Below are 115,343 nucleotides of genomic sequence, written 5' to 3'. Positions count from 1 at the left end.
TGATGAAGCGACATCAAGTCTCGATTCTGAATCTGAAAGTTATATTCAAGAAGCACTTGATGTTCTTATGAAAGGAAAGACAACTATTGTGATTGCTCACCGACTTTCAACAATTCGAAAGATGGATCGCATTATTGTGGTTGATGGTGGCCAGATTCTTGAACAGGGATCTCATGATGAACTTCTCACTCAAGAAAATAGTCTTTATAAAAAGTTGTGGAATCTCCAAGCTGGTGGGTTTCTTAAAGATCAGGAATAATATAGTAAATGTAGGAGATTTGTGGTAAAAATATCCAGGACTGAAACCACAACTCGTACCGAAAGGACGGATAGAAGAATGGTCATTACCCGGAAATCGATCACCATGCGGTGCCCAGACAACTGGCACGCACATTTCCGTCAGGAACTCCTGATGGAATTCATGGTGACCATGTTCATCATCTCGGGCTTTATTCGGCGAGTGCTCGCCATGCCCAACACCAAGCCTCCGATTCTCACGGGCAAGGACGCCCTAAAGTATCGGAAACAGATCACCAGATGGGCACGGAAAAATAAGCGGGGGAATAAATTTAATGCCGTCGCTGTCCTTCAGATCACGGAGAAGACAACTCCGGCGATGATCTTCGCAGCATACCGTCGCGGTGTGCGACGTGGCAAGGTGTACCCACGCTACGTCACGACCAACTCGGAAGACGGCGTGGTGAACTACGATCTGCTCTGGCCAGTGTTTACCGCCATGGAACAATGCGGGATGATCCTGCTACTCCATGGTGAAGCACCGAGCTACAAGATCGAAGGCTTGAGGAAGGAGAAGGCATTCCTCACGATTTTGCGAAAGATCGCGAAGGCATTCCCGCGCCTGAAGATCGTGCTTGAGCACATTACCACTGCAGCGGCGGTACGATGTGTCCTCGAGCTTCCGCCCACCGTAGCGGCCACGATCACCGTTCACCATCTGTTGTACACGGTCGACGACGTCATCGGGTACAGCAAGGCGAGCGGAGGCAAAGGGCAGGGAGACCTCGTCTGCAAGCCAAGCCTGAAGTTCCGGCGTGATCGAGCTGCTCTGCGAAAGGCAGCCATGTCGGGCAATCCGAAGTTCTTCTACGGTGGTGACGACGCTCCTCACTACCAAACGGCCAAACACTGCCGCAACATTTGCTGCGGGGTTTTCAACACCCTGGCAGCAATCCCATCGATGATCGAACTCTTCCTGAAGTACAAAAAGCTCGAAATGCTCGAGGGCTTCCTTTCGGAATTTGGTGCAAAGCATCATGGTGTGCCACTCAACAAAGGCACAGTGACCTTTGTCCGAGAATCCTGGGAAGTTCCCGAGGAAATCGAGGTGCCTGGAACCGGCGAGTACCTCACGAACATGCGCGGCGGCGAAGTCGTGGCTTGGAAGTACAAGCCAGCAAAACGCGCGGCATGAATTGATGCTCCCTTTGTCTTACGAGACAGAGCGGAGCTTTTTTATTACAAAATCTGCTACAATACAACCATGGCTGAGGATTTCAAAATTAAAACCCATATATTTGAAGGACCTCTTGATCTCTTGCTCAATTTAATTGAAAAGCGCAAGCTTTTTATTAGTGATATTTCTTTATCACAAGTTGCTGATGATTTTATTGCATACGTTCAAAGATTAGAACAATTTCCCATTGCCGAAAGTGCGCAGTTTATTTTAATAGCATCTACGCTCCTTTTAATTAAATCAAAATCTCTTTTACCAACGCTCAATCTTACTCAAGAAGAAGAATCAAGCATTGAAGATCTTGAAGAGCGATTGAAACTCTATCAAAAGATTAGAGATCTCACCGTGCATGTAAAAGATGCTTTTGGAAAACATATTATCTTTGAGAAAAATCAGTCTAAAATCATAACGCCAATCTTTTCTCCAGATGAATCTATGACTGTCCCTGCACTTCATGCTGCTATTTATGATGTTTTAAAAAACATACCGAAGAAAGAAGCAGTACCTAAAGCTGTTATTAAGAAGGTAATTTCACTCGAGGAGATGATTACAAGCCTCACTACACGTATAAAATCGAACTTGAAGATGAGTTTCAAGGATTTTGCTGGTGTAGGCAAGGTTGAGAAAGTAAATGTGATAGTGAGCTTTCTAGCTATGCTAGAGCTTGTAAAGCAAGGCACAATTATGGTTAATCAAGAGAGAGATTTTGATGATATCACTATCGAAACACAAGAGCTCGGAGTACCACGCTATGATTAGCATTTTTTGCCCCCAAGCTGAGCTTTAATTAAAACCATTTTTACCGTACAATAGACACATGAATCTTGACGCACAGATAGAATCACTTTTGTTTTGGAAAGGTGAACCCATGAAGCTTAAAAAGCTTGCTGAAATACTTTCTAAGACTGAAGAGGAGATTGTAGCTGCGCTTGGTGAACTCGAACACAAGATTGAAGGCCGGGGAGTCCAACTTGTACGAAAAGATGATGAAATTATGCTTGGTACCCGCAATGAAATGGGACCAATTATCGAAGGGCTTATTAAAGAAGAGCTTGTAAAAGATTTGGGTAAGGCTGGACTTGAAACCCTTTCAATCATTTTGTATCGTGGACCTGTAGCTCGACGTGATATTGATTATATTCGAGGTGTTAATTCAAATTTCATTTTGCGAAACCTCTTAGTGAGAGGTTTAGTTGAAAAAGTAGTGCATCCAGAAGACCAACGATCGTTTATATACAAGCCAACCTTTCAGCTTTTGTCGCATCTTGGAATAAGCACTATTGAAGAGTTACCTGAGTATGTAAATGTAAGACAAGAAATTTCTCATGTGGAACAATCTCAAACCGAACAATCTCTTACAACGACTGAATAGCATGGAGACGACAAAGGTTAAAAAAATTGTATATGGCGCTACTTTGATGATTGGACTTATCATCTTTTTCTCTTTTCCCGACAATACTACTAAAATAAATGTAAAAGAAGTTGTAGCAGAAGAATCAAAACCTACCTATATAGATCCATTTAAAGACGTGCAACTCGAAGCAAAAGCTGCCTATGTCTATGACTTTACTACAGGTAAAGCTCTGTTTCAAAAGAATCCTGATCAAGTTTTACCACTGGCATCTATTACAAAAGTAATGACAGCAATCACAGCTCTTGAATCTTCTACGGATGTTAAAAATGTTGTAGTTACAGATCAGAGTCTTTCTCAAGAAGGTGATTCAGGGCTATTTGGCAACGAGACATGGTCACTTACAAATTTATTGAAATATACATTATTAGTTTCATCAAATGATGGTGCTGCAGCTGTAGCCACAGCATTCAATGGATCTAGCTTTATAGATTCAATGAATGCAAAAGCAGTGAGTATGGGGCTTCCTTCACTCCATTTTAATAATGAATCCGGACTTGATGTCTCTACTACAGAAGCTGGTGGGTATGGATCTGCGAAAGATGTTGCCAAACTCATGCACTATGCAATGACAAAACATCAAGATATTTTTGAAGCTACCCGATATGAAACAATGAGCTTTGCATCTGAAGATGAGTTTACTCATAAAGGAGTAAATACAAGCCCTATTGCTGAAAAGATACCTGGTCTTGTGGGTGGAAAAACTGGCTATAGTGTTTTAGCAGGTGGCAACTTAGCTGTAGTTGTGGATATGGGTATTCAACATCCAGTAGCAATTGTCGTTTTAGGTTCTTCATATGAAGGTAGATTTCAAGATGTTGAAAACTTGGTAAGCGCAACTATTGGAGCAATCTCAGTAAACGAGTATAATGCAAACTAAATGACACTTGATCTTGTAAAACTTTTTATCCCTTCGACTGCAGCATTTGTTGTAGGAATTGCCATTACGCCATTTATTACACACTACTTGTATAAGTTTGAAATGTGGAAAAAGAAGGCAGGGAAGATTGCCCCTGACGGACGTGACACTCCCATTTTTAATGAACTTCATAAACATAAAGAAGTAGGAACTCCTAAAATGGGAGGAATTGTTATTTGGGGCTCTGTATTTATTACCGTGATGCTCTTTTGGTTGGTTTCAAAAGTATTTCCTTCAGAAATATTTATCAAATTTGATTTCTTAAGTAAGAGCCAAACGCTTATTCCGTTATTTACACTCCTCTTTGGAGCATGTATTGGACTTATTGATGATTATTTAGATATTCAAGGATCAAAAGATCATATTGCAGGTGGGTTGTCACTTCGAAAGCGTTTGATGGTTGTGGGAATCATTGGATTACTCTGTGGCTATTGGTTTTATGCAAAGCTTGATGTCACGGGCATTGGACTACCTTTTGGCAACAGTTTGTATATGGGAGTGCTGTTTATTCCATTTCTTACCTTTATCATGATGGGTTTGTATTCTGGAGGAGTAATAGATGGAATTGATGGTCTTGCCGGTGGAGTTCTTGCTGCAATGTTTGCTGCATATGGAGGAATTGCTTTCTTTCATACCCAAATTGACCTTGCTGCATTTTGCGCAGTAGTTGTAGGAGGAATCTTAGCTTTTTTATGGTTCAATATTCCGCCTGCCAGATTTTATATGTCGGAAACGGGAAGTATGAGTCTTACAATTACATTGGCCATAGTTGCATTCATGACAGATCAGGTATCAGGTGGCTATGGGATTCTTGTTCTTCCTGTGATTGCATTTCCACTTATTATTACCTCAGCATCTGTTGTCATTCAGCTTCTTTCAAAAAAGATTCGAAACGGAAAGAAAGTATTTCTTGTTGCGCCATTGCATCATCACTTTGAAGCAAGTGGCTGGTCACCGTATAAAGTAACAATGCGATACTGGATTATTGGCATTGTATTATCAACCCTTGGAATGGTATTAGCCTTGATCGCATAGCAGCATGAGCACAAAAGCAAAAAGGGTCGATAAAATGTTTTTTATATTAACGCTGCTACTTTTGGCAGCTGGCTTTTTTATCTTTAGTTCTGCGTCTATGGGACTTTTGGCGCGAGAGGGAATTAGCTATTCTAATGTTGCACTCAAGCAACTCTTTATTGGATTTGGATTAGGTGGAATTACTCTTATTACAGCAGCACGTATTCCCTATAAATTCTGGCAAAAATATGCTTTTTACTTTTTCTTAGTTTCTATTGTTTTGTGTATTTGCGTATTCCTTCCGAAGATTGGTTTTAGTCACGGAGGTGCATCACGTTGGATTCATATTGGACCATATACGTTTCAACCGTCCGAAATGCTTAAACTAGGTGCGGTAATCTACTTTGCAGCATGGATTACAGCAGTTAAAGATAAAATTACAACATTTAAATGGGGAGCATTGCCATTGTTTATTATTCTCTTTATTTGTGGTGCTCTGATTCTCAAGCAACCAGACACCGGAACATTCATGGTAATTTTCGCATCACTACTTGCGATGTTTGTTTCTGCAGGAGGTAAATGGAGGTATGTATTTCTATTGTTTGTAGGAGCTATAGCTGGTATTGCACTCCTTGCACTTATGCGACCATATCTTATGGGCCGAATCCTTACTTTTATTGATCCATCACGAGATGCCCTTGGTTCTGGTTATCAAATTCAGCAGTCCATGATTGCTATTGGATCGGGAGGAGTATTTGGGAGAGGTTTTGGTCAGAGTATTCAAAAGTTCAACTTTCTCCCAGAACCAATTGGAGATTCAATATTTGCAGTAGCATCTGAAGAATTCGGCTTCATTGGAGGAGTACTTCTGATTGTATTATTTTTAGTTTATGCAATGCGTGGGTTTAAAATTGCAGCACGTATTCCTGATACATTTGGAATGACGCTGTGTGTGGGATTGGTAACAATCATTATCGCTCAAGCGTTTATAAATATGGGCGCCATGATTGGGGTGATTCCGCTTACAGGAATTCCTCTCACATTCGTAAGTCATGGAGGATCGGCAATGCTTTTTGCTATGGCAGAAGCAGGTATCATTTTAAGCATTTCTAAATTTCAAAAAACTTAGCTATACTATATTCATATGAAAATTCTGCTAACAGGAGGTGGTTCGGGTGGACACTTTTATCCAGTAATTGCTGTTGCTCAAGCAATCAATCAAATAGCTAAAGAAGAAAAGCTCGCAGAAGTGCATTTGTTTTACATGGCACCACAGCCATACGATCGCGAATTGTTATTTGAAAACAAGATGACATTTGTACCATGTGCTGCAGGAAAGTCTCGACGATATTTTTCTTTATTGAATTATCTCGATATGTTTAAGACAGCATGGGGAGCATTTAAGGCAGTATGGAAACTCTTTTGGATTTACCCAGATGTTGTATTTGGAAAAGGTGGATACGTAAGCTTTCCAGCACTCTTTGCTGCGAGATTTTTAAGAATTCCTGTTGTTATTCATGAATCAGATAGTGTACCTGGACGAGTAAATGCATGGGCAGGAAAATTTGCACAACGTGTTGCCGTATCATATCCAGATGCTGCACAATATTTCAAACCAGAAAAAGTTGCATTTACGGGAAATCCTGTTCGTCAGGAAGTTATCCATACAGCTCGAGAAGGTGCTCATGAATTTCTAAAACTCGACAACAGTCTGCCATTAATTCTCATCCTAGGAGGCTCACAAGGCTCACAGATCATCAATGAAACTATTATTGATGCATTACCCCAACTTTTACAGAAATATCAGGTATATCATCAAACAGGAGAAAACAATTTGATTCCAGTTCAAGAAACTGCAAAAGTTATTCTACAAAACAATCCCAACAAAACCCGCTATCACGCAGTTGGTCATGTTGATAGTCTAACACTCCGAATGCTTGCAGGAATTGCTGACGTAATTATCTCTCGAGCAGGATCTACAATCTTTGAAATTGCTGTTTGGGGAGTACCAGCAATTCTCATTCCAATTTCTAGTTCAAATGGCAATCATCAACACAACAATGCATATAGCTATGCCCGTGAAGGAGGAGGCGTTGTAATTGAAGAAAATAATCTTACTGGACATATACTTTCAGCAGAAGTTGAACGAATTATGACTAAAGAAGGTCTCCATCAAAAAATGGTAGACTCAGCAAAAAAGTTTGCACGCACTGATGCAGCTCATACTATTGCTAAAGAAATTGTATCTATTGCACTTAGTCACGAAAAATAATCATGTCTGTAGAATTTGAATCTGAAGAACAACTTAATCAGTATTCATCAAGAAAGATCTTTGGAGCACCTGAGACTCCGGCAATGATTCGCGGTCTTAAAAAAATGGGAGTAAAAGAAGCGTATGCGCACCATACACTTATTGGAATTATTATTGCATGTGTAGTTCTTTCTATTTTTATTTTTGTGTATTTTGTAATTGGAATTAGAAGTACACCAGATGCTAATCCTGAAGTTATTCGTCAAATGGAATTAGATAGAGTTAGAATGAATACATCTAATGAGTAAGCGTAATAATCAAAAAGGTTTTACCCTCATAGAACTATTAGTAGTAATAGCGATTATTGGATTGCTTTCATCTGTGGTGCTCGCTAGTTTAAATACAGCACGACTTAAGGCTCGAGATACAGCGATAAAGTCTGCAGTTATCCAATACCGTACTTTATTGGAACAAGAATTTAATGACACAGGAAGTTATGCAAACCTTCAGAAAGGATGGGCAGATGTTGGTTCTTGTTCGGGTATAGGTATTGCTGGTACCTATGCTGCAAAAGCGATAGAACTTTGCAATGCTATTGTTACAAATTCTGCCGCAACAAGTCCATTAGGTGGTCAATATAAATTGCATATAGGAACCGCAATAAACTTTAATTCTTATTACTCAGTAATGGCATGGCTGCCAAGTAAGGGCGCATACTTTTGTGTGGGTAGTGGTGGTGCAACTTCTGAGCGAATGGGAAGTGCAGGATATACAAGTTATTGGGATCAACCTGGTTGTTATAGCAATCCCTAATTTAAATAGTTGTGGTATAGTACAGGTCTATGAATTCAGAATCTAAACCAGTAGTTACACGTTTTGCCCCAAGTCCTACCGGATTTATGCATGTGGGAAGCGTACGAACAGCATTATTTGCATGGCTTTTTGCTAAGAAAAATAATGGTACTTTCATCCTCCGAATCGAAGATACAGATAAAGAACGAGAAGTAGAAGGATCTATTGAACACATTATAAAGTCCTTAAAGTGGCTTGGAATTACATGGCAAGAAGGTCCTGATATTGGAGGTCCGCACGGTCCATATATTCAGTCTCAACGATTAGAATCATACAAAAAGTATGCACAGATTCTTGTAGACAAGGGTCTTGCATATGCAGATCCATATACAAAAGAACAGCTTGATGAATTCAGAAAAAAATCTGAGGAATCTAAAAAGCCATTTTTATATAGAGAATATCGTCCAGAGAATCCTCCAGCATGGGATGGCACACAGCCATTGCGAATTAAAGCTGAAGTAAAGTCTCATGCTTGGACTGATTTAGTTCGTGGTGAACTTACAGCTGGTGAAGAAGCCATTGATGACTTTATTCTTATTAAGAGTGATGGATATCCCACCTACAATTTTGCTCACATTATTGATGATCTTGAAATGGGTGTAACTCACATTCTTCGAGCTGATGAATTTATTTCTTCAACTCCAAAATTCTTATCTGTTTATGATGCTCTTGGAATAGATCGTCCAGCATTTGCGACACTACCTCCAATTATGGGCCCAGATGGAAAGAAAAAGCTTGGAAAGCGCGATGGTGCCAAAGATGTTCTTGATTATAAAAATGAAGGAGTGCTTCCAGAAGCAATGATGAACTTTTTGGCACTTATTGGCTGGAATCCAGGAACAGAACAGGAAGTCTTTTCACAAGAAGATCTCATAAAGACATTTGATATTTCTAAAATTCAGGTGAGTGGAGGGAAATTTAATGAAGAAAAACTAAAGTGGTTCAATAAAGAGTATATAACTATGCTCCCAAAGGAGACTGTTATTGCTGAAGTTAAGAAGAGACTTGATGCAAAGAAAGAACTTTCACAAGATATGCTTGAAAAAATAACTCCAATTATTCTTGAACGAATTCATACTTTTGGAGAAATAAGTGCCATGATTGAAACAGGTGAAATAGACTATGTTTTTGCTGCACCTGAGTATAAAACAGAAATGTTGTATTGGAAAGGAACAGTAGATACTGATGCAACAAGCCGTCGTTTGCAAAAAGTGATTGAACTTATTGAAACTGTGGATGAAAATAACTTCAAAAAAGATATAATTAAAGACGCTCTCTGGAATTATGCGACTGAAGAAGGAAAAGGTGAAGTATTGTGGCCCACACGAGTGTCACTTTCTGGAAAAGACAAATCACCAGATCCATTTGTCCTTGCTGAATTACTAGGAAAAGAAGAGACCATCATTCGTCTCAAGAGAGCACTAGAAAAAGTTGCTCATGTATCGTAAAGCTCTACTATCTTTTATATTCATATTAATAAGTACGTTTGCTATTGGTAGTTTTGTTGTAGCTAAGTATTCTCAGGCACAAACAAGTGATGTAGAAGACTTAAAAAACAAGATTGATACTCATGGCGATCTTATAAAACGTCTTGAAGCAGAAATTGCTCAATACAACCAGGAACTTGATAAAACAAGTGCCCAGGCTTTGAGCTTGCAAAGAAGTATTAGAGAGCTTGATCTCAACAGCAAAAAACTAGCCACAGACATAGAACTCACACAGACTAAGATTGGTACGACTAATAACCAAATTCAGGTTTTAACATCTGACATTTCAAAACAAGAAAGTAGTATCTTGCGTAGTAGAGAGGTACTAGCACAGTCACTTAAGCGAATGAGCGAAAATGACAGTGTATCTCTTATTGAATCACTGTTTAAGTATAGAAATCTTTCTGATTTTTCAAATGAAATAGAAACACAGGGACAATTTAGAGTAAAAATACAAGAACATCTACTTGAGCTTCAAAAATTAAAAGTAGGACTTGAAACAAATAAGCAGCTCACTGAAGCCCAGAAAAAAGAATTACTCACACTCCAGTCTGATCTTTCAAGTCAAAAAACATCAGTTACATTAACAAAAAATGAGAAAGATAAGGTTTTAGCTCAGACAAAAAATCAGGAATCAAATTATAAAACTATAATTGCAAATAAAAAGGCAGCACGTGCAGCTTTCGAAAAAGAACTTCTTAATTTTGAATCTCAGCTCAAAATTGCCATTGATCCAGCAAGTATTCCTGGGGCAAAGCCTGGAGTACTCGCATGGCCCACAGCAAAACGAACGGTAACTCAAACATTCGGTGACACTGCATTTTCTCGAACAACCAATGCCTATAGTGGTAAAGGTCACAACGGAATTGATATTGGAATTCCTGTCGGAACTAAAATTATGTCAGCTGGTGTAGGAACAGTTGCAGGATCAGGTGATACAGATACGGTATGTCCTGGTGCATCATTTGGTAAATGGATAATGGTTACTCATACCAATGGTCTTTCAACGCTGTATGCTCACTTATCCTCAATTCAGGTGAGCAAAGGGGATAACGTGAATCCAGGAGATGTGATAGGCTATAGTGGTAACACAGGATACTCAACAGGACCGCATCTCCATTTCACTGTATACGCATCACAAGGTGTACAAATAGTATCTCGTAAAAGTGCAGCATGTGGAGGAACCTATGTTATGCCAATTGCCGACTTGAAAGCGTATTTAAACCCACTATCATACCTCTAATGAACAGAAAATCTTCTGGCTTTATCGATACCATAGTTCTGGTAGTCATTGCACTCATCATTTTGGGATATTTTAATATTGATATTAAAAATCTTCTTTCAGGACCAGTTGTACGAAGTAATTTAGAATACTTTTGGACAATGACACTCGAAGGGGCTCAACATGGCTGGGCATACGCGCAGGATTTCCTCGCAGCAAATTGGCATAAAATAATTCCTAATTAATTTTTTCATGAATTCTATTTTTGAATCGCTTAAACCTGATTTTAAAGGTGACATTGATGGATTAGATACAACCCTTGATACGTATTCTCATGACGCCAGTCTTTTTGAAATTCGACCACGTGTAGTTTTGTATCCAAAGGATGCTGAGGATATTAAAACAATGGTGAAATGGGTGAATATTCATAAAAAAGAAGATCCAACTCTTTCTATTACAGCTCGATCAGCAGGGACAGACATGTCTGGAGGAGCTATTGGTAGTTCTATCATTGTCGATTTTACTCGCTACATGAATGTTATTAAGGAAGTTACTCCTGAATATGCAGTAGTAATGCCAGGATGTTTTTATCGAGATTTTGATGCTGAGACAAAAAAGATAAACCGATTCATGCCAGCTTTTACTGCATCACGAGAAATCAATGCAGTAGGAGGAATGGTGGGTAATAATAGTGGGGGTGAAAAAGCTATTAAATACGGTAAAACAGAAAATTACATAAATGCACTTAAAGTAGTTTTAGCTGACGGAAATGAGTATTCTATAAAGCCACTCACCAAATCAGAACTTGAAGCAAAAATTGCTGGTCAAAACACACAATCAGAATTTGAAACAAATCTTTACAAAGACCTCAATACACTTATTCAAAATAACTATGAAAAAATAGTTGCGGCAAAACCTGATGTTTCAAAAAATTCTGCTGGATATTATTTGTGGAATGTCTACAACAAAGAGACTGGAACTTTTGATCTCTGTCAGCTTATTGTTGGATCTCAGGGCACACTTGGAATAGTATCTGAAATTACCTTTAAAATAGTTCCAACACAGCCTTTTTCTAATATATTAGTAGTATTCCTTCCATCACTTGATGATGTAAGTAAACTCGTTACAGAAATTGTGCCTTTTAAGCCTGATAGTCTCGAAACCTTCGATGATAAGAGTATGATCCTTGCGGTACGATTCTTCTTCGATTTCTTCAAGCAATTGGGATTCTGGGGAGCAATGAAACTTGGACTTCAGTTTCTTCCTGAAACATGGATGATTGCCGCTGGAGGTGTACCTAAACTTATTCTCATGATTGAGTTTACCGGTGAGACAGAAGAAGAAGTACGACGCGAACTTCAAGAAGTATATGATCATATCAAACACTTTGGGTTCCATATGCATATCGCTCACTCAAGCGGAGAGGCAGAGAAGTATTGGAGAATCCGACATGAGAGTTTCAACTTGCTTAGAAAACATGTTAAGAATAAAAGAACAGCACCATTTATTGATGACATTATTGTGAAGCCACAGTACCTTCCAGAATTTCTACCAAAAGTAAAAGCTCTTCTTGATCAATACAAACTAGACTATACAGTTCAGGGTCACTTGGGCAACGGAAACTTCCACATTATTCCATTGATGGATCTCAACTCTCCGTTTTCAGCAGATATTATTCTCGAGCTTTCTGGAAAAATCTACGATCTTGTAAAAGAATATAAAGGTTCTATTACAGCAGAGCACAATGACGGAATTATCCGAACGCCGTATCTCTTGCAACAATTTGGACCAGACATTGTTGAGCTATTCAAGCAAACAAAAACTATGTTTGATCCTACAAATATATTTAATCCCGGCAAAAAAGTGGGAGGAACATTTGAAGATATAAAAAAAGCTATTAAGAAGAAGAATTAAGTTGTAAGAAAAAGCAGATTCATGCGTTATTAATGTTGTATAGGTAAGATGAATGTAGTTCACATTACATACTTAATTAAACAACATATGTTTGATATCAAAAAATTCTTTTCAACTCTCTTCAGTATCGGTAAAAAGCAGAACGTATCATTTCCAGAAAACCTTTGGAAACTTACTCTCTCACAATAAAACAACTCAATAATCCCAACCAAATCACAGCAGCTTTCCCCCAGGTAAGCTGCTGTGATTTTTGTTGACGAGCATAATACTTGGTGATAGGGTTTCTCGAGACACCGTCGTGTCAGTCCCATAGCTCGTACGAGGATGGATATGCCAGACGAACAAGAAGATGAAACGCCACGGTCAAAACGGGGCTTCGCTGCCATGCACATCGACAAGCACAGAGAGATCGCCCGTCTGGGTGGTCGCGCCGCCCACGCCCAGGGCACAGCCCACGAGTTCACGCCCGACGAGGCACGAGCAGCCGGTCAGAAAGGTGGCCAGCGGGTGAAGGAGAAGTATGGCTCGCCACACTTCTCCAAGATCGGTCGCGCCGGCGGCAAGAAGTCCAGCGGGAAGCGGCTGGTACAACGTGATGGCGGTGAGCAAGTCATCCTCGACAGAAGTGACGAAGGAAACAAGCTCAACGCGCTCGACAGCGGCGCGAGCCGAGTCTAACATCGCACAGAAGCATTCTGCCTCTGCGCGATTTTTTATTTGTAAGAATTTGTGTTGCAATGCGTTATTAACATTGACGGTGAACGATCGTTCACCTATACTTACAACATAACAAAAGAGCCACATATCATCACAAAAAACATGATCGAGACATATAAACAAAAAATAAAAAAGTTTTACGAAGAAAATAAAATCATGCCTTCGTATCGCGAAATGATGGATATGTTTGGGCTCAAATCTAAGAACGCAGTATTCAAATTAGTAGCGAAGTTGGTAGAAGGCGGATTCGTTTCTAAAGACTCATACGGACGCCTGATGCCAGAGCAAAAGCTCTTAGGAGGATTAAAAATTCTCGGAGCAGTTGAAGCCGGATTCCCAACACCAGCCGAAGAAGATCTTTCAGAAACGATGAGCCTCGACAATTATCTGATAGGAAATAGGGAAGCAACATTCATGTTACGAGTCAGCGGTGAGTCAATGATAGAAGCAGGAATTCAACCCGGAGACATGGTGATAGTAGAACGGAGAAATGATGCAAAAGATGGTGACATAGTGGTGGCATTCATAGATGGAGGATATACGGTAAAGTTCTTACGGAAAAGAAATGGCAAGATATGGCTCGATCCCGCAAACGTAAACTTTGAACCAATAGTCCCCGCGGAAAATGAAGAACTTCAAATTATGGCAGTTGTAAAAGCAGTCATTCGAAAATACTAAAAACTAATTCAAAAAATATATGAGTAAATCAGAATTAAAGCACCAGCTAAAAGTAGAGATCAAAAGACTTAATAAGCTTATTGATCAAAAGATTCTTGAAGGTAAGAACTACACAGCAGAAGCTCGACATCACAAAATTCTTCTTTCACGACTTTCAATAATGAAGAAGAGTAGCTTCCTTGCTCGATCAATGCGAGTGATGGCAACAATGATGTTCTAGAGTTCTCTTACTAATCCAAATATTTACAACCAATAATCACACAACATCATGCCTCATATTCACGAGAAGATAGATATGACGGTAGAAGTATTTATTGTTCACAAGAATACCGTCTTATTGCGGATGCATGATAAGTATAAAATTTGGTTGAGTATTGGAGGGCATATAGAACTCGATGAAGATCCTGTAGAAGCAGCCTTTCGAGAAGTAGAAGAAGAAGTGGGATTACAGATTACACTTATCCCTCACTTAGAACTACCACAGTACTCCAATCCTGAACGGAAAGAGCTTCTACCACCTCGCTATATGAACCGGCATGCAATCAATGCTTCGCATGAACATATTTCACTTGTCTACTTTGCAACAAGTGATTCTGATCAGGTAGTTCCAGAAAAGAAAGAAGACTTATGGAAGTGGGTGAGTGCAGATGAGCTCAGTAGCATGGATCTCAATCCTGATGTAGAGTTCTACGCACGTAAGGCATTAGAAGAACTTGGTACTAACTAATTTTTACAATGAGGAATGATAAATTTCGTCCATATGCTGCTGTATACCTACTTCCTATAAAAGACAATAAGGTTTTATTATCTCGAAGATTTAATACTGGATATATGGATGGTTGGTATAGTTTGGTTGCAGGACATATTGATGGAAATGAGCCAGCTACAGACGCAACAATACGAGAAGCTCGGGAGGAAGCTGGGATTGTAGTGCGTGCAAAAGATCTCACTTGTGTTCATATTATGGATCGATATTCACCAATCCAAGCAGACAATATTCCCAGAGAATATATCGACTTCTTCTTTACGGTAAGCACATGGCAGGGTGAACCTACAATAATGGAACCAGATAAATGTGATGAACTTCTATGGGTAGATCTGAATGAAATTCCTGAACAAACTATTGATTATGTAAAACACATGATTGAGTGCTACAAGAATAAAGTATTTTATTCTGAAGTCGGTTGGACTACATAATAATTATCATACAGAAAATGTACATTGAAGCGTCATACATAGAGAAGCCCATCTGGAAAATTAAATTATTATCACGGAACCAAAAAATACACCATTATGCGAACAACTTATTTGATGCGTCTAAAAAACTTATTGAAAGTCTCTCTACAAATAGTGATGATGAAAAACGTGAACCCATCATCCAAGAGAGTGAGTCGATTCGAGAGGCGCTCATAGCAAAAATGAATAGGGACATACATAAATTTTAGCTATGGAACCCTTAGCATCAAAAATTCGACCAAAAGAACTTCACGAGTATGTTGGCCAACAACATCTCATTGGTCCCAACAAACCATTACGGAAAGCTATAGAAGGTAAGCACTTATTTTCTTTTGTCTTATGGGGACCGCCAGGGGTAGGGAAAACAACTATTGCCCGCATCTATGCAAATGCACTGAACGCTGATTTCTATGAGCTCTCAGCCGTATCTGCAGGCAAAGATGATATTAGAAAGATAGCAGAACAAAGAAGTTTACTTACTATAAAACCTAAAGTTTTATTCTTAGATGAGATTCATAGATTTAATAAAGCTCAGCAGGATTTCTTGCTGCCTTTTGTTGAATCAGGAGAACTCACACTCATTGGAGCAACAACAGAAAACCCAAGCTTTGAAGTAATCCCAGCGCTTCTATCACGATGTAGAGTTTTCATTTTAAATGAACTCAGTGATGAAGACATGCAAAAGATCATAGATAGAACAGGGAAGAAGCTCGATCCTGAAGCTCGAGAATGGCTCATAGGCATGGCCAATGGTGATGCCCGCCAAGCTATTACAATGATTGAAAATACTGGGCGACTCTATGCAGATACTATTACTCTCGAAAACTTAAAAAACACTCTCCAAAGTAAGTTTCTTAGATTTGATAAAAAAGGCGAAGAACACTACAACACTATTAGTGCATTTATAAAAAGTATGCGAGCATCACAACCAGATGCAGCATTGCATTATTTAGCCCGCATGACTGATGCTGGAGAAGATCCAAAATTTATTGCTCGCAGATTAGTTATATTTGCTTCAGAAGATATTGGAATGGCAAATCCTCATGCGCTTACACTTGCTAATGCAGTGTTTCAGGCTGTTGATACTATTGGCATGCCTGAAGCCCAAATCAATCTTGCTCACGGTACGGTTTACATGGCAAAGTCTCCCAAAAGTAAGCATGCTTATGAAGCATACTTTGAAGCACTCGATGATGTGAAAGCTCACGGCAATTTGCCGATACCAATGAAAATAAGAAACGCTCCCACAAAACTTATGAAAGAGGTAGGATATGGAAAGGGATACGAGCGGTATACAAAAGAAGATTTGTTGCCAGATGAATTGAAAGGGAAGACGTATTATAAAAAACCCGATGCACCTAAAAAAGAAACCAAATAAAAAATCCGAAAGCTGGGAAGCCTGCGGATTACTCCGGGGTGACCAACAAACAGTCCAAGGGGGCATATCGGTGCCGAAGTTTTTGGAAGGCTTGGGCGATGATAGATCTCACATGATCGATCGTGCACTCAAACTCTTCCGCAACATCAGAGTCTTCATGACCCCAGGCATACGCATTGATGCCATACTTGGACTGAAGAATGTCCCACTGGCGCGGAGTCAGATGGCTCCTCAATCGAGCAAAACCATCCGACATCTGGTTGCGAGTCTTGGGCAGCAGATCTCGATCCTTGTAGTCCTTGTAGAGAGATCCCAGCAGATCCTTTAGGAACTGCTCTTCCCAGTCATGAATTTCACCGCGATCTATGTGAACGGTATCAACCATCCGTGGTCTCCTGAAACGAACCGATCAATATCCTACAATTTATATAACAATTAGTCAATAGCGAGCTCATCCATGGAATATACCCTCAAAAAAACCAAAAGATCTCGAAGAATTAGCATCAGCGTAAAGGCTAGCGGTGAGGTTGTTGTCACCATGCCTTTAAAGGCTCCAGAGGCTCTTGCTTTGCGTTTTTTGAAGGAGAAGGAACCTTGGATACTTCAAGCACAAGCACGTCTTAAAAAGCAATTTGAAGGCAAAACCACGCTTAAACAAACAAGAGCTGATTATCTTGCTCACAAAGAAGCGGCCCGAAAAATGATTACCGAACGAGTGCTGTATTTTAATCAAATATATAAGTTTCCCTTTAAAGATATTCGGATTAAAAATCAAAGTTCTCGATGGGGAAGTTGCTCTGCTAAGGGTAATCTCAATTTTAATTATGGATTAGTAAAAATCCCTCAAGATTTAGCAGACTATATTGTTGTCCATGAATTGTGTCACTTAAAAGAAATGAATCATGGTAAAAACTTTTGGGCATTGGTAGCTCAAGTTCTCCCACACTACAAAGAACTTCGAATGCGTTTGAAACGAGATTATATTCAAATTTCATGAAAGCGATTGTCCATATTGATGGAGATGCATTTTTTGCTTCATGTGAAGTTGCCCAAAACGAACGACTTCGTGGTAAACCTGTAGTAACGGGACAAGAAAAGGGCATGGCCATTGCTCTTACCTATGAGGCAAAAGCGTTGGGAGTAAGTCGCGGCATGCTCATGAGTGAAATTAAAAAACTCATTCCAAATGTCATTATCATGCCTGGCAATTATGATTTATATAAAGTCTACTCTCGAAGAATGTACTCTATAGTGAAACGTCATGCGCTGTTGGTAGAAGAATATAGTGTTGATGAATGCTTTGGAATTCTTTCAGGTGAGACCTGGGAAGAGCTTACTGTAATTGCTCATAAAATAAAACAAGATCTCGAACAAGACTTGGGCATGACATTTTCTCTTGGATTGGCACATACAAAAACCCTTGCAAAAGTTGCTTCAAAATGGAAAAAGCCTGCAGGCTTTACTGCAATGCAACAACAAGATATTGCAGCATTTCTGGAAAAAGTACCTATTGGTGCGGTATGGGGGATTGGCTCAAGCCTATCAGCCTGGTTTCAAAAAATGAAGGTTGCTACAGCTTTAGAATTTGCGATGAAACCGCAAAATTGGGTTGAAGAACACTTAGCCAAGCCTTCACAAGAACTTTGGTATGAGCTCAATGGGATTACTATGCATAGAGTGCGTGATGGTCATCATGAAAAGCATCAATCCATTAGAGCAACGCGAACATTTCGACCTCATACTAATGATAAAAATGCGCTGCTTTCAGAGCTCGCAAAAAATGCTGAAAAAGCATGTCTTAAATTACGGAGAAATAATTTGAAAGCAAAGGCTGTGTCTTTTTATATAAAGACTCAAGAAACGTTTAGATATTTTGGAAAAGAAATTACTTTTACTGCACCGATAGCAACTCCTTCACACATTATGAACGCAATTGGAAAAGAATTTGATGCTATTTTAAGGAAAGAATATACATATAGGGCTACAGGAATTGTGCTTCATAGTATTCGTGATGCTTCTGTGTACCAGTTTGATTTATTTGGAATGCAAGAAGAAAGCGATGTAAAACTAGAACTCTATAAAACAGTTGATAGCGTGTTTGAAAAATGGGGGAAAGGATCTATCTTTTTGGCAGCAAGCCTTGCATCTCGCAACAAATTCTCAAAACAAAATCCTGAATCAAAAAAAATGAAACAAGATGCACTATGGCTTCGCATGGGAATTCCGTATTGGGGAGAGGCAGTATAGTTTTCCAAATAAAAAACCGACTAAGGTTACTCCTTAAGTCGGTGCTGGATCATAAATCACAATGAGAAGCATGTTCCCGTTGTGATTCATGCCGTAGGCCGTCACGAATGTGCCTCCGTTTTTATTGAGCCAATCAACGACGGCACAGCCTACCTCATCAAGTACGAGTGTGGCAATGGGGAATACAAAGACTTCACTTTTCATGGGCAAGCCTCCTCTCTTAAGCATACTACACAGCGTTATCTCAAAATCAAGTGTATATAAAACGAAACCCCGCACAATTAAGCGCGGGGGTAGGAGTGAAACGGCACTCCGAAACCGTGTACAAAAAAGGTTGTACATACCTTGGTCAGATTCTACTACTTGTAGAGCATGTGGCGGATCGTGCGGCTGAGACGCAGCTCGTCGTTGGTCAGCGGGTACTTGCCCGTCAGGACCAGCGTGATGGCGATCGCGAAGTCTCCCTCGCGGTTTCCCATCTCATCGTTTTCGAGCCGAACGCACCGGTTGTGCGCGTAGTAGCAGACCTTCCGGTCGAATCCGGTCATGGTCCACAGCTTGCCGTCCTGCTCGATCTTCACACCGAGCTCCCGAGCCAGGTCTCGGACCTGCTCGAAATCGGGATGCGGTTGACCGAGCACGATACCATATCGGTCGGTCTTCGGGCGAGAAGCAGTCTGCTTCTTGTTCGTATCCGTTGCGGGCACGCGATGCCTACCTTTCCTGAAACACTTGAAATAAAAGAACGGGTCTAAACTCTGCTTTCGTCCTGTTGGACTCATCAGTCGAGACTACATCTCGAGAGCAGCCAAGTAACGTCGTTGGCACCGTATGCATTCAATGGTATGCATAAACCTTGTTGCTTGTTTAACGAGGAACAACTCTCGAGTACTGCAGCACCATGACGAGCTCGCCGTTGAAGGCGATGGACTCGATGTGGTGAAATTCACCCTTTTCGCGCTGGACCGCCTCGACCTTCGTGTCGATTTGGTACGCGTTGACCGTGGCCATCGAGAACGACATCACCTCGACGAAGTTCCTGGCCGGCGTCAGGCGCGGCTTGTAGATCAGGATCACGATGAGATCACCGTTGAACTCGGTGAGCTGAACGCTGGTGATCTTGAGCTGCTGTTCAGCGAGCCACTGGTTGATCATGGTCTGGCCCGTACCGGAGTTCACCTGATGAGGCGCCAACACGAACGATTTGGTTTTCATGACCAATCCTCAGTTTGAGTTTCTAAAGAGCGAATGCCTTACTTGGACATCCAGGGAAGCAGTACTCGGCATATAGTAATGCTTGCCATGATCACTGGAAAGATAACTCCGCAGAATGCAAACCATCTTCTTTTTCCAGACCTGTTTCTAAAAGCTTTGGTCCAAACTAAGAAGACACATGCATTCACACAGAGTTGAATCATTCCAGCAATTACAGCTGATCCATGGAAGATGGAGGTAAAGTTTGCGATGAGGAAAAATGAAACCCCCATTGCACCCGTTACAGCCATCCATTTTGAGGTGCTATCCTTCACGTTCCCTCCAAAATGTAACGGTCTGTATTATAGCATATATATTACTTATAGTCAAATATAAATAATCCTTAAAAACCTATATAATAAGCCCATGAATTCCGGACTGAGTTTCAATTTTGACGAATCAAACGAGCCACAAAATATGACTGTGGCTGAGTATTTAACAATGCTCAACAACAACCTTAAAAATATTAAGGGCAAAGTCATTGGTGAAGTAGTAAATCTCAAATTATATTCTGGCCGTAGTTATTTATATTTTTCTATTAAAGATAAAGAAGCCAATGCTGTCATGAATTGCTTCATGTGGAAGCGAAGTCTTGATATTTCTGGAATTGAATTAGCTGATGGACTTGAAGTAGCGATTTCTGGATTTACAAAAATCTATGAACCTAACGGATCTATTTCTTTCCAGACAGAGACTATTGCATTAGTGGGAGAAGGCGCACTCAAGAAAGCATATGATAAGTTGAAACAAAAGCTTGAGAAAGAAGGGCTCATGAATGCTGAAAAGAAGCGACCTGTTCCTGAGTATCCTCACAAAATTGGAGTGATCACATCTAAAGATGGAGCGGTGATTAGTGATTTCACAACTAATATTGGAAAATTTGGCTATGAAATTAGTTTTGTTAATTCACGAGTAGAAGGACAGATTGCTATTACTGACTTAATAGCTGCTGTGAGAACATTAAAAAATAAAGACATAGATGTGTTAGTAATCATGCGAGGAGGAGGGTCACTCGAATCATTTGCTGCATTCAATAATGAAATGCTTGTACGAGAAATAGCAGATTTCCCAGCACCGGTAATTGCAGGTATTGGCCATGATAAAGATATATGTTTAGTGAGTCTTGTGGCTGACCATATGGTATCAACTCCTACTGCAGTAACCCAGCTGTTAAATAAATCATGGGAACAGGCATTGTCTAGAGTACTCCTTCAAGAAAAGCAGATCTTAAATTCGTTCACACAAATTCTGGCAAAACGAAAAATATATTTAGAACGAGCAGCTGGACTTATGCAAGATAAGTTTACGACTATTTTTGAGAGGTTTAAGATGATGCAAAATTCTTTCACAGGTGGAATAAGTAAAATAGGCTATAGAATAAAAGAATTACAGACGCGTGTAGAGACTCAGGCAAAAAATCTTTCAAACAGCTTTATAAAAGCAACAACAAACATAAATACATTTTTAAATAGCCGAGAGAAAGAATTAGAACTCCTCAATCCAGAACGGCAGCTAAAACTAGGGTATAGCATTGTGAGATTAAAGGGTAAAGCTCTGAGAGATACTGGAAATGTGAAAATAGGGGATGAGCTAGATATTAAAACATACCAGGGTGAGCTAAAAACAGAAGTTAAAGAAATATTAAAATAACAATAAAGAACATGACAACAAAAACTGAAAATAAGATAAATCTCACAGAATCACTCTCCAAACTCTCAGAAATCGTAAAATGGTTTGAAAATGAACGAGAGATTGATGTAGAACTAGGACTTACTAAGGTTCGAGAAGGTGCCGACCTTATTAAAGCCTGCAAAGCTCGTTTGGCTAAGATTGAAAATGAGTTTAAAGAAATTCAGAAAGAGATTCTAGATGAAAACCAAGTATAGGTCTCTTTCGAAATAGTTTGAATAACGTTACTTAATGAAGGGAAGTCATTACCTCGAGTCATAACACATATAAAATATGGATCCTGCGGATAGTATACAATTCCACAGTCATGTAACTCTTTAACTTCATGATTATCGTTATTGATGTATGACCTTTCGCCAAATTTATGAGCAACAGGAATTATGTCTGGAACTCCACCTTTCAGTCCATCATTAAAACTAACATGGGCCAAAAGATCCAGAGCCAATTCCGATATATTTCTATTTAAGTATGTTGAACTATACAGCGTCCTAAATAGTGTAGAATAGGATTTTACTGAAAGAAATTCAGGCATGTCTTTTATTGGAATCTGGATACGTAGATCTGTATATACCTTTATTAATTCTTCTTGATCGATTGCATTAAGAAGTGCTAGATTTGAATTATTACCCGATTCGACTATCATATCCTGAATCAATTGCCGGACTGTATAATATTTCCCATCTTCAAAAGTTGTATGTGGTGAATAAAACTGTTTTTCATTACTTATGACTTTATATAGAATTTTTTTATCTAGAATTTCTGAATTTGATTCAACTTCTTTTAGATAAGCGATCATAAGAGCAACCTTAAGCATGCTTGCAGGAGCGTAGAGCACATCTTCATTTATACCTGTCCAGTGGCCGCTATTTAGACTACGAATATATACTGAGACTGAATCAGCCTTTTTATCTTTTGTGAATTGATCGATTGAGGTTCTCAGTTTTTTCTCAAGAGAAGTGAATTCGTTAAAGGTATTCTTACTACTGATTTCTGTAAAAAGAAGTGGATTTATATACGTATATTCGTTGGAATTTTCTCTAATGAGTTTAGATGTATTTGCTGGGGTTCTTGAAGTAAATATACTGTATATTACACTTCCTCCAAGAATAATCCCACAAAGAAAGATACTTATATTTAAAAAGACACTCCTCCGAAGGAATTTCATACTATATCTATATCATATTTTGCACCTGAAAAAAACCATCAATTAGAGCGAGTTCATACATATCCACAGTTTGAAGATACTTTGATGAACCTTTCATGAAGATACCATGTATAATAAGCCTATCTATGAAATCTTCTACGACCGATAAACCATGGGGATCATTTACACAATTTACACACAACGAACTATCTACAGTTAAAACTATTTTTGTGAAGGCTGGAGAGCAGCTGAGTTTGCAAACCCATGCAAAACGGGAAGAATTTTGGAAGGTTATTTCTGGCACACCTACACTCACGATTGGCGAAGAACATATTGAAGCACAACCTGGAGACGAATTTACAATTCCTGCTGGCTTGCAGCATCGTATTGCAACGACACAAGAAAACGCATTGATACTCGAGATATCAACTGGCGATTTTGATGAAAACGACATTATCCGACTCGAGGATAAGTATGGACGCTCTTAATTAATCCTATGGCGAAACAAACGCCTTATATACCACTTGGAATACTAGGGAACCAAGATTCTGTTGGTATTTTTGCGCGTACTGATGCTGCTTCATCAAAGTTTATAATTCTTTGGAAACAAAAAGATGGATCTTTTGCAGAGTCTCTAGAATTTGAAGATATAAGTATCTCTTTACCTCATGGAACAAAAGAAAATCCTGCCCATTGCAGTACTTTTTCCATTTCTGAACATGAAAAAATGTGGACAGCTACTTATATTCGCATCAAACGTGGCACGAGAGAGCGCGTTATCGCTACATCTATCGATCTTATAAAATGGCTCATTGTGTCTGAAGTAGCAGCAACGTCAGATGATGTAGTACTCGCAGAATCTTCCGATCATACTCACAAATATCATATGTTTTCAGGTGGCACTTTTACTCGTTTGGCATATTCAAAAAATCTGCATACTTGGGTAAAAGCTCCTGGACTCATCATGACCTATCGTCAAGATTTCTTTGACCAAGATGTGATAAAACTCATGGGTTCATATGAGACATTGCGAGGGACTCTACTATTTTACGATTCTTCATATCTCAAGGATGAGCAATGGGTAATCCAAGTAGGAGCAGTGCTTTTGGATAAACATACTCCAACAAAAATATTGTGGCGTGCATTTGACCCACTATGGAAAGCAACACTTACCACCGAGCACTTTACCGACATGCGGCCGTTAGGTTTAGTAGAACATACTGATGCAACAGTATCTCTATTTTGGACCTCTGCAGAAGGTTATATTTTGAGTACTCGACTTGATGTACCAACGCATGCACTCACTCACTCACTTCACACTCATCCAAAGGTAGATAAATCAGAGCTTAAAAAGCATCATAAAAACCCTGTTTTATCTCCCGCACTCCACTTAGAGTGGACTGCAGGTGGGACGTTTAATCCTGCGGCATTTCGCGACTCACAAGGCAAAGTACACCTTATCTATCGAGCGGTAGGAGCTGATGGAGTATCTCGTTTGGGATATTCAGGAAGTACAGATGGACTCATGTTTGATGACCATCATGAACAAGCTGTATTCGCGATGGAAAACCCACGACTCAATGTAGATCCAGAATTTAGAAAATATGATCCTGTAATGTATCCATCTGGCGGAAGCTGGGGAGGATGTGAAGATCCACGCATGGTTGCTATAGATAACAAAGTCTATGTAACTTTTAGTGCCTTTGAGGGATGGGACAGTATTCGCATTGGAGTTTCTTCTATTTCATTAAAGAATTTCTTAAGTAAAAAGTGGCGATGGAGTAAACCACTTTTGATTTCTCCTCTTCAAAAAATAAATAAAAACTGGGTGTTATTTCCAGAAAAGATTAACGGCAAATTTGCTATCTTACACAATATTTCACCAACTATTGAAGTTGATTATGTGAACAAGCTTGAGGATCTAGCTACAGGTAAAGTAGAAATCAAAAGTAATTTCGGTAAACGAAAGCCTCAAGCATCATGGGATACTTATGTACGAGGAGTTGGTCCACCACCATTAAAAACAGATAAGGGCTGGCTAGTCTTATATCATGCCATAGATAAGCGCGAGCCTGATCAGTATAAATTGGGTGCAATGTTGCTTGATCTTAAAGATCCAAAGAAAATACTTGCTCGAGCACCCGCACCATTGCTTGAACCAAATGCCTGGTATGAAAATGATTGGAAGCCAGGTGTGGTGTATGCCTGTGGTGCAGTTATAGAAAACGATACACTCTATGTGTACTACGGTGGCGGAGATAAGCATATCTGTGTAGCAACAGCACCACTTCAAGAATTACTCGATAAAGTAATAAAGAACAAAGAGTTTACGCTCAAGCCTGAAAAATCAATCGCAATCTAAAATTCTATGTATACGGTCCATCGATCAAAACAAAATCCCATACTTTCTCCCGACACAACAAATGCTCATGAAGCATATGCTGCATTTAATGCGAGTCCAATCAAAATTGGAACTCGTACTCATATTTTGTATCGAGCACAGACTACTCCAGAGCGATTTGAGAATACGAACTTTTCTTTATCCACTATTTATAAGGCAGTAAGTACCAATGGCGCGGATTATAAAAACAGACAGGTATTTATAGAACCTACAGAAGCTTGGGAACGTTATGGATGCGAAGATCCTCGCGTAACAAAATTAGGAAAGACTTACTACACGTTTTATACTGCACTTTCTACATTTCCATTTGGCGCTCGGGGAATTAAAGTTGCCGTAGCATTGAGTGATGATCTAGAAACAGTACGAGAAAAACATTTAGTTACGCCATTTAATGCAAAAGCAATGGCCCTCTTCCCGGAAAAGATTAACGGCAAATATACGGTTATTCTTTCTGCTCATACTGATGAACCGCCTTCAAAGATTGCAATTGCACAATTTTCAAAAGAAGAAGATATGTGGTCAGAGAAATTTTGGAATACATGGCATGACAAAATAGATGATCACCTTATTACGGATCTCAAACGAAAACCAACCGATCAGATTGAAGTAGGATCAACACCAATCAAGACTAAACACGGCTGGCTTATTATTTATTCTCACATTCAAAATTATTATTCTGAAGAAAAGATATTCGGTATTGAAGCTGTCTTACTTGATCTCAAAGATCCACAAAAAGTTATTGCTCGCACAAAAGGTCCACTTCTTGTTCCAGAAGAGCATTATGAAATATACGGAACTGTACCGAAAACAATTTTTCCATCCGGTGCATTAATAGAAGATGAGACACTTTATATCTTTTATGGAGCTACAGATACGACAACAGCAGTTGCATATGTGAATGTTGATGATTTACTGCAAACAATGTTGGATCATCCTTCAAAAAAGATATTACGATTGCCTTCCAACCCAATTCTTTCTCCAACAAAAGAAAAGTGGGAAGATAGAGCAGTATTCAATCCTGCAGCAATTGATCTTGATGGAAAAATCCACATTCTCTATAGAGCATGGTCTATGGATAATACTTCAACAGTAGGATATGCATCATCAAAAAACGGAACAAAGATTGATGAGCGATTGCCGTATCCTATTTACACCCCACGAGAAAGCTTTGAAAGTAAAAATATACCCAATGGCAATTCAGGATGTGAAGATGCACGAATAGTTGAAATAGGTGACAGACTCTATATCACATACACAGCATACAACGGAACAGATGCACCAGCAGTTGCTCTTAGTAGCATTTCAACAGAAGATTTTCTCAATCACGATTGGGAATGGACTAAACCCGTTCTTATTTCTCCAGAGGGAATTGATGATAAAGATTCATGCATTATGCCGTTTACTAAAAATGGCAAGAATCTCATGATTCATCGTATTGATCACAATATTGTTGCTAGTTATATTGATTTAAAGAATCCAAAAAGAGTAAAAGAATACACACCGATTCTAACCCCACGACCAGGAATGTGGGACAGCAAAAAAGTTGGTCTTTCATGTCCTCCTATCAAGACAAAGCAAGGCTGGCTTATGCTTTACCATGGCATTTCAGATGATGGCATTTATCGCACAAGTGCATTAATGCTTGATCTAAAAGACCCTATGATCGTTACTGCACGAATGACTGATCATTTATTTGAACCTATTGAACAATATGAACTTATTGGAGAAATTAATAACGTAGTATTTCCTTGTGGGGCAGTAGTACGTGGCGATAATATCTTTATCTATTACGGTGGCGCAGACAAAGTATCATGCTTTGCTAAAATAAAATTAAGCGAAGTCTTGAAAGCACTTAGTACTTAATCAGTTCTAGCTTCTACAGCATCCATTCGTTCAACTCTTGCATTATCACTATCTATGATTGTGGGTTCTGCTGTACCAGTGTATTCAACTCTGCTTACATCCTCTGCATCAATATGGAGAGTTGCATCTACATGTACGTACGCACGAGAAACTCCAGAAGCCTTAACAGATGCATCTCTCACATTCATAGTATCACCTTCAAAACGAGAAGCATCTTCTAGAGTTAGTCCCATCGATGTTGAAGTTCCTGTAATATGAGCACGTGCAACTCCCTGCGTTATAACTACTAATTCTCGAACATCTACTTTCATATCAGCTCGTGCTACATCTTCTACTACGACAGTCACTTTTTCCCCACGAATATCATCACTTTGAAAACGAATATTATCTGTAATATCTATTCGATCTACAAATGGTGCAGAAATAATAATGTCGACACTATCCCGATCACAGAACAAGCAAAACTCATTTTGAATATCTCGTTGTAAAGTAAGTGTTCCATCTTTCACTTCAAACTTTGTCTCATCTACATCAGCACGACGTCCTTCTTCTACAATTGAGGTTGTAGATGCTTGAACAAATTTTACTTTTTCAAATCCATTAAGATCGAGCTTGGTAAAAGGCTGAGTAATAGCCTGAGTTTCAGTTACTCTTTGATTCTCTGGCATTGACTCAAGATGATCATGAATTTGTGGAATATATTTAACTGAAAGTGTACCAGCCATAATTAATGACAATGCCCACACACCAGCTAAGATAGCGCTTGATCGCATACCAACTACTTTCTTTCGGCGAATCATCATTACTCCCAAAAGCGCAATAACAATAAGTGGAATTGCTACAGCAATAAAATAGAATGTAGACAATCCAAAGAGGGCCAGTCCTCCAATAACTTCTGTTATAGGGAACCCTACATACGTAGAATTACTATTGAAGATAAGATTGGCATAGGTAAATGTTGCAGTAATTAATCCAAATAATGCACCAGCAATAAGACTAATAGCAATTAAACCTATAATAATTTTAACAAACACTACAACAATCTTTCCAAATACTCTGATAAGTCTTTCTAGTATTGTGCGAAGCTTTGATGACCGCTGCATATACTCCTCGCTATTTTTCTTTATCGTTTCTTTAAATGAAGATAGGGTAACAGGTCCTCCTCGCTGCTGCATTTTTTCTGCTGCTGTTTCTGCTTTAGGAACAATGAGTGCAAGAATTATATAGAGTACAATCCAAAATCCAGAAGTGATAAGTGTGAGGACAATAAATCCAAGACGAACAAAGAGCGGATCAACTTTTATATAGTGTGCGATACCTGAAGCAACACCAGCAATCACCACATCATCAGTATCTCTGTACAGCTTTCGTGACGCTGTAGGGTCTTCATTAGAACTCTCCGATGCTGTACCTGTAGATTCTGGCTTGTCACCAAAGTCTTCAACACTTCCCATCGTTGTCATGAGCTTTTCGATAGCTTCAATAGTAACAACACCAGCAACCGTTTTATTTTCTAAAAGCTGTTCGGCAATTCGTGCCTCAATGTCTTCTATAATTTCTTTACCCTCAGCACTTGTACCAAAATAATTTTGAATAGATTTTAAATACACATCAAGTTTTTGATATGCATCTTCCTCAATAGTAAAGAGGGTACCGGCTATAGTTATTGTTAAAGCTTTTTTCATATTATTTATTGTTAATGAGTGAGTGTATAGAAGCTGAGAGAATTTTCCATGTAGCTTTCAGTTCTTTCAATGTATCGTGGCCTTTATTTGTAAGGGTAAAATATTTTCGTGGGGGACCAGACTTTGATTCTTCCCATGAATGTTCGAGCAAGCCTTGAGTCTTTAGGCGACTGAGCAGGGGATAGAGAGTCCCCTCCACTACCAGCAAATCTGCATCCTTGAGCTGGAGCAAAATTTCAGAAGAATAAATACGACCACGGGCGATAATTAATAATATACAAAACTCCAAAATACCTTTGCGCATTTGCGATCGGGAATTCTCCAAAGGGGAGTCCTTGCTCATTGATTCTTTGTTCATAGGTATACCATACACCATAGTACTTTGTATTGCAAGGTACTAGTGTTAATAAAGTTGTGAAACATACCTGTGCTATACTTTTATGAGGAGGTCTCTATGCTCACAAAAGATGCTATTGCTAAGGTCCGTCGGCTTCAAGGCCAATTGAGTGATCGCAGGTCTCCACAAGGACCAGCGCTAAATTACTCAAAGCTAAAAAAGCTGCACAAACCAAAGCGTGCAAAAAACAAACGCACATCCAAACGCTCATCGAAATCTTCGTAGTTCGTGAGCTTTTTTATTTCAACTATTCCTCTTACTGTCATATATAGTCATGTATCACACACAAGTGTAGGGACTTCAAATTTTTCAATGATACAGTAGTCATTGAAACTTTATTTCTATCTAACGGTCCCAAGAATTTCTCCATAATTTTTACAAAAAATAGTTATCCCTTGCATAGGTGTAGGGAGTTCAATAAAATAGAGGACATGGTATACCTTCCTAAGGAGCATCGAAACGAACAAATCGTACAGCACCGCATTAAGGACCCAAAGAAATGGACTTGGGGCCAGCTCGGTGAAAAGTTTGAGGTACATAGATCTGTGGCTAAAGAGATCTTCGAACGTGACATAGAAAAATACGCCAATGAAGATCAAATTGAACGATACGAAAAGATAATCAAAACAACATAATCTAAGAAGCCTAAAAAATCAAAATAAAGATCAGGGGAGACTCAAGAGCAAAATTCTTGAGTCTTGTTGTATATGTAATTATAGATACTAGTATATACATTGATATGTACATAAGAAGCCACAGGCAGGTCCTTTATATAGAGGCAAAATATATCTATATATAGAGCTTATTTGTATATATGAGTCGTAAAAGATATATTGTGCGACCCTTATATGAACATTAAGAGGGGTCCCCTCAAAAGTTATCCACAGGCGTCTTAATGTTCTTAATCTTCATCTTAATGTTGAACTTAATGTAACTTCTCTACCAATTATTTATAGAAAATATTTTATTTCTATTTTTGGTTTTATGATCTCATATTTCCATGTAGGTGAAAAAATAAAAAAGAAAAGAGAAGGGGTGTTACTCCCTTCTCTCCCCCCCTACCCTCTAGTGGGGTATTAAGTCTCTGGTCAGTATTTTGATCACTAAGATGAGTTTTCTTACAAATATTCTTGACCTAAAACTTTTACCTCAATATTTTTTCCATTTATAATATCAATATACTTAGATATACTTTCAAAATCATTAACCCCTAGTATTTTCATTACTTGATCTGGTGGACTTCCCTTCTTTAGGAGCATTACAGCTTTAGTATGTCTAAATGAATTTGGTGTAACTACACTTTCAATTTTACATTCCTGAGTTATATCCTTTAGAAACCTTTGAATTGATCTTGCACTGAATTTTTTATCAAAACTCTTTTTTACAAAATTTTGAATAAATGGAGCATTTTGATTTTCTAGACCTAAAAGCTTTTTATATGATTTTGCTGTTTCTATGGTCTTCATTGATAATGCTAATCTTCTGGGATTTAGTTCACCAATAATTATGTATCTTTTTTCAAAATCAATATTCTTTAATCTCAAATTAATTACTTCTGTTACTGTAATTCCAGTATCCCACAAAATACGTATTATCAATTCATTTCTAATTTTAATACGCTTGCTGTTATCAGTCACTTCCTCTTTATCCATTATATAATCAAGAATCTTTTCATACTCCTCTGGAGAAATAATCTGTTCTGTTATATTTGGTGCATAATTATTTGTAAACTTATTAAGCTTATATAAATCGATTTTAACGATATCTCGATTTCTTAAATATGCTAATATGTTTTGTAATTGCCACATTAAGGACGATACATATGCTAAAGAATTTGATTTTAGTAGATAATTTCCGATATCCTCATAATCTTTTTCGGTGAACAAATCTATTTCTTTCTCGATTAATGATGATAATTTATTTAACCATATTAAATAATTTCGTCGAGTATTCACTCCTCTCTCCTTAGAGTTGATATAATCGAGAATATATTCATTAGGTATAGGCATTGTTTTTAGTTTTATGCATTATACCTTATGTGGAGAAGCCCAATTCTCTGTTATAAACCCCGACACACATATCCAAGAAGCACAAGATATTAATATTAAAATTCGGATTTATAATTACAGCAGAACTTGCTTCCTTGAAATCTGCTGATGTATTAGTGAAAATATATGGAAAAAAATAAAGTTACTAGTATTCCTCTTAGTCCAATTACTAAGGGGCTTAGTGGTGCAGCTGTTTTGTTTGATGAAATGAATTTTTATTTACAAACAATTACCGGAAACTCTGCCGAGCAATTTTTGCTCTCTCCTATTCATGCTAAAAGACTTAGAAATTTAATCATAAAACAAGTTAAGTCGTATGAAACTAGTTATGGGGAAATTATTATGAAGGGTTCCAACCCTCCTGACGATCATACTTCATTAAAAAGTTTTGGATTCAGTAGTTAGTAAATAAAATTGACTTAAAAAGCTCACTAGTGGCTTATCGAGAGACAAAGATCGTGGATTGAACTCTTAGTCATGAGTAGATCAACTGTCGCGAGAAAACTATTAAGCGGTCATAGATATTATTAAATAATATACATCAGCAGATTTTAGGGATGCAATAGATGCTTCCGAATGTAAAAAGAGAAGGGGTGTCACCCTCTCCTCTCTCCCCCCTACCCTCTAGTGGGGTATCAAGTCCCTACAGTTATGAGGTGTGGATATCCTATAGATTTATTTTCTTCTAAATTATTTTTATTTTCTTTTTTATTTTCGAGATCCAAATCTATAAGTTGAATATTTCTTTCTGTTATATATTTCTCATCTACTTCATACATTATTGGAGCAAAGTTTGTGTAGATTTTTTTTGATTCTATAAGGGTACCTTTTACAAGAACGTCTCTCCATAACTCATTATATCGATAGTACTTCTCCCCTTTCTTTATGAAGCTATGATCTTTTTCATGAATATGAAATTTTTGCTTTTCAGGCATTGGTGCGAGAATCTGTCCTTTGAGCTGTGTATCTGTAAGCCAAATCTTTAACTGAATTGGTTGATCAGAAGTATTTTTAATTTTTAGATCTATGAGATTGTAAAAAACGGTTGCTCCACTTCCAAAAGGTAGTGTTCTTCCACTATCAGGAAATGAATCTCGAGAATGATGGAAGCGTTCTACTATTTCCACAGGTGCATGTAAAAACATCCAGAAAAGCAAATTAGACATTTGGCAAAGACCACCTCCTACTCCACGCACTACTTTACCTTCCGACAAAAGCATTCCCTCTACATATCCATTTTTGAGTGATGGATTGCCTAGAGTATTCCAAAATGAAAAAGTAGCTCCGGGCTCAATAATCAAGCCATTAAGCTTTTCTGCGGCCAACTTTAAATTGGTAATTTTTTGTTTCTGTAGTTCAAGATCAGAGTCTCCAAGCTTTCGCATTAACACCGAAGAACCTCGAGCTATAATTGCGGGGAAAAATCGATCAGAATGCTTGTTTGCACTCGCTGTACCTAAAGAATAGCCTAGGGAGTAGTATGCCCGTTTTAGAGCTAAAATTGGGCCTTTAAGCTGTGGATAGCGTGAAGAAAGGGCCTTTCGTTTAGGAAATTCAATGGTATCTATCTTTGTTGCTATGTATTCGAGAGTGTCCATATCTGTTGGTTTGACCACCAGACATTAACACTATTTAGGGATTTGTCAACGGGCTCAGCTATATACTACTTCATGAACTGAATAATGATGTTTTTGAACTTGTTGTAGAGGAATCCTGTAACGAGAAGCAGTACACCTAAACTAAAGTAAGAAACGAATCGGTAAAAGTTGTCGAGCTCTGCTGTGTCATAGAGGAAGATTTTAAACACTGTCATGACAATGAGCACAATCGCCAAAACACGTCCAAACTTCATACGCTTTGCAATACTAATTCCCATGAGGATAAACGCATAGAACAACCAACTAATAGAAAGGGCCACACGCTTTGTGCTTTCCAATGTAGAGATTTCTTTTCTGTCTGTAAGACCAATGATTTGTTGATTGAAATAATCAAGCACTTCTTTGCTTAATACCCATACGAGTAATACATTTCCTGCGATTGCAAATGCAGGGATGATTTGAGTTTTTTCTTCGGGAGTAATGTCTGATTCTGATTGTCTATTGAGCACGTATGCAATGACAAACATAACGACAGCAACGACAACAAATGCGAGCACTCGCCCATTCATAACAGGAATATAATTTGATGTACTGATATTTGAATCAAAGAAGATTACTCGAATAGTTGCGATGCTTAATGTTATGTATACACACAAACGAAGAGCAAAGTTTTTAAGTTTGAGACCAATAAAGAACGCCGCACATGCTAAGAGTGACCATACAATTGGAAGCCAAAATGCCTTGAAGAAATCTGAAATTTCGAAAGTGAAGAGAAGCTGAAGTACTATAAACATTTCAACAGTAATGAGGGTAAGTGCATTTACACGTTCCCCTGCTCTGTCTTCTTGAGGCAGCCCTGTTGTATAGAGATAATAAATTCCCGCAGAAATAACTACAGCTAAAAGTAATAATCCTGACCGAATATTTATGAATGCTACTGATGTCTCTTCTAGACGAGCATGTGCTGTCAAAATCCGGACTAGAGAAATTCCGAGCAATGCAAACATTGTCATTCTTCCCACGATATTACGTGTCGTAAATGCAGCTAAAGCTAGAATACCCACAGATAGCAACCAGAATACAGTCATAGCTGATGGTTCAAAGAATTTAAACAAATCGAGACTAATTCCTGCTACAAATATCACAGCTACTTCAAACATCATAATATTTGTTATTGATACATCGTCATTTGTTTTATCTTTAGCAAGATAGTGTACGAGAAATGCAGCAGCAAAACATACCAAACAAATAGCGAATGTTATAAACCGTGTATTTATAAATGGTGTAGCAACACTAAGCATTGAGTCACTAAACACAAGTTTTATAAATACTATTGTAAATAATGTTTGAGATAAGTATCTTAGATGTTTAGATGTTAGCTTTACTGCCAAATATGCAAGTACCAATGCTTGTGCAGCCCAAGCAATAGTAATCATGAATTTTTCAAACTGAATAGGTACCGCGATTATAAACAGTATAAAGCTTATACCTGCCAAGAAGCTTCTGAAACGAATATCACGATCACTCTGTCCTCGAACAAAAAGCCATAAAACAAAATAGACCAGTCCAAGAACTACCGTAAAGAGCCCCATCCAATCGGGAGCATTTTGATCAATAAGACCAAAACTCAAAAGGAAGTACACTCCTGCATTTAGCGATAAAAGGCTTAGATCACCTTCATCCTCTCTAGATTTTTGTCGAGCATAGTGAAGAAGTGAAACCGCTAGGAATCCTGCAAAGAATAATGTGAGATATATTTCTGCAACTCCCCAGAGTGATGGTTGATATGATTGTGATAGCCAGGTAATGAATACAAGATATGTTGCGATAACAGTACCAATAGCAAGATTGCGCCAAAGCTTGTAGAAAGAAAGTGCAATGAGCCCTGCATCTAATACTAAGATATACGTAAACAATAGATGTGGATTTCCACCAGAGTATGAAAGAAGGTACGGCGTAAGAAATCCTCCAATTCCAGCAAAGGTTGCAAGAGGTTTTGAATCTAATGCAACAGCAGAAGCAACACCTACGGCAGTAACAATAATCATTCCAATCAATGCAACTGGAAGATCAATGAGGTTATAAAGATTGTATGAACTATAAATAGAAAGATATTCTACGCCGAGACCAGTACCTATAAGTACTTGGCCGTATGATGGATATTTAACACGAGTGAAGTACCCTACTCCCACAAGCACAATACCTACAATTACACCGAGTACCACTCGCATGGTTTCAGTAATAATTCCCGCTTGAAATGCATAACTTAAAAAGAATGCGAGACCTATAATTATTGCTAGTGCTCCTACACCAGTAAAAACTTTACTTCCAAATTTAAACTCAAGGCCATCATCATGCTTTACTTCTTGTGGAGCAGGCTCAAGTACAGGATTTTCAACTATAGGAGTAGTAGCTGCAATTGGAGCACTTACCTGAGGCTCAATTATGCGCTCAGGCATTGTTGTATTTTCTGGAGGTGTACTTACTGGAGTAGCCGCTACTTTCTGTTGTTCTTGGGGGCTTTCATTTCGTATAAACCCACCCAACCTAAGCTCATTTTCCAAACGGGTTACCTTATTTCGTAGGTTAAAATAAAGAATAAATACAACAACAAATAATATAAAATACATAAAATATATGAGACTTGTAATGCTCAACTATAATTATGCACTATTTTATTTTATAAGTACAAACGGACTGAAGTATGTTTGAGCAAACGCAAAGAGAATAATAACAGTTGCTAGTACGAGAAAACCATAAATAATATGGGTGGCTTCTTTGTTTTTACGTTCATAATAAAGAGCACAACATAGAGCACTTAGAATAAGTGCTGCAACGAGTACATAAACAGTCTGAAGTACATACGAAGGCTGAAGAATGTATTTTGCAATAAATCCCGACACAGATATTGATTCATCTTGCGGTGGTGTTTGAAGTGCTGTTGTTGCTGGTTTGATTGCTTGAGGTTGATCCGCGTATGCTGATTGCACAGCAATGTAGGTTGGTGTTTCAGCAATAATCTTTATAGCATCATCACTTGAAGCTCCTTGAACATTTGAACCTGATTGCAATAGTACTGCGGGAGTATTTGGAGAAGCTGAAACTGCATATGCCTGAGGTTGATTATTTATAGCAGTTGCTAATGCTGGAACAGTAAGATCAGGAGTACCAAACATCTGTACTACATAAATAGTATTCCTCCCTTCCCAGCTTCCCTTCACAAATGCAATTCCCATTTGAGTAAATTTCTCATTTAAAATATTTGCTCGATGCTTTGGTGAATTCATCCATGCTTCCACCACTTTATCTGAGTCATTAAAATCAATAGCCAAATTTTCTCCCGCATATTTAAATGCGTAATCAGCTTTTCCAAACCAATACCATGGAGTTACTCCTTGTGGACTATTATGAGCAAAATACCCTTTGGCAACCATATCTTGAGCCTTAAGTTCTGCAGCTTTGGTAAGTCGAGTACTAATTTCTAAAGGTTCTTCCCCAATTTCTATTCGCTCTTTATTTGTTAGATCAACAAGAAATGATGTATATACCGCAGAACTCGATTTGTTTATGAAAATTAATTGTGGAGAAAATATATAGATAGCAAACATTCCTAACAATAAAAATAATGCTACAAGAATAGAAGTCCCACGGAGAATATGTGGAGTATAGTCGTTACCCTCATGAGCGCCTATATATTTCTTAACAGTTTTTCGCATGATTCTTAAATAGTATCACAGCTATTTAAAATACTCTTGTGCTTTCTGTGTATTTCTAGCTTTCAAATCTTTTACAATAGTAGAATTAACCTTGGTATTAAATATAGAATCATGATCTACTTTATTCTCTGGAAATAATCTTTTTATATCATTTGTATATGCAGATCCATCACGTGGCACAACAATCTTGGTTGTTCCACTTCCACTTATATGCAAAACGATAGGCAAACTTGTACCACTTCCCTCTTTTAAAATCCCATTTTCTTTATAATATTCTTCTGCAAGCACCCACATATAAATAATATGATCTAGATTCTGGAGTTCTTCTCCAATTCGTTTAAAAGAAACAAAAGCTTTTCCTCCGAAATTTGCTTGTGCAAAACTTTCTTTACTAATTATGTCTTCAAGCTGCGCATCAGTATATTCCTGAAATATAGGTTCTTGAATTTCTCTGACAACACTTGGCTTTCGAGTTTGCATATATACATACACAAAAGTTCCTAGTATAAGCAGGAGAAGCAATGCTACAAGTCCATAGATTACTTTTTTATTCATACTAGTATAGTAATTAGAATATCAGACTAAAGCAATCGGAAGAGCTCAAAATGAATATCATTCTTAGGTGTACCAGCAGCAACAAACTGCGTAGTGAGCGCATTGAGCAATGGCTTTGGTCCACAGATATATACTCCCTTATTTTTTATATCAATTTTTTTTGAAATAGCATCAGCAGAAATAAAACCATCTCGTTCTGCAACCCATGGATGAAATCTAAAGTTTGGATATCTTGCAGCAATCTCTTCAAACTCTTTTGCGTATACAAGCTCAGCGTCTGTCTTAACAGAATAAAACAAATCTATAGAATATTCTTTAAGTTCAGGTTTTGATTCTATAGTGTCTCGCAATGATCGAGCCATGCTCGTAAATGGAGTAATTCCAATTCCTCCTGCAATCCAGATCTGTTCTTTTTTTGAAGATCTATTGAGCGTAAAGCCTCCATAGGGACCTTGAATATGAGCCGTTGCTCCAATAGATAGGGTTGGGAGAATAGATGTGAAATCGCCTAAAGCTTTTGCAGAAATTCGAATTGTCTCTTCTGTACTTGATGCAGTAATTGAGAATGGATGATCTTCATAAGGAAATCCAGCTTGCTTAAACTTCAAAAACATAAACTGCCCAGGTATGAATGCAATTTTACCAGCACGTGGTTTCATTACAACTTCAGTAATAGAATTACCAAGATTATTTACAGCTACAACATCAGCAATAGTTCTTCGAACCAACCATCTTTTAAACACAGTTCTGCATAGGTAGCTTACAAGTGCTAAAGCAACAAAACCAAGTACATATACTCTCAGATAATTGTTTCGCGCAATATCTGAAGGGATAAAGAACGCATGGAGTGCACCAAAAAATATAAACACTCCCATAAATGAATGCAGAAATTTTAAGCGTTCATACTTGAGTCGAATATAGAGCGTAATAACTATAAGAATGAGTAAGCCATAATATGAGATACGGCCGTAATTTATAGTTGAATTTGAGAAGTTGAGCGTAAAGCCTATGATATCTGAAAAGAAAGAAGTCCTCCAGTTTCGTAAAGTTATCGCAACCAAGTGAATTGTAAGAAGCACAAACGTAACAATTCCTGTTTGTCGATGAAAGAGAAAGACACGATCAAGTCCCCCAAATAATCGATCCAAGAATTTGTATCTTCCAGATAAAACAAGATTACCGGCAAAAAAACTAATGCCGGCAATACCTGCTATCTTTGCAATTGTAGTTAGCGTCAAATAATAATTGGTAAATACAAGTTGTGTACCTTCCCCGATCATCCATAAGAGTAATGGAATAATTGCGAGAAGTATATAAAAAAGTATTCTACCTTTATGAGCGCTAAATCCTCCCATGCTTAGATTTTAAGATCTCCAATAAGGAAGTTTGGAAGGAATGACTGAGCCTTTGCTGAGTGAGGTGTCCCTGATCCCATAGGTCGGGTCATAAACAATGTTGTTGCATCTTTACCACAACCCTCGAGGATTGCATCTCCTCCTCCGTGATTAGCAATCATTTTTGTTACGTCGTATACCTTTGCATTAATGACCAACCAGCAATCTGCTTTTGTGTTGTGGGCTGAAACTTCTGCTAGGGTGAATGACTTTGCTGCAGTGCTTGTAGCCTCAGTAGAATTTGTAGTGGTTGCTTGAGTTCCTTGTGTCTGTTCTGTATTTGAAACTTCAACTGGTGCATCTACCTTTTGTGATGATGCAAATAAGAAAATACCAATCCCGGCAATGATAACTAACGCTATTGTTGTATATAGTGCTTTTGAACTCATGTGATAATCTCTTAATCGTTAATTGCTCAATTATAGCAAACATATTTTATAAGTACATAAGCATGTAGTGATGCTTATATTGCATTACATTTTTATTTTATGTAAATAAAAGTCTCGCTCGTCGCGTGAAAAATGCTCGATCGAATACCGAAGCATTGTTCTCGGCATAGTTTTGTAATGCTGTGCTAAAAAAGCAACTTCAGTTTCTTTAAACCTTTTACCTATTTCTCGAAGCATCCATCCACATGCTTTATGGATAAGATCATGTGTATCCTGCATAAGCATTTCTATAATTTTCAAACTTTCTTTAAACTCTCCTTTTTTGATATAAGCAAAAGTAGCAATGACAGCTATTCTCCTGTCCCATATTCTTTTAGATTTTGCTAACGTATACAAAATATCTTTATCAAGATGTTCAAGATATACGCCCACTATATATTCTACTGAAGTATCCACAAGATCCCAGTTGTTTATATATTTCTTATTCTTTATATAAAAATTAAAAATTTTCTTTTGCTGAGCACTGTTTTTTAGCTTTGTAGCTTGTTCGTATTTAAAAACAAGAATCTCTAAGGCTACAAATCTATGTTCATGAATCTCACTTGAAAGTAGTTTTAAAACCTCAGGAAGCTCTATATCTTTATGGACTCGTGCAACAGAACGCATCACTGGCACAGTCACACCTATAAAAATATCCCCTTCTCCATACTCACCAACACCCGTTTTAAAGTATTTCTGCAAAAAACCAGCTTTAGTTTTATTTGAGACTTTCTTTAATTCTTTTATAACAAGCTCAGCATTGTTCATAATATGCTCAGTATACAAAAACAGCATCTAGATATCTAATCTAGTGCTGTCTTGTTTGTGTAATTTTCTTAGATTTAGAATGCCTGACTGAAGCCCTGTGATGCAGTAATTCCTGTCTGAGATCCTTTTACCATAATAGTCTTTTGTCCTGCTCCAGTATTTGGTACGGTAATTGTATGACTAAATTGACCTTGAGCATTTGCTTGCGCTGTACCCATATTCATTCCATCAAACCATACTGTTACAGTTTCATTACTTCCAAATGCATTACCTTGGACATGTATTAATGATCCCACTCCTGTGTAATAATTACTCAAGACAATCCATGCATGACCTCCCGATACGGCAACATCTACATTGTAAGCAATATTACTCATATCACCCTTAAACATAAATGTCTTTGTTCCTGCTGAGTATGGAAGCATGTATGAACCTGTAGCTATATGTCCACTGCTATTTGCTTGTACAGTTCCTAGAGATGTACCATTCATAGTTACATGAACTGTTTCACCAGGATAAAAATTGTGTCCATTAAATGAAACATGTTCTCCTTGATTCTTATAATATGAGTCAGGTGCTACAAACACATAATAGATGCCAACATTGTTGTAGTTATTTGTAGAGTACACAGAATCATCAGCTTGAACCTGTGACACCTGAACATTTGAATATATAAGTAACGCAATTGCTGGCAGTGAGAGGATTCCTGAAAGTATTAAAAATCGTTTAAACATGCTGGTTAAATTTTAAGGTAACAATATGCACACTAATTACATGCACTTGTACCGACGCACACATAGCTGGATACTTACAAAAATATAGAGTAAAATAATTCCATTATGAAAAAACTACATAGATCATCAAATGATCGTTTTATTGCAGGTGTATGCGGTGGACTTGGAGAGTATTTTTCTATAGATCCAACACTTGTTAGAATTGGTTGGGTCGTCTTTACTCTTGTAGGTGGAGCTGGAATTATTGCTTATATTATTTTGGCACTCATCGTTCCTTCAGATAAGAAATTATAATTTCTGTTTTTTAACAAGCTCAGCAAATATCACCAATCTCCGATCGTAAGTGTTTTCTTTTGGTAACCATGTACCATAACAGGTAATTAAATTTAATCTACGAGCATCATTTCGAGAAAATACTTTCTCTGTATCTTTAGATCTATAAGGATAGATAGTTTTTTCAGTTACCCTATAATGCAAGGCGTTATTAAACTGATCGAGTACATAAATATCATCTCCTATTTTAAGCTTTTTAAGGTTCTTAAATACACCATGAAGAGTACTCCCATTATCAACATGTGCACCCATAACAGCACTACCAATAGCCCCTGGCCGAGTTCCAAGATTGTACCAACCAACTTCAGTATAATTATCAGGCACCGCCATTCTACCCTCTGGAGTTTGTCCCATTCCTACGATTGGTGACAATACTTTTAAAGCTGGGATAAGTAGACGTTTAGGTTCGATGATATCTGCAGAAACAATAGGTACCGCCTTTTCTGCTACTTTTGAAACATCAAGAGTTATATCCTCACTATGTAATGGAAAACAATATACGAGAAGAAAAACTACTATATACCCTACACCGAACCTTTTCATGTATATAAATCATAGCATATACGCTATACCTGAGTGTGGGGATATCTTATTCAGTCGTTGTTGTTGCTGATGTTTCAGAAGATGTAGTCGCTGTAGAAGTTGCGATAGGCACAACAATTGGATCAGTTACTATGGGTTCACCTGTAGGGCGTGGCATTGGTACTGCATCTGGCTTAGAATTTTTCACTTGATTTGTGACATCTTTAATAAGCGGCACAATAATATTTTGTGGAATATTTGAAAGGTTTGAATTTTGCTTAACTCCGAATAATAATGCAGGAACATAAATCTCCGTTGTAACTCCCGAAGCATCAGTAGTCCAATTTCGCATGAGCACCTGCTTTGGTGATCCAAGCTCTATAGTCTTTGTAGTAGAAACACGTGTCTGTGCCGAAGGATTTGCAGTTGATGTTGCAGCATCGATAATCTTTTGAGCATCTGTTTCTAATGCATACTTTGAACTTTCATATAACTGAGATGTAAGATTGTTGATTCCTGAAACTTTCTTTTCTCGAATATCAACATTTACCTGGAGACCATAGCGCATTCCTCCCTCGTCATAGACTTCCTTTCCATCAAGTATAAGTGGATACGTTACAATCACAGTATCGTATGCATACTTTTTCATTTTTCCTGATGCGTCGGGATTACTGTAAATTTTATTTTCTACAACAGCTTTGCCATAAATAGATGTATCAATGCCTCGGTCTTTTATAAATGTCTGAGCAATAGAAAGAATAGTATCATCATCAAGTGAACTTGAAGCTGGGAGTTCTACCCGATCAGTCTTAACATTCCATTTCTGCCAGTTTTGCATAATGACCATGTTTCCCTCGTCAAAATTTACATTAACGGTATAGCCAAAATCCTTATTCTCTGACAACTGAATATTTTGCAAATTTAGCTGAGAAAAAGATTCAAGATTTGTAAGTCCAAAATTTGCACCTTTAATAAAGTCGGCTAATTGATTGCCTGCGTTGATTCCTTTTGTTCGTTTAAGTACTGTGCCTTCAGTTTGTGAAAGTTTTAATGGTTCGCCTTTGTATATATATGTAAAATTCTCTACTCCATTTGTTGGATCAGTAGATGCTGCACCAAAAGCCGACATAGACTGATTTGAAACTTCAGGTGATGCAGATTTTGTCATTGCATCAGCTGTAGCAGTATTATTGGCATTTGAGGACACCGGCAAATATGCCAAAGTTCCAAAGGCATTGGTTCCCTTATTATTTATTTGTTGTTTCAGACTTAACCCTGATGAAATATTTTTTACTGCAACTTCAGGACTAACTTGAATAGTTTTCTTTGTTGCAAGGTATGTTAATGGAGCAACAATAATAATTGCCATCATTGCACCTGCTAATCCCGTAAACAATCGTGTTGCAAAAAGTGATGAAAATGGAGAAACAATTTTTTCAAATCGAGATGCTGTATGAACGCCAGTATGAGCTTCGATCATCAAGCTACTCTTTAATTGCTGGGCAAAAGACTCATCAAAGTGAGTATCCGGTTGGAGCGTAATCAAATCAGCAACAATAGTACGCAATTCTGGTGCGTGCTTTGTGAAGCTTGGATCTAATTTATATAAATCCTTTATGATTGCCTCTGTTCGTTCTTCGGTTGTCTTTAGATGTTTCATTGTAATTAAATGTAGGAAACGAGAAGTAGTAGGAGTGCGACCGGAAGGAATTCACGGAGCTTTTTAATACTTCGCGAATATGACATTTTACAACTAGCCTCAGACTTACCGAGGATTTGTGCTATCTCTTTATAAGATAATTCTTGCCATACTCTCATAATAATAATATCGCGTTCGAGTGGAGCTAACTTCTCAAGATATTTTTTGATGTGCTTACTATCTTCTGCAATATCCAAACTTCCTACGATATCTGTGTCATCAGCTATATCGTAGACATCATCTATATCCTGATTATTGCGCTTGGTCCGGTAATGATCCAAAACCGTGTTCTGCGCAATTTTATACAACCACGAAGAAAAAGGTTTATTAGAATCTACCGAAGCCATATTTTTTAATGCCTTAAAAAATGTTTGACTTGTGAGATCTTCAGCCGTTTCTTTATGACGAGTCTTGTAATAGACAAAGTCATAGATAGTACGGATGTATTTATCATACAATCGGCCAAAGGCTTCAGATTCGCCCTTTTGGCTCCTTATAATCAGGTCTTTTTCGTTATACTCCATGTGTAAATGTACACAGGCTCACCTATACTACGAGCAAGCCTATGGTACGTAACAATTATACCTTGGTTTTAAAAACTTAGTTGTTGAGCTTTCCCCAGCCTTATTTCACAATAATCTTAGTAGTAAATTCTGCGTAAATGAGGATACAAGCCATCCCTTCGGCGCACTTCTTGCCGCCTCCTGCATTTAGAGTAGTTTCCCCTGCTTTTATAGCTTTAAATATCCCTTGTGTTCCTTGGAGTGCTTCTGATGTCTTAAGCTGTTCTACGATTCCAGAATTTGTAAGTGTAACTTTCCAATCAATATCATCTGCTAAGTCTAGCAAAAATTCATCACCTACTTTGAGAGTTATACTTTTGTTGTGATACGACTGATCCACAATATAATTTGTAGGTTCAGGTTCTTGTACTATGGGAGTGGTTGTAGCAGGTGTTGTACTTGCGAGTGGGTTTTCTGGAACAACGGTTATGGGTGGTACTGAATTATTCTGAGAAAATGTGAGTGTACCTACAATAAAAAGAATTATTAGTAATAGTCCAATAAAAACAAATCTTTTATTCATAGGTTCTATTATCCGCAATTTGGTCTCGCTTCACAAGAGGCATCCAACAATGTGCAGATGCGTCCCAGTGATGCAGTCCTGATTGAGTAGCAATCTTCACACCACAGGCATAATTGTCTTCTCGATTGAGAACACTACCGGTACAACCAAAACTTTTCCATGTTCCATCAATTATCTGAAGGAGTCCCTTTGCTGAGCTTGTTTTATTTCGAGCCAATGGGTCATGTCCGGATTCACAAAAGGCAATATGATAGAGCACTGAGTCAAGCTCTTCAGTAGTTGTGAGAGCATTAAGAGTTTGTCGTGAATACTGAGACTTGTGAACTACAGGAGTCTTCTTCGCTACAGTCTTAGAAACTGCTGGAGTTGTAGTTGATTGAGGTGTAGTAGTAGCAAAGAGTGTTGTTGAGCTCGCTGTGAATGGTGGCGTAAAGCCAATAACCTCAGACGTGCCCAGTACTTGTGTCTGGTTGCCTTGGGCAAATTGATCTTTATGCGGGTCTACTTTTGATAGACCTATAGGAATGAGGATAGCCAATACCATCGCACTCATCACTATCACCGTTTTAATCATGCTGTTCATAACTGCTGTGCTCCCTGTGCGGATTACAAGGGTATGACGAGGCAGACTATACCATCCTTACAACTCTGTCTAGATCTTTACAAGACTTTGTAAAAGTGGTTTAATTTTATCAGCAATTTTTTGATACCCAGCATCATTTGGATGCACCGTGTCGTACATAAACTCTTTGTTGCCAAATACCCCAGCTAAGATGTGCGGAATGAATGCTGAATCGTGTTTTTTTGCCAATTCTTTAAACTGATCACTATATGGATCACTCAAAATTCCACCTTGGACTCCAAGAAGAACTACTATGGCTCCCCTCTCTTCTATCTTAGTAATTATCTCGTCCAATTTTTTAAATGTCTCACTTACTGGCACTTTTTGCAGAGCATCATTTCCTCCTAACAAGACTATTACGATCTTTGGATCTTGTTCCAATACACTATTAATTCGCTTCAAAGCCTGTTCAGTAGTGTTGCCAGGAACTCCTTCATTTATAATAGGCTGCCCTATCTGATCTGAAAGCTTTTGGACAAATCCACCATTTTCAGATCCCACACCAAAAACCAAACTATCACCAAAAGCAATAATATTTTCCCCTGATGAGGGATAATTGCGAATACTTGCAGCTAGTTGAGTCTCGGTTCTAAAAAACACAAACCACCCACCAACAAGAAGTACAGCTATAATCAGAATTACAGTAATTACTTTTTTCATATGAATACCAACAATACTACTAATCGCGATCGTAGAGAAGATCGTCCATCATTTTCTTTTCTTCTTCAAGTATAGATTGCCATGCACTTGCATCACCAGACGCATATGCTTCTTGCTTTTTCTTTCGATTATCGTTAAACATAGCCACCCATTTTGGCTTTGATTCAAAGAGTTCAGCAATCTCAGCTAAGTTTTGATCAGCAACCTCGGCAAAAAGATCAGTTATATATTTTTTGTCAGTATCGGAAATAGTTGAGGACGCAACACATACTTTAATTCGTTCGTAATTTGTAGACATAAGAATTAGAGTTTATTATTGCGTTTAGTATTTTTTGGAGCAGCAGGTTTTGAAGGCTTTTCAGCTTTTGGTTTTGCCTTTGGCTTGTCGTGATCATGATCGTGGTCGTGCTTACCCTCCTTTTTTATAACATTGAAACCTTCCAATTTTGCTCCTGCTCTAATTTGAAATCCATCATTATATTGTCTGTTCACTGTAGTTCGTGGTCGTGACGATCTTTGAGCATCTTCTGTAGCATCATTAATTGCCTCTTCTGCATTACGTCCAATATCTCGCAACACTTTATCAGCAGAAAGCCCATGAGGATTCTTTGCACTTGATGGATGATTGCTTGAGCATCCTGTTGCGACAGCCAAAAGAGCAGCTGCTCCGAAGGTAAGAATTCGAGCTCTCTGTTGCATTGCTTCTGAAACATTGGCATATACTTCTCCTGCACGTTTTACTGCATTTCCAAACATGGTAGTTTGCTCCACTTCAAATTCAGCAAGGTTTGTAACAACGTGTGGTGCCTGTTCTGTAGTGTTTTTTGCCTGTTCGTCATTGCCTTCAGGCTCCTGTGGCATACCCGGTATTTGATCTGGATGTTCTTGTAACATTTTGGTAATTTTTATGTCTTATACTAATTGTAGAGTCTATATTATACTATAATTATATGAATCGAAGCATATTCAAAGCGTACGATATTCGTGGTATATACCCCACCGATATTAATGAAGGATCAATTAGTCAGGTAGGACGAGCGTGTGCACACATGTTTAACGAAGGCGAAATAGTAGTAGCCCATGATGCACGTCACGGATCACCAGAAATGATGAAGGTTTTAGAAGACAGTATTTTGGCTGAAGCAAAAGTACTAAATAAGAATATTACAGTCAGAGCTGTGGGCCTTTCTACAACTCCAATGTTTTATTTCTTAGTGTGCCATTACAAAGCATCAGGAGGAGCAATGGTTACAGCATCTCACAATCCAAAGGAATACAACGGAGCAAAAGTTGTAGGTCCTGAAGCTGTGATGATTAGTGGTACTCAGGTATTAGAAGCTATTGATAAACTTTCATAATTCTATGGACTACTTTCCCCTGTATGCAGAATTTATCAAGAAAGGTTTCTCTCTTGAAAAGAAATTAAAGATTGTTGCCGATTGTTCAAACGGAACAACTGGTCTTGTATTGAAAGAATTAAAAGACATTCCAAATCTTGAGCTTATCGTAATCAACGATACTCCAGATGCAGACTTCAAAGCTCACGGACCAAATCCACTTATCGCAGGAGCAACAAATCAGCTCGCAGCAGAAGTGATTAAGCAGCAAGCAGATTTTGGAGTTGCATTTGATGCCGATGGAGACCGAGCATTCTTCGTGGATGAAAAAGGCGAACTCATGCCTTCATACATGATTTGTGTTCTTCTTTTCAAACATCGAAAGCCTCCGTATGTAGCAGATGAATGGGTGTACAAATCACTCCAGTCTCTAAAACTATTTTCTGACACAGAACTCTTGCGATCAAAAGTAGGAACATTCTATGTGAAGAGTATCTTGCGAGAACAAAACGCAAGTACTGCTGGAGAATTTTCTGGTCACTACTACTTCGATGACTTCTTCAAGAACGATTCAGGAATCTTCACAATGGTTACAGTAGCAAATACTGTTTCAAAGATTTCAGACAAGCTTTCAGAATTTGTGAAGAGTCTTCCAGAACACTACACAAAGAACGATGACATCAAGCTTGGAGACAAGAAATGGGCTGATATCGAGCCAAAGGTCCACGAGCTCGCAAAGGCTGAAGGGGCTACCATAGAGACCCTAGAGGGTATTACGCTCGATAAAGGCGATGTTTGGGTCAATATGCGCACATCCAACACCGAACCTATCGTACGAGTGATTGGTGGAGGTAAGAACTTAGACTCTATTGTGGAGTTTATTGCCAAGTTGAAAGCATTGGTGTAATTTTCTTCTTTACTAATATAAGAAAAACAAAAGCAGCCCGGAGGGGCTGTTTTTTGTTTTTGACTTTTTACAAATATTGTGTTATTTTCCACCTTGGTTCGGCACTTGCCGATATGTCACTCCCAAAAAGAAAGTGCAAGCATCCTATGTCTGAACAAGTGTTCCCCCCAGCGTTGTTGGATTTCTACAACCAGAGGATCGGGCCCATCCTCAACCTGCTGATCTCGTGCACCTACCCGCTCGAGCTGATTCAGCGGCGATTCGATTCCCACCGCCTGACGATCAGCAGGTGCTACGGAAGGCCCATCGACCTCAAGGTGATAGCCGTTGACCATCCGGCCTATGCTGGTGATCAGAAGATGATCAGCATGTCCAACACAGCACGAAACGGAATCCCCATCATCGATTTGTACATGCCTGCCCTTGAACGACAGTATGCAATCAGGCAGAAGTTGGATGGGATCAACTGTGATGCAATGTGGCAATCAGTGATCGTCATGGGTGTGCTTCATGAGCTCGATCATCTCGCAAACGGCTGGACCGATTGCGCACCCGGCGACATCCCAGCTCTCATCGAGTACGAGCGGCTGACCTGGGGAAAGACTTCCGAGTACGGAATGGTTCCGTGGGTCCAAAACTACGGACAAATTCTAAGTCCCTTGTGTCAGCGGTGGTACGATGCATGGATCGCTGCCGATCGAGATGTCGATCATCCATCCTGGGTGACCTTCGTTACGAGCAAGTACGGCGGAGTAAAGCATGCGCCACGATAGTTCACCACAGCACAGTCCTACGATGTAGGAGTGTGCTTTTTTATTTGACTAATAATTGTCTCTGCAATACTCTACCAATCAGAAGAGTGTTGTGGGCAACGTGTTCACTCATCTTCCCCGAGAGGGTCCTTAGAGATAAGGAGTACGATGCACAGCAAGATGAACGGCAAACAGCTGATGAGTGTCATGATCGATGGTTCTAACGCCCTCGACATCATGAAGTACCGGATCGGCTCAACGTCAAAGATACTCATGGGGCTACTCCTAGAGCTTCCAGGAACCGAGCGTTGCAGCTACAAATACACGACAGGCACTCTGTACTGGTCTGTGTATTTCGAACCTGGAGCTAGGTACGCAGCAATCAGCTGCCACCACGGAGCAAACGAGTTGTTCTTAACGTCGACAAAGAACAACAATCCAACTATCGCGCGTGAGTATGTGGAGTTGGTGTTCACACACTTGCCTCAGATGCTCGAAGCAGTGGCACGCGATATCCCAGAGCTCTTAAAGAAGCTGGAGCCATTCGAAGCAGCTGCCGCATGGAATCTGACGTAGTTTAGAATGACATTGTTCGTTGCCTTCTCGGTAACGAACATTTTTTATTGCAAACAAAAAACCACCGACATCACTCAGTGGTTTTTTGTATAGTGTAGATAAATGTAATTATGCTTGTGCGCCTGCTGCTCCAGTGTCTTTCGGTGCGCGCTTTGCAAACTTTGTAAACACAGCTCCAACTTTTTTGAACATTCCGAATGGTAGAGGGAGTCTTGTTGGTTGTGTTGCTGAACTTTCGATTCCAGTGTGTCCGAAATAAATCTTTTCACTTGCAACAATCTGTTCTACTTCAAGCTTTCGTGCTTTAAGCTGATCTCGTGATGCTGCAAACAAAGGATCGATTTCTACAACTGATTCTGGGTGTACTTCTACTCCCAATTCCTTAAGCCATCGCTGTGCTCGGGCTACCTGATGCTGTCGTGAGGTAAGTGGTGAATCATTTCCTTCTGCATTCTTCACTGGACTAAATTCTTCTGCTCGATCTGTTTCGTAGACCAAAGCATTTTGTGCCAATGGAAGTGCGTCGAAAATAAATTGTTCAAGCTTTACTGCATTTGGCTTTTCTGGCTTCACGAGTGCTCCTGAAGCATCGAGGAAAGCAACTTTCTTTTCTGCTCGGTGCCATGGAAGCTTGAGGTTTCCATCTGATGTAAGTCGTTCGATAAATTTTACTGAGAGAGCATGAATAGCAATTGATCCTGCATTGAATTTAAGTGATCCATCTGAGTTAGTTGTCTTTGCAAGTTCTTCTGGCATATCAGAATATTCAATAACCTGTACTTTGCCATCAGCAACTACGAAGTTACCTACCTTTTCTGTTGCACTTACCTTAGGCACAACTTTACTACTCATTTCACTGTCGGTAAGAGCGTGCATTCCCAAGAATCGGTAATCAATAGCATGCACCATTGGGTTGTCTACCTGGAAGTATGATAGGTGTTCGATACCTCGTTTCTGCATATCAGCTAGTGCTCCACTTACGCGAAGTGCTTTAAGAGACCCTCCGTGTCCGTCTGGACTTAGAGCAAGACTATCTTTCTCTGCGAGCAAAAGCTTACCAGTTGTCATATCAAATGCAGGCATCATTCCTTGTTCGAAGAAGAATATATCAGATTTGTTGTAACCGAAATATTTGTTTTCAACGAAGAATTTTTCTGTTGCTGTTCGGTTGATATCACTTGTCATGATATACCAAGGGATAGTCTTTCCTGCTTCCTTTGAATATGAAAGAAGCTGTTCCGCAAATACCTGGAAAAGAGATTTGTTCTTCACTGGTGTAACACTATATTCTCCCTTTGGTCCATCGTATCCAAGTCGTGTTCCCTGTCCTCCTGCTACAAGGAATGCACCAACCTTTCCTTCTCGTACGAGTTCTCGTCCTGCCATTTCAGCTTTCTTGTAGAATGATCGCTGCTTAAGTGTTGGGTTTCGTGAGTATGTCTTAACAGCCTGAATATCCTTTGGCATTTCTACCATAGGTTTATTCACTACATAATCTTGTGCCAATGATGCAAGGTACGAAAGATCGAAATTTTTAAGTTGTTTTTCAAGCTTAGCCTGTGGCTGTATTGCTCCTATTAAATCGTTGGTAGTAATTACTTTCATGTATATGCTGTTAGTGTATAACAGAATAAATGACGCATAAGTCGGCCATAAATTACAGGCCCAGCCATATTTAAATAGATAAGGTATAAAGATCTCTTAAAGAATAGATTAAGCTTACATTAAGCCACTATAATGCTAGCGCTCGTTTCTTCATAATTCACTTAGTTCCGAGCTTTTCAATGACCTTAAAATGAGCTTCAGAAAGTGGCATTACCGACAATCTACTACCCCGTTGAGCTAGAGCTATGCCCTCTAGTTCTGGTCGGATCTTTATCTCAGAAAGGCTTATTGGATTCTTAAACTTTGAGACAAACTGCACGTCTACACATTGCCACTGATGCTTTTCTAGTGTGGATTTTGGATCATAATGATCGTCTTTAGGATCAAATTGGGTTTCATCAGGATGAGGCTTGCTTACCACTTTTACTACACCGAATACCCCAGTAGGCTCAGAGCTTGAATGATAGAAGAGACATAAATCCCCTATCTTCATACTATCGCGCATAAAATTCCGAGCCTGATAATTGCGAATACCTACCCATGCAGTTTTCTTGTCTTTCTGCATGTCATCGATTGAGTAGCAATCGGCTTCTGATTTTAGGATCCAGTAGTTCATGAAATAAGAGTACTACAAAATCTGACAACACAAAACCCCGCACTCTTTCGAGTACGGGGTTTTGTTTGAGTAATCAAGAATGATTACTTATCCCAACATGGAGCAGATGCTGACCATGGCTGGAGTCCTTGCTTCTCATAAAGATACTTAGCATATGCTAGGTTACCTTCAAGAGTGTGGAGATCGAGACCAAGTTTGTCTGCAGTCTTTCCGTGGAAGTAATCGTTGATTTGCATAACACCTAGGTCATCATCAACCATCATTCCTCGTAATACTTCTCCGTCCTTACCATGCTGTCGAAATCGAGATTCACATCGTGCAACTTCGGCGAGAATAGGTGTCTCTTCAAAGTATGCTCGAACGTATGTTTCAACAGAAGTAGTTGCTGCAGCTGACTTACTCTGTGAATTCTTTTGTGAAAGAATCTGAGCAGATGCTGCTTCAACGATAGGAGTGTTTTCAACGGCATTGGTAGCAATTGCTGTACCGTTCACTCCAGTGACTGAAGAAAGAAGAATTGCCAAACTAGCAGTTAAATTTAAAATAAGCCTGTTTTTTAGTTACTAGACACCATATAACCTTGGGAACCGAATGGTGTTACTGATAGTTGATCTTAGATAGTACATGAGACTCCGACAGAATCTCACTTAAGTACCGATCTAGAACCAAAAACCAATAAATTAAAAAACCAGAACTAATGTCTGATTTGATACTAGTATAGCATATATACCCAAAAAGTCAAGGATTTTGAGCATGTTTTAGTTGTATACATGTATCAAAAAATGGCCTTTTAGAGCCATATTATTTGAGCAAACTGAGCAAAAAGCTCATCAGGTATTTTTAAGCGTTTTCAGCTGTTTTTTGAGCTCCGAAACAGAACACTATTTTAGGTCGGGATATACCTCTAAAATTGCACTTTTTAGCTTAGTTTTGGCTTCTTCTATGGTTCCTTCTACTCGTCCACCAGCAGCAGCCTTGTGTCCCCCTCCTCCCATCGCAGTCATAATCTTAGAAACATCCCACACATCCCCATCTCTGCTTCTACTGCTTATCTTTACAACACCAGGTTCGGTTTCTATCATTGAAATCCCAACATTCCACCCCACAACAGACTTCAAATTGTTGGCAACATCAAGTCCTGCTATATCATCTGGCTTTGCATCTATCTTTTGGATATCTTCATAGCTTAGTGATGATACAGCAATTGAATTTGAGAACCAGGTTTCAATAGATGAATACAGTAGACCCTGAGCTTGGAGTCGTCCTGGAGTATTATTATTCATCATGGTAAAAATCATACTATTAAACTCAGGAGCTTTATCAGCTAAAGCAGCTGCAATGTGCATAGTGCGAGGCGATGTTGTGGGATACACAAATCCGCCAGTATCTGAGTACATTCCGGCATACAAGCATAGTGCTATATCATGAGTAATCTCTATTCCCCATTCTTTAAATAGTTCAAACACTATTTCACAGGTAGAAGGATAGGTAGCATCTACGAGATTAATCTTTGCAAAGCCTTTATTTGAGATATGGTGATCAATAACTATAGTTTGAAGACTTTCTGGGAATTCTACATTTTTAATCTTAGAAATCTGATTGATCCCTCCAGTATCGAGTATTAAATAAAGATCAAATTGTGTAAGATCTAGTTCAAATATATTTTTAAGAACTACTGAATCGTAGCCAGGTAAGCTCGATAAATATTTTGGAAGATCAGAATCACCTTTAATTAGGGTGACTGATTTTCCCATTGCCTGCAAAGCAAATTTCATTGCTAAAGTGCTTCCCATGCTATCGGCATCGGGACCTGGATGACAATGCATTATTATATTCTGAGTTTTCTGTATTTCCTTTAAAATATCCTGAGCGAGTCCCTGTGAAAATGGTTGGATCATATATTAGTCTTTTTTATCTCTATCCTTTTCTCTTTCCCTATCTCTACTTAATATAGTTTCATAGATTTCTGGATGATAGCCTGAAATAGCTCGTCCGTCGATTTCCACAACAGGAGTATCGTTCTGATTACTAATTTCCAGCATTTTAATCTCGGCGTTTTTATCGTGAGTTATGTCTATTTCTATGAATTCTATACCTGCGTCTCTAAAAAAGTTTTTAGTGAGCTCACACATTTTGCAGTCGTGAGATGTGTAAATGTATACCTGATGGTGTCGTTTCATTGTGGAACTCTATCTGAGTATTAGTGGGCCTTCTTAATAAACCGGCTTATAGCTTTATCTACTTTATCAAAATGAATACCAACTTTTGGATACCTGAGTTTGATATGATCAATTTTAGTATACAACCACAAAGAAGCAAAGGAGATAATATAAACACCTAAGGCAATAAAAACAAAGCCCGGGATAAGTGGGAGGATCAAGCCAAGAAGACCAATTCCTATGAATAGCCATCCGCCTATATGTAATGCTGTTTTGTGTGCAATTCTTTTCATCTAACTATTTTGCTACTTGCAATTCTTTGCAAGCTTATATCCAAAACGTTCTGCTTCTTCCTTGGATTGAAACCAAATTTTGTTCTTTTCAGACAACTTTTTAGCACCGGCGCATGTAGGTTTATAATAACTTTTCCCACCACGCGAGGCAACGAACAACCCTTTATCTATACTACTCATTGTTGACGTAGAAGTAACATATTTCATACCGAGTTCAGCATTATTCTGAGGTTCTTGAGTTTTTTTTGGGTATTCTATAGTTATTTGTTCCCTATTTTTGTATATCTGATACACTTTCCAAGCACCAATTGTGCCTGATATAAGCAACACAGCTATGATTGGTAAAAAAGCCTGAGAGACAAGAGTTTTAAGGCTAATCTTGTGTTTTTCTAGACTATCAGGTATAATCATGACCACATTTAATTATCAACAAACGGTAGTAATTACGAACTATGGCAACCAAAAAAGCCGGCGGATCAGCCAAAAACCTTAACGATTCAAATCCAAAGTACCTTGGAGTAAAGGCAAACCATCTAGAAACTGTAGGTGTAGGACATATCATTGTCCGACAGCGTGGTACAGAAGTTATCCCAGGAAAGAACGTTGGATTGGGTAAGGATCACACAATCTTCGCTCTTAAAGACGGAGTTGTAGAATTCAAAAATAAGCGAAAGCAAAACTTTGACGGTTCTACTTCTACTAGAAAGATTGTAAACGTTAAGTAATAAAGAAATCATAAAAAAACCTTCAGAATATTCTGAAGGTTTTTTTATTGCTTATTTCTAGCTTTAGATTATTGAGCTGAGATCACGAGCTTAAACTTTGCTGACTTCTCTCCGATCTTCACAGCCACAGTGTGTTCTCCCACTTCCTTGAATGGCTTTTCAATATCAATGTATTCTGCAGGAATATCGAGATGTCCTTGCTTCTTAAGTTCTGCAACAATCTCTTCTTTATTTACTCCCTTAAAAAGATGTCCCTTTTCATTAGCATTCTCCTTGATTTCAAGAGTAATACCATCAAGAGCCTTAAGATTCTTCATAAGAAGATCTTCCTGGATCTTTCGTTCTGCAGCATCCAAAGTCTTCCAATTATCAAGTTTCTTGGTATTTGAAGGATTTGAAACTTCAGCCATCTTATTAGGGATAAGAAAGTTTAATGCATAGCCGTCTGCAACGTCCTTTACTTCAAACTTTTTACCTACTTTCTTTACATCTTTTAAAAGAATAACTTTCATGTGTGTCGTTGGTTATAATGTGATTGTTTCCGAATACTACAATATTATTTGGCTAAAAGCAATTCTACCGCCTTATTGAGCTGTGCATCTATTTTCTTCTCAATATCGGCATCTGTTACTTTCACTTCTACATCAGGTTTAAGGCCTTGTTCTGAAATAGTGTTGCCTTTTGGAGTAAGCCATCGAGCAATAGTGATCTTTAATGATGTATCAGGATTAAGGTTAACAAGCTCTTGCACTGAACCTTTTCCGAAGGTCTTTGTTCCTACAAGTTTTCCTACCCCGTTCTCTTGCAATGCACCTGCGAGAATTTCCGAAGCTGATGCAGAACCACCATCTACAAGAACAACAACCTTAAGATTATTATTAAATATATTGTATCCCTTACTCTTATATACTATCTTTTCTGAATTAGATCCCTTATCTTCTTGTACTACAATTTTATCTGCAGGTAAGAACCAACTTGCCATATCAATAGCAGCATCGAGATATCCTCCTGGATTTCCTCTAAGGTCGATAATCAGCTTATTATTTTTAGATTTTACAAACTGCTCAAGAGCTCCTCTAAAGAGATTTGCTGAGTTACTTGTAAAGCTATAGAGCTTAATTACATAAATACCATCTGATCGAAGCTCTGTATCAAGCGTTGGGATTTCAATTCGATCTCGAACGATTTTTACTTCTCGTGGCTGTGAATCATTTGTTCCAAGCAATGTAAGAGTTACCGTAGTTCCCTTCTTTCCTTTAATAAGACTTACGGCTTCATCAGCACTCATATTAGTTGAAACAGTATTGTCGATTTTAAGAATTTTATCTCCTGCTTTTACCCCTGCTTTAAAGGCTGGAGTGTTTTTAAGAGGTGCAATAACAGTAAGAATATCATCTCGAGTTCCTACTTCCATTCCTACACCTTCAAAGTTACCACTGATTTCAGCTTGAAAATCTTTGTTTTCTTGTGGAGGAAAAAACGTGGTGTATGGATCGCCCAAAGATTCTGCTAGCCCTTTAATGGCTCCATACACTTTATCTTCATCTGTTATAGCTTTGCTGCTTGTGCCATGAGTCTCCACAAATTTTTCATTGAGGTGATCCCATGCTCTCCAAAACAATGAGAAGTCAACATTCTCAGGCTGACCACTATCCTTATTTACAATATTTGGCGCAACGTTTGTGCCAGCAAAGGTACTATTTACTGCACCATATCGAGCACCAATTACAAAAGCACTTCCAATAAGTCCAACACCTAGCACTGCAACTAATATATTTTTACTAAGATTTTTTCCAAAAGATGACATATGGGAAAAGTATCTCAAATAACCCCATGTTTGTAAACCAAAGATAATCGCGATATTATTCTGGTATGAAGCTCACCAATACCCTTACTGGAAAAAAAGAAGAATTTATTCCCATTACTGCCGGAAAAGTAGGAATGTACAACTGTGGACCTACTGTCTACGATTTTGTACACATTGGAAACCTACGAGCTTTTCTCCTTGCTGATATGTTGCGACGAACATTTGAATTTAATGGACTAGCTGTAACACAAGTTATTAATATTACTGATATAGGACACTTAAGTGGCGATGGAGACGATGGCGATGACAAAATGACTAAGGGTTTAAAGCGTGAAGGCAAACCACTCACATTAGAAGCAATGAAAGAGCTTGCCGACTTTTATACAGAACGATTCAAAGAAAACTTAGTTTCTCTCAATGTACAACTTCCCCATCATATGCCTAAAGCAAGTGAACATATTGCTGAAGACATAGAGTTTATAAAAAATCTTGAAGTAAAAGGCATTGCTTATACAATTTCAGACGGAGTTTATTTTGATACCTCAAAAGATCCTCATTATGGAAAGCTCGGAGGTATCAGCACTGATGATAGTCATGCCAGAGTTGAATCAAATTCTGAAAAGAAAAACTTTAAAGATTTTGCTCTTTGGAAATTTAATGCTGAATTAGGATATGAAAGTGTTTGGGGTAAAGGATTTCCTGGATGGCATATTGAATGTTCTGCAATGTCTAAAAAATATTTAGGCGATCATTTTGATGTTCACACTGGAGGAATAGATCTATCTACTATTCATCATAATAATGAAATCGCACAGTCTGAATGTGAATCAGGTCATGACTTCGTAAATGTGTGGCTTCATAATGCATTCGTAAATATAGAAGGTGGCAAGATGGCAAAATCTCAAGGAAACTTTTTGCGACTCCAAAGTATTGTTGATAAAGGTATATCCCCCCTAGCCTATCGTTATTGGCTCCTTACTGCTCACTACCGAACTCCCGTCAACTTTACATGGGAAGCACTCGAAGCTGCACAAAATGCGTACAGCAAGCTTGTAGAGCATATGAGAGAGCTTCCAGACGATGGTGGGATCATTCATCTTGAATATATAAAGAACTTTACTGAGCTCATAAATGATGATTTAGATACACCAAAAGCTATTGCACTTATGTGGTTCTTTATTAAAGACCCTCATGTATCACCTGCTGATAAAAAAATAACTATACTTAAATTTGATGAAGTATTTGGATTAGGCTTTGCTAATATTAAGAAAATAGAAATAGAAATTCCAGAAGAAGTACAAAAACTTGTAGATGAACGTGCGCAAGCTCGACAGAATAAAGACTTTGCAAAATCAGATGAGCTTCGAAATGCGATTGCCGAGCTAGGATTTATTGTAAAAGATACTGACAAAGGCCAGCAAGTATTTCCTAATTCTTAATATACAGAGCAATCCCCAGCTTGAGCACATCTTATCTACTTTTCAAGTGCACATGAATTTTGGGGTATGTTAAAATGCCTTTATGGCCGAATTCAAAAAATTTAGTAAATATCCTCCTAAGGAAGAAAAGAAGACTCCGTATCTACGAGTCCCTCCACAAAGTATCGACGCCGAAATGGCACTCCTTGGTTCTATCATGCTCCGTCCTGATGTGATGCATGAAATTTTGGACTTCATTAAAGAAGATTCATTCTATTCTCAAAAGCATCGCATTGTGTACAAACACATGAATGAGTTGTTTACGAAATCAACTCCCATTGACTTGCTTTCTCTTTCTGCAGTTCTTCGTGATCAAGGTGTGTTGGATAACGTAGGTGGAGCTACATTTCTCACCGAGCTTGTAAACATGGTGCCATCAGCATCAAACGTAAAGCACTATGCTGAAATTGTGCAGAAAAAGCATTTGATGAGAAAGCTCATTGAAAGTGCTGAAGATATTTCTAGTCTTGGATACGATGAAACAATAGATATCGAGCAGATGCTTGATACTGCTGAAAAGAAAATTTTTGAAGTTACCAACTTCTCAAGTTCTCAGCGGTTTATCCAGCTTAATGAAACACTTAGTGAAGCCTGGGACCGACTCGATAAGCTCAGTAAAAACACTGAGGAAATGCGCGGTGTACCAACAGGCTTTAAAGATTTGGATAACAAACTCGCAGGATTCCAAAAATCAGATCTCATCATTCTCGCCGCTCGACCATCTATGGGTAAAACTTCGTTCGCCCTCGATATCGCTCGACAAGCTGCTGTGATGCACAATGTGCCCGTAGGTATTTTTTCTCTTGAAATGAGTTCACAACAATTGGTAGACCGTCTTCTTGCCGCAGAATCACGTGTGGACTCTTGGAAACTCCGAACCGGTAAAAATATTGTTGAACAAGACTTTGAAGCAATGCGAGGTGCTATCGATCGATTGGCAAAAGCTCCAATCTTTATTGATGACCAGCCTGCAAACAACATTTTGAAAATGCGATCTGTTGCTCGACGACTCAAAGCCGATAAAGGTTTGGGTATGATTATTGTGGACTACTTGCAGCTCATGGCTCCCACAAATGCAGGCAAAAACGACAACGTGGTGCAACAGGTTACAGAAATTTCTCGATCGCTCAAGCAACTGGCGCGAGAAATGGAAGTACCAGTGATTGCCCTTTCACAGCTTTCTCGAGCCGTGGAACAACGAGGAGGACGTCCACGACTATCCGACCTTCGAGACTCAGGTTCTATCGAACAGGACGCCGACGTGGTTATGTTTATTCACCGAGAAGATAAGCAAAACAAAGCTGAAGGTGCTCGACAAAACATTGCCGAAATTCTTATTGAAAAGCATCGAAACGGTCCAACAGGTCTTATCGAATTGTACTTCGATGATAAGAAGACGACCTTCCTTTCTATTGATGCATCAAATCGAGGTGATGTGGGTGGTAGCGGTGGTGGTGATGATGATTTCTAATTCCTATTATGAACAGCATCCAGAAACTCACGGAGTATTTTTCTGATTTCCCAGGGATTGGTCCTCGCCAAGCTCGACGTTTTGTCTACCATCTCCTCACCCGCAATCCTGAATATCTGCAGCAGTTGAGTAGAATGATTGTAGATTTAAAAAGAGATATAAGAATCTGTAGTTCGTGCTTTAGATTTTTTCAAGATCAACATACTCCGGCAACACTCTGTGATATTTGCTGCAGTCCTTCACGCGACCGAAGTATTCTTATGATCGTGAGCCGAGATGTGGATTTAGAGAATATAGAAAAAACTCGATCTTTCTCAGGTCTTTATTTTGTATTAGGAGGTGCAGTACCAATTCTTGAAAAAAATCCTGAAACTCGTATACGTCAACGAGAACTTTTAAGTATGTATGAAACTCGTGCCCAGTCTGGTGAGCTCAAAGAAGTTATTATGGCATTGAATGCCACTGCAGAAGGCGAAAATACTATTGATTACTTAGAAAATTTGTTAAAACCTCAAGCACTTGAGCATTCTATTAAAATCTCACACTTAGGCCGAGGAATTTCAACAGGTACAGAATTAGAATACTCAGATTCAGATACTATCAAAAACGCTTTAAATAATCGGAAATAAAAATTGCCACAGAGGTTCGATTGCTCGAACGCTCCGTGGCGCTTCGTTTGGCGTTATGAATCGTCAATGACGATTTGTAGATCCTGCCGCCGCGCGACATGGTTCTGGTAGTTCTGCTGCTGCTGCTCAATGCTGTGTAGCACCTCTCGAGCAGCCGCAACTTCCGCCGCAGACGAATTCTCGTCATTGATGATGGACTGGAGACTCAGCTCATTGAGCCGCTCGTGCTGGTACTCTCGTACCAACCTTTGTTTGTCTGATCCAGTCATTGGTTGAGGGGAAGACACCATTCCGAACACTCCGAGAAAGAACAAAAGAACACTTCGTGCATTTCGCAACGACAGCGTACTATTTTACACGTTTATATGAAAAAGTCAATATATAGCTCAACAAAAAACCGCTCTACAGCGGCCTTTTGTTAATTAGATTGATGAGATTTTTACTTTAAAGAATGGCTGTCGATGGCCGTTTTTCTTGAAGTATCGACTCTTCTGCTTGTATTTAATAACTGTTACTTTCTGTGCTCGTCCAATTTGTACAAGCTCCCCTACAACCTTTGCTCCGCCAATAAATGGTGAACCAAACTTTGTGTCAGAACCAGAATCAGTGAGGAGTACGTCGTTAAAAGTAATCGTATCACCCGCCTTAAAATCACCAATGAGCTTCTCAATGGTAATAGTGTCTCCGGCTGAGACTTTATATTGCTTACCGCCGGTTTGAATTACTGCAAATTCCATAGTGATACTATTGTACTTATTTTCAATAAAAACGCAAGTATTGATCTTGAATCAATTAAAGAGCAAGATTTATCACGCTTGACTCATTATGTAAAATATGATATAATCAACAATAGTCAGTTCACAATGATTTTCTCGTTCTCACACATTTATGGGAGTTTGCAATGAGTCAGGAGCATCAGAATTTGATGGCGATGACCGTCGGCTTGGCCTTTATGGCGTTTCTGCTAGTTCTAGCAGCAATTGCTACAAGAGCCATGCTCAAACCGGCTGAGGAAACCGAGTCAAAAGCAAGCCAGCCGAGCACTCTGATGATGAGAATGCGCCCCGCTATCTCGAAGATGATGAAAGCCCTATATGGCACATTCTTTGTCTTCACAGCTCTGCATGTCTTCATTCCATGGATAGTCGGTCAGTACGACTATCAGTGGGAGATGTTCATCCGCACATCAGGCCACTACGGCCTCATGCTCGGATTCCTCACGTTAGGAACCTTCCTCGGAGGATTCCCGCGTGGAGACGATATGAAGATCGTGAGCTTAGTTGGAAAGATGATGTTGGTGGCAGGACTCGTCGTCCCGCTTACCCTACTCACCAGCGTCATCGGCACTCAGGTCATTTTGACATCCGTACAAGTTAGGGTACTCGTGATCGGAGCTGTGGCTATCCTATTCTTCACAGTCCTCGCCTTGTGCGCCAGGCGCTCGATGGAAAAAGCCTAAGAAGAGAAGAAACCTAGTAAGTTCAACGCACTACATCGTTCTTTCGTTTCAATAAACAACCTTTTACAAAAGAAAGGAATAGAGGCCACACATTAGATTGTGTGGGCCTTTTCGTATATGGGAATGGCACTATTGACTCATCTATAGATTTATGTTAGTTTCACAAACGGATTTGTAATGTCCCTATGGTTTCGGAAGCCCCATTTGTGGGGAGAAGGTATCGTTTATGCGTACGCGAATGTACGTTGCGGCGTTGGTGCTCGGCCTGTCGTTCCTGTTGGGTTGCAACGGCAACCAGAACGACGGGCTCGAGCGGTTCGAGCAGATCAAGACCGAGAAGTCGACTGGCGGCGGAGTGCATGAGCACACCGACCCCACCGTCGCGCCGAAGAAGGCCGACGAACCGCGGAAGCCGGATGAGGTGTTCAAAGGGGCCCCTCACCCGTCCGTCGTGCTGACGACCCGTCTGTGGTCTCAGTACTACGGGGCAAACGGATCGGTCTACCACACCGATCCGGTGCTGCAGTCCGACGTGTTCGTGACGTTCCCTAACGGCGTCTACATCGATCTCTGGCACTCCGCCGGGCTCGACGACGCCAACCTCAACTCCAATTTCGGGGACGAGGTCGACTACACCCTCGGGTGGGTCGGCAAAGTACGTGACGTCAACGTGAACGTTGGCGTGTCGTACTTCGATCTCGCCGCCCCCCGGCTTCTAAGCGGGACCAAGGGCGACTTGATCTACATGTACGGCGAGCTGAGCCTAGATCTCGATCTGGGCAACGGCCACACGATCAAGCCCTTCCTGAAGCCCGAGGCCTACCTGTCCGCGAACGCGACCAACGAAGGGTTCGAGGGCCAGGTCCAGGTGGGGGTCAACCACATCTGGCAGGTCAACGAGAGCGTCAGCTTTCAGCACCGGCTCGCGGTGCTAGCTGACCCTGGCTTCTACGGATTCGATTCGGGCCTCATGCTGTTCTACAGCGGCGGGGTCGCGTGGAAGCTCTCCGACAGCATCACGCTGGATCTCCCCGTGTGGAAGATGGGCACGCCCATCACCAGCATGTCGGACTCGAGGGAGTTCGACGGTGCAATCGGCGTCGGCCTCACCATCAAGCTCTGGTAACCCATCAAGAGCAAGATATTGTACAAACAAAATGGGATAGCGCTACACTTTGGTGTACGCTTTTTTTATTCCTCCATTTCTGGCTTATCGAGTGTAAGAGCTTCTATCTGAAGCGACTCACCTGAAATTCTTAAGATATCTTTATCTATCTTTTTAAATTCTTTATGAGAATTATTAAAGTGACTTACGACAGTTCCCAATGCATTTCCCATCTTTCCATGATATTCCTCGTATGTCTTTAAATGCTTTTGAAGCTCACCCACATTTTTAATAATACCCTTTACTGATTCTTCAATCTGAAGTGCTTTCAATCCTTGCAATACTGTCTGTAAATATGCCAAAAAGCTTGTTGGGGAAACTATAATTACGTGATACTTACTTGCTGCTCTCTGGATTAAATTTTCAGATTCTTCTTTTAATACACCAATTCTATTTGTGAGCAAATCATAGTAGATAGCTTCATGAGGAATAAACATGAATGCAAAATCCATAGTTCCTTCTTTGGGCTGAATATATTTTGAGGTTTCTTCTATTCTTTTCTTCAAATCACTCACAAATACTTTTTCAAGCCTATCTCGTTCTAATTCATCTTTTGTTTCAACCAATCTATTATAGTTTTCAAGTGAAAACTTAGAATCTACTGGGATTACTTTGTCTTTCACAAACACCGCAGCATCGACAATAGTGCCATCCGTAAAGCCATATTGCATTTGAAAGCTTCCTGGTGGCAACACGTTCTTTAAAAGAGTCTCTAAATAATATTCACCTAAAATCCCTCGTTGTTTTGGATTTTTCAATATATCTGACAAACTTTGAAGTTGATCCGCAAAGGAAACTACTTGTCTATTGGTTTCATCGAGCTTTGTGAGTCCTGAAGTCACATTCTGAATTAGTTTTGAAGATTCAGTAAATTGCATACGCACGGATTCATTCATCATTTTGCCAGATTCAGTAATTTTAAAGTCCATAGTGCGAGACAAATCGCTCATTTTGCCGTCTACAGTCCTGTTTAATTCATTAATTTGCTCGAGCAATAGTTTTACTCCAATATCTTCTTTTGGTTCATCCTGCCGTTTCATTAAATTCAAAATAACAGCAACCATTGCCCCCAAAATTGCAGTTAATACAATAATTAAAACTATAAGAATCGTAGTCATAAAAATAGTATAACATACGTTGACTAGCCTCAGATTTATGAGTATATTCCTGGAGGACACAGTGTCAGAACGATAAACCCGTGCAGGAGAACTGAACCAATGTCAAAGTATCTCATCGTCATGAGATGTGGTCAGGCTGAATTCCAGCCTGATGTTCGGAAGTATGGGGTGTGGCAGCGCGATGCTCCGCTTACCAACCCTGGTCGACTTAAGATGATGCGTGCTGCACAAGGACTCAAGCTTTGGGGCTGTATCACAGAAGTTCATTGTTCCACCTACCCTCGGGCAGTTGATTCGATGGAGATTCTGGTGCACACACTTGGGCTTAAGGTCGGTGCAGTACGTACCCCAAACGAGAGCTTAGATCCTTGTGACCCCGACGAATGGGATCACGAGTACGCCACGTGGCTGGGTGACAGACCGATGCTCACCGCTCCAATGCTTACTCCAACTGATCTTCGGAGAATGTGGCCGAGGCTCATCGACAACTGCATCTTGCGAGTACACGAGGGATCAAAGAAGGTTGTGGAAGGCTTGGGCTTAGAAGAAACAGCCCTGTTGGTCAGTCACAACCCCCTCGTGAGCTTCGCTGAACACGCATGGAGCGAGATGCCGTTTCGGGCACTCATTGGTTGCGGCGAATCAGTGATACTCGAGTTCACCGACGACCACCAATTCGCCAGTTCCACATTCATTCCGATCGTCTAGCACGACGGTTTTTTTATACACACATTGATTTGACTTATACACAGAGCATGTCATAATGCATGTCGCCCTAGTTCACCATATCTTTTGGAGCACTACCTTTGGACTGTCCAATTCCCCGCTGGAAGCTTAACCTACTCCGGTTACTGATGATTGCATGTATAACCGGTTTCGTTGCCCTTCTAGCGAACTCACGAGCCGATCGTATGGAACGAGAAGCTCACACCCCTCAGAAAAGTGAGAGGTAACACCACAAAGCCCGCCGCTCGTGTTAACGATCGGTTTTTTTATACTAGTTTTTTATCTCAAACTAAACCCATGATATAATTGCTCTGTGAAAAAATATTTATTTATTGCACTTTTAGTGCTCGCATTAGGAGGGGCTACATTATTTGGAAGTTATAAATATTCAACAAATCGCGACACAAACAATTCTGATAAAAAAATTATTGAGAATTTACAGGCATCAACCACAGATCTTCAGGCCCGTCTCGATCGATCTGAAAAAGAAAAGCTTGATTTGGTAAATGCATTAAATGAAGCAGCAAGTAAAAACACAGCATTTGCTACCCAGCTTAATGCGGTAACTCAAAAAGCGGATAAGCTTGAATGGCTTCGACAGCTTGATACGCAACTCCTCGCTAAATATTCAAAAGTATTTTTCTTGAACGAAAATTATGAACCAGCAGATATTGCTCCTATTGATACAAAATATCTCACCGATCAAAAACGAACCTATCAAGTAGGGATTCTCTATCAAGTGCTTCCCTTTCTCCAAAAGATGCTCACAGATGCTGAGCAAGCAGATGTAACAATTAAAGTTGCGTCTGCCTACCGATCTTTTGATGAGCAAAAATCTTTGAAATCTAGTTACACTGTCCGATACGGATCTGGAGCAAATGCATTTTCTGCAGATCAAGGATACTCAGAACATCAACTAGGAACCACACTGGATTTTACGAGTCCAAAAGTAAACGGCGGTTTAGTAACTAGTTTTGATAAGACAGATGCTTTTACCTGGATGAAAGAAAATGCTCACAAATATGGATTCACACTTTCATATCCTCCCAACAATAAGTTCTACGTGTACGAACCATGGCACTGGCGCTTTGTAGGAATAGAATTGGCTACTAAATTAAAGACAGAAAATAAATCTTTCTACGATCTCGATCAACGAGAAATCGATACATATTTGGGAAATATGTTTAATAAGTAATTGTGTTTGAATTAAAACTACTTCTTTAAATCAAGCTTTAGAGCAGTATCCCGAATTTCACTATTTAGTGATTCAATTCCTGTCATATAACCACCAATAATAGTACCTTCTTCTTCAGAAATATTCTGTAAATCAATTCCTTCACAGTAGTCCATAAATTCAATAAGTACATTACCCTGTTTTCTATTGAGATCAATAAGAGAAAGTATAATAGTGATATTTTTTAGCGCTAATTGCTGTTGTTCACTCTTAGATTGCTTATTGTATTCTTCACGGAGTTCAATTGTTGCTACAGCAAGATTTTCAAGTCTTTCATTTCGGCGATTCATAGCATCACGTATACGTTCAATTTCAACAAGATTAGGATTTTGACTTTGAATAAATGCTGTATATGCTGTCCCAGCATCTGTATTCGCGTTTGCAAATTCTTTATCTAACTTATTTTGATTCTTCCACATTCCCATAATTCTGCCTGCTTCATATGTGCCCAATGCAACCATAATAATTATAATAGCTGGCAGAATAATTTTGTGAGCGATTCTGTGATTTTTTCGATTGAGAGGAGCCGATAATGCAAAAATAAAATACCCACCAAATAAAATCTGAGAAACAATTAAAATCCAATCACTTCGCAGAGAGCCAAGTATTACAGCACCCACAGTGTAAATAATCACAGTATACTTGAGCAATTTTGAAACATCTTTATGTCTAAAAATCTCAACTACAACGAATACAAATATAATATTAATAATTAAATCAAACGTAACAAGAATATTAATAAGCGTTAATCCCGCTAAGTAATCGTTTAGTATAAATGAACTTACAGATGAAATGATTTCAACTATCATTACATAGCCCAATATTCTATTTCTCTTTATTTTTAGTTGTTCCTTATCTTCTATAGAAGATAGTTCAGGAACAGGTATAATCACACCTTTTTCTTCTAATTCTCTCTCTTTAAAATAATTCACTATTAAGAAAATCCCAAAACAAATCCACAATGAATAGGTAACAATAGTAGCTACATTTATATGAACTGATTCACTTGTCGGATTGCTTAGTTTTAAAGCTGTAGCAAGCAGAAACACAATGACAATAAGTAGCCCAATAACTCCCGTCCAGTGATATCGTTTCATATATTTATTTTTAAGTATTTCACATATTACAACTTAATCTGAATATGTCAAGCTGAGCTTTAAAAAGCCTCTTGAATTGATACCTACACCTGTCTCAATTCAAAAAACGTGCTATAGTAATCCCACATTAATTATTGATATATATGTCACTTCAAACAGATATTAAGGCAGGCATTAAGACCGCCATGCTCGCAAAGGACCCAGTTAAGACAAATGTTCTTAAGGGAATCTCTGCAGCAATGACAAACGAGCTCGTTACTATCGGCCGAACACCTCAGGCAGAATTGAGTGATGAAGAAGTACTTACTGTTATTAAGCGCCAGGTAAAGCAGCGAAAAGATTCAATCGCTCAGTTCGTAGAAGGAGGACGAGAAGATCTTGCTGCAGATGAAAAAGCAGAGCTCGCAATTCTAGAAACATACCTCCCTGCTGCAATGCCAAAGGAAGAAATCAAGAAAGTAGCAGAAGCAAAGAAGGCAGAACTTGGAATTACAGACAAAGCAAAAATGGGAATGCTTATTGGTGCTGTTGCAAAAGAATTGAAAGGCACAGCTGCTGAAGGATCTGACATCAAAGAAGTTGTAGAAAGTCTCTTCGCATAAAACTTTAGATTTATTTGTAGAAATCTTTAAGAAAACTTTATCTCAGTTGAGGTAAAGTTTTTTTATGCATGAACAGTCAGCATCTGAAGTACTCCATACTATCTTTAAGCGTGCATATGAGGAAAATGCCTCGGATATTCATATAGATCCAACAGAACATCATATTAAAATTCAGATGCGTGTTGACGGGATTCTTATAACCCAAGATCCCCTTCCCAAATTTTTGCACGAGCAACTAATTCTACTTATAAAGATCCGAGCTCGTTTGAGAACTGACGAACATCTCACTTCTCAAGATGGCAGACTTAGAATAAGTATAAGTACAAGTCTATATATAGAAGCACGCGTTTCTCTATTGCCCACCTTTTATGGAGAAAATGCTGTTATAAGATTACTAAAAGAAACGTTTGCTGCACAGAGTTTATCTTCACTAGGATTATCTAAGATTGATGAAGGAAAAATTAGCCGAGCACTAAAGAAGCGTCACGGAATGATTTTGGTGACAGGACCTACTGGTTCTGGCAAAACCACAACACTGTATACGATTTTAAAACAGCTTAATAACTCTACTCAGGCAATAATTACACTCGAAGACCCAGTGGAATATACCTTGCCTGGAATACGACAAATCCCCGTAAGCCCTCACCTGCATTTTAATAATGGTTTACGTGCACTAGTTCGCCAAGACCCGGATATCATTATGGTTGGTGAAATTAGAGACTCAGACACAGCTCATGTTGCGGTGCATACTGCACTTACTGGGCATCTATTACTTTCTACGATTCATACGAGTAATTCTGTAACGGCATTACCACGGTTACTTGATATGGGCGTGGATCCATATCTTGTTGCTTCTACATTAGAGATCGTTATTGCTCAAAGATTAGTTCGTAAATTATGTACTTACTGTAAAAACAATACCGGTTGCGAACAATGTAATTTCACCTGCTACAAAGAACGGATTGGTATTTATGAAGTACTAGTTATTACTGATGCTTTACGTGCAGCAATTATGAACAGAACATCAAGTGCTGAACTTCAAAAAATTGCCGAGCGTGAAGCAATGACTCCAATGCATGATAATGGAAGCACATTAGTTGCGGAAGGAATCACTACACATGAAGAATTAGCGCGAGTGCTCTATGAATAGAATCATGAATAAAAACCAACAAATAGCTTTTCTTAAAAAGATGTATATTCTATTACGCGCAGGTATTTCACTTGAAGACTGCTTTACCTCTCAAGCACAATACGGTTCTGAGCGTATACGTACATCAATGACAACTGCAGTTCAATTGTTGCAGCAAGGCACTGCTTTATCTGAAATATTTAAAAATCATTTCAAGTATGATCCACTTACCTATTCACTCATTACAGCAGGGGAACATAGCGGGACTCTTAAAGAAAACATTTTCTATGCATCTGAAACACTCGCAAAGCAACAAAAACTTCAACAAACTATTATTTCCAGTCTTTTCTATCCGCTTATTATAGGGTGTATGACTTTGGTGCTGTCTGGATTTTTACTTTTTGTTATTTTCCCCAAAATCCAACCATTATTTCGGACATTTAAAACCGCATTGCCTTGGTCGACTCAATTTCTAATATATCTAAGTACATTTTTAGTACATTACGGAATATATATTCTCTCAGGTAGTATTTTTTGCACGGTACTCTATAGATTTCTTCATAAGAAATATGCTCACATTAAAAAAATTCAAGATTCTATATTTCTCAAAACCCCTAGTATTAAAAGTTTTATTATTTTATATCAATCAGCTCGTATCACAAGATCAATAGGAGTAATGCTTAAAGGTGGATTGCCTCTTGATGCTGCAGTTCGGCTAACAAATACTACATTATTCAACTCACAATATAAACACATGCTTCTTTCAGTATATATAGATCTTCATCAAGGTAAATCTTTTTCTCAATCATGCAAACGATTTACACATTTGATTCCTCAAGAAACATATACATTACTCGCAACAGCAGAAATGGCAGGAACACTTCCAGAGACATGTATATATTGTGCTGAGTTATTGGATGAGCAGGTTGAATCTCTTTCAAAAGCATATTCAAGAATGCTTGAGCCGCTACTTATGATCGTAATGGGACTAATTGTAGGTTTTGTTGCACTTTCAATGCTCACTCCACTCTACAGCATCACTCAGAATATTAAGCATTGAAATAGTTACTTTACATGTATATATATGTCAGTACTAGAATTAGCTATCACCTTGGGAATTATTATGATCTTGTGTGCATCAGGAATTTGGGTCGATACTACGCTTTATTTCAGTGCACTTCAAAATCTCGCCTCAACAGAGGTTTCAATTACTCATGAAGAATTACAATTTCTCAAAAAAAGCTTTGACGAGAGGTAGTATGCTTATTGAATTAACAATTGCATTAGCCCTTTCTGCGTTTACAGTTTCAATAGTGACACTATCATTAAGCACTACATATACATCAGTGGAAAGAACTACTACGTTAAGAGCTCAACTACAAACTCTCGTAAAGAGCACTCAAACTATTAAAAATCTTATTCTGAATGAAACAGCTACAACATCCTGGAAAAATTTATCGTACTCCACACCGTGTCTTGTCGCAATTAATGCACAAGTACTTCATGCAGACACACAAACCCTCATGGATTATGGAGATGACTGCGGAGGGATTCCTATTCAGCAGTCCCATTCAATTACATTCAAAGAAATAACTGTCCCAAATGCTACATCGCTCGATGTACTGAATGATCATGTATATGTAGGAGCATTGGTATCAAGCACAACAGAACCAAGTCTTTATATATTTCCAAAAGACATTTCAGATACTTCTCAAGCTATTAAGATACATTTAAACCAAGGCATCCGAGCTGTTGACGTGACTCAATCACATATGTTTATAGCAGCTACAGGAACAACTACCCAGTTTCACATAGTAGATATTGCCGAACCATTGTCAGCAACAAGTATTTCGAAGGCAACACTCCCTGGTGTAAGTGGCTCATATCCTGATGCCATAAGTATTCAGTATTATCGATCTCGAGTATATATTGGTACTCACCGTACCGCAGGAAGAGAATTTCATATTTTCGATGTAGAAAACCCATCGCAACCAGTGTGGCTTGGCTCACGTGAAATAAACCACAATATAAATGACATAACAGTAGATTGGCCCTATGCCTATCTCGCAACTTCTGGTAATACAAAAGACGTAATAATTCTAAATGTTTCTAATCCTTCAAGTATTTTAGAAGTTTCATCTATATCATTTAGCGGCAATGAAGATTCACAGAAAATTATTCGAGCTGGAGATATTTTATATATTGGTAGAAAGCGATCTACACTTCCACAAAATCCCGAGTTTGTTATGGTTGATAGTTCAAATCCTCTTTCACCCACACTTATCACCTCAGCATACTTCAAAAGTACTATTACTGGATTTTGTATTCTAAACTCAAGTATCTATGCAAGCCTTACAACTGCCCGTAATCATATTTCAAAAATAGATGTGGCAACAACAAGCCAGGTCATGTCTGTACCTGTAAAAGAATATATGCAAGCACCCAAAGATATTGACTGCGAAGGGACCACGATCACAACATTATTATGATACCTACTATAAAAAACCGATCTGGCTTTACACTTATCGAAACTATCATATATAGTGCATTGCTTTCAGGTCTAATTACCGTATCATGCTTCTCCCTGGTGTCTTTTAGCACTTTTTCTCAGTATATGGATGTAAGGATCACACAAGAATTAGAAACCAATTTTTTAATGCTTAGTGAGACATGAAATATACTTCAGGATTTGTCGCACTCTTATCTGTTATTCTTATCAGTGGATTTTTTTCAGTTGCTAGTCTGAGTCTTGTACTTAGAACCCGTTTTCTTCAACAGACCTATTTAATTAACCTCGACAAGCAAGAAACTTTATTTGCTGCACTATCATGTTCGGAAATAGCACAAATGCAATTACAGTCTAATGCTATATATTCTGGAGACGAATATTATCCTGTGTTTTCAAAGACATGTTACATCAGTAGTATTTCGACCGAACTGGATACATATACGTATACAACAATTGCATCTAGTACCCTTTCATACTCAGAATTTATGACTACTATTTCATCTGATACTTTACTAATCCAGCAACAAGATAGAATCTTTCATAATTCTAAATAAATTCTTGAGGTTTATTTTATATAGAGTGTTATTTACTTGTATATATGAAATACACACATAAAAAACAGGGTTTTACTCTAATAGAAGTATTAGTTGTCATTGGCATCATAGCTGTATTAGCTACAGTTGTACTCGTTGCTGTAAATCCCGGCAGACAATTTGCTCAGGCCCGTAATACTCAACGAATCAGTAATGTAAATGCGGTATTAAATGCTGTAGGCCAAAATATCGCAGACAATAAAGGCACGTTTACCTGTGCTGAAGGAGCATTACCAGCCACTGCAACAATCATTAGTTCATCAGCGTATGATATTCGTGACTGTATTATTCCAAATTACATGACTGACATACCGGTTGACCCATCTAATGGCTCTATCACGTCGACAGAATACACAACTGGCTATACTATTCTGCAAGATGCAACGACAAAAAGAATTACACTAACAGCACCGAGTGCAGAATTGGGAGAAATAATTAGTGTTACGCGATAAAAGTCCTGGTTGACAAATACTATTAGCAAGATACAGTCACAACTATTGTAATTTTTCCTCTTGTGTACGTCTGAAGTACTGTAGGTCGGTATTATTGGCCAATTGTGAATTAACTTATGGCAGGAAATAATACGAGCAGACGAGGCTTCGCAAGTATGGATAAAGAAAAACAGAAAGAAATTGCCAGCCGTGGAGGCAAGGCAGCTCACGAAAGAGGTACTGCACACGAATTTACATCAGATGAAGCTCGAGAAGCTGGTAGAAAAGGTGGACGACGAAGTAGATCACGCAGATTACAAGCATAAGCTTATATCTGCATAATAAAAAAGCCTCATATATGTGAGGCTTTTTTATTTTTATTTACCATCTTGACCATCATCTCCAGAGTTGTGGTCAGGATCGTTTACCGTTTCATTAGATTCTTCTTCTGTTTCATCTGCCATATATTTTATAGTTAACTGCTAATTCTACGGCTTTAATGACGGCTATTACACATGATTATTACCCTCTTTTTATATATTGACAATATGCATAATAGTGTGATATAATACAGCAAGAGAAACTGAGACCATTTGTTGTGGTCCTACCGAGGAATTCGATGATTAAGATGTCCATTCCGTTAGCTGTTGGAATCGTACTGTTCGGAGCTTGTGTCGCAGGGATCAACCACCTCAAGGATCTAGGTTGGCCACTGCCGGCTCATTGGTTTGGTCCGCGTGGTGAAAGCACCATGGGACCGACAACCAAGCCGACCGCGCAAACCCAGCCATCGACCAGGCGGGCGGCAAAGCCAGCCCAGCCGACCATCGTGAAGCTCACCCCGCCTAAGCTGATCAGCCTAAACGGGATCCTCACAGGTCAATCTGGTCAGCAGCCCGCGAAGGTGGCTACCCCGACAACAGCACCGGCAACACCGGAACTGCCGCCGAGGAACGCCGACCGTCCCAAGAACAAGCTCTACGTCGATCCCATGATGACAGCCCGTGAGTCGTATGCTGAAGTCGAGAACACGTTCTCGTTCAGCGTCACGCTCAAAGGGCTTCAAGATGGGAAACCGATCGAACTTGCTCCGGGCAAGCGGATCAAGATCTTCCCCAAGGTCTTGAGCAACCCAGAAATGGGTACGTTCACGGCTGTGAAGAACTCAGGTAGGAAGGTGCAAGCCTTCTCCTACATTGTGAACTTCAAAACCCACGCGGCTGATATCGCGAAGTAGCGACATACCAACAGTAACTCACAGCTCTTTGTTTCGAAACACCAAACCCACCCCCAGTCGTAGAGGCGACTGGGGGTGTATTGTTTCTATTTTTAATAAGTATTTATTGTGCTAAAGCAACTCGCACTACAGGATCAATTCTCTGAGCGACTATCACATACCCTGCATCATTTGGATGAATAAGATCTGCGGTTAAATCATTACGTCCTAAAATCCCACTCAATACTTCAGGAACAAAATACGAATCTGTTTGATTGGCTATTGATCTGTAATTTGAATTGTAGATAGTCTGATGAATTCCCACTAAAACAACATCGGCACCTCGTGCTTTAATTCTTTCTATTATGGTTTTAATATTTTCAAATGTTTCAGATCGAGGCACACGCTGAATTACATCATTACCTCCCAAAAGAATTATGACAACATCAGGATTTTTACTTAAAACACTTGTTTCCAAGCGAGTAAGCGCCTCAGCAGTTGTATCACCTATGACTCCAGCATTTTCTATAGGCTGATTAATTCTTCGAGACAGCACAGATACATAATCATTCCCTTCAGTAGCTCCAAAACCAGCAGTTAAGCTATCACCAAAAGCTATAATCTTTTTATTATTTGGGATACTACCGAGTTGTATTTTAAATGGAGCACTCTTTGCAACACTTGTATATCCATTATTTTTTAAATATCTTACTTCATAATCCCCTTCAGTTGTAGGTGCTTTAAGTGTTACCGATCCTGTTCTTCCATTTGTATAACTCCATTCATAGTATTGTCGGTTTGATGTACCAACACCAAAAATCCCCACCCAATCTCTTGAGATCTTTGTGTCCTGAGGTGCTGTCCAACTAATTGTGACAGTAGCACCCGGTGATATATTTCCAGACGGAGATGCAGTTACACTATAACTATTTGTTCCAGGATTGGGATTTGGAGTAGTAGTTCCATTGCCATTATCCGGATTCGTTCCTACAACAGTAATAGTGAACGCTACTTCAGCCACACTGGTGTACCCATTCTTTTTTAAATATCGAACCTCATATGATCCAGCTTCTTTTGGTGGGTAGAGATTCAGTGTTCCCTCTCGATTACCTGAAGTATATGCCCAATCGAGATAATTATTATTTTGTGAATTACTTTTAAACACAGCAATCCAATCTCTTGAAATAGAAACATCGTCGGGAGTTTTCCATGATACTTGAAGCGGTTGTCCAGATTGAATATTTGTAGATGACAATGTTAAAGAATACCCAGATGTTGTTGTTGCATTGCCATTATTGCCTCCGTTATTATTTCCACCATCAGTTCCCGTCCCTACAGTAAAGCTAGAACTTTTGGCAATACTCGTAAATCCATTACGTGACATATACCGGATTTCATAGGTACCTGATTCTCGAGGTACATATAGAGAAGCTGAGCCTTGTGGATCCTCAGCATACTTCCAATTTAAATATGATGAGTTTGTTGCACCTGATTTATAAAGACCTATCCAATCTCTTGATCTGTGATCTTCTTCAGAAAGACTCCATGACACATCTATATACTGCCCTGGTTGAATTGGTCCGGGTGTAGTCACTGTAACTGTTGCGTCCGCTGTTTGAGCATGTACTTCTATAATGGTTATTCCAAAGAGAATAGTTGCTAGAGCTAAAATAGATAATGTCGCTTTTTTCATATATTTATATATAGAATAGAAGTATTACACTACTATAGTCGTACGAAAAATGGAAATATTTCATGAAATATTCATTGAGTAGTCTGACTATCCAGGATATAATAACAAAGTGAAAAAACTCAAGAAAAAGAAGTCATCAAAAAAGAAGTCGGGCCTTCTCGTAGTGGGCATATCGTTTCTTTCTATTGGTATTATTTTTGGTGGATATTTTTTTAAGATGAAATCTTATTTTGGTCTCACAGCAGTTGAGATGTATCAAAATATTGCTAATCCATATTTACGTAATGTACGAATCACTGAAGGTATGCGCAAAGAAGAAGTTATTGAACGATTTGGTAAAACTCTTGGATGGTCTGAAACTGAAAAGCGAAAGTTACTCGCCATTCATTCTGAAGCAACCAAAGGTGCAACTGAAGGATATTTTTTCCCTGGCAATTATGTAGTCCCCCTTCGTGCAAAAGCACCTGATGTAAGTAAAAAGATCATAACTGCATTTAATGAAGAAGTAGTTGAGAGCAATGAAAAGCTTAAAACAAATGTCATTAATATGGACACTGCAATTAAAATAGCTTCTATCATTCAACGAGAAGCAGGAAGTAAAAGTGACATGAAGATTATTTCAGGTGTGATCTGGAATCGACTCTTTGAAGGAATGTCACTCGATATGGATGCCACACTTCAATATGCAAAAGGTAGTAAGACTAAGTGGTGGCCAAAAGTAGTCCCTGCTGACAAATACATCGAATCACCATTTAATACGTACAAAAACAAAGGACTTCCCCCATCAGCAATTTCAAATCCTGGTGAAGCTGCAATTGAAGCAGCATTAAATCCTGGAAAAACAGATGCATTTTTCTATTTGCATGATGACAATGGAAAGATCCATACAGCACGAACGTATCAAGAACATTTAGATAATATTGAGCGAGTGTATTAATCACTGTATTACTGGCATCTATGAAATCACTTTTACATGCAGGTAGTGGTGAAAAGACCTACCGAGAAATCCCTGTATCATTTGAACCTGATGAATGGAAAGAAACACGATTAGATCTTGATCCCGAACTAAAACCAGATGTTGTTGGTGATATAACCAATATGCCACAAATAGCCACAGAATCTTTTGATGCTGTGTTTACATCTCATACCGTAGAACATCTCTATCCACAAGAGGTTCACAAAGCATTTGATGAATTTATTCGTGTTCTTAACTCTGATGGATTTGTGCTTATCGCATGCCCAGATCTTCAAGCTATTGCATCTTTAGTGGCTGAGGGTAAATTACTTGAAGAAATATATATGTCCCCTGAGGGTCCAGTCACCCCTTTAGATATGCTCTATGGTTTTCGCAAAGCAATAGCAGAAGGTAAAACATATATGACACATAAAACAGGTTTTACGCTTCCTGTACTTTTATATTCTTTGAAATCAGTTGGCTTTAAATCTGTAATTGGGAAAAGACGAATACAAGATTTTGAGCTATGGGCATTTGCAAGCAAAAAAGAATTGTCTGAAGCAGAATTAACATTTGCCGAGCAAAGATATTTTCCCAAATAAAAAACTGGAAGCGATACGCTTCCAGAATACTTGCACCTAGCTGAGCTTCAGATGTGGATCAAAATACATTCGACCCTGAGCATCCTTAGCAAAGCTTGTGCATGCAGCAAGAATGGCCAGAACATTGCGAGCGATCTTGTCGATCTGTCCGTCGACGACATGAGCACCGATGGACATGAGACACAACCCTCGTCCTTCATCCACTCGGTACGGCATTGAGAATAATGTCACATCGACACCCATGGCATCGACCATGAGCACACCCTCAGCATCCTCTGATCGATTCACCCGCACAAGTGTGAGTGGGATCTTCACATCGATCCCTTTCACCAAGGTCACGAGACCATGCCGACGATTGTCGACCCATGGTTCGGGAAAGACCGAGATGGTTTTTGTGCCGTTGTGAGGCTCAGCCAAACGATCGAGCACAGCACAGGCTCGAGTACCGGCGACGGCCGAGATCGTGAGTGCGACACTGCCACGGGTAGCCTCAACATGAACAAGACTCATGACGTACTCCAATCTGATTGAAAGAACAAGCTTGCTACGTTGCAAACTCCAAACATCCAGTCTGGAACATATGCATTACCTCAAGTACCGCACATATTCCAAACAAAAACATCTCCTTGCGGGAGATGTTTCTAAAAATTATATTTAAAACAAAATTAGTTTTTATATACAGCAAAACATCTCCCATGGATAGGAATAAAGACGGGTCGGACGGCAAAACCAAAATGTTGTGCGTATGTTTTCATACTTATAAATAAGTGTATCGTATCGTTGAGTAGGATGTCAATAAAAAAACCGCCACCCTAAGAATTAACCTCTGGGGGGACGGATGTATTTTGCTCAACAGACCACGGTCGAAGCTCATATGCACCTGGCTTAGTGTTCCGAAAACACACTTCACCATCGATGTTGAGTGTCCCTGTGGCAACGACAGCTTTTTGCTCAACTGAAAAAAGTGCAACCTCGAGCCCGAGCCAATCAGCGATCCTCCTGGATCGTGCATTGCACTTTACCCTAACAATGGGTAATGGGTCTTCGCTTCGCGGCTGTCGAGCATCGTCTATGAGCACGAGGACATCGACAGCCGTTCGATGGTAGACGTTTCCAGCCTCGAACTTTGCATTAGCGAGTAACACCCTCATTTGTTCGACGAAGTCTACTCCACGACGAACGCGAGCAGCAGGCTTTTTAGCCATGGAAGGTTCTCCTTTCAGCCTGCTTTATACCATATCTACCTTTACTGTCAAAACATTACAAGCTGATTCTTTTTATTTCATTAGTATTAATAGAACCTTTATATAAAATATGCGGTACTCCTACAAATAATAGTGGTCGCTCCCCTTTTCCATACATTTCTTTATAGTAGTCTTTTGTAACTTGAGGAAGCTCTGCATACTGACCAACATTATCTGGATCAAATTTGGCAAAGTTCTCTTCAGTCATTTTATGTGTTTTGTCCGTGTGTTTATGTAAATAGACAATAGTATTTTCTGGAGTTAAAAGGTGTGGATCAATTTCAAAAAAACTTGTTGTAAATGATTTTGTTCTTCCTGCATCAATAAGTGCTTGTTTAATTATCCATGGATGAATGGGAGAAAAATGAATAACATCATTCCATAAACAATTGAGTATTGGAATTTGTTGCTGCATTACTCGTTCACGTCCTGTATATTTTAAAGCTTCTGTTGCATACAAATCTGGATGGAGATCTTTTAGTATATTTAATGGATAAAGTGTATCTCCTTGCATATCTTCTGGCACCCAGTGATAGATGTAATTCATAAGGATAGTATAGCTTCTATTTAGATAATAAAAAAACCACCTGTTGTCAGGCAGCATGTTTGGTGAGACGAAGCCAATTGCCATCCGGGCGCTTGGGACTGATCGCCTCGGAACGCGGGCACAACGGGCAGTCGGCCGGTGACCAAGTCTTCATCGGCTGATTGATGAGCGCGATCACCTTCCGACCGTGGGCAACTTCAAGTCCTCCACGATTCACGAGGGAAAGGACAAACGGCAGGACGATCCCACCTGCAGCCGTGACAGCATCGGCAGCCTGCTTCACGCTACCGCCAGTGGTCACCACGTCCTCGCAGAGAAGGACGATCTCCCCCGGCATGACCATGTTGGCAGGATCGTCGAAGGTCATCGGGCCTTTGCCATCATCAGGCTTCTTTGGCGAAGCCCAACCGACGCTGTTGCCGGTGACCAACAGCATCTTCCCAGCGACTGCTTGGGCGAGTTTGGTCGCGCCGGTTTGAGGCCCTACGATCCGCTTAACCTTCCACAGATCAAGAATCTCACGCGAAGCGTCCATCAGATCTGAGGACGCTTCACCCAGCAACGTATCGTCATCCGTGACAAGTCTGCTCAAAAAGAAACCGTCAGAGTGATCTCCCTTTGTGAGGAGTGCATGAGGAGCAGTGGCATGGCCATTGTGTCGCCAGTAGGCCCCCTGTTCCTCATACACCTTGATCCACCCCCGTTGGTCACGAATTCTCTGTGGAAACATGTCGTTTCCTTTCCTTGTCAAACGGTACGCTTCAAGCTGCGTACAAAAGCTTTGTCGATTGCTCGACTCTGTAGGCTAGAGTATCTAAATAGAAGAATAAAATCAAACTTCAACAAACTATTTTGGCAGTGTAAAATAAAAGGTAGAACCTTTACCCAACTCACTTTCCACACCAAGTACACCACCATGCGCCTGAATAATCGTTGCACAAATATACAATCCAAGTCCTAATCCGACAGGCACATGATCATTAGGATTTTTTACTTGATAAAATCGATCAAAAATCTTTTTTGATTCAACTTCTGAAATACCTGGACCATAATCTTTTACAGATACTTTTATACGAGAATCTATTTCTTCAATAGTAATATCAATTTTTTGTGAATGCGGCGCATACTTAAACGCGTTTGAAAGTAAATTTCTTACTACCTGAGTAATTCGATCTTGATCAACGCAAACGGTAAAGAGAGCTTGTGTAGTGAATATAATTGGGGGCTTCCCTTCTGATGTATCGCCAACAAATTCTTCTACGGTCTTTTCAATAAGTTCATTAATAATTACATCATTTTTTTGCAGGGAAATGTTGCTTCTCTGCATTGAGCTTGTATCAAAAAGCTGTGAAATGAGACTATGAATCTTTGTGACTTGCCCATCAATTTTTTTGACCTCAGGTATAAAACGCTCTTCTTTCTCCATAATCATCTTTTTATGTAAAAGTTGAGAAAACATTTTAAGACTGGTTAAAGGTGTCTTCAACTCATGAGCAGCAATAGAAATGAATTCATCTTTTGTAGCGGTCTCTTTCTCAAGTTTCACAGTAAGTTTACGCAATTCTATTTCAGTTAAAACTGATTTAGTGAGCTCGGAGAGAATTTCAATTTCATCATCGGTCCAACTTCGTTTTTTGAAATCAAGAACACAGCATGTACCTAGTGCATACCCTTCAGGAGTGATAAGTGGCATTCCCGCATATGCCACAACACCCATGTGTTTAACAGATGGAAAATCTTTAAATATTTCAGAAGTACGAGCATCTTCAATAATAAGAGGCTCACGATGAGTGATTATATGTTGGCAAAAAGAAGGATGAGCAGTAATTTCTCGGCTTTCTGAAATAGGCTGAGGCAGACCATAATGACTCTTCACAAAATCACGATCTTTTTCGAGAAGCGTAACAAATGAGACAGGAGTCTTTAATAGCTTTGAAGCAAGGCGTGTGAGACGATCGAATGACTCTTCCTCGATGGAATTAACAAGGGTCGTTTGCTCAACAGCACCTAGGCGCTTTTGATCTCCGACTATCTTATCTCTCATTTCTCGCTGTTTTTCTGTAGGAGACTTATCAGGCATGGGTGAAGTATAGCACACCCATACTGATGTGATTTTGAGAGTAAATGTGACCTCACGGGGAATCGAACCCCGATTTAAAGCTTGAGAAGCTTCTGTCCTAACCGTTAGACGATGAGGCCCTTAGACCTGCTTAGCAAGTCATTATGTAAAACTACCTAAAAAACTACTTTTTAGCAATCCACTGTTTATCCTGGCGTACTAAGAGATCTTCTGCATGTTCTGGATGTCTCATGATTTCTTCTACTGCTCGTTCCATACGCATAGACTGAGAGCCTTTAATAAGCACAATATCTCCGGGCTTAATTATTTTCTCTAAGAACTGTGCGGCTTCAACTGATGTATCAAACTGCATAACACTCATTTCATCCATCTGTGCATCAAGCGCAGCCTCTGCAGCACCTCGCATTCGAATACCCACAGCCACAAACAAATCAACAGTCTTTGCAGCTGCTTCCCCTATCTTTTTATGTTCATCAATTGAATAATCACCAAGCTCCATCATGTCTCCAAGAACAGCGATTTTTCTTCCAGCAAGTTTAAGTTCAGTAAGTGCTTCAAGTGCAGCATGAGCAGCCACAGGAGAAGAGTTGTAGGTATCGTCTACAATAAGAGTATCTCTGTTTCCTGCAATAAGCCGCATTCGTCCTTTTGGTGACTGATGATTTTCTAGTGCTTCTGAAATTTCAACAAGATTCATCCCTTGTGAAATACCCACAGCAGTTGCTGCTAAGATGGGATACATGTGCTGATATCCCAGTGTCTCATGCACATATGCCGGTATGCTTGTGCCTGCATGATTAATCTTAAAATTAATTCCCTCTGGAAATTCTAATTCTGAATTTTCATATTTCTTGTAAGCAATTCGTTCATCTGTTGCATGTACCTGTGCACCAAATTCTCTACCATAGGTAATTTTTTTATGGAGATCACTTTCACCAAAAGCAATAACACGCTTGTCATCATTATTTAAAATAAGAGTTCCATCTGGCTTTAATGCTCGTGCAAGATGCCCCTTTTCATTTATGAGATCTTCAATAGATGGGAAAAATTCCACATGCACAGGAACATCTCCAAAACGAGTAATAACAGAAACATCAGGTTTTACCCATTCAGTAATTTTCTTAATATCACCAGGCATGTCAGCTCCAATCTCAAGTACGAGCCACTCGGGATATTTAAATGGCAAAACAAAAAACAAAAATCCCTCTATAATATTTAGCAACCAAATAAAAGGATTATTCCAACCATTTGGCAATCCTAAAATTGTAAGCGGCACTCCAAATTCGCTATTAAAGCTTTTCTGACTTTTTCGAGTTTTAAATTTTGCTGAAAGGACTGTGTAAATAGCATCTTTTGTAGAAGTCTTTCCAACTGATCCGGTTACTCCTACAATCTTTGGTTTATATTTCTTCAAAACCATCCGAGCCTCCCAACTAAGAATAGAAATAACTGCTTTCTTAAATAACGTTTTCATATGATTTATTATCTGGAATTATCTGTCTGGTGGTACTTCGTAATAGTTTATCAAGTATTTAGTAATATCCACAAACGGCTCAGTCAGAGAGTTTGAGGCATATTCCACACCCTGAGGCTCTACAGTATACAAGAAAACTAAAAATTTGGGATTAGTTGCTGGGAAATATCCAAAGAATGAGTGGAGATATTTCTCATCGGTATATCCTCTACTTCCTCCGTTTGCGATTTGAGCAGTTCCGGTTTTTGCAGCAATAGAATAATTATCCATTTTTACTTTACCTTCAAGCAAAGCTTTGTCTACGACTTCGGTAAGCATACGAGATATTTCTTTTGATGTTTCAGGCTTTAACACTTGTTTACCTTCAGGATACGTAATCTCTTTTGAAAAACCCACTTTGTAATCAATCTTTTTTACAACATGGGGAGTAATTAATTTTCCTCCGTTTGCTAAGGTTGAAAGTGCGCGTGTAATAGCAATTGGGCTCATAGCAATACCTTGCCCGAATGACGCAGTGGCATGTTCGATATCTCGAGTACTCTTTAGGTTTTCAACCAATCCTTTTGATTCGTTTGGTAAATCTATTCCTGTTCTCTCGCCCAAACCAAAATCAAGCATATACTGTGAGAACTTTTTATTCCCCATTTTTTTAACTATAAACGATACACCAGTGTTGAGAGACTTATTGAGCACTTGCTGCATGTCTACCGTACCTCTTCCTTTTTTATCGTAGTTATAAATAGTCTTACCATTCATAGTTAGAAAACCTGCATCATAATAGGTAGTATCTGCAGTAATAGCACCTGAATCGATTCCCGCAGCTACGGTGAGAGGTTTTACAATAGAACCCATTTCGTACACATTTTGTACCATTGGGTTTGTAAACACACCTACATTCTTTTCGGTTTGGAATGAATTTGGATTGTAGCTAGGATATGCAGCCATTGAAACTATCTCGCCAGTATTTGGGTCTATCACGATTCCCCCAGTAAGCTTTGAGTTGAACTTCTCATTTAGTTCTTTCAATTCTTTTTCAACGAAAGTTTGAACATTTGGTTCTATAGTTGATGTAATATCTCCTTCTATTGTACCTGTATCAGTAAAGGTTTTATGAATATCTGAAAAGATTTCAGCAAAAAAGTTTACATACACATTTTCATCAGTTCGCTTTAGTACACTTTCATACTGATTTTCAAGACCGTATCGTCCACCGAGTGAATCACCTTTAAAACCCACGAAGCCTAAGACTTGTGATGCCAAATTTTCACCCGGATAGTATCTCCATTTTTCTTTATAAATATTTACACCTGGGATATTTAAATTATCTATAGAAACAGCAACATCAGGTTCTATTCTCTTTGCAATTTCTTCATAAGGATCATTCAACTTTGTAGCTTTAGTAATAAAAAGTTCTTTTTCAAGTGGTAAAAGTTTATTTATTTTTTCATATACTTCATCTGGCTTTTTTAAAAGCTTTGGATTTACTGCAACAGTGTATCCAGTCTTAAGTGACGCTGCTGCCATAAGTGTTCCATCTTTTGCTTGGAAGAAAACTGTTCCACGATTAAAAACCCCTCCAACTGGACGAGTATATTGTCGATCTGCACGCTCTGAAAACGTATCACCTGATACGATTTGAACATAATATAGTTTTGTAACAAGCATTCCAGCAAAAATAATTACTGCAATAGAAATAAGTCGAATTCTTGTTACGTTGGAGCTCATAATACCCTTTTAGTATACCACGGACTATTATCGAGTGTTGTATGAAAGTGCAGGACCAGTTCGTGATACAAACTGTGATGGCACAGCATCCTGAAATCCTTTTTCATATGCGAGATCAAGAGTTACTTTGCTCTTCACACTCATATATTTAAATTCAAGTTCTCCTATTGTTGAAGATAGGTTTGCAATTTCTTGCTCAAGATCTTCTCGAGCTACCACATTCATAATGGTTTTATTCACCATAAAAGCATACACAGCAAACACGGTTACAAGACAGCTTGCAAGAACAAAGAAAAGAACCTTTGTACTAACTTTATGCCATACTGGTACACTTAATGTTTTTGTTCGTGAGTTCATATGCTTACTGTTTAACTAATATTCTTAATTTTGCGCTACGTGCCCTTCTATTTACTTCTAATTCTTCATCACTGGGTATAATTGGCTTTTTTGTTAAAAGAATTGCCGTACCTTCAGTTTGTTTCTGTTTAAAAAATTGTTTTACGATGCGATCCTCTAAACTATGGAATGATATGACTGCTAATCTGCCATTTTTTTCCAATTTATCGAAGGCTTTTTTAATTCCCTCTTCCAAAGCCTTAAGTTCATCATTTGCTGCAATTCGCAATGCTTGAAATGTCTTTGTTGCAAAATGCATTTTGCGGTGCTTGTACCACCCTGGCACAACAGCATCTATAATTGCTACAAGTTCTCCTGTTGTTTCTATGGGATATTCTTCGCGTGTTGCTACAATCGCTTTTGCGATCTTGTAGGCAAACTGCTCTTCTCCATAGCCTTTCAAAATGAGATTGAGTGTTTCTTCACTCCATTCATTGACGATTACTCGTGCGGTAACATCTTCTTCAGATGGATTCTTTTTGAAAGTCATAGCTAGAGGCTCATCTTTCTGGAAGGAGAATCCTCTTCCTGACTCTTCAAATTGGTTTGAACTCAGTCCGATATCCAAGAGCACTTTAGTAACATGCTCTATTTTTAGAGTATCTAGAACTTTATCTAAATTTCTAAAATTCTCTTGAACAAAGGTAATGTCAGATTTTTTATACTCAGCCAATCTTTTTTTAGATCGAGCTAAAGCATCTTCATCTGCATCAAGTGCGATTATCTTAATAGAATCTCCATGTCGTTTGACCACTCCTTCAGTGTGTCCCCCGCTTCCGAGCGTTCCATCAAGCAGGATATCGCCTGACTTTAAGTCCAAACCATCTATTGCTTCATGTAAAAGAACACTTATGTGGCCAAATGGCGCACTTACAATACTCCGATCTCCCCGAGCTTTTCGGCTAGTTGGTCGGCTTGTGCTGAAATTCTCTTCTTGTAATCCATCCATGTCGTTTCGTTCCATAATTCGATTCGGTTATGCACACCAGCACATACTACTTTTCCTTCAAGCTTTGCAAAATTGGCAAGATGCTCTGGGATAAGCATTCGTCCAACTGCATCAACATCAACTTCTGCTGCACCTGCAAGCATAAATCGGTTGAACCCTCGAGTATCTGCTTGTCCCATACTCAATCCAGAGAGTTTCTCTGCAATCTTCTCCCATTCCTTTAGTGGGTAAATGAATAAACAATTATCTAGACCATGAGTTAGAACGACTTTCTTACCAACTTCCTTTCGGAATTTTGCTGGCAAAGACATTCTGTTCTTATCGTCTATTGAGTGTGTATATTCGCCAATTAACATTATGTGTTTCTATTATTTGTCGGATATACCACTTCATCCCACTTCATACCATTATATACCACTCTCAACCATTCTCAACCATACTTATCCACTTTATGGCTTAATGAGGCAATAGAAAACAGCTTTACTCATGTGTAAAGCTGTTTTCTGAAACTAAAGTTATTTTGAGGTTTATTTAGCGAGAATTTCGATTGCTGTTGCCATGAATTCAATATCGTCTGTAAATTCTCCGATAATTGCAATTCTAGTTCGTGGCTTAAGCAAGCTTACTGCTGCAGGTCGTCCTCGTGAATCGGTTATTTTAACGTTGTCAGCAAGGGTCACGTTGAGCATTCCTCCTACTGGTACATCCATTCCGAATTCCATTTTCTTACCTGTAATAGATTTAATACCTCCGGTAATACCTTCAACTGATTTTGATGGCCATACTTCTGCATTAAGATCTGCAGGTGTTGCGGCTGGAAGTTCTAATGTTCCAACACGGAAACTACTTGCATAACCTCGTGCGACAAGCTTTGTAACCTCTGCTGATGGCTTTTCTGGCACTTCCATTGTCCATGTCTGGTTTCCATTTGCATCTGCTTCCTGAAGTTCCATGGCTCCAAGCTTTACTGCAACTTCTTTTCCTTCATTGTTTTGAATTGCCCATACTTCAACATTTGAAAGTTTCTTTCCTGTAGCAATCAATGATGGTTGCTCTATAGTGAATGCTAGTACCTTTGGACCTACTGACTTGTAAATAAGATATGCCCCAACGATAAGTACTACTACTATAGCAAGTACTATTGTTATTATTTTTGAACTGCGATTTTTCATATATTTGTAATTATTCTGAAAGTTTAAACTGTTTTGTTAATTCGTCAACTTCTGATTTATACCCAAAGACAAGAACTCCAAGGAATTCTATATCTTTTACAGGTTTCGACTTTGTATTTTCAGCAACCTTTTTATCGTTGGTTGTCTCAAGCATTTCACGGGTAAATTCAGAAACTTCGAGTCCCTGTGATTTTGCTACGTGAGATACATTATACAATGCATCAGATGAGTCTGCATCTTTAATTAAGATAGCATGCTGAATATTTAAATTAATCTTTTGATCATCCGAAGTTGCTACAGAATTAAATTTAAATAGTTCTTTTCCTCTTCGTGCGCCAAATGCTGCAGTAAGATGAGCTATAGCATTTTTTTCCTGCCAGCCTACAAGGTTTGCTCCCTTATTAATAAGAGCTACCGCAACTTTTGCTTCTTTCTTTTTTGCTCCACCTTCTTGAAGTGGTTTCATCAATGGGAAAATCTGAGTTTCTCGAATAGGCTTATTTGCAAGATATGAGAATAACCGCTCACTAATTCCGAACCCACATGTAGGAGGCATACCATGCTCAAGAGCCTCAACAAAGTCGGTATCATTCATTTGTGCTTCTTCATCACCATCTAAACGTAGCTTCTCTTGCTCCAAAAATCGTTCTGCTTGATCTATTGGGTCATTAAGCTCACTATAACCCTTCCCAAGCTCACTACCTGCAATGAGGGGCTGGAATTGCTGTACAACATTTGTATTTCCCTCATGTGACTTAGCAAGTGGTGAAAGAAACTTTGGTACATTAACTAGAAATCCAGGACCACTAATTTGCTTTCGACAATATTTCCAAAGGATATCTACTGCACGAGAAAAGTTCCAACCATTAGTATCAAATTTAATTTCAAGTGCTCTTAATTTTTCTTCAATCTCTTGAAGAGTAGCCTGTGAAATATCTATTTCAGTAAATTTCTTAATAGTTTCTGCATAATCAAATCGTTCCCATGTTTTGTTTAAATCGACATCAAATTCTCCAATTTTAAATTGAAGTTTGCCAAACGTCTCCTGAGCTACATACTTGTACATTCGCTCTACTAAATCCATGCCTTTTTCATAATCAGCATAGCCCCAGTAAAATTCCATCTGAGTATAATCCTGAGCATGCTCTGGCGACATTCCTTCATTTCGGAATACTCGTCCTATTTCAAAAACTTTTGGAAAACCAGCAACCATTAATCTCTTTTGCCATAATTCACCAGCTGAAATTCTAAGATATACATCAATATCTAAAGCATTGTGGTGAGTAGCAAAAGGTCGAGCATCTGCACCTCCAGTAGTATTTTCTATAATTGGAGTTTCAACTTCTAAGAAACCTTCAGTAATTAAAAAGTTTCTCATTGATTGCCAAAACTTTGCTTTCTTTTCTATAAGATCTTTAAGTTCAGGATTAAACAGAATATCTAAATATCGCTTACGAAGCTTTTCATCATTATCCTGTAGACCATGCCATTTTTCTGGAAGTGGCAACATAGTTTTTGAAAGCATTGCCCATGATTTAACACTGAGTGTTTTTTCTCCACGCTTAGTTACAAATACTGTTCCGGTTACTTCTACAAAGTCTCCAATATCTACTGCAGCATTAAAAAGATCATAGATTTTTGCATCTACTTCTTCTTGTTTTAGTAAGCCTTGAAATTTTGCAGTACCGTCAAATAAGTTAAAGAAAACCAATCCACCTTGCGCTCGAATAGACATTACTCGTCCTGCGAGTGTGATAGTTGTTTGTTCTTTCTCTAAATTTTCAAAACTACTAATAACATGATCTATAGAATGATCACGCTTTGTTTTTGCAGGATATGGATTAATGCCCTCTTTTTTAAGAAGCTCTAGCTTTTGAAGCCGAGCTTCACGTAATTCTTCTAGTGATGCCATAACTCAAGTGTAAGCTGACTCAGATACTTACGCAATATTAACAACTTTATAACTCACTTTTCCTCCAGGAGTTTGTAATACAAATGTTTCACCTTTCTTTTTACCCCGAAGTGCTTGTCCTAGTGGAGACGCAACTGAAAGTTTAAACTTTGACATGTCTGCTTCTTCTGATCCTACAATAGTATATTTTACTGTTTCTTTTTTTCCTTCTTTCTGAAGCTCAACTTCTGATCCCACGTTTACGGCTTCTGTATGATGAGCATCAACAATAGATGCAGACTTTAGGAGTCCATCAAGTTTACTAATTCGTTCTTCCAAAATAGCTTGTCGTTCTCGTGCCTGATGATATTCTGCATTTTCTGAAAGATCTCCCAACTGTTTTGAGTATTCCAATTCTTCAGCTACTTCACGGCGTCCTACAGTTCGAAGTTGCTCGAGCTCTTTCTTAAGCTCTTCATGTTTTTCTTTTGTAAGGTACTGTGTTGTATCAGTTTTCATTGGCCGTTGTTTAATTTAAAATTGAGCAAAGTATACCTTTTTTCACATTAATTTGCAAAGTATTCTGGCGTATTAACATTCATCCAATCAAAGATCTGTCGGCTAACGGATGAAGCTCCTACTAGGTTTTTTACCGGTCCACGCTCCATTAGTACAACAAACGAATACTTGGGATTTTCATAAGGAAAAAACCCTGTTACCCATGAGTTTACAAAATCCTTCTTTACACCAAGCTCTGCTGTACCAGTCTTAGCTCCAAATTTCACATATGACACATTGAGAGCCTGTGCACTGCCTTGTACAGCTGCCTGACGCATTCCTTCATGTGCCACATTAAAATATGACCGCGGTAAATTGATCTTTTCAGTTTCATCCATCATTGTTGTGTCTCCAGAAATAATAGTTGGCTTAACGAGCGTTCCATAATTTGCGATAGCAGCTACAGATCGCACCACCTGAAGTGGCGTTACCTGAAAACCATATTGACCAATCACCGAGTGATAGGTATTTCCCACAGTCCATTCTTCTCCATCAAACGTTGCTTTTTTCCAATCCGGACTAGGAATTGTTCCTGCTTTATTTCCAAAAAAGTCTGACCCTACAGGGCGACCAAAACCAAACATTCGAGAATATTTTTCTATATTTAAAATCCCCATTCCCTTTTGATCTTGATATCCACCACCCACCTCATAAAAATACACATCTGAAGATTGTTCAATTGCTTTACGCATATCTACAGGTCCATGATTTTTCCAATCACGAAATACATAGGTAATATCTGGATTGTATGGATTCTTAAGTGAAATAGATCCTGTTGTATAAATCACTTTTTCAGGTGTAATAACCTTTTCACTAAGCGCTGCAATAGACATAAATGGCTTTACAATAGAACCAGGTGTATACAACCCAGAAGAAACACGATCGAGCACAGGAGTGCTTTTATCGGTAAAGTAATGCTGGATTTTTTCACGGTCAGTTCCATCGGTGAGTACTTGAGAGTTGTACTCTGGATATGTAACCGAAGCAATTATTTCCCCTGTACGAACATCCATCATTGCCCCAGCTCCTCCTGTAAATCCACGCTCCTGTGCAACTTGTGCAATAACGTCATACATCTTTGACTGGATTCGTGAATCTATTGAAAGTACAACATCACCTCCAGTTTCTGGCGGATTCAATACACTCTGAGAAATCACCGTACGGTGAACATCTGTTTCGGTAATTTTCAAACCATTAGTTCCCTTCAATTTTTCGTTGTAAAACTTTTCGATTCCGTCCATACCGAGATAATCTTCTCGATAGTAAAAACCCGAGGTGTCTTTTGACGGATATTTAATGTATCCAATCAAATTTGAAAGACCTGTTGTTGTTGCATACCTTCTAAATGAGAAATCATCATCTTCAGGATTTTTAATATTCCAAGCCAAGAGTGTTTTATTGCGATCATAAATAACCCCTCGATCAGAAAATACGAGAGTATGACGCAAGCTGTTGTTTTCACTACGCTCAGCAAACTCTGCACCATTAGCAATTTGAAGTGACCAAGCCTTATATGTGAATACCCCACCAACTGCTAAAAAAATAAATCCGAGAAATATAATAATCCGCGGCGAAATCGGTTTTTCAATTCGACCTTCAAATTGATGTTGATCAAATTCTGGGAGATTTGATGCATCAATAAGAATCTCATCTGGAGCAATATCAACATTATTAAACGTTCTTTTTCGTGAGAATATTTTTTTAATGTCCTTAAACCTAACCATTAGTTATAAAATCTTAATTTGTTTTTTATAAATGAACCTATCAACGTAACAAAGAGAGCAAGAAATGTAATTACAAACTGAATATTGTGAAAGCGAACTATAGGTGCATTATACAGCGAATCAATGATCACGCCCAGCACAACAATTTCATAAAATGAATCTAGAAAAAATACGGCTATACAAGCTGCTAAAAATGGAATCCACCAAGGCAAAAAGAATATTGAGATACCTAAGATGCAATCAAAAAGAATTCGGTATGACATAACTATTTGATAGGTTGCTCTACAGTCACAAATTTTGTTTCTGTCACATCAATAGCACTTCTAAAGAGAACTTTTTCAAATGAGTCTGCATCTGAAATTTGAATTGAAGTAATTGCTCCAAATATATATTCAGGATGTTCTGCCATAACAACACTGTCTCCTTCTTTGATTGAGGCGTTGCGAGGTAATTTCACTTCAAAATTCCCTCCTCCTTTTCCAAATGCAGTGGTCTCTACGGCCTGTGGACCAATAAGCACTTGAACTTTCTGTTCAGGTGATGAATACAGGACAACATTAGAACTATGAGCAGCTGTAGTGGCAACTTTGCCTACAAGCACTGAACCGTTAACAACAACAGTATCTCCAACAACAACTCCCTCCTGATCTCCAGCATCAATTATAATAGTGTCATAAGGAGAAAAACCTGGTTTTGAAATAATTCGAGCTACGATGGAAGTAGTGGATGCATTCTCTCTTCCTAGTAACTTTCGTAGTGATTCGTTTTCTTCTGTTAAAATATTTTTTTCTAAAACAGTAGCTTCCATGAGAGCTAGTTGTTCACGCAAAGAACGATTGTGCTCAAGAAGCGTTCGTTTTGATTTTAAAACTCCCCAAATAGTATCTGTAGCATTTTCTACAGCTGCTTGGGAGTACATGATAGGAACACCTGCAGCATGTGTTGCCGGCATAAACAATTGTGGAGAAAGCCAATTTATGAGACCCACAATAGCAGCAATAGCGAATATGATAAGAACAGAGACTGCTCTTTTTTGACTTCTACGTTTAGTATCTCGCGGCTGGTAGATCATCTTCGTTTTGAATCAAAATATCTTGATATTTTGGTATATTTTCTAAAATAATACCAGTTCCACGGGCAACAGCAGTAAGAGGATCCTCTGCCACATGAACAGGAATTTTCAGAAAGTCTGCAAGTAACACATGAAGTCCCTTTATAAGAGCCCCTCCACCAGTAAGGTAAATCCCTCGGTGCATGACATCAGCAATAATTTCTGGAGGTGTAGTTTCAAGAACTTCTTTTGAAGCTTCAAGCAATGTCTCTATAGATTGAGATGTTGCTTCTCGGATATCAGCATCTGTAATAACTACTTCACGTGGCAAACCAGTAACGAGATCTCTTCCCTTAATTATAGATTCCATGGGAGTTTCTCCCGGCAATACTGCGCCAATTGTAATTTTAATTTGCTCTGCAGTCTTTTCACCAATTAAAATTTTAAATTCACTTCGGATATAGGTAGTGATATCTGCATTAAGCTTATCACCTGCTATTTTTAGATTTTTTGAAACAACAACACCACCAAGTGATATAACGGCAATATCGGTTGTTCCACCACCAATATCAATAATCATATTTCCAACTGGTTCCATTACAGGCAAGCGAATACCAACAGCAGCGGCCATAGGCTCTTCAACTATATATACTTCTCTAGCTCCTGCGTTTTTTGTAGCATCTCGAACTGCTCGTGTCTCAACATTGGTAATTCCTGATGGCACACCCACCACTACTTTTGGACCGAGAAACTTTTTTGTATCTTTCTGCGCTTTGTTTAGTAGATAGGTAATCATTTCTTCTGTCACCTCAAAATCTGATATAACTCCGTCTACAAGCGGTTTTACTGCGATAATATGCTGAGGAGTACGTCCAAGCATATCTTTTGCTTGTGTTCCAATTGCAACTACAGTTCCTGTCTTCTGATTGATTGCAACTACTGATGGTTCATTAATTACAATTCCACGACCACGTAAATAGACCAATGTATTAGCAGTTCCAAGATCGATGCCGATCTCATTGCTAAACATTTTTGTAAGTCTTTGTCGGAAATTTTTGAACATTATACTTTTTAAATCTTTATAGGGTGAACAGTTCTTCTTCGGTAATACTTTGTATCTCTCCTGTCTTTCGTACTTTCATTTCTAGTTTTCCAGCTTCCATTCCCTTGTCACTTACTATTACTCTATATGGAATTCCTATCAGATCTGAATCTGCAAACTTTTCTCCTGCTCGAGCGTCTCTATCGTCATAAAGCACTTCAACATTTTTTTCACTAAGCTTTTTGTAGAGCTCATCAGCATAGTTTTTTGCTTTATCATCTTTTCCACCAAGTAATATAAGGTGAATTTTAAATGGTGCTATACTTTCTGGCCAAACAATACCTTTTTCGTCAGATAATACTTCTACTATGGTTCCCATAACACGTCCCAAACCAATACCATAACTACCCATAATAACTTCCTTACTTTCACCTGTACTTGTTGTGTATTTCAATTCAAGTGGTCCTGAATAAAATGTCCCTAGTTTGTAGATATTTCCTACTTCAACTGATTTATCCTGTATTAATTCTTCTTTTTTAATACCTAGCATTTCAAGAGTTTCATCATTGTAGACTTCATCGTTAATAGCTATATTTTTCCCTTTATGGATATAGATATTATCTTCCCCTGCTCCAGTAAGTGTTTGAAATTCATGAGAATATTTTGAACCAAATGATCCACCACTTGCTAATGTTAAATATGTTTTATCTCCAAGACCCACACGATTAAATATATTTTTGTATGCAACAATAGCTTTCTCATAAAATGTATCGAGTTCTTCTTGAGTTTTAGAGAAAGAATACAAATCTTTCATCAAGAATTCTCTACCACGAAAGATTCCACTTTTTGCTCGTGTTTCATTTCGAAATTTAGTTTGAAACTGATATGGATATTGAGGGAGATCTCTATATGAAGTTATATAATCTTTCATTACTACAGTAATTGCAGGTTCATGAGTATACGCAAGACTAATATCTGTATCGTTTTTTAACTTAGTCTTAAACCATACATCAACATTCTTATCATCCCATCGATCTACTGCTTCCCATTTATTTTTATCTTGTAGCGCAGTAAGTTGTACTTCCTGTCCTTCTATTGCATTCATTTCTTCTCGAATAACATTCTCAATATTATTTAAAACTTTTAGTCCAAGTGGTAAATAAGAATACACACCTGCCATTTCTTTGTGAATATATCCGGCTCTAATAAGAAGCTGAGCATTTTTTGAGACTTCGTCTTTTGGTGCTTCCCGACGTGTTTTTGTGAAAAGAAAAGATTGTTTCATGTAGTTGAATAGTACAGGAAAATTCCTGTTGGGTCAAAACTAATTATAAAGCCTAAAATAACAGTATTTTATTGATCAGGAGCAGGTTCTGATGGGGTTGTAACTGGCTCTTCGGCCTCTGGTGCTGGCTCAGGTGTAGGAGTTGGTTCTGGAGTCGGTGTTGGCTCAGGCTGAGGTTCTGGGGTTGGTGTGGGTTCTGGTTCCGGTGTTGGAGTTGGCTCTGGGGTCGGAGTTGGTTCAGGTTCTGGTATAGGCTCCGGAGTTGGTGTGGGTTCCGGGGTTGGAGTTTCTATTTCTGACTCACTACCACTTGCAGATCCAACTGGTTGAGCTGGCTCTTCAGTTTCAGCTGGAACTTCTTCTTGTGGTTTATTTTGTTCTTCAAGCATTCGATTCACTTCATCTCTAATTCTAGCTTCTTCAGATTGTCGTCGAGCTTCCTCATCTTTCTGCTGTTGAATAGCAGCTCGTTCTGCAGCTCCGATTGATTTTGATCGTTCTGATTCTGGTTCTTCATTCACAGCAAGTGTCTCTGTCTTTTCTTCATCTTTATTTTCTGGAGGAATCACAGGAACATATCCATTGAATACTTTTTCCTGTGAACTCAATACACTTCCAAGAAGGCCGGAATATTCAGTAGCAACAATTTTTTGTGTAGCACCTTTAGTTATTTCTATCTTTTGTACATTTTTAAGATATGCCAAATGACTATCTACCATCTGACTTAATTGCTCAGATACAAATAATCCAAGATCTTTACCTTGCAATGCTTCTTTAGACACTACCAACGTTTTTTGTAATGTAGCACGCTGCCAGATATCATCAATAAGATCAATTGTATCGTAGCTGTACCCTACATTGTAATTAACTGCATCTTCAGTAATTGTAGTAATCTTTAGATTTGGGTTAAATGCATTTAAATTTACACTAATAATATAGGTATTATCAATAGATACAACAGATTCATTTTTTAAAACTATTGCATCACGTGCGGTAGGACTCGCAGCAAAAGTCACTCCAGTTCCAAGTAACAGAAACATAACTCCGAGAGAAAAGAAGTTATTATATTTAACAAAATTTAGTAGTTTTTTCATAATCTAGAATACCAATCCGTACTCTAGATTATACACTACGGCACTATAATACTTTTCCACAGGCCTTCCCAATAAACAAATGGAGCAATATTGTCTGTGTATTCCATATGAACAGCTAATGATGGTATTGGAGTAAACAATTGAACAGAATGTCGCCATACTCTATCGACAGTCGTACCCTCATGAATCACTTCATGTTCCCCGTAATGTGTATGCCGCATATAAATGTCCCAATACTTAAGCAGTGTTTTTTTTGAAAACCAAAATGAGCTAGTAGAAAACAAGTTTGTTCTCCAATGACGATACTTACCTAATACAATCCTTGCTGGTTCCATCCAAGGATTACGATAACTATCAGGATCATCATTTGCTAAGAGCGCAACTTCTTTATCACCCAGGCTAGCCTTTACCCAATCGTACATTTCAATCATTTCAGAGATCGCAGACGGAAAGTGAAGGTAATCATCTTCAATAAAATAGATAACATCTCGAGCATGATCTCTACCATATTCATAGCAAGCCATAAGCGATGCAGCATGCCCCGGTTGTTCTATCTGAATTAGTTGTGTTGGATGTTTTGAAGTTGCTAAAATTCTTTTCAAGCCAGCAACGCATGATTCTGTTGAGTGATCATCTACTATTACTATTTTTATTTCGTGGTCATCTGGCGAAACGAGATTCGCAGAATTTATGAGTGAAGTGGTACATGTTAAAACCAACTGTTCTTTTGGTACTTGTAGAAAACGTGTGCCTGGTCGCAAGTTACCTGTAGAATGAGTTCGTAAAATAATATCTAATTTCATAAATGTGATGTATCCATTGAATCCCACAAACTTTTCCAATCAATAAATGGAGACATTCTCAATGTATGATGCATATGAATTGCCAAGCTTGGCATAGGAGTAAAAAGGCGAACAGACTCACTCCAAATTTTATTTATTGTTGCAGATTCATTAGACTTCAAACCTGTACCATATTGAGTAAATGCCATAAATGTATCCCAAAAATCCAATAGTACTTTCTTTGATATCATGAAGGTACCATTTGTAATTGTATTTGTTCTCCAATAGCGATTTTTGCTCAATACTATTCGGCTGGGATGAATCCAACCTGGTTTATAATTATCGGGATCATCATACGGCAATAATGCGATATCTGTTCCCCCTAAATTGGATTGGAACAGCTCATATGATTCAATCATCTCTACTAGAGCGCTCGGATTATGTAGATAATCATCCTCTACAAAATAAATAACATCACGCGCATTATCATGCGCATATTCATAACACTTTTTTAAAGAAGCATTATTTCCCGTATCTTCAAGATGTATTAATATATAGGGATATTTAAGATCACTCACCATTTTTTTAAGCTTCTGCATACATAATTCAGAAGAGTGATCATCTATTATTGCTAGCTTTATATCATGAGCACCTTTGATAGTATCTATTGATTTTATTAAAGAAAAAACACATTTAATAAGCATTTCTTCCTTAGAATCCGTCATTACTCTTTTTTCTGGATGCACATTACCTAAAGAATGTGTCCGTAAAATAATATCTAATTTCATAGTTTATCGATGCTAGCCTCGACAAGGCTTCATAACTCGCACACCGATTTTAATTTCCTGACATACATTATTTTCATGTTCCATAAGTGAAGAAGCTTTTTCTTGAGATATAAATTTCTTTTCTAAAGCTTGCTGTATTTCGGGGACAAACACATATTCAACACGTTCTATAGCAACATCTATTGCATACATAAGTCCAAGCTTTGTTTCTTGACCTCCACGCTTTTCGTCTTCCCTGTTACGTAGCTGATCAAACATGGCAATACCAACAGGAGTAATAGGACGTACATGTGTAGGATCATGTGCAAAGTTTTCATGCCTCCAGTGTGGAACTCGAATAAAAATCTGAGCATTGGGTTTTGATACGCGCCATATTTCTTTCCATACTGAAATATATGTTTTTGGGTCCACACCAATGTGCTCCAAAACATGATCTAATCTGATCTCGTCAATCGAACTATCTTGCCAAGGCCATGGGGTCGATTCTATATCAAACACCTGATCAGGCTTACATACAGCCGAATTATCTACATTTATATATCCATCCAGTTTATTGAAGCCACAGCCAAGATTTAATTTCATAGTGTTACTGTATAGCATCCCAATACTTTTGCCAATCAACAAAAGGAGGTTTGTGTTCTTCGAATTGCATATGAATAGCGAGTGTTGGAATTGGAGAAAAGAGCTGAATATCTGGACCCCACAGTTTATTTACCGTTTGATCTTCATCTACAAAATTACCCTCCCCTTGCCACATTTTTTCAAATAATTCCCAATATTCAAAAACTGCTTTCCGAGAAGAAAAAAAAGTAAGTGTTGAGTGTCGAGTAGTTCTCCAGTGACGGTGTTTGCCAAGAACTATCATTGATTGATATATTCCTTGAGGTTGATATCGATCTGGATAATCAACGGGATAAAATGCCACTTCTTTATTGTTTAAGTTATTTTTAAACTCAGTTTGTTGCTCGATCATTTCCAGTAATGATGTAGGGAGGTGTAAATAATCATCCTCCACAAAATAAACAAGCTCTTTACCATAATCACGAGCATATTCGAATGATTCTCGTAACGATGCTTTATTACCTGTGTCTGTTACATGAATTATTTTATGTGGATGTCGTGAAGTTGTTAGCACATCTTCAAGTGCTTCAATACATTTCTTTTCTGAATGATCATCTACAATCACAATTTCAATATCACGGTTTACAATTTCTGCTGCCGACACTATAGATTTAAAACACTTAACAACAAGTTCTGTTTTACTTACCCCAGCAAATCGTACTCCATCATGAACATTATCACCAGTATGGCATCTAAAGATTATCGAACATCCTTGTTCTGAATTTATTGTACGTCGATCCACAACCCATGTAGGGTGAATTACTGATAATCCTTGAGGGAATATTTCTTGCACAGCTTGAACTAATCCAGGGAATGCTTCAGTAAAATCATCCCCAGCAATGACTCCATCTGACTTTAATTTGGGTAACCAAGCCTTAATATCTCTTTTTACGCTTTCATAATCATGTGCAGCATCTATATAGATAAAATCAAGAGATCCGTCTGCATAACGTGAAGCTGTAGCAGCGCTATCTCCATCGATAGCATTTATGTACTCTTGTACTGGCTCAATATTCTCTTTAAAAACCTCAAAAAGATTACCGTCTTTAACAGCTTGATCTTCGTTTTCTAAGTATGTATCTTTCGAGCCCTTCCAATGGTCAATACAATCAAATTTTATTCGCTTTCCACTGTTGGCAATCTCAACTGCCATAAAAACAGCACTCTTTCCTTTCCAACTTCCAACTTCAACAAAATGCGCACCATCAGGTGCATTTTTAACAATGTCAGCAAAAAAATATTCTGCAAAAAACCATCCTTGAATATTTGTATGGAAATGTTTCATACTTAACGTATTGGATTATGTCCAATTTTCCCATGGTTCACCCTGACTAAACTTTGCTACAAGCTCAGGACCAAGGACACTTATAGGATCAGCAGAGATTTTTGATACGACAGATCGAACATCATGTAATCCTGGATACTTCCATATTGAATCATCACTCATAGTAAGCTGCTTTATGTTATGCAAATCATGCTCAAAATAAGGGATTTCTAAGAAACTATATATTCGTTTTAGATCACGCTCGGGATTAGCAATAAATTTATTGTAATCCACAAATAATAAACGATCACTCAAGCCGGAAATGACAGCATCACGAGTATAATTGATACAACTCCCTACAGGACCTTCTTCATTCATAAAGTAATCACAACGTGTAGATAATGTAGATTTCGGACCAAGTACTTCATCCACCATTGTGAGAGTTAATGGATTCTTTTGTCGCAATACTTCAAATGAAGTGAGTATTTCTGCAATAGGACGAACAGGAACAATTACTTTCACTTTTCTGTCTAATAACTTTTCAAGCAATAAAATATAACGAATCCAATGACGCTCTTTATCTAGGATAATTGGTTTAGATGTTGCAGCATGATAGCTATCTAAAATAGCTCGCAAGGTATACATCTTTGCTTCTTCATTAGGAACTTCCTTATGAAATTCTATTTTATCCCAATTAGTATTTACTCCGTTTACAATACCAGCCAAACCTGAAACGGGTGCACCGAAAATAGTAGGATTTTGGGCAAGCAAACTAATGAGCATAGTACTACCAGAACGCGGTAGTCCTGCTACGAAATGGAGCGTCTTTTTTGTGTGATTTTGCATTGGATCAATACTAGTACGTATTACTTGAGTTGTCGATTCTTCTAATGCTTGTCGTACCTTTATAAATGAGGCTTCCCAGTTTGTGTCTGATTCTTGTCTATACAACGTCACGCTTTTATACCATGGAGTTTTATTCCCAGGCATAGCCCACGTATAATATGGCATTAGTGGAACAATAATCCATGTTTCTTTGCCCATTGCTGCCGCCATATGAGCAACACTTGTACATGAAGTTATTACTAAATCTAAGTTTGCAATAACTCCTGCTGTATCTTCCCATGTATTCATAAGACCACTTAAATCGACAACTTCAGGAGGTAACACTTTCAAATCCGAATCACGTTGTAAACTAAAAAATTTAGCATTGGGAGTTTCAAATACATCCAAGATATGCTTGAAAGGGAATCTTCGCATTTGTTCATGTTCAAATTCTGCATTGCCAGACCAGCGTATTCCAACTTTCAACACTCCATTATCAGCATTAACAGTCTTATTCCATTCTGCAATTTTCTCTGGTAAAGCAGTAATATAAGCTTCACTTGGAAGTGTTTCATAAGTGTGACCACACACTCTTACAGCGCTCATAGCAGGTACCCATGCATCAAAGTACTCATCTTGAATGTGATCTAAAGAAATAGTTTTGGCGACGCCTGAAACTCGAGAGAACACGCTTTGCAAACCTTTATCACAAGCTACTATAACTGTTCCACCTCTCTCTGCTATATCTTTAGCAAAACGAATATTAAGAATTTCATCTCCCAATCCTCCTTCACATCGAAGTAAAATAGTTTTTCCTTTGGCATTTTTCCCATCCCATAAGGGCTTATCTGTTTGAAGTGCGGGTGAACCAAATACCCCCACATTTCTTCCTCGATCTATGAGTTCCATTCCCCGCTGTAAATCACCTTCATTCAATACGTGCCATCCTTGGTTGAAAGCTATTCTATGATCATTGGGAAACTTATTACTCAGATCTTCAATAATTTTTTTAGATTCTGCAACTTTACCACGAGCGCTCAATATAAGCTGAAGATCCAACATATATGTTGGATCTTGCACTACTAATTGCCGAGCTATTTCTTCTGCTTTTTCTAATGTTCCAGATATTTCTAGAATTTCAGTAAGGGTTGCCATAAAATATTATTTAATTGAAATACTCATCAGTCCATTTGGACCGTTACCCAATGTACGCCAATCGTTCATGGTACCTATTTTAATTGGGCTCGATTTACCCGGCATGTTGTTATCTCCGATTCTACCATTAAGACGAGTTCCCCACATCCATAATGTCCCATCGGCTCTCACAGCACCACTGTGGTTTGGTCCAGCTGAAGCAGTACTCCATGTAGAAACCGTACCAACTTGAATAGGACTAAGATATTGAGTAAATGTACCGTCTCCCAATTGTCCGGATGCATTGTAGCCCCAGGCCCACAAAGTTCCATCAGCTTTCCATCCAAGAGAGTGTTCTGCACCTGCAGACACCCCAGCCCAAGTAGTGAGCGTACCAATTTGAATTGGACTTGAGAAGGTTCCACCCGTATTATCTCCAAGCTGTCCGGAAGTTCCAAATCCCCATGCCCACAATGTCCCGTTTGTTTTGATTGCTAATGAATGCTGAATTCCTGCTGATACAATTGACCAATCATTGAGCGTACCAACTCGAACAGGACTTGATTTAGCCACATTTGAACTATCGCCTAATTGCCCATAAAAATTGTAACCCCATGACCACAATGATCCATCAGCTTTTATTGCATGAGAGTGGTTTCCACCAGCAGTCACACTTGCCCAGGTATTAAGTGTACCAATTCGTACCGGGCTTGATTTGGTAGTGGCTGTATTATCTCCAAGTGCACCCACACTTCCAAGTCCCCATGACCAAATACTACTATCTGTTTTTCGAGCAATAGAGTGAATATTTCCAGCCGACACACTTGCCCATGTGTTTAAAGTTCCAATCTGTACAGGACTTGATTTTGTAACATTCGTATTGTCTCCTACTTGGCCTGACGTGTTTGCTCCCCATGCCCACATTGTACCGTCAGTCTTTATAGCTACAGTATGTGAATCACCAGTATCAATAGATTGCCATGTAGATAGCGTTCCAATTTGTACGGGGCTTGATCTTGTAACAGCGGTATTGTCTCCCACTTGGCCCCCAATTCCCCATCCCCAAATAGTATTATTTGTTTTCCATGCAACGGTGTGTGAGGCTCCCATAGATACAGTTCCCCAGTTTGTTAGCGTACCGATTTGAAGTGGTGTGTTCTTAAGTCGTGCAATTCCATCTCCAAGCTGACCATAGTCTCCCTTTCCCCAGGCCCATAGCGTACCGTCTGTCTTTCGAGCAATAGTATGCTCTAGTTGGGCAGAAGCTGAAGCCCAATCAGATAAAGTCCCAATACGCACAGGACTTGATCTGGTTGTAGTAGTATTATCTCCCAATCTTCCGTTTGTATTTATTCCCCATGCCCATAATGATCCGTCAGTTTTCCACGCAACATTGTGAGATGCACCCGCTGAAATACCTTTCCAGTTTGTAAGAGTCCCAATACGAACAGGACTTGATTTTGTAACAGCAGTATTATCTCCCATTTGTCCAGAGGTGTTCAGACCCCATGCCCAAATACCACCGTCAGTTTTTATTCCTAGTGCATGTTGGCCTCCTGCAGAAATACCAGACCAGTTACTTAATGTTCCAATTTGCACTGGACTAGATCTATTTGTAGTAGTGCTTTGACCCAAACGACCATACAAGTTACTACCCCATGACCAAATAGTATTATTTGTTCGACGCGCAACGGTGAATGTACTTCCTGCGGACGTTTCTGCCCAAATTGAGAGTGTTCCTACTTGTACTGGACTTGATTTAGAAATTGCTGTGTTATCTCCCATTTCTCCGTTTGCACCAGATCCCCATGACCACAATGTTCCGTTAGTTCTTACAGCACTTGAGTGGCCTGTACCTGAAGCTGCCATTTTCCATACATTAAGGGTACCAATTTGGACTGGACTTGATCTGTTCGTGGTTGTGTTATCTCCCAAACGACCGTATGAGTTTCTACCCCATGTCCACAGTGTTCCATCTGATTTCCATGCATGCACGGTACTAGCACCAACAGCTACACCCTCCCATGAAGTGAGTGTACCCACTTGTAACGGACTATCTTGTTGACTTACATCATTATTTCCTATTTGACCGAGGGAACCTACTCCCCATGCAAACATACCTAGATTATATCTTTTTAAAGCAAACGAAGAATGAGAACTGCTCCCTGCAAAAATGGAATCCCATTCTGTTAGTGTTCCAATTTGCACAGGACTCGATCTATCAGTAGTGGCATTATCCCCCAAACGACCGTATGTAGCATATCCCCAACTCCAAATAGTTCCATCTGATCTTTTTGCCAGTGTGTGGTCATAACCAGTAGCGACATGTAGCCATGAGCTTAATGTTCCAATTTGTACTGGACTTGATTTATTGGTTGCAGTATTATCTCCAACTTTTCCAGCCCAACCCCAACCCCACAATGTACCATCTGACCTTCGGCCTATACCATGTAAGTTCCCTGCATGAATACTACTCCAGGTTGTAAGAGTACCGATTTGTCCAGGGCTTGATCTGTTAACAACCGTACTGTTACCAATTTGTCCAAGATTGTTATTGCCCCATCCCCAAATGGTACCATCGGTTTTTCTTGCCAATCCAGTTCGGTATCCGAAAGACATATGATCCCATGTTGTCAAAGTTCCAATTTGAATAGGACTTGATCTATCTCCTGCAGCATTGATTCCAAGTGCCCCATAGGTGTTTCGGCCCCATGACCACAGTGTTCCATCACTTTTTCGCGCACCTGATATTTGACCACCGGTAAAAATATGGGTCCAAGTACCTAAAGTCCCAATCTGAACTGGGCTTGATCTATCTGTAATATTATTTTGGCCAAGTTGACCACCACCATTAAACCCCCATCCCCAGATCGTTCCATTTGTTTTACGAGCTAAAGCATGAAATTTTGCTGTACTAACAGTATCCCAATCACTGAGTGTTCCAACTTGAATTGGACTTGATTTTGCAACTGAATCTGTATTATCCCCCAAAGTTCCGAATATCCCAGCGCCCCATGTCCATAGTGTCCCATTTGTCTTGATTCCCGCCGAAAATGTGTATGCTCCAGAGAGCATTTTCCAATCAGAAGTTGTACCTAGACCAACAGGACTTGATTGACTCGTTAATGAGCTATTACCAATTTGACCGGAAGTATTTTTCCCCCAACCAAAAAGATAACTATTATCAATAATAGCTACAACCGTTTGTTGAATTGCTCTCATTTTTGCTCCTAGTCCAAACATAGTGCAATAATCAAAAAATATTAAGCCATAGCACTCATTGCCAACACTCCATACCATGTAGTACCAGCATCAACCGTAAAAAAGGTAAGTATATCTATCCCTGACGAAGTAAGTGTTGGCGCTGCTCCACTTGGCCATTTTGTACCACTCATCCATGTTTGAGTCTGGCTACCGCCGTTTGTAAGAATAAGGGTAAAACTCCCAGCTTTTCCTGATGCAGGTGGATTTGTCACAGACCAGACAGTTGCACCAGTTGTTGTTGCTGTTACGACATTGCCCAGTGAATAATCAATTGCCTCAGCACCTGACGCACTACCAATTGCATTTACACTTTCTGCACTGTCTCTAAATTCAGCAGACTCCGCACGAATATCATTAAAGTCAATTCGATTACGCGATACATTTATAGCCATAGATACTATCTATTATACATTTTTATAAATGCGTCTTCAATGCCTTTTGTTACTAGTTTATCCTCATTTTTAGGGAACTTTTCACGCATTTTTTTACGCAATTCAGCCAATTCATCAAAATGACTTGCCCAATAAACTGCGATATCTACATATTCTTGAGGATTATGTGCAATACATGAATCTAATCCAACTTTTTTCATAACAGTTGGACCGTTACGCTCATATTCTGTTACTCCTTCCATAACGATAGATGGCACTCCACCCCACAGACCATGAAATACAGTAATACACCCTGTAAATGGAAATGGATCTAATAATATATCTATATCATTGAAAAATTTCACATAATCTTCAATCAATTTTTGATCAATTATTTTAATTCGATCTGAACTAATACCTCTTAGTTCAAATTTTGTAAGTACCGACTGTTTAAGCGTGTCATTACCCTTGAGCGAAAATACCAAGCGTGATGTTGGTATCTTTCTTAAAATATCTGCCCATACATCATAAACATGAGAAGTAATCTTTTTATAATTATTTAATGAGGCAAATGTTATAAACCCATTTTTTAAAGCTGGTAAATCATCGATATCAGGCAACTCCATAAGTGGATCGAACGTAAAAGAATTTGTAACTCGCCATAACTTTTCAGTATAGTATTTTTCAGAATCAGGTACTGACAAATTAAAATCTGTAATTCTATAATCCATATTTTTAAGACCCGTAGTATTCATATATCCCAACCACGCTACCTGTATTGGAGCAGCCCGAGCTGCAAAAATCAAAAGTCTATTACTGCCAGTATGTCCAGATAAATCCACAAGAATATCTAAATTATCTGACCTAATGAGTTCTAGTGTATCTTCATGCGAAAGTGCTTGTATATCGCGCCAGGTATCACCATAATTCTTTATTTTCTTGGTAACATCATCTTGACTATGCGTATTATTATAGATATGAATATTGAATTTTGATCTGTCATGATTTTTTATAACAGGAACAAAAAGATGCGCTACAGGATGCTCTCTTAAATCCCCTGAAACATAACCAACTTTGATTTTTCTTTTACTACTATCATGAATATTTTTCTGATACAGATAGTTACTATTTGTATTATTTTTATCAAATATATGAAACTTATAATGTTCTACAAACATTGCTTCACGCGACATTGGTAGATAATTTAGTGTTAAAAAAAGGTCACTGTAGGCTGTAGCCGCAGTAGGACTAAGAGCGATATACCTGTAATAATACGACAGTGCTTCAGCGTGTCGTCCCATTTCTCCATACGATTTAGCAATATTTTGTAACACAAAATATGCCTGTGGATTTTGACTTAGTATATGGAGACATGTTTGTATAGACAACTCGAAGTCACCTGTTTCATTATAGGCTCGCCCCAAAGTGTTGTGTGCTTCTAAATAATTAGGGACTAATGTAATTGCTTTTTTTAGATGAAATAGTGCCTCACCAAACATACCTTTTTCTAAGTATGCTAAACCTTGTGCATGTGCTGCTTGTGCCTGTAATTCAGTGTCCGTCATGGCATGTAGGCAGAATTATTTAAATGAATCTTTTTCGATGATAAGCAGTGGCTCACCATCTTTTTCAGATATAGTGAGTTTTTTTTCTGATTCTTGAAAATTGAAATTCTGAAAATCTACATTACGTATTACTTTATCTGAGAAATGTTCAGTAACAGAATTAAATACTTTCCCAAGTACAAAAGCAGCACCTCCAAAAAGTGCAAGTTTGATCATGTTTCGACGTGTCTTTTTTTGTACTTCTTCTGAAGCCGTATGTTTGTGATGTACTGCCATATACCAAATTAGAACTAACTAGTTGTATCAGTTTTTTTCTGATCAGTTGTTTTTAGTTCACTTTCCTCAATTTCTTTTTCAATCTCACGCTTGCTCTTTTTATATTCTCCAGACATTCTTCCCAGACTTCGTGAAAATTCAGATATTTTACTACTACCAAAAAAGAGTAATCCAAACGCTAATACTATAATTATGAGTTCTGGTACGCCTAATCCAAACATAGATTTTATATAATTTATAAGCTTTACTTATCTATAAGTATATACTAACTAGTTTTATACCGCCAGCTGATAAAAAGGCCTACTATATAGAGTAAACAGAGTGGAATCGCAAGCATTGCCATGGTAATTCCACTACCATCGGGTGTGATTACTGCTGTAACTAACAGACATCCAAAAATTGCCTGGCGCCAATACTGTTTCCAAATAACGGGGTTAACTATCCCAAGATAACTTGAGATAACCATGCACACAGGAAGAACAAACATTATTCCCGTAGCAACCATCATCATGAGTGCTAATGAAATAAAATCATTAACATTGAAGTACTGAATTGCTTTGATATTGGGCGCATGTGCATACATTATTTTTATCGTAGAAGGAATAATGTATGCATATGCAAATAGACATCCGCTAAAAAACAAAATAGTAGATGGTAATACAACTTTATATAATGATTTTCTTTCTGACTGTTTTAATGCTGGCGAAAGGTATCGTAGTATTCCCCACAAAAGAAAAGGCGACAATACAATAAAGGCTAAAAATAAAGATAATTTAACCTCTATAAAAAAAGCATCGAATGGATTTGTAACAATAAGATCTACTTCACTTGGTATCAATGTACGCTGTAATGTATCAAAAAACTGAATCGTATATGATGAATCAGTCATCCAAGGCACTGGCACTTCCCTGCCTTTTATCGTCACCGTTTGTGTAGAAAATAGAAAGAAAAAAGTAGACAAAGCTATGAATGCAAATGCCCATCGTACAATATTTTTTAATAAATCTTTCAGTTCGGAAATTATCATAGCAGTATTTTTACGGTGCTTCGTCGAATTGTAGGATGATTGTATTTGTAGTGTCGTAGACAGCTGTTGTAGATGCATCTACAGTTGAGATCTTAAATCCGTTTCCAAAGTAGTATGCTTTTTCTGCTACAAAGTTACCTCCATCAGCAAGATTTAGATATGCAGTAGGACATGCGTCTCCCTGACAAGCCCATACGTTTGCTCCTGTTGTACCGGATGGCTGATTGAATATAACATTTTCAGCTGTAGTATTTATACTTACAGTAAGATCTCCAGTTGTTGCTGCAACCTTAAAATCAGAAAATACAGAGTTGTTTGTTTGACTCAAACGCATTTGAGGATTTGAAGCATCAGTTACATCAAGCTTTCGTTTTGCCAATGCAGTTCCCACACCCACATATCCCGTTGAACGATCATATACCAATCCGTTGGTTGCAATTGAAAGACCTCCGGCAAATGTTGATGTTGCAGTAGTTGATGTCGCATTAAAAATATTAGCAACAACTCCAGATGCACCGGCTACTGAGAGTGCGGCATAAGGTGATGTGGTTCCTATACCAACATATCCATTAGCACCCGAAATAGTCATTCGCTCATCACTATTATTTGTGATGAATTTTATATCATTACTTCCAAAATATGTTTTAAACTTTAATGAGTCACCATCAAGTTCGTCATACACGAATCCTCCGGCCTTTGATCCAAGATGATCATAAAAATCAATATACGCACCACTTGTTCCTGCAGTTCCAGCATCTACCCGAAGACCAGTCCATGAACTATCTGCCCCAATGTGAAGTCGATCTGCTGTTGGACTTACAGTGTTAATTCCAATATTTCCATTTGCAGCTATAAATAGTGAAGATGTTGCAGTAAGTGTTGTTCCACCTGCTGCATAAAATGGCACATATCCTGTAGTTCCAGCTCCAACCGTTCCAGAGCCACCACCTGCTGAAAGACATGTTCCTGAAATAGAAAAACATCCACCAGTTAAATTTATACCTGCCATCGTTGAGGTTGCTGTTGCTTGGAAACGAGTTGCAGAAAGACCTCCTCCCAATGTTGAGGTTGCTGTTGTGGTACCAGTAAAGTGTGAAGCTACTATTTCACCAACAACAGAAAGCTTTGCATATGGTGAGGTAGTTCCAATTCCTACATTACCATTTGTTGCCAAGAATAATGATGAAGTACCAACTGCAGTATTTGTGTCACTAAAGTACGCAAACTGACCAGTCGTTCCGATAAGACTTGTACCACCTGTTGACAAACAACTTCCTGAAACAGCAAAACATCCTCCTGCTATATTTATTCCATTTGAGAATGTTGAGGTAGCAGTACCACTTACAGTAAGGGCTCCATTTGAGACCACAAGACCTGCAAAATTCACTCCATCCCCAATGGTAGTTGTCCCATGTGCACTTACATTAAATTTATTTACTCCGGCAACTTGCAATCTCAAAAGATTTCCACTAAATGATCCAGCTCCATTTCCTACATCGGCTCGAAATACATCACCAGTAAATGCGGATGTTTCTTGATACAAATATGAAAGGTTTGATGAAGTAATAGTATTTGAATATCCTCGGAATGCGTTACCCTGTGTTGTTCCTCGAGTTTCTCCGTAGACTCCAGCAGGTGCAAGTGTCCCACCGGCATCACCAATAGTTACTCCCTTAATACCGAATGTTCTTCCGAATGCTGAAACTCCAGTATTTTCTCCCAATGTATTTGTACCTCTGTGTGCTTGTACTTCAAGACCTCGCACGGTATTTGTGAGTGCAGTACTATCTTCAACTCGAATCATTTGAGCGACCATAGTATTTGCAGATCCTGTAGGTGCATTTACTACATACATTTGATTTCCAAACTGTGTTGCACCAGAAGCACTATTGAGTGTTAAAAACTCATAAATACCAGCTGTTCCCGCGGCGGTTGTAGATGTACCAAGAGCTAGTGCTGATAATGGAGATGTTGTTCCGATACCTACATTACCTGTATTAAAGTGAATATTATTTCCGGCAGTTGTCCATTGACTTGATCCACCAGTTGAAAGACATGTTCCTGCAATGGCATAACATCCAGAAGTAAGATCAATACCTGCCATTGTTGATGTTGCTGTCGCTTGAAAACGAGTTGCTGATAATCCACCACCAAGTGTAGAGGTTGCAGTTGTGGTACCAACAAAATTTGCTCCTACAATAGTTCCTGCAACTGAAAGTTTTGCATATGGTGTTGTAGTACCGATTCCAACATTTCCTCCACTTAATATGGTTAATTTTGATGATCCTTCTGTAACCAAATTAAGGGAATGCGCCGATGTAGGTCCAACATATACAGCATCATTATTTAGAGTTTGAAATACAGCATTAACATCTCCCCCAGTAACTCTTAATACTGTATTTAAAGGATCACTGAAGCTTAAAACTTTTGCGGCTCCTCCTCCAGCTGAGCCTTGATTAGGAGTGGTTGTACCAATTCCTACATTTCCATTTTGTAATACAATCAGACCAGTAGTCCCTCCTGCAACTAAACCACCAGCAAATGTTGATGTTGCAGTTGTTGATGTCGCAACAAAATTCTGTCCAACTACAGTTCCAGCTACAGAAAGTTTTGCATAAGGTGAGGTTGTTCCAATTCCTACATTTCCATTACCTGAAAGAATAGTAAATGCTGAGGTGCCCACTCCGCCATTCGTATCAAAGAACATATCAGTAGTTTGTGTTCGTATAATTAAATCTCCTGATGTAGCATCCTGAGCCCATTGTCCTCCAGTACCAGCGATTGAGAAATTTGCATCAGCTGCAAGTCTACCAAGAGAAAGTCCTGTATAAGAATTAGCATCACCAGCTGAAATCTCTAAACCAACAGCATTTTGGCTTACAATAGAAAGCTTTGAGTTTGGCGATGTTGAACCAATTCCAATATTTCCATTTGATAAGTTTCCATAGAGTGCATTACCTATATTTAAAAAGTTTGTTGCTGTTGATGATGTACCAGTTACATTGTATCCAATGAGAATATTATTTGAGCCAGAAGTAATCGCATTTGTTCCGCCGTTATATCCTGCTCCATGACCTAAGAAAAGGTTGTTTGAACCTGTAGTATTTTTACCTGCTTCTGTACCAAGCGCAACGTTATCTGAATTTGCAAGCAATGCATCTAAAGCAGAATAACCAATAGCGATGTTATTATTTCCTGTTTCATTTGTGTACAAAGAACTGTATCCAAGGGCAATGTTTGAATCTCCGCTCAATGTAGAATTCATTGCAAATGATCCGATCGCAACGTTTGAAGAAGAGTTGCCTCCAAGATTTGCACCCGCATTAACACCAATTGTAAGACTTGAAATTGAAGATGATGCATTCAAAATAGTTGTACCTCTAATTTTATAACCTTCATTATTGGTAAGAACATTAAATGAATCAGCAGCAACTGTTCCGTTTACTGAAAGTTTTGAACCAGGTGTAGTAGAACCGATTCCCACATTTTGATTTGTTGCTAGGAAAATTGATGATGTTCCAATCGCAGTATTTGTCCCACTAAAATATGCGAGCTGGCCAGTTGTACCAGTAAGACTTGAACCTGATGAAAGACAGACTCCTGCTACGGCATAACATCCACCAGTAATATTTAAACCATTTGCGAATGTTGATGTTGCGGTTGTCGAAGTTGCAGTAAAATGTGAGGCAACAACTTCACCTGCTACTGAAAGTTTTGCGTATGGTGATGTTGTTCCAATTCCAAAGTTACCTGTTGATCCAATAGTTACTCGCTCTGCTCCACCAATTGAGAATGCAATACTATCTGCACCCGGAGAAAAGATACCGGTATTTGAATCACTATTGAAAGAAAGTGAAGGAGCTGATGTAGATCCCAAACCAATACTTGTGATTTTTTGATTATTTGCATCTAACGTAAAACCATTTCCGGTAAAGAATTGTCCAAAGTTGTTTGCTGCATAATTTGCAGTAAGTGAATTACCTGCTTCATCAGCAAATAATGTTGACAATGTGTTACCCTGATCATCAATTACATATCCTCCGCTATTTACTGCAACAGCAAATCCTGTGTAATTACCATACGATGCCCCAAGAGAATTTGTTGAAGTACCATAAAAAATACCATTTTGGTCAATAGTCCAAATACCTCCAAACAAGTTTTTAGCGATACTCACATTACCAGCATTATCAAACGAAAGTGATGAAGTACCTACAGCAGTATTGGTACCACTAAAATATGCAACCTGACCTGTAGTCCCCAACAGACTTGATCCACCAATACATGCTCCTGCAATGGCATAACATCCAGAAGCAAGATTAATGCCTGCCATTGTTGATGTTGCTGTTGCTTGGAAACGAGTTGCAGAAAGACCTCCACCAAGTGTAGAGGTCGCAGTTGAAGTTCCAACAAAATATTCACCGACAATTGCCCCCGCTACCGAAAGTTTTGCATACGGAGTTGTTGTGCCAATCCCCACTTTTCCATCAGCTGTAATTGAAAGTACTGATGCTGAACTTGGTCCAAAAAATTCTGCAATTTTTCCTGCTCCGTTTTGTGTGACAGTAAGATATGTAGAAGCAGTTGATGTTGCATTTGCTGCATCAGCTCGTAAAAATTGTGAACTGTTTAATCCTCCAAGTCGTTCTGAATCAATTGCACCAGGCACAACTCCCAATTTTTTTCGAGGTGACATTTCTGCATCAGCTTCGATGGTTACTCCGAGGTACAATGTCTGATTAAAATTTACGGCATCAAGTGTTGCGACTTCTCCAAGCATCACACTGAAAAGTCCGTTGGTAACAGTCACCTCACTTCCACCACTTCGTGTTTCAGTCCAAATTGGAGATCCTCCAGAAGAAACTGTATAAAGATTAAAAACCATTTCATAGGTACCGTTGGCTACTGCAACATTAGAAGCATTTGTAAGTTTTCCTTGATAATTTATTTGTTTGTTGAGAGCAGCAGATGCAACTTCTGGAAGCACAATTCCAAAACATGAAGTTACAATAAATGAAACTAAAATGAAGAGAGAAAGAGCATAAGAACTGAAAAGTTTTTTCGTAAAAATAGTGCCCATTTATAGGCCTTATTATAGCATGGCTCGCTTGTCTTTTTTGTGCCGAATTATCCCCAGAATTATGATTATAATGATCAAAAGCACTATTAGCAAAATACCCCGATAGATATGTGTTAATTTAAGAAAATTTTCCCAAAAACTCACTCGCTTTTCCCCAAGCTGAGGTTGTAGTGATGTTGTTTTAAAATATCCTTCAATTTTTGTAACAGAATCTGAACCTTGATATGCAATATTTAGTTCAAAAGCAACCACCCCAACTCGTTCTAATGCCGCAATTGAAGTTTCACTTGTTGTCTTATCAAAATTATCTGAGAAAAGGTATGAATTCCATGGAACCTCATCTTTTAGTGTTAGCACAATATATTTAACATTTTTTGGTACTTTTTCACGAGCAAGAGACACAGTAATTGCATCAGCAGAATTTACCGGTACAACATCTTGCAGAAAAGAAATACCTCTCCCCCTTTGACTAAAATCAAAATCGATAAGCGATAATGTACTACTTGCAGTAACCTCTCCTGTAATCGGAGGTACTGTTGAATTTGAAGGTATTGGTGATCCAGGGGCTACAATTTTTATTCGTGCTATTGCTCCAGACGATCTGTTTGATACTTCATCATATGCAAAAATTGTGTAGTAATAGGTAGCATCAATTTGAGTATCAGAATCAAGAACATAGTTCCCTTTTCCTTCGTATACGATTTTTCCTTCCAACCCACTCTGCGGATAGCCGTATGGTGATCTTACTATCAATACATTTTTAAAATCCAATTCTTTTGGATTCTTCCATGTTAGCAAGACATCTTGTTGTCGTTGTTGTGCATAAAAAGCACTAGGATTTGAAGGTGGTGTGTGATCTTCTGAAACAGGAAGTCGATATGTTCCATCTTTCACAAGAGTTGCTCCTGAAGCATCTTGCGTTGTAATTTTATAATAATAATCGACACCTGGTTTTAAACCTTGGATTTTTACCGAATGGTTTTTGTGATATGTAACTTCAGACATACTTCCAAATTCGTAATCAGGAGTTTCTCCCCATGAAAATGTATTGATAGTGTTGTTGTCTGTTGTCCACGTGAAAACAGCATAATTATCACCTGGAGTTATTTCAAAAGAAGTATACGTTGCTGGTGAAAAATATCCTCCACCAGAATACGGTGCTGCAGGTCCAGAAAAATTAGAAGGCGGTGGTGGAGGTGGCGTTATTACCGTACAGTCCAATGGACAAGAATTAACATCTTCGCCAGAAAGTGGTTCACAAATTGCGTTATCATTACACCCCAGTATAAACATATTCACGTCAACACCATTGCTACTTGTCGCAGCAAAGCTAAGTGCTGGAGTGAGGAGTATGATTGTGCTTAGTAAAATACGAATTAACATATTAAAGCATAAGTGCTGTTACTGTAATTTCAGCTGAATATGAACCAGCATCTTGAAGTTTATTTGATCCCACTTCTGCTCGATATTTTAATGTTGTTTGAGTTCCAGACGGATGATTTGATGTTGCTCTTTGTGACACTTCCTGATCTGTTGTAGTAAAACCAGCCCAACATTTATCTACAGTATCTGATCCCCCACTGTTACACTCAAGTCCATTGTCCTTATAGAAATCAGTAATATCTTCACCCTCAGGTGTAAATCCAAAAACAGATAAGTTTGAATCAGCAGAAAAATCATAATGAGGTGCTCCTCCTCCTAAATCATAATCTGAAAAGAATGCATCTTCTGGACTCTTAAGGGCAGGGCTTGTAGCTGCCCGTACAAACAAAGAATACCCAGCAGTGTTATCAGTAATAACTGTCCATACGGATGTGGATGTACTAATAGCACCAGAAAAGCCACCAATAGAACTCATTGCCTGATCAGCTTCTACGCTGATAGAAATATATCCACTCTGCATTTGCCAGAAACCAGCATTCATCCCATAGGTCGCACTTGTAGAAGTACCAGTTCCAACTTCTCCCAATGTATCACCGAGCGAGTAATTTGTACTTGTAGAAAGATTTCCAGCTGGGTTTACGGTATCACTTTCCATTTTATAGTTTGTACTTCCCATCACAGCAAACACAAAGAGAACCGGTAAAAAAGCATTGAGATATAAAAATTTTGAATGCTTAGTACCTTTCACAGCTTAAATTACTTAGCTCCTTTTTTCTTAAATTCAAAATTTCGAAGAATATAAACTAGTATTGAAGAAATAAGAAGGAATCCAAAGAGTACAGCAACTACGATTTTCCATGGGAGTACCCAGAAAGTAATTTCTTTATGGTCCATAGTTCCACCATACCCACGGTTGAGGTCTAATTCTGCTTTATAACGTCCAAAAAGGAATCCAGATGACCATTGCACTTCTCTATGACGCAATGAGTTAGGTAGAGAGAAATAAGCATCAAGAGGCAGTGTTGAAATTGACTTACCTAGTGTATTTTTGATTGTGACTGTTCCATACGGTACAAGGTGCACATTACCTGTGTTATTGAAAAGCACCTGAAATGTGAAGGGTCCTTTTTCATACACAGACTTCTTTTCGCCCGCAATTCGAAAATCTTCTACCGCTCCACTTTCGTTAGCATCACCGTTTACACGAATAAACATCAATGATCCGACTCGTGATACAACTCGTGTACGTCCTTGGGCTGCTGTTGCTGGAGTTTCTCGTGCCTGACTTGAAACAAGTACTGATGCATAAAATCCACCTGGTTGTGTTGCTTCAGGAACTGTAATTTTTACAGGAATAGCGATTCGTTGACCAAACTCCAAGGTAAACTCTGAAATTTCCGGAACAATAGAATCTTTGATTGAATACGGGCTTTTATCATTACCCAATAGAATTACAGGTTGATTTGCATCTCGCGAACCAATGAAATCTTCGATTTCAATTTTAAACGTAGTTGTCTCTCGAATACGGCTTGTAACTATTACAGCTTTTGTTGCTTCTTCACCAGGATTAAGGAATAGTTCTACTTTACCCGGTTCAAGAACAAAGTCGTTCTTATCTTCTACATTCTGGTTTGAAACCTCAAAAGCTTGGGCAGGAGTAAGAGGCAGTAAAATAGCGATAAGTAGGATTAAAGTAGTCCAGCTCGCTAATATTTGTGCTTTCTTTCCAACCTTAGGCATTTTATTTATGTAACCAAGTTAAATTAGAGGGTGGTCGCAGTTGCTGTAATGGTAGCTGTATATGTTCCAGATGGAATATAGAAACCATTTTGTTCTACAGCATAGCATACTGTAGAATCAATGCCAGAAGGAGTTGTAGTTGAAGATCGTGTTGCAATAGTTTTATCAGATGTACTAAAACCTACGTACTTAAGAGTAGTTGAGTTTGCATTAACAGTTGAAGAACACTGTGAGCCTGTTCCCCATGTACCAGTTGGAACATCGGTTCCGAATGCTGAATATCCGAATTCTGCGGTACTTGCACCTACAGACCATGTCTCAGGTGTACCTCCTACAGATTCAGTGTAATCTAACACTTCATCACCAGCTGACTGCATTGCAGGATCCTGAGATGCTTTTACAGCAAGAGTATATCCAAGATTGTTATTAGTTTTAACATTCCAAGTGGTTGTAGCAATAGCCTTATTTACAGAAACACCCAAGTTTGTACTCATTGAAGAGTCTGCAGGACTTGTGATAGAGATACCCGCATCAACGTTAAGTGTAATAATAACAGTATCATCTGCAGTTGCCTGTGCGCTTGAAATCTGTGGTTCAGCTGCAACATACAATCCAACCGATGCAACTGAAAGGATTGTTGTCAGTGCTACTATTTTTTTAATTTCTGAAATACCCATGGCTTTTAATACTTAACTAATTTAGTGATGTAGTTAT

General features: G+C 38.8%; 127 protein-coding genes and 1 tRNA gene (1 of these 128 cut by a window edge). 54 read left to right on the top strand and 74 right to left on the bottom strand.

Going from position 1 to position 115,343, the window contains the following annotated elements:
- From V4519_02890 to V4519_02790, 21 genes are all read left to right on the top strand, one after another.
- Window positions 1-259, top strand: partial view of an ABC transporter ATP-binding protein gene (locus V4519_02890; protein ID MES2436934.1) — the 3' end only. 1,520 nt of this gene lie to the left of the window's left edge; only the last 259 of its 1,779 coding nucleotides appear in the window; its start codon lies beyond the left edge, outside the window; it ends in the stop codon at window positions 257-259.
- A 78-nt stretch (window positions 260-337) separates the two neighbouring features.
- A complete protein-coding gene (locus V4519_02885) occupies window positions 338-1,432 on the top strand; it encodes a dihydroorotase (protein MES2436933.1) in 1,095 nt (364 codons plus the stop codon).
- A 69-nt stretch (window positions 1,433-1,501) separates the two neighbouring features.
- Window positions 1,502-2,233 (top strand): ScpA family protein, encoded by a 732-nt coding sequence (locus tag V4519_02880; GenBank protein MES2436932.1) that lies wholly within the window; start codon window positions 1,502-1,504, stop codon window positions 2,231-2,233.
- 58 nt (window positions 2,234-2,291) lie between these two features.
- A complete protein-coding gene (scpB, locus tag V4519_02875) occupies window positions 2,292-2,846 on the top strand; it encodes an SMC-Scp complex subunit ScpB (GenBank protein ID MES2436931.1) in 555 nt (184 codons plus the stop codon).
- A gap of 46 nt (window positions 2,847-2,892) precedes the next feature.
- The gene (locus tag V4519_02870; protein MES2436930.1) at window positions 2,893-3,765 is read left to right on the top strand and encodes a serine hydrolase; all 873 of its coding nucleotides are present in this window, start codon (window positions 2,893-2,895) and stop codon (window positions 3,763-3,765) included.
- A complete protein-coding gene (locus V4519_02865; protein MES2436929.1) occupies window positions 3,766-4,839 on the top strand; it encodes a hypothetical protein in 1,074 nt (357 codons plus the stop codon). It abuts the gene before it with no gap.
- A 4-nt stretch (window positions 4,840-4,843) separates the two neighbouring features.
- Window positions 4,844-5,947 (top strand): putative peptidoglycan glycosyltransferase FtsW, encoded by a 1,104-nt coding sequence (locus V4519_02860; GenBank protein MES2436928.1) that lies wholly within the window; start codon window positions 4,844-4,846, stop codon window positions 5,945-5,947.
- Window positions 5,948-5,962: 15 nt separating this feature from the next.
- Complete coding sequence (locus V4519_02855) at window positions 5,963-7,090, top strand: UDP-N-acetylglucosamine--N-acetylmuramyl-(pentapeptide) pyrophosphoryl-undecaprenol N-acetylglucosamine transferase (GenBank protein MES2436927.1); 1,128 nt, start codon at window positions 5,963-5,965, stop codon at window positions 7,088-7,090.
- A 2-nt stretch (window positions 7,091-7,092) separates the two neighbouring features.
- Window positions 7,093-7,377, top strand: coding sequence for a hypothetical protein (locus V4519_02850; protein MES2436926.1), 285 nt, complete (start codon window positions 7,093-7,095; stop codon window positions 7,375-7,377).
- A complete protein-coding gene (locus V4519_02845; protein MES2436925.1) occupies window positions 7,370-7,882 on the top strand; it encodes a type II secretion system protein in 513 nt (170 codons plus the stop codon). The genes V4519_02850 and V4519_02845 overlap by 8 nt, the downstream gene beginning before the upstream one ends.
- A 29-nt stretch (window positions 7,883-7,911) precedes the next feature.
- On the top strand, window positions 7,912-9,369 hold the full coding sequence (gltX, locus tag V4519_02840) for a glutamate--tRNA ligase (protein ID MES2436924.1): 1,458 nt from the start codon (window positions 7,912-7,914) through the stop codon (window positions 9,367-9,369).
- A complete protein-coding gene (locus V4519_02835) occupies window positions 9,359-10,651 on the top strand; it encodes a peptidoglycan DD-metalloendopeptidase family protein (protein MES2436923.1) in 1,293 nt (430 codons plus the stop codon). Before gltX ends, V4519_02835 begins: the two co-directional genes overlap by 11 nt.
- Complete coding sequence (locus V4519_02830; protein MES2436922.1) at window positions 10,651-10,875, top strand: hypothetical protein; 225 nt, start codon at window positions 10,651-10,653, stop codon at window positions 10,873-10,875. The genes V4519_02835 and V4519_02830 overlap by 1 nt, the downstream gene beginning before the upstream one ends.
- Window positions 10,876-10,882: 7 nt before the next feature.
- Window positions 10,883-12,544, top strand: coding sequence for an FAD-binding oxidoreductase (locus V4519_02825; GenBank protein MES2436921.1), 1,662 nt, complete (start codon window positions 10,883-10,885; stop codon window positions 12,542-12,544).
- Window positions 12,545-12,592: 48 nt separating this feature from the next.
- The gene (locus V4519_02820) at window positions 12,593-12,733 is read left to right on the top strand and encodes a hypothetical protein (protein MES2436920.1); all 141 of its coding nucleotides are present in this window, start codon (window positions 12,593-12,595) and stop codon (window positions 12,731-12,733) included.
- A 141-nt stretch (window positions 12,734-12,874) separates the two neighbouring features.
- Window positions 12,875-13,222, top strand: a complete 348-nt coding sequence (locus V4519_02815; GenBank protein ID MES2436919.1) for a stress-induced protein — start codon at window positions 12,875-12,877, stop codon at window positions 13,220-13,222.
- A gap of 141 nt (window positions 13,223-13,363) precedes the next feature.
- The gene (gene lexA, locus V4519_02810; protein MES2436918.1) at window positions 13,364-13,939 is read left to right on the top strand and encodes a transcriptional repressor LexA; all 576 of its coding nucleotides are present in this window, start codon (window positions 13,364-13,366) and stop codon (window positions 13,937-13,939) included.
- Window positions 13,940-13,958: 19 nt separating this feature from the next.
- Complete coding sequence (locus V4519_02805) at window positions 13,959-14,159, top strand: hypothetical protein (GenBank protein MES2436917.1); 201 nt, start codon at window positions 13,959-13,961, stop codon at window positions 14,157-14,159.
- Window positions 14,160-14,207: 48 nt separating this feature from the next.
- Window positions 14,208-14,666 (top strand): NUDIX domain-containing protein, encoded by a 459-nt coding sequence (locus V4519_02800; GenBank protein MES2436916.1) that lies wholly within the window; start codon window positions 14,208-14,210, stop codon window positions 14,664-14,666.
- An 8-nt stretch (window positions 14,667-14,674) separates the two neighbouring features.
- On the top strand, window positions 14,675-15,136 hold the full coding sequence (locus tag V4519_02795) for an NUDIX domain-containing protein (GenBank protein ID MES2436915.1): 462 nt from the start codon (window positions 14,675-14,677) through the stop codon (window positions 15,134-15,136).
- 250 nt (window positions 15,137-15,386) lie between these two features.
- Window positions 15,387-16,553 (top strand): replication-associated recombination protein A, encoded by a 1,167-nt coding sequence (locus tag V4519_02790; GenBank protein MES2436914.1) that lies wholly within the window; start codon window positions 15,387-15,389, stop codon window positions 16,551-16,553.
- A 28-nt stretch (window positions 16,554-16,581) separates the two neighbouring features.
- Here the strand turns inward: V4519_02790 and V4519_02785 are convergent, their stop codons facing one another.
- Window positions 16,582-16,938, bottom strand: a complete 357-nt coding sequence (locus tag V4519_02785; GenBank protein ID MES2436913.1) for a sigma factor-like helix-turn-helix DNA-binding protein — start codon at window positions 16,936-16,938, stop codon at window positions 16,582-16,584.
- A 72-nt stretch (window positions 16,939-17,010) separates the two neighbouring features.
- Between V4519_02785 and V4519_02780 the strand changes: the two genes are divergently transcribed.
- Window positions 17,011-17,550: a SprT family zinc-dependent metalloprotease gene (locus V4519_02780; GenBank protein MES2436912.1), complete on the top strand. Its 540-nt coding sequence runs from the start codon at window positions 17,011-17,013 to the stop codon at window positions 17,548-17,550.
- Window positions 17,547-18,800, top strand: coding sequence for a DNA polymerase IV (locus tag V4519_02775; GenBank protein MES2436911.1), 1,254 nt, complete (start codon window positions 17,547-17,549; stop codon window positions 18,798-18,800). Before V4519_02780 ends, V4519_02775 begins: the two co-directional genes overlap by 4 nt.
- 33 nt (window positions 18,801-18,833) lie before the next feature.
- On the opposite strand, the gene V4519_02770 is transcribed toward V4519_02775, so the two are convergent.
- From V4519_02770 to V4519_02760, 3 genes are all read right to left on the bottom strand, one after another.
- Window positions 18,834-19,028 (bottom strand): hypothetical protein, encoded by a 195-nt coding sequence (locus V4519_02770; protein ID MES2436910.1) that lies wholly within the window; start codon window positions 19,026-19,028, stop codon window positions 18,834-18,836.
- 131 nt (window positions 19,029-19,159) lie between these two features.
- The gene (locus V4519_02765) at window positions 19,160-19,582 is read right to left on the bottom strand and encodes a hypothetical protein (protein MES2436909.1); all 423 of its coding nucleotides are present in this window, start codon (window positions 19,580-19,582) and stop codon (window positions 19,160-19,162) included.
- Between the two features lie 85 nt (window positions 19,583-19,667).
- A complete protein-coding gene (locus V4519_02760; GenBank protein ID MES2436908.1) occupies window positions 19,668-20,015 on the bottom strand; it encodes a hypothetical protein in 348 nt (115 codons plus the stop codon).
- A 405-nt stretch (window positions 20,016-20,420) separates the two neighbouring features.
- Here V4519_02760 and xseA point away from each other — a divergent pair, with 405 nt between their 5' ends.
- Together xseA and V4519_02750 are read left to right on the top strand one after the other, a co-directional pair.
- On the top strand, window positions 20,421-21,704 hold the full coding sequence (gene xseA, locus V4519_02755; GenBank protein MES2436907.1) for an exodeoxyribonuclease VII large subunit: 1,284 nt from the start codon (window positions 20,421-20,423) through the stop codon (window positions 21,702-21,704).
- A gap of 11 nt (window positions 21,705-21,715) precedes the next feature.
- The gene (locus V4519_02750) at window positions 21,716-21,940 is read left to right on the top strand and encodes an exodeoxyribonuclease VII small subunit (protein ID MES2436906.1); all 225 of its coding nucleotides are present in this window, start codon (window positions 21,716-21,718) and stop codon (window positions 21,938-21,940) included.
- On the opposite strand, the gene V4519_02745 is transcribed toward V4519_02750, so the two are convergent.
- On the bottom strand, window positions 21,907-22,908 hold the full coding sequence (locus V4519_02745; GenBank protein ID MES2436905.1) for a serine hydrolase: 1,002 nt from the start codon (window positions 22,906-22,908) through the stop codon (window positions 21,907-21,909). The genes V4519_02750 and V4519_02745 overlap by 34 nt on opposite strands.
- A gap of 125 nt (window positions 22,909-23,033) precedes the next feature.
- Here V4519_02745 and V4519_02740 point away from each other — a divergent pair, with 125 nt between their 5' ends.
- From V4519_02740 to V4519_02730, 3 genes are read left to right on the top strand one after another with little or no spacing between them, the layout of a single operon-like run.
- Window positions 23,034-23,375, top strand: a complete 342-nt coding sequence (locus tag V4519_02740) for a phosphomannose isomerase type II C-terminal cupin domain (protein ID MES2436904.1) — start codon at window positions 23,034-23,036, stop codon at window positions 23,373-23,375.
- A gap of 8 nt (window positions 23,376-23,383) precedes the next feature.
- Window positions 23,384-25,249 (top strand): hypothetical protein, encoded by a 1,866-nt coding sequence (locus tag V4519_02735; protein ID MES2436903.1) that lies wholly within the window; start codon window positions 23,384-23,386, stop codon window positions 25,247-25,249.
- 6 nt (window positions 25,250-25,255) lie between these two features.
- On the top strand, window positions 25,256-27,151 hold the full coding sequence (locus tag V4519_02730; protein ID MES2436902.1) for a hypothetical protein: 1,896 nt from the start codon (window positions 25,256-25,258) through the stop codon (window positions 27,149-27,151).
- Here V4519_02730 and V4519_02725 read toward each other — a convergent pair.
- Complete coding sequence (locus V4519_02725) at window positions 27,148-28,836, bottom strand: DUF2807 domain-containing protein (protein MES2436901.1); 1,689 nt, start codon at window positions 28,834-28,836, stop codon at window positions 27,148-27,150. The genes V4519_02730 and V4519_02725 overlap by 4 nt on opposite strands.
- Window position 28,837: 1 nt before the next feature.
- Window positions 28,838-29,194 (bottom strand): PadR family transcriptional regulator, encoded by a 357-nt coding sequence (locus tag V4519_02720; GenBank protein MES2436900.1) that lies wholly within the window; start codon window positions 29,192-29,194, stop codon window positions 28,838-28,840.
- A 470-nt stretch (window positions 29,195-29,664) separates the two neighbouring features.
- On the opposite strand from V4519_02720, the gene V4519_02715 reads away from it, so the two are divergent.
- A complete protein-coding gene (locus tag V4519_02715) occupies window positions 29,665-29,868 on the top strand; it encodes a hypothetical protein (protein ID MES2436899.1) in 204 nt (67 codons plus the stop codon).
- A gap of 483 nt (window positions 29,869-30,351) precedes the next feature.
- On the opposite strand, the gene V4519_02710 is transcribed toward V4519_02715, so the two are convergent.
- Window positions 30,352-31,242: a site-specific integrase gene (locus V4519_02710; GenBank protein MES2436898.1), complete on the bottom strand. Its 891-nt coding sequence runs from the start codon at window positions 31,240-31,242 to the stop codon at window positions 30,352-30,354.
- 165 nt (window positions 31,243-31,407) lie between these two features.
- On the opposite strand from V4519_02710, the gene V4519_02705 reads away from it, so the two are divergent.
- The gene (locus V4519_02705) at window positions 31,408-31,686 is read left to right on the top strand and encodes a hypothetical protein (protein ID MES2436897.1); all 279 of its coding nucleotides are present in this window, start codon (window positions 31,408-31,410) and stop codon (window positions 31,684-31,686) included.
- Window positions 31,687-31,916: 230 nt separating this feature from the next.
- Here V4519_02705 and V4519_02700 read toward each other — a convergent pair whose 3' ends face one another.
- From V4519_02700 to V4519_02665, 8 genes are all read right to left on the bottom strand, one after another.
- On the bottom strand, window positions 31,917-32,879 hold the full coding sequence (locus V4519_02700; protein MES2436896.1) for a VanW family protein: 963 nt from the start codon (window positions 32,877-32,879) through the stop codon (window positions 31,917-31,919).
- A 65-nt stretch (window positions 32,880-32,944) separates the two neighbouring features.
- A complete protein-coding gene (locus V4519_02695) occupies window positions 32,945-35,509 on the bottom strand; it encodes a DUF2339 domain-containing protein (protein ID MES2436895.1) in 2,565 nt (854 codons plus the stop codon).
- A gap of 45 nt (window positions 35,510-35,554) precedes the next feature.
- Window positions 35,555-36,595, bottom strand: coding sequence for a CAP domain-containing protein (locus tag V4519_02690; protein ID MES2436894.1), 1,041 nt, complete (start codon window positions 36,593-36,595; stop codon window positions 35,555-35,557).
- A gap of 21 nt (window positions 36,596-36,616) precedes the next feature.
- Complete coding sequence (locus V4519_02685; GenBank protein ID MES2436893.1) at window positions 36,617-37,150, bottom strand: hypothetical protein; 534 nt, start codon at window positions 37,148-37,150, stop codon at window positions 36,617-36,619.
- Window positions 37,151-37,176: 26 nt separating this feature from the next.
- Window positions 37,177-38,505, bottom strand: a complete 1,329-nt coding sequence (locus V4519_02680) for a ferredoxin reductase family protein (GenBank protein ID MES2436892.1) — start codon at window positions 38,503-38,505, stop codon at window positions 37,177-37,179.
- Window positions 38,506-38,507: 2 nt separating this feature from the next.
- A complete protein-coding gene (locus V4519_02675) occupies window positions 38,508-38,933 on the bottom strand; it encodes a cytochrome b5-like heme/steroid binding domain-containing protein (GenBank protein ID MES2436891.1) in 426 nt (141 codons plus the stop codon).
- Window positions 38,934-39,017: 84 nt separating this feature from the next.
- Window positions 39,018-39,740: a DNA alkylation repair protein gene (locus V4519_02670; protein MES2436890.1), complete on the bottom strand. Its 723-nt coding sequence runs from the start codon at window positions 39,738-39,740 to the stop codon at window positions 39,018-39,020.
- A 74-nt stretch (window positions 39,741-39,814) separates the two neighbouring features.
- On the bottom strand, window positions 39,815-40,474 hold the full coding sequence (locus tag V4519_02665; protein MES2436889.1) for a hypothetical protein: 660 nt from the start codon (window positions 40,472-40,474) through the stop codon (window positions 39,815-39,817).
- A 105-nt stretch (window positions 40,475-40,579) separates the two neighbouring features.
- Between V4519_02665 and V4519_02660 the strand changes: the two genes are divergently transcribed.
- Complete coding sequence (locus tag V4519_02660) at window positions 40,580-40,768, top strand: PspC domain-containing protein (protein ID MES2436888.1); 189 nt, start codon at window positions 40,580-40,582, stop codon at window positions 40,766-40,768.
- Here V4519_02660 and V4519_02655 read toward each other — a convergent pair.
- The 8 genes from V4519_02655 to V4519_02620 all read right to left on the bottom strand — a co-directional run bounded on the left by V4519_02655 (window position 40,763) and on the right by V4519_02620 (window position 46,290).
- Window positions 40,763-41,350: a class F sortase gene (locus V4519_02655; protein ID MES2436887.1), complete on the bottom strand. Its 588-nt coding sequence runs from the start codon at window positions 41,348-41,350 to the stop codon at window positions 40,763-40,765. The genes V4519_02660 and V4519_02655 overlap by 6 nt on opposite strands.
- A gap of 46 nt (window positions 41,351-41,396) precedes the next feature.
- Entirely contained in the window at window positions 41,397-42,989 is a 1,593-nt protein-coding gene (locus tag V4519_02650) for a hypothetical protein (protein ID MES2436886.1), read from the bottom strand.
- A gap of 5 nt (window positions 42,990-42,994) precedes the next feature.
- The gene (locus V4519_02645; protein MES2436885.1) at window positions 42,995-43,552 is read right to left on the bottom strand and encodes an RNA polymerase sigma factor; all 558 of its coding nucleotides are present in this window, start codon (window positions 43,550-43,552) and stop codon (window positions 42,995-42,997) included.
- Between the two features lie 100 nt (window positions 43,553-43,652).
- Window positions 43,653-44,114: a hypothetical protein gene (locus V4519_02640; GenBank protein ID MES2436884.1), complete on the bottom strand. Its 462-nt coding sequence runs from the start codon at window positions 44,112-44,114 to the stop codon at window positions 43,653-43,655.
- Window positions 44,107-44,697 carry a hypothetical protein gene (locus V4519_02635; protein ID MES2436883.1) on the bottom strand — a complete coding sequence of 197 codons (591 nt, stop codon included), beginning with the start codon at window positions 44,695-44,697 and terminating at the stop codon, window positions 44,107-44,109. Before V4519_02635 ends, V4519_02640 begins: the two co-directional genes overlap by 8 nt.
- A 69-nt stretch (window positions 44,698-44,766) precedes the next feature.
- Window positions 44,767-45,396: a GDSL-type esterase/lipase family protein gene (locus V4519_02630; GenBank protein MES2436882.1), complete on the bottom strand. Its 630-nt coding sequence runs from the start codon at window positions 45,394-45,396 to the stop codon at window positions 44,767-44,769.
- A gap of 19 nt (window positions 45,397-45,415) precedes the next feature.
- Window positions 45,416-45,694, bottom strand: coding sequence for a hypothetical protein (locus V4519_02625; protein ID MES2436881.1), 279 nt, complete (start codon window positions 45,692-45,694; stop codon window positions 45,416-45,418).
- Between the two features lie 5 nt (window positions 45,695-45,699).
- Complete coding sequence (locus tag V4519_02620) at window positions 45,700-46,290, bottom strand: hypothetical protein (protein MES2436880.1); 591 nt, start codon at window positions 46,288-46,290, stop codon at window positions 45,700-45,702.
- Between the two features lie 56 nt (window positions 46,291-46,346).
- Here V4519_02620 and V4519_02615 point away from each other — a divergent pair, with 56 nt between their 5' ends.
- From V4519_02615 to V4519_02600, 4 genes are all read left to right on the top strand, one after another.
- Window positions 46,347-46,754, top strand: a complete 408-nt coding sequence (locus V4519_02615) for a hypothetical protein (GenBank protein MES2436879.1) — start codon at window positions 46,347-46,349, stop codon at window positions 46,752-46,754.
- A 4-nt stretch (window positions 46,755-46,758) separates the two neighbouring features.
- On the top strand, window positions 46,759-47,640 hold the full coding sequence (locus V4519_02610) for a hypothetical protein (protein ID MES2436878.1): 882 nt from the start codon (window positions 46,759-46,761) through the stop codon (window positions 47,638-47,640).
- A gap of 146 nt (window positions 47,641-47,786) precedes the next feature.
- Complete coding sequence (locus V4519_02605; protein MES2436877.1) at window positions 47,787-48,413, top strand: hypothetical protein; 627 nt, start codon at window positions 47,787-47,789, stop codon at window positions 48,411-48,413.
- Window positions 48,414-48,572: 159 nt separating this feature from the next.
- The gene (locus V4519_02600; protein MES2436876.1) at window positions 48,573-48,968 is read left to right on the top strand and encodes a hypothetical protein; all 396 of its coding nucleotides are present in this window, start codon (window positions 48,573-48,575) and stop codon (window positions 48,966-48,968) included.
- Window positions 48,969-49,076: 108 nt separating this feature from the next.
- Here V4519_02600 and V4519_02595 read toward each other — a convergent pair whose 3' ends face one another.
- The 7 genes from V4519_02595 to V4519_02565 form a co-directional block, all read right to left on the bottom strand.
- Entirely contained in the window at window positions 49,077-50,573 is a 1,497-nt protein-coding gene (locus V4519_02595; GenBank protein MES2436875.1) for a UDPGP type 1 family protein, read from the bottom strand.
- A 157-nt stretch (window positions 50,574-50,730) separates the two neighbouring features.
- A complete protein-coding gene (locus V4519_02590; GenBank protein ID MES2436874.1) occupies window positions 50,731-51,189 on the bottom strand; it encodes an EVE domain-containing protein in 459 nt (152 codons plus the stop codon).
- Between the two features lie 83 nt (window positions 51,190-51,272).
- On the bottom strand, window positions 51,273-51,713 hold the full coding sequence (locus tag V4519_02585) for a hypothetical protein (protein ID MES2436873.1): 441 nt from the start codon (window positions 51,711-51,713) through the stop codon (window positions 51,273-51,275).
- A gap of 357 nt (window positions 51,714-52,070) precedes the next feature.
- Window positions 52,071-53,087 carry a DHH family phosphoesterase gene (locus V4519_02580; protein ID MES2436872.1) on the bottom strand — a complete coding sequence of 339 codons (1,017 nt, stop codon included), beginning with the start codon at window positions 53,085-53,087 and terminating at the stop codon, window positions 52,071-52,073.
- Between the two features lie 3 nt (window positions 53,088-53,090).
- Window positions 53,091-53,369: a glutaredoxin domain-containing protein gene (locus V4519_02575; GenBank protein MES2436871.1), complete on the bottom strand. Its 279-nt coding sequence runs from the start codon at window positions 53,367-53,369 to the stop codon at window positions 53,091-53,093.
- 20 nt (window positions 53,370-53,389) lie between these two features.
- Window positions 53,390-53,641, bottom strand: a complete 252-nt coding sequence (locus V4519_02570; protein ID MES2436870.1) for a hypothetical protein — start codon at window positions 53,639-53,641, stop codon at window positions 53,390-53,392.
- A gap of 12 nt (window positions 53,642-53,653) precedes the next feature.
- The gene (locus V4519_02565) at window positions 53,654-54,052 is read right to left on the bottom strand and encodes a hypothetical protein (protein ID MES2436869.1); all 399 of its coding nucleotides are present in this window, start codon (window positions 54,050-54,052) and stop codon (window positions 53,654-53,656) included.
- Window positions 54,053-54,093: 41 nt separating this feature from the next.
- On the opposite strand from V4519_02565, the gene rpmA reads away from it, so the two are divergent.
- Window positions 54,094-54,366, top strand: a complete 273-nt coding sequence (gene rpmA, locus V4519_02560) for a 50S ribosomal protein L27 (protein ID MES2436868.1) — start codon at window positions 54,094-54,096, stop codon at window positions 54,364-54,366.
- Window positions 54,367-54,434: 68 nt separating this feature from the next.
- Here rpmA and rplI read toward each other — a convergent pair whose 3' ends face one another.
- Both rplI and V4519_02550 read right to left on the bottom strand, forming a co-directional pair.
- On the bottom strand, window positions 54,435-54,878 hold the full coding sequence (gene rplI, locus V4519_02555) for a 50S ribosomal protein L9 (protein ID MES2436867.1): 444 nt from the start codon (window positions 54,876-54,878) through the stop codon (window positions 54,435-54,437).
- 44 nt (window positions 54,879-54,922) lie between these two features.
- Window positions 54,923-56,173 (bottom strand): S41 family peptidase, encoded by a 1,251-nt coding sequence (locus V4519_02550; GenBank protein ID MES2436866.1) that lies wholly within the window; start codon window positions 56,171-56,173, stop codon window positions 54,923-54,925.
- A 65-nt stretch (window positions 56,174-56,238) separates the two neighbouring features.
- On the opposite strand from V4519_02550, the gene cysS reads away from it, so the two are divergent.
- From cysS to V4519_02535, 3 genes are all read left to right on the top strand, one after another.
- Window positions 56,239-57,612 carry a cysteine--tRNA ligase gene (cysS, locus tag V4519_02545; GenBank protein MES2436865.1) on the top strand — a complete coding sequence of 458 codons (1,374 nt, stop codon included), beginning with the start codon at window positions 56,239-56,241 and terminating at the stop codon, window positions 57,610-57,612.
- An 82-nt stretch (window positions 57,613-57,694) separates the two neighbouring features.
- On the top strand, window positions 57,695-59,122 hold the full coding sequence (gene dnaB / locus V4519_02540) for a replicative DNA helicase (protein ID MES2436864.1): 1,428 nt from the start codon (window positions 57,695-57,697) through the stop codon (window positions 59,120-59,122).
- An 8-nt stretch (window positions 59,123-59,130) separates the two neighbouring features.
- Window positions 59,131-59,751, top strand: coding sequence for a toprim domain-containing protein (locus V4519_02535; protein MES2436863.1), 621 nt, complete (start codon window positions 59,131-59,133; stop codon window positions 59,749-59,751).
- A gap of 53 nt (window positions 59,752-59,804) precedes the next feature.
- Here the strand turns inward: V4519_02535 and V4519_02530 are convergent, their stop codons facing one another.
- Both V4519_02530 and rplU read right to left on the bottom strand, forming a co-directional pair.
- The gene (locus tag V4519_02530; GenBank protein ID MES2436862.1) at window positions 59,805-60,020 is read right to left on the bottom strand and encodes a hypothetical protein; all 216 of its coding nucleotides are present in this window, start codon (window positions 60,018-60,020) and stop codon (window positions 59,805-59,807) included.
- A 153-nt stretch (window positions 60,021-60,173) separates the two neighbouring features.
- Window positions 60,174-60,488 carry a 50S ribosomal protein L21 gene (gene rplU, locus V4519_02525; protein MES2436861.1) on the bottom strand — a complete coding sequence of 105 codons (315 nt, stop codon included), beginning with the start codon at window positions 60,486-60,488 and terminating at the stop codon, window positions 60,174-60,176.
- A gap of 164 nt (window positions 60,489-60,652) precedes the next feature.
- Between rplU and V4519_02520 the strand changes: the two genes are divergently transcribed.
- Together V4519_02520 and V4519_02515 are read left to right on the top strand one after the other, a co-directional pair.
- Window positions 60,653-61,210: a hypothetical protein gene (locus tag V4519_02520; protein ID MES2436860.1), complete on the top strand. Its 558-nt coding sequence runs from the start codon at window positions 60,653-60,655 to the stop codon at window positions 61,208-61,210.
- Window positions 61,211-61,436: 226 nt separating this feature from the next.
- Complete coding sequence (locus V4519_02515; GenBank protein MES2436859.1) at window positions 61,437-62,336, top strand: hypothetical protein; 900 nt, start codon at window positions 61,437-61,439, stop codon at window positions 62,334-62,336.
- 65 nt (window positions 62,337-62,401) lie between these two features.
- On the opposite strand, the gene V4519_02510 is transcribed toward V4519_02515, so the two are convergent.
- Entirely contained in the window at window positions 62,402-63,493 is a 1,092-nt protein-coding gene (locus V4519_02510) for a DNA recombination protein RmuC (protein ID MES2436858.1), read from the bottom strand.
- A gap of 99 nt (window positions 63,494-63,592) precedes the next feature.
- Here V4519_02510 and V4519_02505 point away from each other — a divergent pair, with 99 nt between their 5' ends.
- Entirely contained in the window at window positions 63,593-64,201 is a 609-nt protein-coding gene (locus tag V4519_02505) for a phosphoglycerate mutase family protein (protein MES2436857.1), read from the top strand.
- A 331-nt stretch (window positions 64,202-64,532) separates the two neighbouring features.
- Entirely contained in the window at window positions 64,533-65,414 is an 882-nt protein-coding gene (locus V4519_02500) for a M15 family metallopeptidase (GenBank protein MES2436856.1), read from the top strand.
- Between the two features lie 17 nt (window positions 65,415-65,431).
- Here V4519_02500 and V4519_02495 read toward each other — a convergent pair whose 3' ends face one another.
- Entirely contained in the window at window positions 65,432-66,550 is a 1,119-nt protein-coding gene (locus tag V4519_02495) for a hypothetical protein (protein ID MES2436855.1), read from the bottom strand.
- A 143-nt stretch (window positions 66,551-66,693) separates the two neighbouring features.
- On the opposite strand from V4519_02495, the gene V4519_02490 reads away from it, so the two are divergent.
- The 9 genes from V4519_02490 to V4519_02450 all read left to right on the top strand — a co-directional run bounded on the left by V4519_02490 (window position 66,694) and on the right by V4519_02450 (window position 73,051).
- Window positions 66,694-67,152 (top strand): GatB/YqeY domain-containing protein, encoded by a 459-nt coding sequence (locus V4519_02490; protein MES2436854.1) that lies wholly within the window; start codon window positions 66,694-66,696, stop codon window positions 67,150-67,152.
- A 64-nt stretch (window positions 67,153-67,216) separates the two neighbouring features.
- Window positions 67,217-68,302: a GspE/PulE family protein gene (locus V4519_02485; GenBank protein ID MES2436853.1), complete on the top strand. Its 1,086-nt coding sequence runs from the start codon at window positions 67,217-67,219 to the stop codon at window positions 68,300-68,302.
- Between the two features lie 4 nt (window positions 68,303-68,306).
- Window positions 68,307-69,341: a type II secretion system F family protein gene (locus V4519_02480; GenBank protein ID MES2436852.1), complete on the top strand. Its 1,035-nt coding sequence runs from the start codon at window positions 68,307-68,309 to the stop codon at window positions 69,339-69,341.
- Between the two features lie 24 nt (window positions 69,342-69,365).
- Entirely contained in the window at window positions 69,366-69,539 is a 174-nt protein-coding gene (locus V4519_02475) for a hypothetical protein (GenBank protein ID MES2436851.1), read from the top strand.
- Window position 69,540: 1 nt separating this feature from the next.
- On the top strand, window positions 69,541-70,770 hold the full coding sequence (locus tag V4519_02470) for a hypothetical protein (protein ID MES2436850.1): 1,230 nt from the start codon (window positions 69,541-69,543) through the stop codon (window positions 70,768-70,770).
- A gap of 181 nt (window positions 70,771-70,951) precedes the next feature.
- Window positions 70,952-71,344, top strand: a complete 393-nt coding sequence (locus V4519_02465) for a hypothetical protein (GenBank protein MES2436849.1) — start codon at window positions 70,952-70,954, stop codon at window positions 71,342-71,344.
- 44 nt (window positions 71,345-71,388) lie between these two features.
- Window positions 71,389-71,835, top strand: coding sequence for a prepilin-type N-terminal cleavage/methylation domain-containing protein (locus V4519_02460; GenBank protein MES2436848.1), 447 nt, complete (start codon window positions 71,389-71,391; stop codon window positions 71,833-71,835).
- Between the two features lie 116 nt (window positions 71,836-71,951).
- The gene (locus V4519_02455) at window positions 71,952-72,140 is read left to right on the top strand and encodes a KGG domain-containing protein (protein MES2436847.1); all 189 of its coding nucleotides are present in this window, start codon (window positions 71,952-71,954) and stop codon (window positions 72,138-72,140) included.
- A gap of 293 nt (window positions 72,141-72,433) precedes the next feature.
- Complete coding sequence (locus tag V4519_02450; GenBank protein ID MES2436846.1) at window positions 72,434-73,051, top strand: hypothetical protein; 618 nt, start codon at window positions 72,434-72,436, stop codon at window positions 73,049-73,051.
- A gap of 103 nt (window positions 73,052-73,154) precedes the next feature.
- Here V4519_02450 and V4519_02445 read toward each other — a convergent pair whose 3' ends face one another.
- Window positions 73,155-74,723 (bottom strand): GDSL-type esterase/lipase family protein, encoded by a 1,569-nt coding sequence (locus V4519_02445; protein MES2436845.1) that lies wholly within the window; start codon window positions 74,721-74,723, stop codon window positions 73,155-73,157.
- 109 nt (window positions 74,724-74,832) lie between these two features.
- On the opposite strand from V4519_02445, the gene mltG reads away from it, so the two are divergent.
- Complete coding sequence (mltG, locus tag V4519_02440) at window positions 74,833-75,660, top strand: endolytic transglycosylase MltG (GenBank protein MES2436844.1); 828 nt, start codon at window positions 74,833-74,835, stop codon at window positions 75,658-75,660.
- Window positions 75,661-75,680: 20 nt separating this feature from the next.
- Window positions 75,681-76,280 carry a methyltransferase domain-containing protein gene (locus V4519_02435; protein MES2436843.1) on the top strand — a complete coding sequence of 200 codons (600 nt, stop codon included), beginning with the start codon at window positions 75,681-75,683 and terminating at the stop codon, window positions 76,278-76,280.
- Window positions 76,281-76,316: 36 nt separating this feature from the next.
- Here V4519_02435 and V4519_02430 read toward each other — a convergent pair whose 3' ends face one another.
- The 36 genes from V4519_02430 to V4519_02255 form a co-directional block, all read right to left on the bottom strand.
- On the bottom strand, window positions 76,317-76,595 hold the full coding sequence (locus V4519_02430; protein MES2436842.1) for a hypothetical protein: 279 nt from the start codon (window positions 76,593-76,595) through the stop codon (window positions 76,317-76,319).
- Between the two features lie 497 nt (window positions 76,596-77,092).
- Entirely contained in the window at window positions 77,093-77,431 is a 339-nt protein-coding gene (locus tag V4519_02425) for a hypothetical protein (GenBank protein ID MES2436841.1), read from the bottom strand.
- 109 nt (window positions 77,432-77,540) lie between these two features.
- Window positions 77,541-78,071, bottom strand: coding sequence for a hypothetical protein (locus V4519_02420; protein ID MES2436840.1), 531 nt, complete (start codon window positions 78,069-78,071; stop codon window positions 77,541-77,543).
- A gap of 46 nt (window positions 78,072-78,117) precedes the next feature.
- Window positions 78,118-78,801: a phosphoribosyltransferase family protein gene (locus V4519_02415; GenBank protein MES2436839.1), complete on the bottom strand. Its 684-nt coding sequence runs from the start codon at window positions 78,799-78,801 to the stop codon at window positions 78,118-78,120.
- A gap of 117 nt (window positions 78,802-78,918) precedes the next feature.
- The gene (locus V4519_02410; protein ID MES2436838.1) at window positions 78,919-80,151 is read right to left on the bottom strand and encodes a GAF domain-containing sensor histidine kinase; all 1,233 of its coding nucleotides are present in this window, start codon (window positions 80,149-80,151) and stop codon (window positions 78,919-78,921) included.
- A gap of 47 nt (window positions 80,152-80,198) precedes the next feature.
- Window positions 80,199-80,270 (bottom strand) — tRNA-Glu (locus tag V4519_02405).
- A 44-nt stretch (window positions 80,271-80,314) separates the two neighbouring features.
- Window positions 80,315-81,625 (bottom strand): UDP-N-acetylmuramoyl-tripeptide--D-alanyl-D-alanine ligase, encoded by a 1,311-nt coding sequence (murF, locus tag V4519_02400; protein ID MES2436837.1) that lies wholly within the window; start codon window positions 81,623-81,625, stop codon window positions 80,315-80,317.
- 18 nt (window positions 81,626-81,643) lie between these two features.
- Entirely contained in the window at window positions 81,644-83,350 is a 1,707-nt protein-coding gene (locus V4519_02395; protein MES2436836.1) for a penicillin-binding protein 2, read from the bottom strand.
- 27 nt (window positions 83,351-83,377) lie between these two features.
- Window positions 83,378-83,707 carry a hypothetical protein gene (locus V4519_02390; protein MES2436835.1) on the bottom strand — a complete coding sequence of 110 codons (330 nt, stop codon included), beginning with the start codon at window positions 83,705-83,707 and terminating at the stop codon, window positions 83,378-83,380.
- 4 nt (window positions 83,708-83,711) lie between these two features.
- On the bottom strand, window positions 83,712-84,710 hold the full coding sequence (gene rsmH / locus V4519_02385) for a 16S rRNA (cytosine(1402)-N(4))-methyltransferase RsmH (GenBank protein ID MES2436834.1): 999 nt from the start codon (window positions 84,708-84,710) through the stop codon (window positions 83,712-83,714).
- Window positions 84,617-85,051 (bottom strand): division/cell wall cluster transcriptional repressor MraZ, encoded by a 435-nt coding sequence (mraZ, locus tag V4519_02380; protein ID MES2436833.1) that lies wholly within the window; start codon window positions 85,049-85,051, stop codon window positions 84,617-84,619. The genes rsmH and mraZ overlap by 94 nt, the downstream gene beginning before the upstream one ends.
- 171 nt (window positions 85,052-85,222) lie before the next feature.
- Entirely contained in the window at window positions 85,223-85,867 is a 645-nt protein-coding gene (locus V4519_02375; GenBank protein ID MES2436832.1) for a hypothetical protein, read from the bottom strand.
- Window positions 85,868-85,877: 10 nt separating this feature from the next.
- Window positions 85,878-87,779: a lysine--tRNA ligase gene (lysS, locus tag V4519_02370; protein MES2436831.1), complete on the bottom strand. Its 1,902-nt coding sequence runs from the start codon at window positions 87,777-87,779 to the stop codon at window positions 85,878-85,880.
- 27 nt (window positions 87,780-87,806) lie between these two features.
- Window positions 87,807-88,277 (bottom strand): transcription elongation factor GreA, encoded by a 471-nt coding sequence (gene greA, locus V4519_02365; GenBank protein ID MES2436830.1) that lies wholly within the window; start codon window positions 88,275-88,277, stop codon window positions 87,807-87,809.
- Window positions 88,278-88,324: 47 nt separating this feature from the next.
- Entirely contained in the window at window positions 88,325-90,040 is a 1,716-nt protein-coding gene (locus tag V4519_02360) for a penicillin-binding transpeptidase domain-containing protein (GenBank protein MES2436829.1), read from the bottom strand.
- Window positions 90,040-90,303 carry a hypothetical protein gene (locus tag V4519_02355; GenBank protein MES2436828.1) on the bottom strand — a complete coding sequence of 88 codons (264 nt, stop codon included), beginning with the start codon at window positions 90,301-90,303 and terminating at the stop codon, window positions 90,040-90,042. The genes V4519_02360 and V4519_02355 overlap by 1 nt, the downstream gene beginning before the upstream one ends.
- A 2-nt stretch (window positions 90,304-90,305) precedes the next feature.
- On the bottom strand, window positions 90,306-91,112 hold the full coding sequence (mreC, locus tag V4519_02350; protein ID MES2436827.1) for a rod shape-determining protein MreC: 807 nt from the start codon (window positions 91,110-91,112) through the stop codon (window positions 90,306-90,308).
- On the bottom strand, window positions 91,087-92,154 hold the full coding sequence (locus V4519_02345; GenBank protein MES2436826.1) for a rod shape-determining protein: 1,068 nt from the start codon (window positions 92,152-92,154) through the stop codon (window positions 91,087-91,089). Before V4519_02345 ends, mreC begins: the two co-directional genes overlap by 26 nt.
- A 16-nt stretch (window positions 92,155-92,170) precedes the next feature.
- Complete coding sequence (locus V4519_02340; protein MES2436825.1) at window positions 92,171-93,418, bottom strand: aminoacyl--tRNA ligase-related protein; 1,248 nt, start codon at window positions 93,416-93,418, stop codon at window positions 92,171-92,173.
- A gap of 68 nt (window positions 93,419-93,486) precedes the next feature.
- Window positions 93,487-94,512, bottom strand: coding sequence for a hypothetical protein (locus tag V4519_02335; protein MES2436824.1), 1,026 nt, complete (start codon window positions 94,510-94,512; stop codon window positions 93,487-93,489).
- Between the two features lie 35 nt (window positions 94,513-94,547).
- Window positions 94,548-95,315 (bottom strand): glycosyltransferase, encoded by a 768-nt coding sequence (locus V4519_02330; protein ID MES2436823.1) that lies wholly within the window; start codon window positions 95,313-95,315, stop codon window positions 94,548-94,550.
- A complete protein-coding gene (locus tag V4519_02325; protein MES2436822.1) occupies window positions 95,312-96,082 on the bottom strand; it encodes a glycosyltransferase family A protein in 771 nt (256 codons plus the stop codon). The genes V4519_02330 and V4519_02325 overlap by 4 nt, the downstream gene beginning before the upstream one ends.
- A gap of 12 nt (window positions 96,083-96,094) precedes the next feature.
- Window positions 96,095-96,664, bottom strand: coding sequence for a hypothetical protein (locus V4519_02320; protein MES2436821.1), 570 nt, complete (start codon window positions 96,662-96,664; stop codon window positions 96,095-96,097).
- 4 nt (window positions 96,665-96,668) lie between these two features.
- Window positions 96,669-97,988 carry a class I SAM-dependent methyltransferase gene (locus V4519_02315; GenBank protein MES2436820.1) on the bottom strand — a complete coding sequence of 440 codons (1,320 nt, stop codon included), beginning with the start codon at window positions 97,986-97,988 and terminating at the stop codon, window positions 96,669-96,671.
- A 15-nt stretch (window positions 97,989-98,003) separates the two neighbouring features.
- Window positions 98,004-99,947, bottom strand: a complete 1,944-nt coding sequence (locus V4519_02310) for a sulfotransferase domain-containing protein (GenBank protein MES2436819.1) — start codon at window positions 99,945-99,947, stop codon at window positions 98,004-98,006.
- Between the two features lie 6 nt (window positions 99,948-99,953).
- A complete protein-coding gene (locus tag V4519_02305) occupies window positions 99,954-103,169 on the bottom strand; it encodes a hypothetical protein (protein ID MES2436818.1) in 3,216 nt (1,071 codons plus the stop codon).
- A gap of 20 nt (window positions 103,170-103,189) precedes the next feature.
- On the bottom strand, window positions 103,190-103,582 hold the full coding sequence (locus V4519_02300; GenBank protein MES2436817.1) for a hypothetical protein: 393 nt from the start codon (window positions 103,580-103,582) through the stop codon (window positions 103,190-103,192).
- 5 nt (window positions 103,583-103,587) lie between these two features.
- Window positions 103,588-105,126 (bottom strand): tetratricopeptide repeat protein, encoded by a 1,539-nt coding sequence (locus V4519_02295; GenBank protein MES2436816.1) that lies wholly within the window; start codon window positions 105,124-105,126, stop codon window positions 103,588-103,590.
- Between the two features lie 15 nt (window positions 105,127-105,141).
- Window positions 105,142-105,402, bottom strand: a complete 261-nt coding sequence (locus V4519_02290; protein ID MES2436815.1) for a hypothetical protein — start codon at window positions 105,400-105,402, stop codon at window positions 105,142-105,144.
- 14 nt (window positions 105,403-105,416) lie between these two features.
- Complete coding sequence (locus V4519_02285; protein ID MES2436814.1) at window positions 105,417-105,623, bottom strand: twin-arginine translocase TatA/TatE family subunit; 207 nt, start codon at window positions 105,621-105,623, stop codon at window positions 105,417-105,419.
- Window positions 105,624-105,667: 44 nt separating this feature from the next.
- On the bottom strand, window positions 105,668-106,429 hold the full coding sequence (gene tatC / locus V4519_02280; GenBank protein ID MES2436813.1) for a twin-arginine translocase subunit TatC: 762 nt from the start codon (window positions 106,427-106,429) through the stop codon (window positions 105,668-105,670).
- A 10-nt stretch (window positions 106,430-106,439) separates the two neighbouring features.
- Entirely contained in the window at window positions 106,440-111,506 is a 5,067-nt protein-coding gene (locus V4519_02275; protein MES2436812.1) for a hypothetical protein, read from the bottom strand.
- Window positions 111,507-111,518: 12 nt separating this feature from the next.
- Window positions 111,519-112,889, bottom strand: coding sequence for a hypothetical protein (locus V4519_02270; protein ID MES2436811.1), 1,371 nt, complete (start codon window positions 112,887-112,889; stop codon window positions 111,519-111,521).
- Between the two features lies 1 nt (window position 112,890).
- Window positions 112,891-113,637, bottom strand: coding sequence for a hypothetical protein (locus tag V4519_02265; GenBank protein MES2436810.1), 747 nt, complete (start codon window positions 113,635-113,637; stop codon window positions 112,891-112,893).
- A gap of 8 nt (window positions 113,638-113,645) precedes the next feature.
- Complete coding sequence (locus V4519_02260; protein MES2436809.1) at window positions 113,646-114,629, bottom strand: hypothetical protein; 984 nt, start codon at window positions 114,627-114,629, stop codon at window positions 113,646-113,648.
- A gap of 23 nt (window positions 114,630-114,652) precedes the next feature.
- Complete coding sequence (locus V4519_02255) at window positions 114,653-115,306, bottom strand: hypothetical protein (GenBank protein MES2436808.1); 654 nt, start codon at window positions 115,304-115,306, stop codon at window positions 114,653-114,655.
- Between the last annotated feature and the right edge of the window lie 37 nt (window positions 115,307-115,343).

It is taken from the genome of Patescibacteria group bacterium (assembly GCA_040387855.1).
Lineage (GTDB): Bacteria > Patescibacteriota > Minisyncoccia > Phycocordibacterales > JAKAEA01 > JAZKCY01.
This window is presented reverse-complemented; position numbering and strand designations above follow the sequence as displayed.

What these genes read in the sequence shown, in the direction of transcription:
- V4519_02885 (MES2436933.1), top strand. Translation starts at nt 338, where the DNA reads ATGGTCATTACCCGGAAATCGATCACCATGCGGTGCCCAGACAACTGG.
- V4519_02880 (MES2436932.1), top strand. Translation starts at nt 1,502, where the DNA reads ATGGCTGAGGATTTCAAAATTAAAACCCATATATTTGAAGGACCTCTT.
- scpB (MES2436931.1), top strand. Translation starts at nt 2,292, where the DNA reads ATGAATCTTGACGCACAGATAGAATCACTTTTGTTTTGGAAAGGTGAA.
- V4519_02870 (MES2436930.1), top strand. Translation starts at nt 2,893, where the DNA reads ATGATTGGACTTATCATCTTTTTCTCTTTTCCCGACAATACTACTAAA.
- V4519_02865 (MES2436929.1), top strand. Translation starts at nt 3,766, where the DNA reads ATGACACTTGATCTTGTAAAACTTTTTATCCCTTCGACTGCAGCATTT.
- V4519_02860 (MES2436928.1), top strand. Translation starts at nt 4,844, where the DNA reads ATGAGCACAAAAGCAAAAAGGGTCGATAAAATGTTTTTTATATTAACG.
- V4519_02855 (MES2436927.1), top strand. Translation starts at nt 5,963, where the DNA reads ATGAAAATTCTGCTAACAGGAGGTGGTTCGGGTGGACACTTTTATCCA.
- V4519_02850 (MES2436926.1), top strand. Translation starts at nt 7,093, where the DNA reads ATGTCTGTAGAATTTGAATCTGAAGAACAACTTAATCAGTATTCATCA.
- V4519_02845 (MES2436925.1), top strand. Translation starts at nt 7,370, where the DNA reads ATGAGTAAGCGTAATAATCAAAAAGGTTTTACCCTCATAGAACTATTA.
- gltX (MES2436924.1), top strand. Translation starts at nt 7,912, where the DNA reads ATGAATTCAGAATCTAAACCAGTAGTTACACGTTTTGCCCCAAGTCCT.
- V4519_02835 (MES2436923.1), top strand. Translation starts at nt 9,359, where the DNA reads ATGTATCGTAAAGCTCTACTATCTTTTATATTCATATTAATAAGTACG.
- V4519_02830 (MES2436922.1), top strand. Translation starts at nt 10,651, where the DNA reads ATGAACAGAAAATCTTCTGGCTTTATCGATACCATAGTTCTGGTAGTC.
- V4519_02825 (MES2436921.1), top strand. Translation starts at nt 10,883, where the DNA reads ATGAATTCTATTTTTGAATCGCTTAAACCTGATTTTAAAGGTGACATT.
- V4519_02820 (MES2436920.1), top strand. Translation starts at nt 12,593, where the DNA reads ATGAATGTAGTTCACATTACATACTTAATTAAACAACATATGTTTGAT.
- V4519_02815 (MES2436919.1), top strand. Translation starts at nt 12,875, where the DNA reads ATGCCAGACGAACAAGAAGATGAAACGCCACGGTCAAAACGGGGCTTC.
- lexA (MES2436918.1), top strand. Translation starts at nt 13,364, where the DNA reads ATGATCGAGACATATAAACAAAAAATAAAAAAGTTTTACGAAGAAAAT.
- V4519_02805 (MES2436917.1), top strand. Translation starts at nt 13,959, where the DNA reads ATGAGTAAATCAGAATTAAAGCACCAGCTAAAAGTAGAGATCAAAAGA.
- V4519_02800 (MES2436916.1), top strand. Translation starts at nt 14,208, where the DNA reads ATGCCTCATATTCACGAGAAGATAGATATGACGGTAGAAGTATTTATT.
- V4519_02795 (MES2436915.1), top strand. Translation starts at nt 14,675, where the DNA reads ATGAGGAATGATAAATTTCGTCCATATGCTGCTGTATACCTACTTCCT.
- V4519_02790 (MES2436914.1), top strand. Translation starts at nt 15,387, where the DNA reads ATGGAACCCTTAGCATCAAAAATTCGACCAAAAGAACTTCACGAGTAT.
- V4519_02785 (MES2436913.1), bottom strand. Translation starts at nt 16,938, where the DNA reads ATGGTTGATACCGTTCACATAGATCGCGGTGAAATTCATGACTGGGAA.
- V4519_02780 (MES2436912.1), top strand. Translation starts at nt 17,011, where the DNA reads ATGGAATATACCCTCAAAAAAACCAAAAGATCTCGAAGAATTAGCATC.
- V4519_02775 (MES2436911.1), top strand. Translation starts at nt 17,547, where the DNA reads ATGAAAGCGATTGTCCATATTGATGGAGATGCATTTTTTGCTTCATGT.
- V4519_02770 (MES2436910.1), bottom strand. Translation starts at nt 19,028, where the DNA reads ATGCTTAAGAGAGGAGGCTTGCCCATGAAAAGTGAAGTCTTTGTATTC.
- V4519_02765 (MES2436909.1), bottom strand. Translation starts at nt 19,582, where the DNA reads ATGAGTCCAACAGGACGAAAGCAGAGTTTAGACCCGTTCTTTTATTTC.
- V4519_02760 (MES2436908.1), bottom strand. Translation starts at nt 20,015, where the DNA reads ATGAAAACCAAATCGTTCGTGTTGGCGCCTCATCAGGTGAACTCCGGT.
- xseA (MES2436907.1), top strand. Translation starts at nt 20,421, where the DNA reads ATGAATTCCGGACTGAGTTTCAATTTTGACGAATCAAACGAGCCACAA.
- V4519_02750 (MES2436906.1), top strand. Translation starts at nt 21,716, where the DNA reads ATGACAACAAAAACTGAAAATAAGATAAATCTCACAGAATCACTCTCC.
- V4519_02745 (MES2436905.1), bottom strand. Translation starts at nt 22,908, where the DNA reads ATGAAATTCCTTCGGAGGAGTGTCTTTTTAAATATAAGTATCTTTCTT.
- V4519_02740 (MES2436904.1), top strand. Translation starts at nt 23,034, where the DNA reads ATGAAATCTTCTACGACCGATAAACCATGGGGATCATTTACACAATTT.
- V4519_02735 (MES2436903.1), top strand. Translation starts at nt 23,384, where the DNA reads ATGGCGAAACAAACGCCTTATATACCACTTGGAATACTAGGGAACCAA.
- V4519_02730 (MES2436902.1), top strand. Translation starts at nt 25,256, where the DNA reads ATGTATACGGTCCATCGATCAAAACAAAATCCCATACTTTCTCCCGAC.
- V4519_02725 (MES2436901.1), bottom strand. Translation starts at nt 28,836, where the DNA reads ATGAAAAAAGCTTTAACAATAACTATAGCCGGTACCCTCTTTACTATT.
- V4519_02720 (MES2436900.1), bottom strand. Translation starts at nt 29,194, where the DNA reads ATGAACAAAGAATCAATGAGCAAGGACTCCCCTTTGGAGAATTCCCGA.
- V4519_02715 (MES2436899.1), top strand. Translation starts at nt 29,665, where the DNA reads ATGGTATACCTTCCTAAGGAGCATCGAAACGAACAAATCGTACAGCAC.
- V4519_02710 (MES2436898.1), bottom strand. Translation starts at nt 31,242, where the DNA reads ATGCCTATACCTAATGAATATATTCTCGATTATATCAACTCTAAGGAG.
- V4519_02705 (MES2436897.1), top strand. Translation starts at nt 31,408, where the DNA reads ATGGAAAAAAATAAAGTTACTAGTATTCCTCTTAGTCCAATTACTAAG.
- V4519_02700 (MES2436896.1), bottom strand. Translation starts at nt 32,879, where the DNA reads ATGGACACTCTCGAATACATAGCAACAAAGATAGATACCATTGAATTT.
- V4519_02695 (MES2436895.1), bottom strand. Translation starts at nt 35,509, where the DNA reads ATGTATTTTATATTATTTGTTGTTGTATTTATTCTTTATTTTAACCTA.
- V4519_02690 (MES2436894.1), bottom strand. Translation starts at nt 36,595, where the DNA reads ATGCGAAAAACTGTTAAGAAATATATAGGCGCTCATGAGGGTAACGAC.
- V4519_02685 (MES2436893.1), bottom strand. Translation starts at nt 37,150, where the DNA reads ATGAATAAAAAAGTAATCTATGGACTTGTAGCATTGCTTCTCCTGCTT.
- V4519_02680 (MES2436892.1), bottom strand. Translation starts at nt 38,505, where the DNA reads ATGGGAGGATTTAGCGCTCATAAAGGTAGAATACTTTTTTATATACTT.
- V4519_02675 (MES2436891.1), bottom strand. Translation starts at nt 38,933, where the DNA reads ATGAGTTCAAAAGCACTATATACAACAATAGCGTTAGTTATCATTGCC.
- V4519_02670 (MES2436890.1), bottom strand. Translation starts at nt 39,740, where the DNA reads ATGAACAATGCTGAGCTTGTTATAAAAGAATTAAAGAAAGTCTCAAAT.
- V4519_02665 (MES2436889.1), bottom strand. Translation starts at nt 40,474, where the DNA reads ATGTTTAAACGATTTTTAATACTTTCAGGAATCCTCTCACTGCCAGCA.
- V4519_02660 (MES2436888.1), top strand. Translation starts at nt 40,580, where the DNA reads ATGAAAAAACTACATAGATCATCAAATGATCGTTTTATTGCAGGTGTA.
- V4519_02655 (MES2436887.1), bottom strand. Translation starts at nt 41,350, where the DNA reads ATGAAAAGGTTCGGTGTAGGGTATATAGTAGTTTTTCTTCTCGTATAT.
- V4519_02650 (MES2436886.1), bottom strand. Translation starts at nt 42,989, where the DNA reads ATGAAACATCTAAAGACAACCGAAGAACGAACAGAGGCAATCATAAAG.
- V4519_02645 (MES2436885.1), bottom strand. Translation starts at nt 43,552, where the DNA reads ATGGAGTATAACGAAAAAGACCTGATTATAAGGAGCCAAAAGGGCGAA.
- V4519_02640 (MES2436884.1), bottom strand. Translation starts at nt 44,114, where the DNA reads ATGAATAAAAGATTTGTTTTTATTGGACTATTACTAATAATTCTTTTT.
- V4519_02635 (MES2436883.1), bottom strand. Translation starts at nt 44,697, where the DNA reads ATGAACAGCATGATTAAAACGGTGATAGTGATGAGTGCGATGGTATTG.
- V4519_02630 (MES2436882.1), bottom strand. Translation starts at nt 45,396, where the DNA reads ATGAAAAAAGTAATTACTGTAATTCTGATTATAGCTGTACTTCTTGTT.
- V4519_02625 (MES2436881.1), bottom strand. Translation starts at nt 45,694, where the DNA reads ATGTCTACAAATTACGAACGAATTAAAGTATGTGTTGCGTCCTCAACT.
- V4519_02620 (MES2436880.1), bottom strand. Translation starts at nt 46,290, where the DNA reads ATGTTACAAGAACATCCAGATCAAATACCGGGTATGCCACAGGAGCCT.
- V4519_02615 (MES2436879.1), top strand. Translation starts at nt 46,347, where the DNA reads ATGAATCGAAGCATATTCAAAGCGTACGATATTCGTGGTATATACCCC.
- V4519_02610 (MES2436878.1), top strand. Translation starts at nt 46,759, where the DNA reads ATGGACTACTTTCCCCTGTATGCAGAATTTATCAAGAAAGGTTTCTCT.
- V4519_02605 (MES2436877.1), top strand. Translation starts at nt 47,787, where the DNA reads ATGTCTGAACAAGTGTTCCCCCCAGCGTTGTTGGATTTCTACAACCAG.
- V4519_02600 (MES2436876.1), top strand. Translation starts at nt 48,573, where the DNA reads ATGAACGGCAAACAGCTGATGAGTGTCATGATCGATGGTTCTAACGCC.
- V4519_02595 (MES2436875.1), bottom strand. Translation starts at nt 50,573, where the DNA reads ATGAAAGTAATTACTACCAACGATTTAATAGGAGCAATACAGCCACAG.
- V4519_02590 (MES2436874.1), bottom strand. Translation starts at nt 51,189, where the DNA reads ATGAACTACTGGATCCTAAAATCAGAAGCCGATTGCTACTCAATCGAT.
- V4519_02580 (MES2436872.1), bottom strand. Translation starts at nt 53,087, where the DNA reads ATGATCCAACCATTTTCACAGGGACTCGCTCAGGATATTTTAAAGGAA.
- V4519_02575 (MES2436871.1), bottom strand. Translation starts at nt 53,369, where the DNA reads ATGAAACGACACCATCAGGTATACATTTACACATCTCACGACTGCAAA.
- V4519_02570 (MES2436870.1), bottom strand. Translation starts at nt 53,641, where the DNA reads ATGAAAAGAATTGCACACAAAACAGCATTACATATAGGCGGATGGCTA.
- V4519_02565 (MES2436869.1), bottom strand. Translation starts at nt 54,052, where the DNA reads ATGATTATACCTGATAGTCTAGAAAAACACAAGATTAGCCTTAAAACT.
- rpmA (MES2436868.1), top strand. Translation starts at nt 54,094, where the DNA reads ATGGCAACCAAAAAAGCCGGCGGATCAGCCAAAAACCTTAACGATTCA.
- rplI (MES2436867.1), bottom strand. Translation starts at nt 54,878, where the DNA reads ATGAAAGTTATTCTTTTAAAAGATGTAAAGAAAGTAGGTAAAAAGTTT.
- V4519_02550 (MES2436866.1), bottom strand. Translation starts at nt 56,173, where the DNA reads ATGTCATCTTTTGGAAAAAATCTTAGTAAAAATATATTAGTTGCAGTG.
- cysS (MES2436865.1), top strand. Translation starts at nt 56,239, where the DNA reads ATGAAGCTCACCAATACCCTTACTGGAAAAAAAGAAGAATTTATTCCC.
- dnaB (MES2436864.1), top strand. Translation starts at nt 57,695, where the DNA reads ATGGCCGAATTCAAAAAATTTAGTAAATATCCTCCTAAGGAAGAAAAG.
- V4519_02535 (MES2436863.1), top strand. Translation starts at nt 59,131, where the DNA reads ATGAACAGCATCCAGAAACTCACGGAGTATTTTTCTGATTTCCCAGGG.
- V4519_02530 (MES2436862.1), bottom strand. Translation starts at nt 60,020, where the DNA reads ATGACTGGATCAGACAAACAAAGGTTGGTACGAGAGTACCAGCACGAG.
- rplU (MES2436861.1), bottom strand. Translation starts at nt 60,488, where the DNA reads ATGGAATTTGCAGTAATTCAAACCGGCGGTAAGCAATATAAAGTCTCA.
- V4519_02520 (MES2436860.1), top strand. Translation starts at nt 60,653, where the DNA reads ATGAGTCAGGAGCATCAGAATTTGATGGCGATGACCGTCGGCTTGGCC.
- V4519_02515 (MES2436859.1), top strand. Translation starts at nt 61,437, where the DNA reads ATGCGTACGCGAATGTACGTTGCGGCGTTGGTGCTCGGCCTGTCGTTC.
- V4519_02510 (MES2436858.1), bottom strand. Translation starts at nt 63,493, where the DNA reads ATGACTACGATTCTTATAGTTTTAATTATTGTATTAACTGCAATTTTG.
- V4519_02505 (MES2436857.1), top strand. Translation starts at nt 63,593, where the DNA reads ATGTCAAAGTATCTCATCGTCATGAGATGTGGTCAGGCTGAATTCCAG.
- V4519_02495 (MES2436855.1), bottom strand. Translation starts at nt 66,550, where the DNA reads ATGAAACGATATCACTGGACGGGAGTTATTGGGCTACTTATTGTCATT.
- V4519_02490 (MES2436854.1), top strand. Translation starts at nt 66,694, where the DNA reads ATGTCACTTCAAACAGATATTAAGGCAGGCATTAAGACCGCCATGCTC.
- V4519_02485 (MES2436853.1), top strand. Translation starts at nt 67,217, where the DNA reads ATGCATGAACAGTCAGCATCTGAAGTACTCCATACTATCTTTAAGCGT.
- V4519_02480 (MES2436852.1), top strand. Translation starts at nt 68,307, where the DNA reads ATGAATAAAAACCAACAAATAGCTTTTCTTAAAAAGATGTATATTCTA.
- V4519_02475 (MES2436851.1), top strand. Translation starts at nt 69,366, where the DNA reads ATGTCAGTACTAGAATTAGCTATCACCTTGGGAATTATTATGATCTTG.
- V4519_02470 (MES2436850.1), top strand. Translation starts at nt 69,541, where the DNA reads ATGCTTATTGAATTAACAATTGCATTAGCCCTTTCTGCGTTTACAGTT.
- V4519_02465 (MES2436849.1), top strand. Translation starts at nt 70,952, where the DNA reads ATGAAATATACTTCAGGATTTGTCGCACTCTTATCTGTTATTCTTATC.
- V4519_02460 (MES2436848.1), top strand. Translation starts at nt 71,389, where the DNA reads ATGAAATACACACATAAAAAACAGGGTTTTACTCTAATAGAAGTATTA.
- V4519_02455 (MES2436847.1), top strand. Translation starts at nt 71,952, where the DNA reads ATGGCAGGAAATAATACGAGCAGACGAGGCTTCGCAAGTATGGATAAA.
- V4519_02450 (MES2436846.1), top strand. Translation starts at nt 72,434, where the DNA reads ATGATTAAGATGTCCATTCCGTTAGCTGTTGGAATCGTACTGTTCGGA.
- V4519_02445 (MES2436845.1), bottom strand. Translation starts at nt 74,723, where the DNA reads ATGAAAAAAGCGACATTATCTATTTTAGCTCTAGCAACTATTCTCTTT.
- V4519_02435 (MES2436843.1), top strand. Translation starts at nt 75,681, where the DNA reads ATGAAATCACTTTTACATGCAGGTAGTGGTGAAAAGACCTACCGAGAA.
- V4519_02425 (MES2436841.1), bottom strand. Translation starts at nt 77,431, where the DNA reads ATGAGGGTGTTACTCGCTAATGCAAAGTTCGAGGCTGGAAACGTCTAC.
- V4519_02420 (MES2436840.1), bottom strand. Translation starts at nt 78,071, where the DNA reads ATGAATTACATCTATCACTGGGTGCCAGAAGATATGCAAGGAGATACA.
- V4519_02415 (MES2436839.1), bottom strand. Translation starts at nt 78,801, where the DNA reads ATGTTTCCACAGAGAATTCGTGACCAACGGGGGTGGATCAAGGTGTAT.
- V4519_02410 (MES2436838.1), bottom strand. Translation starts at nt 80,151, where the DNA reads ATGCCTGATAAGTCTCCTACAGAAAAACAGCGAGAAATGAGAGATAAG.
- murF (MES2436837.1), bottom strand. Translation starts at nt 81,625, where the DNA reads ATGAAAACGTTATTTAAGAAAGCAGTTATTTCTATTCTTAGTTGGGAG.
- V4519_02395 (MES2436836.1), bottom strand. Translation starts at nt 83,350, where the DNA reads ATGAGCTCCAACGTAACAAGAATTCGACTTATTTCTATTGCAGTAATT.
- V4519_02390 (MES2436835.1), bottom strand. Translation starts at nt 83,707, where the DNA reads ATGAACTCACGAACAAAAACATTAAGTGTACCAGTATGGCATAAAGTT.
- rsmH (MES2436834.1), bottom strand. Translation starts at nt 84,710, where the DNA reads ATGGAACGAAACGACATGGATGGATTACAAGAAGAGAATTTCAGCACA.
- mraZ (MES2436833.1), bottom strand. Translation starts at nt 85,051, where the DNA reads ATGTTAATTGGCGAATATACACACTCAATAGACGATAAGAACAGAATG.
- V4519_02375 (MES2436832.1), bottom strand. Translation starts at nt 85,867, where the DNA reads ATGAAAAATCGCAGTTCAAAAATAATAACAATAGTACTTGCTATAGTA.
- lysS (MES2436831.1), bottom strand. Translation starts at nt 87,779, where the DNA reads ATGGCATCACTAGAAGAATTACGTGAAGCTCGGCTTCAAAAGCTAGAG.
- greA (MES2436830.1), bottom strand. Translation starts at nt 88,277, where the DNA reads ATGAAAACTGATACAACACAGTACCTTACAAAAGAAAAACATGAAGAG.
- V4519_02360 (MES2436829.1), bottom strand. Translation starts at nt 90,040, where the DNA reads ATGGTTAGGTTTAAGGACATTAAAAAAATATTCTCACGAAAAAGAACG.
- V4519_02355 (MES2436828.1), bottom strand. Translation starts at nt 90,303, where the DNA reads ATGTCATACCGAATTCTTTTTGATTGCATCTTAGGTATCTCAATATTC.
- mreC (MES2436827.1), bottom strand. Translation starts at nt 91,112, where the DNA reads ATGATCTACCAGCCGCGAGATACTAAACGTAGAAGTCAAAAAAGAGCA.
- V4519_02345 (MES2436826.1), bottom strand. Translation starts at nt 92,154, where the DNA reads ATGTTCAAAAATTTCCGACAAAGACTTACAAAAATGTTTAGCAATGAG.
- V4519_02340 (MES2436825.1), bottom strand. Translation starts at nt 93,418, where the DNA reads ATGAAACAATCTTTTCTTTTCACAAAAACACGTCGGGAAGCACCAAAA.
- V4519_02335 (MES2436824.1), bottom strand. Translation starts at nt 94,512, where the DNA reads ATGAAAAAACTACTAAATTTTGTTAAATATAATAACTTCTTTTCTCTC.
- V4519_02330 (MES2436823.1), bottom strand. Translation starts at nt 95,315, where the DNA reads ATGAAATTAGATATTATTTTACGAACTCATTCTACAGGTAACTTGCGA.
- V4519_02325 (MES2436822.1), bottom strand. Translation starts at nt 96,082, where the DNA reads ATGAAATTAGATATTATTTTACGGACACATTCTTTAGGTAATGTGCAT.
- V4519_02320 (MES2436821.1), bottom strand. Translation starts at nt 96,664, where the DNA reads ATGAAATTAAATCTTGGCTGTGGCTTCAATAAACTGGATGGATATATA.
- V4519_02315 (MES2436820.1), bottom strand. Translation starts at nt 97,988, where the DNA reads ATGAAACATTTCCATACAAATATTCAAGGATGGTTTTTTGCAGAATAT.
- V4519_02310 (MES2436819.1), bottom strand. Translation starts at nt 99,947, where the DNA reads ATGGCAACCCTTACTGAAATTCTAGAAATATCTGGAACATTAGAAAAA.
- V4519_02305 (MES2436818.1), bottom strand. Translation starts at nt 103,169, where the DNA reads ATGTTTGGACTAGGAGCAAAAATGAGAGCAATTCAACAAACGGTTGTA.
- V4519_02300 (MES2436817.1), bottom strand. Translation starts at nt 103,582, where the DNA reads ATGGCTATAAATGTATCGCGTAATCGAATTGACTTTAATGATATTCGT.
- V4519_02295 (MES2436816.1), bottom strand. Translation starts at nt 105,126, where the DNA reads ATGACGGACACTGAATTACAGGCACAAGCAGCACATGCACAAGGTTTA.
- V4519_02290 (MES2436815.1), bottom strand. Translation starts at nt 105,402, where the DNA reads ATGGCAGTACATCACAAACATACGGCTTCAGAAGAAGTACAAAAAAAG.
- V4519_02285 (MES2436814.1), bottom strand. Translation starts at nt 105,623, where the DNA reads ATGTTTGGATTAGGCGTACCAGAACTCATAATTATAGTATTAGCGTTT.
- tatC (MES2436813.1), bottom strand. Translation starts at nt 106,429, where the DNA reads ATGATAATTTCCGAACTGAAAGATTTATTAAAAAATATTGTACGATGG.
- V4519_02275 (MES2436812.1), bottom strand. Translation starts at nt 111,506, where the DNA reads ATGGGCACTATTTTTACGAAAAAACTTTTCAGTTCTTATGCTCTTTCT.
- V4519_02270 (MES2436811.1), bottom strand. Translation starts at nt 112,889, where the DNA reads ATGTTAATTCGTATTTTACTAAGCACAATCATACTCCTCACTCCAGCA.
- V4519_02260 (MES2436809.1), bottom strand. Translation starts at nt 114,629, where the DNA reads ATGCCTAAGGTTGGAAAGAAAGCACAAATATTAGCGAGCTGGACTACT.
- V4519_02255 (MES2436808.1), bottom strand. Translation starts at nt 115,306, where the DNA reads ATGGGTATTTCAGAAATTAAAAAAATAGTAGCACTGACAACAATCCTT.